At 67.1% G+C, this 114,008-nt stretch carries 100 protein-coding genes (2 of these 100 only partly in view); 36 read left to right on the top strand and 64 right to left on the bottom strand.

Annotated features, from left to right (window positions below; translation table 11 throughout):
• The 3 genes from AC5P8R_RS01555 to AC5P8R_RS01545 form a co-directional block, all read right to left on the bottom strand.
• Positions 1–1,085: the start of a TonB-dependent receptor plug domain-containing protein gene (locus tag AC5P8R_RS01555; protein ID WP_032957323.1), read on the bottom strand. 1,777 nt of this gene lie to the left of the window's left edge; the window shows 1,085 of its 2,862 coding nt (coding positions 1–1,085); the start codon lies at positions 1,083–1,085; its stop codon lies beyond the left edge, outside the window.
• 271 nt (positions 1,086–1,356) lie between these two features.
• Positions 1,357–1,731 (bottom strand): biopolymer transporter ExbD, encoded by a 375-nt coding sequence (locus tag AC5P8R_RS01550; RefSeq protein ID WP_180835152.1) that lies wholly within the window; start codon positions 1,729–1,731, stop codon positions 1,357–1,359.
• Between the two features lie 104 nt (positions 1,732–1,835).
• The gene (locus AC5P8R_RS01545; RefSeq protein WP_014648410.1) at positions 1,836–2,243 is read right to left on the bottom strand and encodes an ExbD/TolR family protein; all 408 of its coding nucleotides are present in this window, start codon (positions 2,241–2,243) and stop codon (positions 1,836–1,838) included.
• 151 nt (positions 2,244–2,394) lie between these two features.
• Here AC5P8R_RS01545 and AC5P8R_RS01540 point away from each other — a divergent pair, with 151 nt between their 5' ends.
• Together AC5P8R_RS01540 and AC5P8R_RS01535 are read left to right on the top strand one after the other, a co-directional pair.
• A complete protein-coding gene (locus AC5P8R_RS01540; protein WP_014648411.1) occupies positions 2,395–4,380 on the top strand; it encodes a transglycosylase SLT domain-containing protein in 1,986 nt (661 codons plus the stop codon).
• Positions 4,381–4,586: 206 nt separating this feature from the next.
• On the top strand, positions 4,587–5,807 hold the full coding sequence (locus tag AC5P8R_RS01535; protein ID WP_495222934.1) for a multifunctional CCA addition/repair protein: 1,221 nt from the start codon (positions 4,587–4,589) through the stop codon (positions 5,805–5,807).
• A gap of 68 nt (positions 5,808–5,875) precedes the next feature.
• Here AC5P8R_RS01535 and AC5P8R_RS01530 read toward each other — a convergent pair whose 3' ends face one another.
• Positions 5,876–6,310, bottom strand: coding sequence for an SseB family protein (locus AC5P8R_RS01530; protein ID WP_005419309.1), 435 nt, complete (start codon positions 6,308–6,310; stop codon positions 5,876–5,878).
• Between the two features lie 699 nt (positions 6,311–7,009).
• Between AC5P8R_RS01530 and AC5P8R_RS01525 the strand changes: the two genes are divergently transcribed.
• Positions 7,010–7,648, top strand: a complete 639-nt coding sequence (locus AC5P8R_RS01525; RefSeq protein WP_495222933.1) for a hypothetical protein — start codon at positions 7,010–7,012, stop codon at positions 7,646–7,648.
• A complete protein-coding gene (locus tag AC5P8R_RS01520; RefSeq protein ID WP_495222932.1) occupies positions 7,645–9,129 on the top strand; it encodes an XVIPCD domain-containing protein in 1,485 nt (494 codons plus the stop codon). The genes AC5P8R_RS01525 and AC5P8R_RS01520 overlap by 4 nt, the downstream gene beginning before the upstream one ends.
• 80 nt (positions 9,130–9,209) lie before the next feature.
• Here the strand turns inward: AC5P8R_RS01520 and AC5P8R_RS01515 are convergent, their stop codons facing one another.
• Together AC5P8R_RS01515 and AC5P8R_RS01510 are read right to left on the bottom strand one after the other, a co-directional pair.
• Entirely contained in the window at positions 9,210–9,545 is a 336-nt protein-coding gene (locus tag AC5P8R_RS01515; RefSeq protein WP_014038488.1) for a hypothetical protein, read from the bottom strand.
• Positions 9,542–10,585 carry a S41 family peptidase gene (locus AC5P8R_RS01510; protein WP_014648414.1) on the bottom strand — a complete coding sequence of 348 codons (1,044 nt, stop codon included), beginning with the start codon at positions 10,583–10,585 and terminating at the stop codon, positions 9,542–9,544. The genes AC5P8R_RS01515 and AC5P8R_RS01510 overlap by 4 nt, the downstream gene beginning before the upstream one ends.
• A gap of 414 nt (positions 10,586–10,999) precedes the next feature.
• Between AC5P8R_RS01510 and AC5P8R_RS01505 the strand changes: the two genes are divergently transcribed.
• Positions 11,000–11,434: a hypothetical protein gene (locus AC5P8R_RS01505; protein ID WP_046432528.1), complete on the top strand. Its 435-nt coding sequence runs from the start codon at positions 11,000–11,002 to the stop codon at positions 11,432–11,434.
• Positions 11,435–12,116: 682 nt separating this feature from the next.
• On the opposite strand, the gene AC5P8R_RS01500 is transcribed toward AC5P8R_RS01505, so the two are convergent.
• The 6 genes from AC5P8R_RS01500 to AC5P8R_RS01475 all read right to left on the bottom strand — a co-directional run bounded on the left by AC5P8R_RS01500 (position 12,117) and on the right by AC5P8R_RS01475 (position 21,048).
• On the bottom strand, positions 12,117–15,143 hold the full coding sequence (locus tag AC5P8R_RS01500) for an autotransporter family protein (protein ID WP_495222931.1): 3,027 nt from the start codon (positions 15,141–15,143) through the stop codon (positions 12,117–12,119).
• Positions 15,144–15,400: 257 nt separating this feature from the next.
• Positions 15,401–16,468, bottom strand: coding sequence for an acyltransferase family protein (locus AC5P8R_RS01495; RefSeq protein ID WP_046432531.1), 1,068 nt, complete (start codon positions 16,466–16,468; stop codon positions 15,401–15,403).
• Positions 16,468–17,616, bottom strand: coding sequence for an N-acetylglucosamine-6-phosphate deacetylase (nagA, locus tag AC5P8R_RS01490; protein WP_180835156.1), 1,149 nt, complete (start codon positions 17,614–17,616; stop codon positions 16,468–16,470). Before nagA ends, AC5P8R_RS01495 begins: the two co-directional genes overlap by 1 nt.
• On the bottom strand, positions 17,616–18,644 hold the full coding sequence (locus AC5P8R_RS01485) for an SIS domain-containing protein (RefSeq protein ID WP_014648419.1): 1,029 nt from the start codon (positions 18,642–18,644) through the stop codon (positions 17,616–17,618). The genes nagA and AC5P8R_RS01485 overlap by 1 nt, the downstream gene beginning before the upstream one ends.
• Positions 18,645–18,651: 7 nt before the next feature.
• The gene (locus tag AC5P8R_RS01480; protein WP_041863830.1) at positions 18,652–19,719 is read right to left on the bottom strand and encodes a LacI family DNA-binding transcriptional regulator; all 1,068 of its coding nucleotides are present in this window, start codon (positions 19,717–19,719) and stop codon (positions 18,652–18,654) included.
• A 39-nt stretch (positions 19,720–19,758) separates the two neighbouring features.
• Positions 19,759–21,048, bottom strand: coding sequence for a sugar MFS transporter (locus AC5P8R_RS01475; protein ID WP_014648421.1), 1,290 nt, complete (start codon positions 21,046–21,048; stop codon positions 19,759–19,761).
• Positions 21,049–21,423: 375 nt separating this feature from the next.
• Between AC5P8R_RS01475 and AC5P8R_RS01470 the strand changes: the two genes are divergently transcribed.
• From AC5P8R_RS01470 to AC5P8R_RS01460, 3 genes are all read left to right on the top strand, one after another.
• Entirely contained in the window at positions 21,424–22,443 is a 1,020-nt protein-coding gene (locus AC5P8R_RS01470) for a glucokinase family protein (RefSeq protein ID WP_100450617.1), read from the top strand.
• A gap of 143 nt (positions 22,444–22,586) precedes the next feature.
• On the top strand, positions 22,587–25,250 hold the full coding sequence (locus tag AC5P8R_RS01465; protein WP_046432541.1) for a TonB-dependent receptor: 2,664 nt from the start codon (positions 22,587–22,589) through the stop codon (positions 25,248–25,250).
• Positions 25,251–25,361: 111 nt separating this feature from the next.
• Complete coding sequence (locus AC5P8R_RS01460) at positions 25,362–27,719, top strand: family 20 glycosylhydrolase (RefSeq protein ID WP_180835158.1); 2,358 nt, start codon at positions 25,362–25,364, stop codon at positions 27,717–27,719.
• 180 nt (positions 27,720–27,899) lie between these two features.
• Here AC5P8R_RS01460 and AC5P8R_RS01455 read toward each other — a convergent pair whose 3' ends face one another.
• Together AC5P8R_RS01455 and AC5P8R_RS01450 are read right to left on the bottom strand one after the other, a co-directional pair.
• Positions 27,900–28,292: a VanZ family protein gene (locus AC5P8R_RS01455; protein WP_046432545.1), complete on the bottom strand. Its 393-nt coding sequence runs from the start codon at positions 28,290–28,292 to the stop codon at positions 27,900–27,902.
• On the bottom strand, positions 28,289–29,473 hold the full coding sequence (locus AC5P8R_RS01450) for a class I SAM-dependent methyltransferase (RefSeq protein WP_014648426.1): 1,185 nt from the start codon (positions 29,471–29,473) through the stop codon (positions 28,289–28,291). Before AC5P8R_RS01450 ends, AC5P8R_RS01455 begins: the two co-directional genes overlap by 4 nt.
• Positions 29,474–29,532: 59 nt before the next feature.
• On the opposite strand from AC5P8R_RS01450, the gene AC5P8R_RS01445 reads away from it, so the two are divergent.
• The gene (locus AC5P8R_RS01445) at positions 29,533–30,270 is read left to right on the top strand and encodes a pteridine reductase (RefSeq protein ID WP_197621864.1); all 738 of its coding nucleotides are present in this window, start codon (positions 29,533–29,535) and stop codon (positions 30,268–30,270) included.
• Positions 30,271–30,335: 65 nt separating this feature from the next.
• Here AC5P8R_RS01445 and folK read toward each other — a convergent pair whose 3' ends face one another.
• Positions 30,336–30,821 (bottom strand): 2-amino-4-hydroxy-6-hydroxymethyldihydropteridine diphosphokinase, encoded by a 486-nt coding sequence (gene folK / locus AC5P8R_RS01440; RefSeq protein WP_014648428.1) that lies wholly within the window; start codon positions 30,819–30,821, stop codon positions 30,336–30,338.
• A gap of 89 nt (positions 30,822–30,910) precedes the next feature.
• Between folK and AC5P8R_RS01435 the strand changes: the two genes are divergently transcribed.
• Entirely contained in the window at positions 30,911–31,654 is a 744-nt protein-coding gene (locus tag AC5P8R_RS01435; RefSeq protein WP_046432549.1) for a proteasome-type protease, read from the top strand.
• Between the two features lie 75 nt (positions 31,655–31,729).
• Here AC5P8R_RS01435 and AC5P8R_RS01430 read toward each other — a convergent pair whose 3' ends face one another.
• The 4 genes from AC5P8R_RS01430 to AC5P8R_RS01415 form a co-directional block, all read right to left on the bottom strand.
• Complete coding sequence (locus tag AC5P8R_RS01430; protein WP_046432552.1) at positions 31,730–33,241, bottom strand: ATP-binding response regulator; 1,512 nt, start codon at positions 33,239–33,241, stop codon at positions 31,730–31,732.
• Between the two features lie 4 nt (positions 33,242–33,245).
• A complete protein-coding gene (locus AC5P8R_RS01425; protein ID WP_005411057.1) occupies positions 33,246–33,686 on the bottom strand; it encodes a response regulator in 441 nt (146 codons plus the stop codon).
• Positions 33,683–35,500, bottom strand: a complete 1,818-nt coding sequence (locus tag AC5P8R_RS01420) for a sensor histidine kinase (RefSeq protein WP_495222930.1) — start codon at positions 35,498–35,500, stop codon at positions 33,683–33,685. The genes AC5P8R_RS01425 and AC5P8R_RS01420 overlap by 4 nt, the downstream gene beginning before the upstream one ends.
• 192 nt (positions 35,501–35,692) lie before the next feature.
• Positions 35,693–36,076 carry a BON domain-containing protein gene (locus AC5P8R_RS01415; RefSeq protein WP_014648433.1) on the bottom strand — a complete coding sequence of 128 codons (384 nt, stop codon included), beginning with the start codon at positions 36,074–36,076 and terminating at the stop codon, positions 35,693–35,695.
• Between the two features lie 170 nt (positions 36,077–36,246).
• On the opposite strand from AC5P8R_RS01415, the gene AC5P8R_RS01410 reads away from it, so the two are divergent.
• Positions 36,247–37,290 carry an oxidoreductase gene (locus AC5P8R_RS01410; RefSeq protein ID WP_241884193.1) on the top strand — a complete coding sequence of 348 codons (1,044 nt, stop codon included), beginning with the start codon at positions 36,247–36,249 and terminating at the stop codon, positions 37,288–37,290.
• 289 nt (positions 37,291–37,579) lie between these two features.
• Here the strand turns inward: AC5P8R_RS01410 and gnd are convergent, their stop codons facing one another.
• The 7 genes from gnd to AC5P8R_RS01375 form a co-directional block, all read right to left on the bottom strand.
• Positions 37,580–38,485: a phosphogluconate dehydrogenase (NAD(+)-dependent, decarboxylating) gene (gnd, locus tag AC5P8R_RS01405; RefSeq protein ID WP_014648435.1), complete on the bottom strand. Its 906-nt coding sequence runs from the start codon at positions 38,483–38,485 to the stop codon at positions 37,580–37,582.
• Positions 38,486–38,495: 10 nt separating this feature from the next.
• Complete coding sequence (locus tag AC5P8R_RS01400; RefSeq protein WP_014648436.1) at positions 38,496–39,749, bottom strand: hypothetical protein; 1,254 nt, start codon at positions 39,747–39,749, stop codon at positions 38,496–38,498.
• A gap of 2 nt (positions 39,750–39,751) precedes the next feature.
• Positions 39,752–40,348, bottom strand: a complete 597-nt coding sequence (locus AC5P8R_RS01395) for a DUF2242 domain-containing protein (RefSeq protein ID WP_032960208.1) — start codon at positions 40,346–40,348, stop codon at positions 39,752–39,754.
• Positions 40,349–40,562: 214 nt separating this feature from the next.
• Positions 40,563–42,740, bottom strand: a complete 2,178-nt coding sequence (locus tag AC5P8R_RS01390) for a carboxy terminal-processing peptidase (protein WP_014648438.1) — start codon at positions 42,738–42,740, stop codon at positions 40,563–40,565.
• A gap of 247 nt (positions 42,741–42,987) precedes the next feature.
• Positions 42,988–43,998 carry a lipoyl synthase gene (gene lipA / locus AC5P8R_RS01385; RefSeq protein ID WP_032960206.1) on the bottom strand — a complete coding sequence of 337 codons (1,011 nt, stop codon included), beginning with the start codon at positions 43,996–43,998 and terminating at the stop codon, positions 42,988–42,990.
• An 18-nt stretch (positions 43,999–44,016) separates the two neighbouring features.
• A complete protein-coding gene (gene lipB / locus AC5P8R_RS01380; protein WP_014648440.1) occupies positions 44,017–44,727 on the bottom strand; it encodes a lipoyl(octanoyl) transferase LipB in 711 nt (236 codons plus the stop codon).
• Complete coding sequence (locus tag AC5P8R_RS01375; RefSeq protein WP_005411067.1) at positions 44,715–44,993, bottom strand: YbeD family protein; 279 nt, start codon at positions 44,991–44,993, stop codon at positions 44,715–44,717. Before AC5P8R_RS01375 ends, lipB begins: the two co-directional genes overlap by 13 nt.
• A 352-nt stretch (positions 44,994–45,345) precedes the next feature.
• On the opposite strand from AC5P8R_RS01375, the gene AC5P8R_RS01370 reads away from it, so the two are divergent.
• The gene (locus AC5P8R_RS01370; RefSeq protein ID WP_080281880.1) at positions 45,346–46,404 is read left to right on the top strand and encodes a lipid A deacylase LpxR family protein; all 1,059 of its coding nucleotides are present in this window, start codon (positions 45,346–45,348) and stop codon (positions 46,402–46,404) included.
• A 341-nt stretch (positions 46,405–46,745) separates the two neighbouring features.
• Here the strand turns inward: AC5P8R_RS01370 and AC5P8R_RS01365 are convergent, their stop codons facing one another.
• The 3 genes from AC5P8R_RS01365 to mltB form a co-directional block, all read right to left on the bottom strand.
• The gene (locus AC5P8R_RS01365) at positions 46,746–47,966 is read right to left on the bottom strand and encodes a D-alanyl-D-alanine carboxypeptidase family protein (protein WP_014648443.1); all 1,221 of its coding nucleotides are present in this window, start codon (positions 47,964–47,966) and stop codon (positions 46,746–46,748) included.
• Positions 47,967–48,066: 100 nt separating this feature from the next.
• Positions 48,067–49,335 carry a septal ring lytic transglycosylase RlpA family protein gene (locus AC5P8R_RS01360; RefSeq protein ID WP_014648444.1) on the bottom strand — a complete coding sequence of 423 codons (1,269 nt, stop codon included), beginning with the start codon at positions 49,333–49,335 and terminating at the stop codon, positions 48,067–48,069.
• On the bottom strand, positions 49,332–50,477 hold the full coding sequence (mltB, locus tag AC5P8R_RS01355; protein ID WP_041863835.1) for a lytic murein transglycosylase B: 1,146 nt from the start codon (positions 50,475–50,477) through the stop codon (positions 49,332–49,334). The genes AC5P8R_RS01360 and mltB overlap by 4 nt, the downstream gene beginning before the upstream one ends.
• 45 nt (positions 50,478–50,522) lie before the next feature.
• Between mltB and AC5P8R_RS01350 the strand changes: the two genes are divergently transcribed.
• The gene (locus AC5P8R_RS01350) at positions 50,523–50,843 is read left to right on the top strand and encodes a DUF8588 domain-containing protein (protein ID WP_401730966.1); all 321 of its coding nucleotides are present in this window, start codon (positions 50,523–50,525) and stop codon (positions 50,841–50,843) included.
• A 703-nt stretch (positions 50,844–51,546) separates the two neighbouring features.
• Here the strand turns inward: AC5P8R_RS01350 and rodA (AC5P8R_RS01345) are convergent.
• From rodA (AC5P8R_RS01345) to AC5P8R_RS01320, 6 genes are all read right to left on the bottom strand, one after another.
• Positions 51,547–52,641, bottom strand: a complete 1,095-nt coding sequence (gene rodA / locus AC5P8R_RS01345; protein WP_049406772.1) for a rod shape-determining protein RodA — start codon at positions 52,639–52,641, stop codon at positions 51,547–51,549.
• A 123-nt stretch (positions 52,642–52,764) separates the two neighbouring features.
• Entirely contained in the window at positions 52,765–53,877 is a 1,113-nt protein-coding gene (gene rodA, locus AC5P8R_RS01340; protein ID WP_014648447.1) for a rod shape-determining protein RodA, read from the bottom strand.
• The gene (mrdA, locus tag AC5P8R_RS01335) at positions 53,874–55,949 is read right to left on the bottom strand and encodes a penicillin-binding protein 2 (RefSeq protein WP_014648448.1); all 2,076 of its coding nucleotides are present in this window, start codon (positions 55,947–55,949) and stop codon (positions 53,874–53,876) included. The genes rodA (AC5P8R_RS01340) and mrdA overlap by 4 nt, the downstream gene beginning before the upstream one ends.
• Positions 55,950–55,952: 3 nt before the next feature.
• Positions 55,953–56,438 carry a rod shape-determining protein MreD gene (gene mreD / locus AC5P8R_RS01330; protein WP_014648449.1) on the bottom strand — a complete coding sequence of 162 codons (486 nt, stop codon included), beginning with the start codon at positions 56,436–56,438 and terminating at the stop codon, positions 55,953–55,955.
• Positions 56,435–57,580, bottom strand: a complete 1,146-nt coding sequence (gene mreC / locus AC5P8R_RS01325) for a rod shape-determining protein MreC (protein ID WP_495222929.1) — start codon at positions 57,578–57,580, stop codon at positions 56,435–56,437. The genes mreD and mreC overlap by 4 nt, the downstream gene beginning before the upstream one ends.
• A 121-nt stretch (positions 57,581–57,701) precedes the next feature.
• Positions 57,702–58,748 (bottom strand): rod shape-determining protein, encoded by a 1,047-nt coding sequence (locus tag AC5P8R_RS01320; RefSeq protein ID WP_005419402.1) that lies wholly within the window; start codon positions 58,746–58,748, stop codon positions 57,702–57,704.
• 283 nt (positions 58,749–59,031) lie between these two features.
• Between AC5P8R_RS01320 and AC5P8R_RS01315 the strand changes: the two genes are divergently transcribed.
• On the top strand, positions 59,032–59,970 hold the full coding sequence (locus AC5P8R_RS01315; RefSeq protein WP_005411078.1) for a carbohydrate kinase family protein: 939 nt from the start codon (positions 59,032–59,034) through the stop codon (positions 59,968–59,970).
• 187 nt (positions 59,971–60,157) lie between these two features.
• Here AC5P8R_RS01315 and AC5P8R_RS01310 read toward each other — a convergent pair whose 3' ends face one another.
• The 4 genes from AC5P8R_RS01310 to ubiE all read right to left on the bottom strand — a co-directional run bounded on the left by AC5P8R_RS01310 (position 60,158) and on the right by ubiE (position 64,509).
• Positions 60,158–60,778 carry an HAD family hydrolase gene (locus AC5P8R_RS01310; protein WP_014648451.1) on the bottom strand — a complete coding sequence of 207 codons (621 nt, stop codon included), beginning with the start codon at positions 60,776–60,778 and terminating at the stop codon, positions 60,158–60,160.
• Entirely contained in the window at positions 60,778–61,509 is a 732-nt protein-coding gene (locus AC5P8R_RS01305; protein ID WP_008265071.1) for a hypothetical protein, read from the bottom strand. The genes AC5P8R_RS01310 and AC5P8R_RS01305 overlap by 1 nt, the downstream gene beginning before the upstream one ends.
• A gap of 127 nt (positions 61,510–61,636) precedes the next feature.
• Complete coding sequence (locus AC5P8R_RS01300) at positions 61,637–63,565, bottom strand: M1 family metallopeptidase (RefSeq protein WP_041863838.1); 1,929 nt, start codon at positions 63,563–63,565, stop codon at positions 61,637–61,639.
• Between the two features lie 182 nt (positions 63,566–63,747).
• Positions 63,748–64,509 carry a bifunctional demethylmenaquinone methyltransferase/2-methoxy-6-polyprenyl-1,4-benzoquinol methylase UbiE gene (gene ubiE / locus AC5P8R_RS01295; protein WP_005411082.1) on the bottom strand — a complete coding sequence of 254 codons (762 nt, stop codon included), beginning with the start codon at positions 64,507–64,509 and terminating at the stop codon, positions 63,748–63,750.
• Between the two features lie 80 nt (positions 64,510–64,589).
• Between ubiE and AC5P8R_RS01290 the strand changes: the two genes are divergently transcribed.
• From AC5P8R_RS01290 to AC5P8R_RS01275, 4 genes are all read left to right on the top strand, one after another.
• Positions 64,590–65,042 (top strand): nucleoside deaminase, encoded by a 453-nt coding sequence (locus AC5P8R_RS01290; RefSeq protein WP_005419409.1) that lies wholly within the window; start codon positions 64,590–64,592, stop codon positions 65,040–65,042.
• Between the two features lie 199 nt (positions 65,043–65,241).
• Positions 65,242–65,502 (top strand): hypothetical protein, encoded by a 261-nt coding sequence (locus AC5P8R_RS01285; RefSeq protein ID WP_014648454.1) that lies wholly within the window; start codon positions 65,242–65,244, stop codon positions 65,500–65,502.
• 75 nt (positions 65,503–65,577) lie between these two features.
• On the top strand, positions 65,578–65,913 hold the full coding sequence (locus AC5P8R_RS01280; protein ID WP_005411085.1) for a hypothetical protein: 336 nt from the start codon (positions 65,578–65,580) through the stop codon (positions 65,911–65,913).
• Positions 65,914–65,980: 67 nt separating this feature from the next.
• Positions 65,981–66,403, top strand: a complete 423-nt coding sequence (locus tag AC5P8R_RS01275) for a low affinity iron permease family protein (protein WP_032961193.1) — start codon at positions 65,981–65,983, stop codon at positions 66,401–66,403.
• 142 nt (positions 66,404–66,545) lie between these two features.
• Here AC5P8R_RS01275 and smeF read toward each other — a convergent pair whose 3' ends face one another.
• The 3 genes from smeF to smeD all read right to left on the bottom strand — a co-directional run bounded on the left by smeF (position 66,546) and on the right by smeD (position 72,358).
• Entirely contained in the window at positions 66,546–67,946 is a 1,401-nt protein-coding gene (smeF, locus tag AC5P8R_RS01270) for a multidrug efflux RND transporter outer membrane subunit SmeF (protein ID WP_495222928.1), read from the bottom strand.
• 92 nt (positions 67,947–68,038) lie between these two features.
• Positions 68,039–71,161 (bottom strand): multidrug efflux RND transporter permease subunit SmeE, encoded by a 3,123-nt coding sequence (gene smeE / locus AC5P8R_RS01265; RefSeq protein WP_014648457.1) that lies wholly within the window; start codon positions 71,159–71,161, stop codon positions 68,039–68,041.
• A gap of 12 nt (positions 71,162–71,173) precedes the next feature.
• Positions 71,174–72,358 (bottom strand): multidrug efflux RND transporter periplasmic adaptor subunit SmeD, encoded by a 1,185-nt coding sequence (smeD, locus tag AC5P8R_RS01260; protein ID WP_014648458.1) that lies wholly within the window; start codon positions 72,356–72,358, stop codon positions 71,174–71,176.
• A 224-nt stretch (positions 72,359–72,582) separates the two neighbouring features.
• Here smeD and smeT point away from each other — a divergent pair, with 224 nt between their 5' ends.
• Positions 72,583–73,242, top strand: a complete 660-nt coding sequence (gene smeT / locus AC5P8R_RS01255; protein WP_032961200.1) for an efflux transporter SmeDEF transcriptional repressor SmeT — start codon at positions 72,583–72,585, stop codon at positions 73,240–73,242.
• Between the two features lie 46 nt (positions 73,243–73,288).
• Positions 73,289–74,281, top strand: a complete 993-nt coding sequence (locus AC5P8R_RS01250; RefSeq protein WP_495222927.1) for a Gfo/Idh/MocA family protein — start codon at positions 73,289–73,291, stop codon at positions 74,279–74,281.
• Between the two features lie 96 nt (positions 74,282–74,377).
• Here the strand turns inward: AC5P8R_RS01250 and hslU are convergent, their stop codons facing one another.
• The 8 genes from hslU to AC5P8R_RS01210 form a co-directional block, all read right to left on the bottom strand.
• Positions 74,378–75,751 (bottom strand): ATP-dependent protease ATPase subunit HslU, encoded by a 1,374-nt coding sequence (gene hslU / locus AC5P8R_RS01245; protein ID WP_014648461.1) that lies wholly within the window; start codon positions 75,749–75,751, stop codon positions 74,378–74,380.
• Between the two features lie 103 nt (positions 75,752–75,854).
• Positions 75,855–76,406, bottom strand: a complete 552-nt coding sequence (gene hslV / locus AC5P8R_RS01240) for an ATP-dependent protease subunit HslV (RefSeq protein WP_005411093.1) — start codon at positions 76,404–76,406, stop codon at positions 75,855–75,857.
• An 85-nt stretch (positions 76,407–76,491) separates the two neighbouring features.
• Complete coding sequence (gene xerC, locus AC5P8R_RS01235) at positions 76,492–77,388, bottom strand: tyrosine recombinase XerC (protein WP_046432594.1); 897 nt, start codon at positions 77,386–77,388, stop codon at positions 76,492–76,494.
• A gap of 16 nt (positions 77,389–77,404) precedes the next feature.
• The gene (locus tag AC5P8R_RS01230; protein ID WP_014648463.1) at positions 77,405–78,079 is read right to left on the bottom strand and encodes a DUF484 family protein; all 675 of its coding nucleotides are present in this window, start codon (positions 78,077–78,079) and stop codon (positions 77,405–77,407) included.
• Positions 78,076–78,927 carry a diaminopimelate epimerase gene (gene dapF / locus AC5P8R_RS01225; RefSeq protein WP_197621843.1) on the bottom strand — a complete coding sequence of 284 codons (852 nt, stop codon included), beginning with the start codon at positions 78,925–78,927 and terminating at the stop codon, positions 78,076–78,078. The genes AC5P8R_RS01230 and dapF overlap by 4 nt, the downstream gene beginning before the upstream one ends.
• The gene (lptM, locus tag AC5P8R_RS01220; RefSeq protein WP_014648465.1) at positions 78,920–79,192 is read right to left on the bottom strand and encodes an LPS translocon maturation chaperone LptM; all 273 of its coding nucleotides are present in this window, start codon (positions 79,190–79,192) and stop codon (positions 78,920–78,922) included. The genes dapF and lptM overlap by 8 nt, the downstream gene beginning before the upstream one ends.
• A gap of 82 nt (positions 79,193–79,274) precedes the next feature.
• Positions 79,275–79,703: a YbaN family protein gene (locus tag AC5P8R_RS01215; RefSeq protein ID WP_014648466.1), complete on the bottom strand. Its 429-nt coding sequence runs from the start codon at positions 79,701–79,703 to the stop codon at positions 79,275–79,277.
• Positions 79,704–79,757: 54 nt separating this feature from the next.
• Complete coding sequence (locus tag AC5P8R_RS01210) at positions 79,758–81,869, bottom strand: S9 family peptidase (RefSeq protein WP_014648467.1); 2,112 nt, start codon at positions 81,867–81,869, stop codon at positions 79,758–79,760.
• A 143-nt stretch (positions 81,870–82,012) separates the two neighbouring features.
• On the opposite strand from AC5P8R_RS01210, the gene AC5P8R_RS01205 reads away from it, so the two are divergent.
• Complete coding sequence (locus tag AC5P8R_RS01205) at positions 82,013–83,206, top strand: pyridoxal phosphate-dependent aminotransferase (RefSeq protein ID WP_046432601.1); 1,194 nt, start codon at positions 82,013–82,015, stop codon at positions 83,204–83,206.
• Between the two features lie 118 nt (positions 83,207–83,324).
• On the opposite strand, the gene AC5P8R_RS01200 is transcribed toward AC5P8R_RS01205, so the two are convergent.
• The gene (locus tag AC5P8R_RS01200; RefSeq protein ID WP_014648469.1) at positions 83,325–85,421 is read right to left on the bottom strand and encodes a prolyl oligopeptidase family serine peptidase; all 2,097 of its coding nucleotides are present in this window, start codon (positions 85,419–85,421) and stop codon (positions 83,325–83,327) included.
• A 69-nt stretch (positions 85,422–85,490) separates the two neighbouring features.
• A complete protein-coding gene (locus AC5P8R_RS01195; protein ID WP_495222926.1) occupies positions 85,491–85,814 on the bottom strand; it encodes a hypothetical protein in 324 nt (107 codons plus the stop codon).
• A 128-nt stretch (positions 85,815–85,942) separates the two neighbouring features.
• On the opposite strand from AC5P8R_RS01195, the gene AC5P8R_RS01190 reads away from it, so the two are divergent.
• Positions 85,943–86,545, top strand: coding sequence for a lipocalin family protein (locus AC5P8R_RS01190; RefSeq protein ID WP_014648471.1), 603 nt, complete (start codon positions 85,943–85,945; stop codon positions 86,543–86,545).
• Positions 86,546–86,641: 96 nt separating this feature from the next.
• Here the strand turns inward: AC5P8R_RS01190 and AC5P8R_RS01185 are convergent, their stop codons facing one another.
• From AC5P8R_RS01185 to AC5P8R_RS01175, 3 genes are all read right to left on the bottom strand, one after another.
• Positions 86,642–87,331: a methionine ABC transporter permease gene (locus tag AC5P8R_RS01185; protein ID WP_014648472.1), complete on the bottom strand. Its 690-nt coding sequence runs from the start codon at positions 87,329–87,331 to the stop codon at positions 86,642–86,644.
• Positions 87,328–88,335: a methionine ABC transporter ATP-binding protein gene (locus AC5P8R_RS01180; protein WP_014648473.1), complete on the bottom strand. Its 1,008-nt coding sequence runs from the start codon at positions 88,333–88,335 to the stop codon at positions 87,328–87,330. Before AC5P8R_RS01180 ends, AC5P8R_RS01185 begins: the two co-directional genes overlap by 4 nt.
• Before the next feature lie 210 nt (positions 88,336–88,545).
• Positions 88,546–89,442: a DMT family transporter gene (locus AC5P8R_RS01175; protein ID WP_014648474.1), complete on the bottom strand. Its 897-nt coding sequence runs from the start codon at positions 89,440–89,442 to the stop codon at positions 88,546–88,548.
• A gap of 155 nt (positions 89,443–89,597) precedes the next feature.
• On the opposite strand from AC5P8R_RS01175, the gene AC5P8R_RS01170 reads away from it, so the two are divergent.
• From AC5P8R_RS01170 to AC5P8R_RS01160, 3 genes are all read left to right on the top strand, one after another.
• Positions 89,598–90,080, top strand: a complete 483-nt coding sequence (locus AC5P8R_RS01170) for a YajQ family cyclic di-GMP-binding protein (protein ID WP_006471121.1) — start codon at positions 89,598–89,600, stop codon at positions 90,078–90,080.
• A 101-nt stretch (positions 90,081–90,181) separates the two neighbouring features.
• Positions 90,182–90,748: a DUF1415 domain-containing protein gene (locus AC5P8R_RS01165; protein ID WP_049406028.1), complete on the top strand. Its 567-nt coding sequence runs from the start codon at positions 90,182–90,184 to the stop codon at positions 90,746–90,748.
• Positions 90,745–91,548 carry an SDR family oxidoreductase gene (locus AC5P8R_RS01160; protein ID WP_169411965.1) on the top strand — a complete coding sequence of 268 codons (804 nt, stop codon included), beginning with the start codon at positions 90,745–90,747 and terminating at the stop codon, positions 91,546–91,548. Before AC5P8R_RS01165 ends, AC5P8R_RS01160 begins: the two co-directional genes overlap by 4 nt.
• Positions 91,549–91,619: 71 nt before the next feature.
• On the opposite strand, the gene AC5P8R_RS01155 is transcribed toward AC5P8R_RS01160, so the two are convergent.
• A complete protein-coding gene (locus tag AC5P8R_RS01155; protein WP_262087861.1) occupies positions 91,620–93,650 on the bottom strand; it encodes a M3 family metallopeptidase in 2,031 nt (676 codons plus the stop codon).
• Positions 93,651–93,820: 170 nt separating this feature from the next.
• Between AC5P8R_RS01155 and AC5P8R_RS01150 the strand changes: the two genes are divergently transcribed.
• The gene (locus AC5P8R_RS01150) at positions 93,821–94,225 is read left to right on the top strand and encodes a hypothetical protein (protein ID WP_014648478.1); all 405 of its coding nucleotides are present in this window, start codon (positions 93,821–93,823) and stop codon (positions 94,223–94,225) included.
• Positions 94,226–94,363: 138 nt separating this feature from the next.
• Here AC5P8R_RS01150 and AC5P8R_RS01145 read toward each other — a convergent pair whose 3' ends face one another.
• Entirely contained in the window at positions 94,364–95,476 is a 1,113-nt protein-coding gene (locus tag AC5P8R_RS01145) for a PLP-dependent cysteine synthase family protein (protein WP_014038552.1), read from the bottom strand.
• Positions 95,477–95,601: 125 nt separating this feature from the next.
• Here AC5P8R_RS01145 and gloA point away from each other — a divergent pair, with 125 nt between their 5' ends.
• The gene (gloA, locus tag AC5P8R_RS01140; RefSeq protein WP_014648479.1) at positions 95,602–96,117 is read left to right on the top strand and encodes a lactoylglutathione lyase; all 516 of its coding nucleotides are present in this window, start codon (positions 95,602–95,604) and stop codon (positions 96,115–96,117) included.
• A gap of 90 nt (positions 96,118–96,207) precedes the next feature.
• On the top strand, positions 96,208–96,636 hold the full coding sequence (locus AC5P8R_RS01135; RefSeq protein ID WP_041863842.1) for a VOC family protein: 429 nt from the start codon (positions 96,208–96,210) through the stop codon (positions 96,634–96,636).
• Between the two features lie 67 nt (positions 96,637–96,703).
• On the opposite strand, the gene AC5P8R_RS01130 is transcribed toward AC5P8R_RS01135, so the two are convergent.
• Positions 96,704–97,135 carry a CBS domain-containing protein gene (locus AC5P8R_RS01130; protein ID WP_014648481.1) on the bottom strand — a complete coding sequence of 144 codons (432 nt, stop codon included), beginning with the start codon at positions 97,133–97,135 and terminating at the stop codon, positions 96,704–96,706.
• Between the two features lie 445 nt (positions 97,136–97,580).
• Entirely contained in the window at positions 97,581–99,419 is a 1,839-nt protein-coding gene (glmS, locus tag AC5P8R_RS01125; RefSeq protein ID WP_495222925.1) for a glutamine--fructose-6-phosphate transaminase (isomerizing), read from the bottom strand.
• 203 nt (positions 99,420–99,622) lie between these two features.
• Here glmS and AC5P8R_RS01120 point away from each other — a divergent pair, with 203 nt between their 5' ends.
• From AC5P8R_RS01120 to AC5P8R_RS01090, 7 genes are all read left to right on the top strand, one after another.
• Positions 99,623–100,900, top strand: coding sequence for an efflux RND transporter periplasmic adaptor subunit (locus AC5P8R_RS01120; protein WP_032961233.1), 1,278 nt, complete (start codon positions 99,623–99,625; stop codon positions 100,898–100,900).
• 35 nt (positions 100,901–100,935) lie between these two features.
• Positions 100,936–101,661, top strand: coding sequence for an ABC transporter ATP-binding protein (locus AC5P8R_RS01115; RefSeq protein WP_014648484.1), 726 nt, complete (start codon positions 100,936–100,938; stop codon positions 101,659–101,661).
• A gap of 10 nt (positions 101,662–101,671) precedes the next feature.
• A complete protein-coding gene (locus AC5P8R_RS01110; protein WP_014648485.1) occupies positions 101,672–102,973 on the top strand; it encodes an ABC transporter permease in 1,302 nt (433 codons plus the stop codon).
• A 21-nt stretch (positions 102,974–102,994) separates the two neighbouring features.
• Positions 102,995–104,209, top strand: a complete 1,215-nt coding sequence (locus tag AC5P8R_RS01105; RefSeq protein ID WP_014648486.1) for an ABC transporter permease — start codon at positions 102,995–102,997, stop codon at positions 104,207–104,209.
• Between the two features lie 16 nt (positions 104,210–104,225).
• Positions 104,226–104,597, top strand: coding sequence for a PDZ domain-containing protein (locus AC5P8R_RS01100; RefSeq protein WP_014648487.1), 372 nt, complete (start codon positions 104,226–104,228; stop codon positions 104,595–104,597).
• Between the two features lie 121 nt (positions 104,598–104,718).
• The gene (locus AC5P8R_RS01095; RefSeq protein ID WP_014648488.1) at positions 104,719–106,065 is read left to right on the top strand and encodes a sigma-54-dependent transcriptional regulator; all 1,347 of its coding nucleotides are present in this window, start codon (positions 104,719–104,721) and stop codon (positions 106,063–106,065) included.
• Positions 106,062–107,414: a sensor histidine kinase gene (locus tag AC5P8R_RS01090; protein ID WP_014648489.1), complete on the top strand. Its 1,353-nt coding sequence runs from the start codon at positions 106,062–106,064 to the stop codon at positions 107,412–107,414. Before AC5P8R_RS01095 ends, AC5P8R_RS01090 begins: the two co-directional genes overlap by 4 nt.
• A gap of 56 nt (positions 107,415–107,470) precedes the next feature.
• Here the strand turns inward: AC5P8R_RS01090 and AC5P8R_RS01085 are convergent, their stop codons facing one another.
• Entirely contained in the window at positions 107,471–108,004 is a 534-nt protein-coding gene (locus AC5P8R_RS01085) for a GNAT family N-acetyltransferase (RefSeq protein WP_041863844.1), read from the bottom strand.
• Positions 107,973–109,340 (bottom strand): bifunctional UDP-N-acetylglucosamine diphosphorylase/glucosamine-1-phosphate N-acetyltransferase GlmU, encoded by a 1,368-nt coding sequence (gene glmU / locus AC5P8R_RS01080; RefSeq protein WP_046432629.1) that lies wholly within the window; start codon positions 109,338–109,340, stop codon positions 107,973–107,975. The genes AC5P8R_RS01085 and glmU overlap by 32 nt, the downstream gene beginning before the upstream one ends.
• A gap of 83 nt (positions 109,341–109,423) precedes the next feature.
• On the opposite strand from glmU, the gene AC5P8R_RS01075 reads away from it, so the two are divergent.
• Positions 109,424–109,807, top strand: a complete 384-nt coding sequence (locus tag AC5P8R_RS01075; RefSeq protein WP_069117831.1) for a GtrA family protein — start codon at positions 109,424–109,426, stop codon at positions 109,805–109,807.
• A 13-nt stretch (positions 109,808–109,820) separates the two neighbouring features.
• On the opposite strand, the gene AC5P8R_RS01070 is transcribed toward AC5P8R_RS01075, so the two are convergent.
• From AC5P8R_RS01070 to atpD, 3 genes are all read right to left on the bottom strand, one after another.
• On the bottom strand, positions 109,821–112,034 hold the full coding sequence (locus AC5P8R_RS01070; RefSeq protein ID WP_169411963.1) for a putative glycosyltransferase family protein: 2,214 nt from the start codon (positions 112,032–112,034) through the stop codon (positions 109,821–109,823).
• A gap of 72 nt (positions 112,035–112,106) precedes the next feature.
• The gene (locus AC5P8R_RS01065; RefSeq protein WP_005419509.1) at positions 112,107–112,529 is read right to left on the bottom strand and encodes a F0F1 ATP synthase subunit epsilon; all 423 of its coding nucleotides are present in this window, start codon (positions 112,527–112,529) and stop codon (positions 112,107–112,109) included.
• 113 nt (positions 112,530–112,642) lie between these two features.
• Positions 112,643–114,008, bottom strand: the 3' portion of a protein-coding gene (gene atpD / locus AC5P8R_RS01060) for a F0F1 ATP synthase subunit beta (protein WP_005419510.1). 41 nt of this gene lie beyond the right edge of the window; the window shows 1,366 of its 1,407 coding nt (coding positions 42–1,407); the start codon falls outside the window, past its right edge; its stop codon occupies positions 112,643–112,645.

Here is a 114,008-nt window from a genome sequence, read left to right as displayed (position 1 = left end):
GCGCCATCGGGGCCGAAGAACAGCGGCTCGGGGCCGGCCTGGTTGGTCGACTCGCGGCGGTTGCCCAGCGCCTTGATGTACCACTGCACGTTGTCGGTGATGTCAAAGCGGAACTGGCCGAACAGGCCTTTGCGCTCCGACGGCGTCAGCACCATGTTGTATTCGGCGAAGTTGAAGCGGTCGGCGGTGGTGAAGCAGTGATAGTCATCCGTGCGGCTGCAGCCGGCACTGCCGTCGTACCGCGGATTGCTCACGCCGGTATTGGGCACGATGTTCTGCACCGCACCGGTGTTCGGGTCGGTGAACATGAAACGGCCCTGCGGAATACCACCGCTGCCGAACGCCAGGCCGGTACCGGGAATGGGGAAGCGCGACTGCTCGCGATCCTTGGCGAATACCGGGTCCTGCTTGGTCCAGCTGGCGCCCAGGAACAGGCTGAAGCGATCGCCACTCTTGCCCCAGGCCAGGTCCACGCCCTTCTGCGTGCCGTCGCCCTTGCTGTACTCGCCGTAGTTCAGCGTCACCTGCCCACCATCGAAATCGCGGCGGGTGATGATGTTGACCACGCCGGCGATGGCATCGGAGCCGTACAGCGACGAAGCACCGTCCTCCAGCACCTCGATGCGCTCGACGATCGCCAGCGGAATGGTGTTGAGGTCGGTGGCCGAGCCCACACCGGACGCCGACGATTCATTGACCCAGCGGATGCCGTCGACCAGCACCAGCACGCGCTTGGCACCCAGGTGGCGCAGATCGACCTGCGCCGAGCCGGCACCCACGCCACTGCCATCGGGCGGGAAACCGAAGTTGCCGGACGAGTTGAACTTGGCGTTGAGCGCAGAGCCGGAACCGGTGAGCTGCTGTAGCACTTCGCCGATCGAGGTCAGGCCGGTGCGTTCGATGTCGCCACGGGTCAGGGTCTGGATCGGGACCTGGCCCTCTACTTCAGCGCGCTTGATGCGGGTACCGGTGACTTCCACCGCGTCGAGGTTGGTGGTGGATTGTGCAGCGGCACCCAGGGGTGCCAAGGCCATCACGCACAGCGTGACGGCAACCGCCAACGGGCGGTGGTGCAGGTGCTTCATTCGCTCTCTCTCCAAAGGAATGTCGGGACATGGACTGCCGCGCTCCCCCCTGCATGGCGGCAGCGTCTCCTTTGTAAACAAGCGGTAAAAATCACGGCGTGATGATCGACACTATTTCACGCGGAATTGACGCAATTGACAGCCATTTACGTCAGATGAGGACCGTTTAGAACCGGACGGTACTGTTCACCGCCCTCCACTTTGATGCCGGCTGCGTCAGCGCGCGCCGAGATCCGCCACAACTCATCAAGGGGACTTGTCGGTGCAGGCGCTAGTGACCGGGCGCGTCGACGCGCAGCCCATGCTGGCTCACGGCCAGCAGCACGCGTGCCATGTCTTCGTAGTCGGTGTCGTCGGCGGTCGCCAGGTGCACCCAGGGGCGATACTGCTGCGGCATCTGCTGCGCCTGCACCAGGTGCCGCTGCAACGCGACAGCGTCGAGCGGCTGGCCATTCCAGAACATCGCCCCCGCCGCGTCGATGCGCAGGTGGATCGGCTGGGGTGAGGACGCCGGCCAGGGTGGGCACGAGGTGCGCTGCTGGAGCGCCAGGAGGCCGGTCGCCTGCGCCATCGGCAGCGCGGTGATCACCAGCGCCAGCAACACCAGCAACACATCCACCAGCGGTGCCAGATTGGGGGCGGCCATCAGTGAGGCCGCGTGCTGTGTCCCGTATCGCATGCCACGTTCCCTCGCAGGAAGAGCGGCCTGCCGATGGCAGGCCGCCCGTTGCCGGACTCACCGCACGAAACTCACCGCACGAAGGCAATGCGCTCCATGCCAGTGGCTTCGGCCGCAGCCAATATCCGCGCCATGCCTTCGTACTCGGCCGCCGGATCGGTGGCGATGCGCAGCTCCGGCAGGTTGCCGGCATGCTCGCCGGCCTGCGCCTGCAGGCGCCCCTGCAGATCGCCGATCGCCATCGGCTGGCCATCCCAGCTCAGCTGGTTCGACGCATCCAGTCGCAGCTCGATCGGCGGCGGCGGTTCGGGGCGATCGATCGTGCGATCGGTGGCCTGTGGCAACTGCACGGGAATCGGCCGGGCCACGATCGGCGCGGTTACGATGAAGATGATCAACAGCACCAGCATCACATCCACCAGTGGCGTGACATTGATGTCCGCCAGCGGGCCGCTTCTTCCTGCGCTACTGAACGCCATGTGCCGCTCCCTGCAGCCGGGCGGTTCGCCCAAGGCCGACGTTACGACGCCTGCGCCCGCCTGCGGCAGGGGCCTGTGCGGAGTCATTCAGCTATCGTTGCCCACGCATTGCGTGCACGCAATGCGAAACTGAATTCAGCCACTGCCCGCTATGCTGCATGCCATGACCCGACGCTCTTCGACCGCCCTGTCCCTGCTGCCCTTGGCCACCACGCTGCTGATCGGCTGCGCCAATGCCCAGTCCCTCGATGCCCAGAACGCGCAGTTGAAAGCCGCGATCGCGGCCGCCGAACGCGGCCAGTTCGATCCTGGCCAAGCCGCTGCGCTCAGCCGCCATCCGGCGTATGGCTGGCTGGAGTACGCCAACCTGCGCCGCAACATCGACACCGTCGATACCGCGCAGGCACAGGCCTTCCTCAAGCGCTATGAGGGCCAGGCCGTGGCCAGCACGTTCCGCAGCGTGTGGCTGCCCTCGCTCGCCCGCCGCCAGGACTGGCCGACCCTGCTGGCCAACTGGGCGCCCACCGACAACGCCGGCCTGCGCTGTGCGCAGCTGACCGCGCGCCAGGTGACCGGCAAGGTCGATCCGCAGTGGATCAGCGAAGCACAGGAGCTGTGGCGCAAGAACGGCAAGCCGCTGCCGGACAGCTGCGATGCGGTGTTCACCGTGCTGCAGGCACAAGGCGGCCTGAGCGACGCCCTGCGCTGGGAACGGATCGATGCTGCCGCCGACGCGCAGCAGCCCGCCGTGATGCGCAGCGCGGCCCGCGGCCTGCCTGCCACTGACCTGGCACTGGCCAACACTTACGCCGCCTTCGTCGACAAGCCCAACGCCAGCGCCCTGAACTGGCCCCGCAACGAGCGCAGCCGGCGCATCGCCACCGATGGCCTGGCCAAGCTGGCCAAGGCCGACCCGGCCGCCACCGAACAGCAGCTGCCGCAGTACGCGCAGGCACTGGGGCTGAGTGCCGCCCAGCAGGGCCAGGTGCTGTACCAGATCGCGCTGTGGACGGTGGCGTCCTACCTGCCCGATTCGGCACGCCGCCTCAACGCGGTGCCGGAGTCGGCCTATGACGAACGCCTGCACGAGTGGCGCGTGCGCGAAGCGATGTCCCGCGGCGACTGGACCGCGGCGCTGACCGCCATCCGCAAGATGGGCAGCAAGCAGCGCAGCGACCCGCGCTGGCGCTACTTCGAAGGCCGCATGCTGGAGAAGACCGGCCAGGCCCAGCAGGCGCAGCCGCTGTTCCGCGAGGCCGCGCGTGCATCGACCTTCCACGGCTTCCTCGCCGCCGACAAGCTGCAGCAGGGCTACACGCTGTGCCCGTGGCAGCCCAACGACAGCGCGCAGGCGCAGGCGGTGATCGCGCGCGACCCGGCCATCCAGCGCGCAATGGCGTTGTACCAGATCGATCGCGCTGGCTGGGCCGTGGCCGAATGGAACAGCGCGTTGTCGCGCTTCGATGACACCCAGCGTCGCCTCGCCGTGCGCGTGGCGCAGGACAACGGCTGGTTCGACCGCGCCGTGTTCGCGCTCGGCAAGCAGCCGCAGGAGCAGCGCCTGTACGACCTGCGCTTCCCGCTGCACCACGACGCCACCATCCGCCGCGAATCGGCACGCAACGCAATCGACCCGGCCTGGGTGGCGGCGGAGATCCGCGCCGAGAGCACCTTCACCCCGCGTGCGCGCTCGCCTGCCAACGCCATGGGCCTGATGCAGGTGCTGCCAGCCACCGGTGCCGGCGTGGCCAAGTCGATCGGCCTGACCGGCTACGGCGGCGCCGACAGCCTGTACGACCCGGACACCAACATCGCCATCGGCACCGCCTACCTGCGCCAGCTGATGAACAAGTACGACGGCCTGCCCTACGTGACCATCGCCGCGTACAACGCCGGCCCGACCCCGACCGCACGCTGGCAGAGCCAGCGCCCGGGCTTTGATCCGGACCTGTGGATCGAGACCATCAGCTACAAGGAAACCCGCGAGTACGTGGCCCGCGTGCTGGCCTTCAGCGTGATCTACGACTGGCGCCTCAATGGTGATGCGCTGCCGCTGAGCGATCGCCTGATGGGCCGCCTGGTGGACAAGCGCAAGCGCTTCAGCTGCGCCGCCAACGCCGACCAGGGCGGCGATTGATCGCAACACAGTACTGCCGGCCGCTGGCCGGCATTCTCCGGCATCCACTCGCTGGGGAGGGAAACGATGAGCCTGCTGGCCTGGATCGGGCTGGACGCTGTATCGGTAGTGCAGGCCGCTGGCCGGCAGCTTCGGGGTGACTGCGGTTGCCGGCCAGCGGCCGGCACTACCGGTGCGTCTGCGCCGGGCATGCGATGATTCCAGCCATGAAGATCTATCTTGTCGGCGGCGCCGTGCGTGACCGCCTGCTACAGCGACCTGCCGGCGACCATGACTGGGTGGTGGTCGGCGGCACGCCCGCGCAGATGGAAGCGCAGGGCTTCACCGCCGTCGGCCGCGATTTCCCGGTGTTCCTGCACCCGAAGACCGCTGAGGAATACGCGCTGGCGCGCACCGAGCGCAAATCCGGCCGTGGCTACCGCGGCTTCGTGGTCGATGCCGACCCGGCAGTGACGCTGGAAGAAGACCTGCAGCGCCGCGACTTCACCATCAACGCGATTGCCTGCGACGAAGACACCGGCACGCTGGTCGATCCCTACGGCGGTGTGCGCGATATCGAGCAACGCGTGCTGCGCCATGTCGGCCCCGCGTTCGTGGAAGATCCATTGCGCGTGCTGCGCGCGGCCCGGTTCATGGCGCGCTTCGCACCACTGGGCTTCACCGTCGCCGAAGAGACCATGGCGCTGATGCGCGAGGTCGCCGCCAGCGGCGAGCTGGACGCGCTGGTGCCGGAACGCGTCTGGCAGGAACTGCGCAAGGCGCTGGTCAGTGAGCGGCCTTCTGCCTTCCTGCGTACGCTGCACGATGCGCACGCCCTGGGCCCGATCCTGCCCGAGCTGGAAGCGCTGTATGGCGTGCCGCAGCGTGCCGAATTCCACCCGGAAGTCGACACCGGCATCCACCAGGAAATGGTCAGCGACATGGCCGCGAAACTGGCACCGGGTGATGACCTGGTCGGCTTCGCTGCCCTCACCCACGATCTCGGCAAGGGCCTGACCCCGCCGGAGGAATGGCCGCGCCACATCATGCACGAACAGCGTGGCATCAAGCCGCTGAAGGCATTGTGCGCGCGGTTGAAGATTCCCACCGAGCACCAGCAGCTGGCTGAAGCGGTGTGCCGCGAGCACTTGAACGTGCACCGCATCGATGAACTGCGCGATGCCACCGTGCTGGAACTGCTGGGCCGCTGTGATGCGCTGCGCCGGCCGGAACGCGTGGCCCGCATCGCACTGTGCTGCGAGGCCGACAAGCGCGGCCGGCTCGGCTTCGAGGACGCCGACTACCCCCAGGGCGAAACGCTCAAGCGCCTGCACCAAGCGGCGCTGTCAGTGCAGGCGCGGGATCTGGATACCACGCATCTGAAGGGCCCGGCCATCGGCGAAGCGCTGGCCAAGGCGCGGGTGAAAGCCATCGCCGCCGCCCGCTGATCCGCAACGTCCGCGCGTACTGCTATGGGCAGTGCCGGCCGCTGGCCGGCACCCCTATATCACTGGCTTCAGTGCGCCATCCCACGGGTAATCGCCGCCGCACGCTGCTTCAGCTGGGCCACGGCATCGGGAATCATCTCCATGCCCACGTCCAGGCCCGGGTTCAGCACCAGGCCGACGCCGTCGCCGATACCGGCCAGCAGCGCGTGCACCGCGATCGGCATGGCATGGGCAAACTGCGGCAGCTGCTCGTGCCACAGGCCGGCGCGCTCGGGCGCGGTGAACACCGCGAACATCGGCTCGCCGCTCTCGCTGGTCAGCACCAGCGGCGAGATGCTCTCGTCCCAGGCGCCATCCTCACCAATGGCCTTGTCCAGCAGCACGAACGCCGTCGAGGTCAGCAGGCCGTCGAGGAACTGCGCTGCGGTCAGCGTGCCGTCCTGGGCCTGCAGCAGGCGCACCTCGAGATCGTTGAGGGGTTCGAACGGGGTGTCGTGGTCCATGGTCGGTTCCGGTACGTGGTTGCAGGCTGCAACTTTAGCAGGCCGGGGGTGAAGCACCGCAGCGCATCGGCAGGGACTCGCGGGGCGTCAGTGGCCGATGTACCAAAGCGCCCAGCGCTCTCCGGCCTGGGCCCCGCCATAGAGATTCGGGGCCGTCCGGAAGTCTTGATGGCTTTGGGAGGAAAGCATGGCGGGCAGGATACGGCCGGCCGCAGATGCTACGAACCCTGCTACCCCACCTGAACCGCTCGACGGGGGAATTGTTAAGACCTGCTTCGACAGTCTGACGAAATCGTCAATGTGTCCAATTCGCTTGTGACCGTGTGCCGGCGCCGCTCCACTCAATCCTGAAAGGACGTTGAGACTGGCATGACCAAGAGCTTTGAGCACGGCTGGAGCGGGTCGTATAGTCGGATGACGTAGAGCAATGGAACGCCGATGAACGCTACCTCGCAAGACCTCGCGCCACAGGCATGCATGGATGGAGGCCAAGGAAGCTGGCAGCACGAGCGGCGCAACCTGTCGCATGTGCCCCGTAACGCGGTACATCGCGCCGTCTTCCTCGGCCATCCCTCCTGTCCAGCCGATCAAGGTTCAGGGCAATCCTGCCGGCATCCTCACGCGCAGAGAACCGTGCCCCGTAGTAACCCTGAAGATGCGCCCCCCCCGTAGTACCTCAATCAGCGACATGGACCGCTCATGCTGAAACCCTCCCTCCCCCTCACTCAGGTTGTGTTGATCGCCTTGATCACACTCGCCGTCTCTGGATGCAACAAGGAACGCTCATACCCGGTCTATCGCGAGAATCCTGCACCCAAGGATGCGCTACCGATTGTGATTCGGGTCCACGATGCACCTGTGGAGCTTGCTCTCCCGAAGGTTTTCGTCTCCTACGAGATAGATCCGCTCTGCCTCCCACCGATCAACAACTACGAGGGTGTGCAGTACGCCCCCCAACGGCAGTCAGTAGAGTTCCCAGTACAACGTGTCAGTGCAACCGAGTTCATCAGCACCGTGTTCGAGGACGGCATGGCAGTCGCTGACTATTACGGGCGCGGGCCATGCGAATGGAAACCCAGCATCATTCGGGCTTCATTCCCAGTCATTTCCGAGGGACGCGAAGGCTTCATATCAGTTGCCGTCCACCATCTCGAACTGGAGAAACTACTCACGTCGATTTCGTACGCAGACAGTCAAATGACCCTGCAAACAAAGAGTTCGACGCCCGGATGGGTACGAACGCAGTCCCAGTATAGCTACGACAGATTGTCTGATATCGAGAAGCAGAAGTACTTTCCCATAGAGATATCGTCTCCTTCGAAAGGAATCGTCCCATGAGACCTCTAACCAATGCAGCCCTGGCCAATGCAGCCTACTCCCCACCGTCACATCCAGCTCCAGGCGATAAGGAATCGCTGCGCGTTGATGGTGAAGACTTCGAAGTTCTAGGGCGACGTGACGCAGTCAGCGGCTATCAAGGCGTTGTGTACCGGAACATCAAGACCAACGAGATCATCATCGCCCATCGAGGCACCGAGTTTGATCGCCAGGCCATACTTGATGGCGGCGTCGACGCAGCGATGGTCAGCGCCAGAGTCAACGCACAGATTGATGATGCGCTCGTACTGACCAAGCAGGCAATCAAGCAAGCTGAGGACAACGGATATGGTCCGGTGTACGTCACTGGACACTCCCTAGGCGGCGCACTCGCGCAGATCACTGCCCACCACTACAACCTCCCTGGCGACGCCTTCAATCCCTACGGCGCTGCCGGGCTGGCGTATCGCCTGCCTGAAGGCCAGCCGGCCAGTGCGGCGCCCTTCACCAACCATGTGATGGCGGGCGACCTGGTTAGTGCGGCCGGTCCTCATTACGGCAAGGTTGAGATGTACGCACTCCCCAAGGAACTGGGAGTCCTGCGCGATGCCGAGCAGGGCCAGCGCATCGCCTCGCTCGGATCGCTTGGGATGAAAAGCGGCCATGTCATGTCCGCTGCGATTGCGGTCCAGTTGGGTGATTCCCATCGAATGGTTCACTTCATTGACCGTATGACGGACAAGGGTCCAGTGCAGTCCGTGCTGGACGACCCCGAGGCGCGGATCACAGATGCCGAGGACCTGCGCCGGATAGCGGAGTATCGCAAAGACATCCACCAGTTGCGCCTGGGAGCAACCGTACTTGTCGGTGGTGGCCCTGGACTCCTGCGCGACGGGGTCAATTACCTTCGCGGCACCGAGGAAGCCGGAGCATACGCCCGTCGCGAAGCCGAAGCCGTGCAGCGCGCAGAAAACGCATTGAAACCAGGGGAGCGTTTGCTCCAAGAGGCAACCGAAATGGGCTCGCCCTCTCTGAGCAACCCAGGCTTCACTCCCAAGAGCTCATTGCAGGAGAGCATCGAATCAACCTTGGACAAGGCAGGCCTTGATCCCAGAGAGGAAGGCCACCCCGACCATGCGCTCTACCGGCAGATTCGCGACGGTGTATCGGCCGTGGATGCCAGGCACGGGCGCAGCTTCGATGAAACCAGTGAGCGTGTGACGGCCGGCCTGGTTGCAACGGCCAAGCGCAGCGGCCTGGAACGCGTCGATCATGTTGTCTTGGGCAACGCTCCCAGCGATGGTTCAGGCCCTCGCATGTTCGTCGTGCAGGGAGCGCTCGACAATCCGGCGCACCTGCGGGCATCGATTGCGGTCAGCGAGGCCGTCAATACACCTGTAGAGCAGTCGCTCGCCAAGGTCGAGCAGATTTCGCAGGCCCATCAGGTCGCTCAACAAGAGCAAACCCAAGAGCAGACCCGAACAGCGATCCGCATGGGCTAGGCCAGCGTGGATTGCTTGGCCCACCCGAGGCTAGCGCCCGCTGGAACGGCCTGCTGAGGCTATGTCGGCCCGCCCTCTCCCTAGGAGGAATACAGGTTCCGCCACATCCAACCGGCCACCGCCAGCGCGGCGACCCCTACCAGCATCAACGGCAGGCCGAAGCGGTGCCGCCACGGGATCGGCACCCCGCCCAGCTGCTGGTCCATGGTCTCGGTATCCAGCACCCAGCCGTGCCCGCACCGGGTGCAGGCCAGCTCGTAGCGGCGCTGGTAGGTGAAGCCGAACAGCAGGTCGATGCGCGCCATCTTGTAGCGCAGCTGCGGCGCGAACTCGGTTTCCGTCTGGCAGCGCAGGCAGTGGTGCGCTTCGGTGGGGCCGACGATCAGCACCCGTTCCTGTTGGCCGATCAGGATCATGTCCGGTTGCCCTGGCAGGCGGGCTGGGCCAGCAGCCAGGCCTGGGCGGCGGCCACAGTGGCGGCATCACCCTCGACGCGCTGGTCGGGTTCGATCTTCAAGCCATCGCCACGATCATTGCGGTCCCGCATCACGCTGGTGGTCAGCAGCAGGCGACTTCCATCGGCAAGGGTGTGCACGACATTGCCGGTGGAGACACCCGCGGTCGGCTGGCCGAAACTCCGCGCCTGCGGGCGGCCACGCCACGCCAGCACCGAGGCCTCGCCCGAACTGCCGGTGCGGGGCCCGAACAGCACCGCCACCGGTGCGCCAGGCTGCCGCACTACATGGCCGGACTGGCCGAAGTCCAGCAGCGGCCTGCCCGCCAGCTGCACCGCAGTCGCCGTCAACGTCCAGCGCTGCGGCCCTTGCGCGGTTTCGAACGCGCCGACGTCCTCGTTGTTCACCACCGAGGTGCGCAACAGCGGGGCCATGCCCAGCAGCATCGGCCACATGGAGCCGCCACCGTTGTCCCGCAGGTCGACGATCCAGCCACAGCGCGCGCCGTCGTCCTTGCTGCGGATGACCTGCTGCCATCGCGCGGCACGCTGGATGTCCTGGCGGAATTTTTCCTGCGGCGTCGCGCCCGGCGAGGAGGCATAGCCCTCGATGACCACCCAGCCGATGCGCGCATCCACCGCATCAGCGGCCTTGGCCCGGTCCACGGCGGCGGCACCGGCCTGCTGCGCACGCGCTAGGGATTCGCGCTGACGCTGGGTCGTGGTCCACGCACCATGGTGGCCGGTGCTGAGCGCAATGGCTTCGCGCAGAACGGCCAGCCGTTGCGCGGGATCCCCCTGCGCCGATTGCAGGCGGATGCGGATGGCGGGCCAGTCCACCCGGTCGCGATACAGCGCCTGGCGTTCAAGCAGGTTGAGGATCTCAGCCTGGGCCTCCGGCGAGGGCATCTCGACCGCGCCTGGCGTATCGGCCATGGCGCCGGTCGCCAGCAACACGAGCATCAGCGCGCCGATGCGACGCACTCCCTTGCGAACCTGCATGCGACGCTTCCTTGTCGTTGAATCAGGACCGCAGCATAACCGGGGCATGATCGCTTGCGCCACGCGCGAACTGTCGTATTTGCCTCCTCCGCAGATTGCAGGCAGACACGCTCACTGCGATCACAACATTACAACTTTGCCCATGTCATCGCGCCGTACAACGCGCCAAGGTGGCTTTGCCGGCGCCTCCTGCGCTGGTCGGGATTGGCGTCCTGAATGAAGTTTTTCACGAGCAGGCTTGCAACGTCGTTGCCGGCCCGAACAATGCACCGTCCGTCGTTCTGCGGCGGGCGGTGCGAGGGGATCCCCGGATCCGCCGGCGTCATTCCTCGTGAAGAGCTTCACCGGCACGCCAACCCGCACCGCCCGCCACCTTGCATCCCGCAGGTGGCCTCGCCTCGTGAGGTTGCCGCCATGAACACGCCCCACCCCACCTATCCACGCCTGCATGCACTGCTCGGTGGTGCACTGCCCGGCCTGCAGCTGTCCAACGCCGCAGCCGAAGCGTTGGAAGATGCGCTCACCGAAGTCGACGAACAGGCGCCGCCCTCCGCATTCTTCGCGCGGCTGCGCGGCATCGCTCACAGCCACGCGGCCGACGGCCAGGCGTGGCGCGAACGGCAACTCAGCGAGGCGCGCGGCCGGGACTTGGCCGAGGCAACGCGCTGCCTGGCGGCAGTGTCTGCGTGTGGGGGCGTGTTGCTGGCGGCGCAGTCGGCGCGCGAGATGGATGATGCGCAGGCGCAGTGTCCGCCGCAGGTGGAGGAAGGGCTGCTACATGCGGTGGTCGTGTTGGCCGATCATGCCGGGGCGTTGGTGGAACCGGATGCATGCGCACCGCTGTTGTAGAGCCGAGCCTATGCTCGGCTGCGCGGAGGTCATGGCGTCGGTGGGATTCGTGCCGACCAAGGTCGGCACCTACCAGAGCGGCGTCATGGCGCCGGTGGGATTCGTGCCGACCAAGGTCGGCACCTACCAGAGCAGTGTCATGGCGCCGGTGGGATTCGTGCCGACCAAGGTCGGCACCTACCAGAGCGGCGTCATGGCGTCGGTGGGATTCGTGCCGACCAAGGTCGGCACCTACCAGAGCAGTGTCATGGCGCCGGTGGGATTCGTGCCGACCAAGGTCGGCACCTACCTGAGCAACGTCATGGCGCCGGTGGGATTCGTGCCGACCAAGGTCGGCACCTACCAGAGCAGCGTCATGGTGTCGGTGGGATTCGTGCCGACCAAGGTCGGCACCTGCCAGAGCTACGTCATGGCGTCGGTGGGATTCGTGCCGACCAAGGTCGGCACCTACCAGAGCTACGTCATGGCGCCGGCGGGATTCGTGCCGACCAAGGTCGGCACCTACCAGAGCGGCGTCATGGCGCCGGTGGGATCCGTGCCGCCCAAGGTCGGCACCTACCAGAGCGGCGTCATGGCGTCGGTGGGATTCGTGCCGACCAAGGTCGGCACCTACCAGAGCAGCGTCGTGGCGTCGGTGGGACTCGTGCCGACCAAGGTCGGCACCTACCCAAGGTTGCGGTTGTCACCAGTCCGCACGCAGGCCGATGTTGCCTTCGATGATGCGGCGCTTCTCGTTGCGGTCGCCGCCCAGTTCGCGCGTGTAGTCGGCCACGGCATAGGCGCTGATCGTTCGGTTGAAACGCCCGACCACACCCACGCCGGCTTCCAGCGCGCGTGAGCGCTGCGAATTGATGATCACGTCGTCGTCGAAACGGATGCGGTCTTCACCAGAACGGCCATGCCAGTAATTGAGCTTGAAATACGGCTGCCAGCCGTTGTCGGCCAACTGGTAATCGCCCGCCAGGCGCAGGCCGATGCGGCCGGTCCAGGCGTTATCGTTGTCGAAGCGCACGCTCGATACTTCATCGCGACGGTCATCCAGCGAAGTGCGCTGCCAGATCACCTGCACCTGCGGTTCCAGCCACCATGCGGACTGCCCGAAGTGCAGCAGCGGCTTGCCCGCCTCCACCGACACGCTGGTACCGTCGCCGCTCAGGCCGAAGCCGAGCCCACGCGAGGAACGCACGCGGCCGTCGTAGCGGCTCTGCATCGCCACGGCGTCGATGTAGCCGCCACTGCTGTCGGTGAAGGTCCAGTACAGGCCCACGTGCTTGTCATCCAGGCGGTTCTGGCCTACCTGCACGTTCTCCCAGCCCAGTGCCAGACCCGTGGTCTTGCCCTGCGCGCGGGTGCGGCCAACGAATACGCCGATCTGGTTGCGGTGGTTGTCAGACGCCGCAGCCCACACGTCGAGACCGGCCTGCAGGCCCATCACCTCGCCATCGAAGCCCGGCTGCGCATCACCCTTCCAGTGGATATCGCTGCTCTGCCCCACCAACCGGCCCCAGGCGGTGCGGAATATGCCCTGGTTGTACAGCAGGCGCTGTTCGCCCTGCCGCTCGTGGAAGGTACCCAGGCTGGCCAGCGAGGTCTCGCGCAGCAGCGGTGGCACCACGGCGTAGGCGGCGGTCTCCACGCGGTACAGCGGCACCACCGCGCCTTCGGCCGGGCGTGCACCCGGCGTTGGTGGGGTGCCGGTACCGGGCAACGCACCGCCGGCCACCGGCACGTCCGGCACCGCCGGGTCGCTGGGCGGCGCCACCGGCGCCGGTTCCGGTGGCGGCGGTGGCGGCGCGGCCTCGCCGGCGGTCAGGTTCGGATCGGTAGCGCCTTCAGGCGGCGGCGGCGGTGCCGGGGTGATCGCCGGCGGCGGTGCGACCGGCGGCGTCAGGGGCGGTGGCGTGGCAGTGCCGCCGCCGTTGGGTGCCGGCGTTGGTCCGGTCACCAGCGTCGATCGCAGGTACCAGTTCTCGCTGGTGCCGGCGCTGACACCACCCTTGAACAGGAAGTACTCGTAGGCACCGGCTGCAACCGGTGCGAACAGCGAGAACGCGCCCGGCGCAGTGCGGCCACCATTCAATGCCTGCACCACCAGGATGCCATCGGCCAGCGTGGCGGCGCCGCCGCCGCCGGCATTGAGCACGCCGATGCCGGTGGTACCGGTGGCGGTTCCACCATCGATCACCAGGCGGTCGCTGCTGGAATTGTCCGCACCCAGCACGGTACGCAGGTACAGGCCACCGCCGTCACCACGGTAGTTGCCACGCACGGTGAACACGTCGCCTGCGCCGGTGCCGGTCAGGTCGATGCGCCCGGCATTGACCATCTCCACCAGTGCACCACTGTTGAACGGACGGACTGCATGGCCGCCACTGCCCGCGTAGACGGTGCTGGTGTCGTCCACGGTGAGCGTGCCGGTGCCGGTTCCGCTGTCGCCCAGCACCAGGTCGCCATCAAAGGTCAGCTCGGTGCTGTTAGCCAGGCTGATCGCCTCCCAGTTCTGGAAGCGGCCCACGCCGGCAGTCTTGACGTTGTGGAAGTTGAGCTGGTCGATGCCACCGCCACCGTCGAACAGCGGCACCGCCCCCAGGTTGCCCTGGTTGAGGTTGCCGAGGTTGGCGACGTCGTTGTCCGGCCCCATGTCGATCGCGCCGTAGACGATGCCGCCGCCATTCCAGTTGAAGGTGTCGTTGCCGGTACTGAGCAGTACCTGCCCGCGCACGGTGCCGTCGGTGATGGTCACGCTGTCGTTGCCGCCGCTGACGCTGATGTTGCCGCCGATATAGGCCGTGCCCGAGATGATGATGGTGTCGGTGTCGAAGCCGGTCACCACGTTGCCGTCCACGGTGCCGCCGGACTGGTCCCACAGGTTCTTGTCCAGCTTCATGTTGACCCGGCCGATGCGGCCAGCGGTCATCCACGCCTGGTCACCATCCTCGAACGCACCGATGATGCGGCCACCGCTCATGCGGAAGGTATCGATGTTGTCGCCCTGCTGCAGCGCGCCGACCGTGCCGCCACTCATGGCGAAATCATCGCGGCCACTGCCCTGCGCCACCACGCCGGTGACGGTGCCGCCGGTGACGGTCATCTGGTCATCGCCACTGCCCTGGTCGACGCTGTCGATCGTACCGTTGTCCAGCAGCAGCGCATCATTGCCATCGCCCTGCAGCACACTGCCGCTGATGCTGCCAGCCTGCATGTCCAGGCGATCATTGCCGGCACCGAACTGCACGCCGGTGCGCCCGCTGATCGTTCCGCGGTTGACCAGCACGCTGTCGCCCGCGCCGACGAACTGCAGGGCGGTGTTGTTGCCGGTGTTGATGCTGCCCGAGTTCTCGACGCGGCTGCCGCCGCCGAGCTGCACCGCCACGCCGCCCACCGAACTGATCGTGCCCAGGTTGGACAACAGGTGCCCACCGGCCCCGACAAGCGAAATCGCGCTGCTGCCACCGCTTTGCTGCAGCTGCGCCGTGCTGGCGACAGTGACGGTGATGCCGGCCGCGCCATTGGCGGTGACGGGAACGGTCTGCGGGTTCGGCGCGTTGGCATCGCAGGTGACCGTCTGGCCGGCGACGGGGGCGACGCTGTCACAGCCGGCCCAGGCGGCGCTGGCGGTCAACAGCATGACGGAGGGAACAGCCAAAGCCTGCAGTACGGAAACAGTGAGGCGGCGCATACGCACTGCGCGCGGGACGGCACGGGACATACAGCACTCCTGGACAGGGGATCAGGAACTGCGGATATGCGGTACTGCGAGCGAAGTCTGCGCCATGGTGAACGGTTTCGGCAGGTGAATTTGCGTGCCGATCATCACAGTTCAGATGCGAACCTGATCGGGCATCACCCCACCTCTACGTGCCTGAAATCGTTCATCTTTGCGGGGTCATGCCCATGCCTGGATGAGGTGGCCTCCCGGGTTGGGTCAGAGCCCTTTCCTGCGGAAAGGGATCCGACCCGGAGCCGTCAGATCTTCAGATAGATCTTCCGCCGGTCCAGCCACCACGCCACGCCCCACCACAGCGCGACGAACGCCAGCGCCTGCAGCATCGACGCCAGCTCGAGCGCGTGCGGCATCGCGGCGGCCAGTTGCTGCCAGATCCAGCCCCACGCGCCGGTCGCCATCAGCGCCACCGACATCACCGATGCGCCAAGATAGGCGGTAATTGCGTTGACCCCGAAACGGCGGCCCAGCGGCGGCCATCGCTTCTGGTCGATCAACACATGGCCCAGCCACAGCGCCAGCGCGGCCAGGCCGCCGGTCCACAGCACATAGCTGGGCGTCCACAGCTGCTTGTTCAACGGCAGCACCGTGGCCAGCAGCAGCCCCAGCACGGCGGTTGCCACACCCAGGCCAGCCAATGCCGCCGCACGACCGTTGCGCAGCAGGCCACCGGCAATCAGGCCGAGCACGGTACTGGCCAGCGCACCCAGCGTGCTCAGCAATCCTTCCGGGTCATGGCCCAGTCCGGTATCGGCGTGCCACTGGTAGATCCACGGTGCGAACAGCGTGGTGTCCAGGCGGCTGGCCGGGTTGGTCCATGGCGCCAGATCACCGATGCCCAGCAGCAGCACGGTGTAGCCCACCAGCAGCGTGACCAGCACGCCAGCCTGCACGCGCGGCCGCGCATACACCGCCAGAACACCCACCAACGCTGCGCATACCGCAATCCGCTGCAGCACGCCCCAGATGCGGAAGTGATGGGTATGCAGCGCCCACCAGATCAACAGGTGCAGCAACGCGCCGGCGAGCAGGATGCGCAGTGCACGCTCCAGCACCCCGCGCGCCAATGCTGGCCGTGCAGCGGCATCCAGCGCGCGCGGTGCCACGCTGAAGGCCATCGACACACCCACCAGGAACAGGAAGAACGGGAACACCAGGTCGGTGGGCGTGCAGCCATGCCATTCCGAGTGACGCAGCGGCGCGAACACCGCACTCCAGTCGCCCGGATTGTTGACCAGCAGCATCGCCGCCACGGTGATGCCGCGCAGGGCATCGATCGAGCCCAGACGGCGTGGCGGCATACTGTTCATCAGGCGGCCTCGTACTGTCCGGCAATCCAGGTACCACGGACCTGCAGGGCGTCGTCCAGCAGCACCAGGTCGGCCTGGTAGCCCTCGGCGATGTGGCCAAGGCGGTCGTCGACGTTGAGGAACTGCGCCGGATAGGTCGACGCCATGCGCGCCGCTTCGGCCAGCGGTTGGCCGAGCAGCTGCACGGTATTGCGCACGGCGGTGGCCATGTCCAGCGCCGAGCCGGCCAACGAACCGGCGGCATTGCGCACCACGCCATCGATGGCGGTGATGGTTTCGCCATACAGCACGTAGCTGGGATCGTCGGCTCCAACCGGCGGCATCGCATCGGTCACCAGCAGCAGGCGACCGCGCGGCTTGGCCGCCAACGCCACGCGCAGGCTGGCCGGGTGCACATGCACGCCATCGACGATGATGCCGATCCAGCTGTCGCGGTCTTCCAGCGCGGCGCCCACCGCGCCGGGCTCGCGGCCCTGCAGCGGCGACATCGCGTTGTACAGGTGGGTAAAACCGCGCACACCAGCATCCAGCCCGGCGCGGATCTCTTCGTAGGTCCCGGCGGTGTGGCCGGCGGCGACGATCACGCCACGCTCGACAAGCGCACGGATGGTCTCCAGCGGCACGCGCTCCGGGGCCAGCGTCAGCAGGGTCACGCCGTTGTCCAGCGATGCGGCCAGCGCAATCTCCGCTTCGTCCGGCACGCGGAACTTGCTGGCATCGTGCGTGCCCTTGCGCGCCGGCGCGATGTACGGGCCTTCCAGGTGGATGCCGATCACGCCCGGCACGCCCTGCGCAATGGCCTCGCGCATCGCACCGATGGCTTCGCGCATCACCGCCACGTCATCGCTGATCAGCGTCGGCAGCATCGCAGTGGTACCGAAGCGGCGGTGCGCCTGCGCGATGGTGCGCAGTGCCGCCACGTCCGGCGTGTTGTTGAACAGCGCGCCGCCGCCGCCATTGACCTGCACATCGATGAAGCCGGGCAGCAGCCAGCCGCCTCCCAGGTCCACCTGCTCGGCCGCGTGGCCCAGCTGGGGTGCTGCGTCGGGCAGCAGCGCGCTGATGCGACCGTCCTCGATCACCACCGCCAGGTCGTCGCGGAACTCATCGCTGGCCAGGATGCGGGCATTGCGCAGCACCGTCACCATCACACCGTCTCCGTAACCTTGTTCAGATGCGGCGGCAGGTCCGGGTTGAAGCCACGGCGCAGCGCCAGCGCATTGATGGCGCGATAGAAGCTCTGCACGGTCAATAGCGGTGCGCACAGCGGATGCGGCGCGGCAGCCACCGGCAGGTTGCCGCCGGCACCGGCCATCCACACCTGCGCACCACGTGCGGTGAATTCATCGACCACCGCACGGGTACCGGCGCCGGTCTCGTCCGGCTGGGCGAAGGCCAGCACAGGGAAGCCACGGCCGACCAGCGCCATCGGGCCGTGCTTGACCTCGGCCGAGCTGTAGGCTTCGGCGTGCAGGCTGCAGGTTTCCTTGAACTTCAGCGCCGCTTCCTGCGCCGCACCCAGGCCCAGGCCGCGGCCGAGCACGAACAGGTTGGTGGCCTCGACCAGGCCCTCGGTCACCGCGCTCCAGTCGCACTGCCAGGCTTCACGCATCGCGTCCGGCAGCAGGTCCAGCGCCGCACGCAGGCTGCTGTCCTGCTTCCAGTACGCGGCCAGCTGCAGCAATGCGGCCAGCGAGGCCAGGTAGCTCTTGGTCGCTGCAACGCTCTTCTCGGGGCCGGCATGCAGCGGGATGACCGTGTCGGCCAGCTGCGCCAGCGGTGAATCCTCGACGTTGACCAGCGCGATCACGCGCGCGCCGGCGGCCTTGGCCGCCTCGGCGTTGCGCAGCAGGTCCGGGCTCTTGCCCGACTGCGAGATGACGATGAACAGTGCGCCGCGCAGCTGCAATGGTGCGGCGTAGACCGAGCCCACTGATGGCGAGGCCGACGCGACCACCAGCCCCAGCTGGGTTTCCAGCAGGTACTTGCCATAGGTGGCGGCGTGGTCGGAGCTGCCGCGTGCACAGGTGACCACGAACGGCGGCGGCGCGGCACGCAGGCTGGCGGCCAGGGTTTCCAGGGTGGCGTGGTTGCGCGAGAACTGGCGCGCGACCACGTCGGCCGCTTCAGCGGCCTCGGCGAACATCAGGGTAGCGGTGGGGTCTGACAGCGACATGGCAGGCTCAGGCAGGATCGGAAGGAAGGGGGCGTGCGCCGGCCGGGCGCATCGGCGCGGTCGAACCGCGCACCACCAGCTGCGGCACGAAGCCCTGGTTGTGCAGCGGTGCCGGCGCATCGTCGTAGGCGTCGCTGCGCAGCTGTGCGATCAGCAGGCGCGCGGCATGGCGGGCGATGTCCTCGGTGGCCTGCTTGGCGGTGGTCAGCGGCGGCCACGACTGGCGCGAGAACGGGCTGTCCTCGAAACCGGCAATGGACAGGTCGTAGGGCACGTTCATGCCGGCCGACTTGGCAGCGGCCAGCACGCCGGCAGCGATTTCGTCGTTGGAACCGAAGATGGCGGTAGGCGGTTCGCGCAGCGCCAGCAGGCGGCGCGCGCCACGGAAACCGTCGTCGAAGGTGTAGTCGCCCTGCACCACCAGGTGCTTGTCCACGGTCATGCCGTAGTCCTTCAACGCGGCCTCATAACCGGCATAGCGTTCGCCCGAGGAGCGGTGCGAGCTGCCGCCCCAGAGGAAGCCGATGCGCTGGTGCCCCAGCTGGATCAGGTGTTCGGTGATCTCGTAGGCGGCCTCGCGGTCGTCGACGAACACGCAGGCACCGTCGGCCGGATCTTCGGTGGCCGCAACGATGCGCACCAGCTTGATGCCACGCGCGGTCAGCGCCTGGATCAGGTCGCGGCGCTCGGACATCGGTGCGGTCAGCACCAGCCCGGCCAGGCGCGAACGCTGCACCCAGTCAGCCAGTTCATCGGCCAGCAGCGGCGAACTGGAATCGCAGGGATGGATCTGCAGGCCGAACCCGGTCTCGCGGCAGGCGGCGAGCACGCCGTTCTGCACGCCGATGATGTGGTACGGGTTCGGGTTGTCGTAGACCAGCCCGATCACGAAGGTGGTGCCGCTGCGCAGGTTGCGCGCGGACGGATCGGGCTCGTAGTCCAGCTCGGCGATGGCACGCAGCACCCGCGCGCGGGTGGCCTGCATCACCGAGGGCTCGTTGTTGATCACCCGCGAGACCGTCTTCAGCGAGACCTTGGCCTTTTCGGCAACGTCCTTGATGGTCGCTCTGCGCATCGGTTTTTCCTGGGGTTGGCTGCCGTCCATCATCGCCGATCAGCTCCGGTCCTGCGGCAGGCCCACGCGGTGGCCCACCACCGAATAGAACAGGATGTACAGGTAGCAGGGCACCATCAGCAGCACGAAGGTCAGCTGGAAATCGATGTGCTGCTTGAGCAGGGCGAACAGCTGCGGAATGATCGCGCCACCGGCGATGCCCATCACCAGCAGGGCCGAACCGGTTTCGGTGAAGCGCCCCAGGCCGCGGATGGCCAGCGGGAAGATGGCCGGCCACATCATGGCGTTGGCAAAGCCCAGCAGGGCCACGAAGGCCACCGACACATAGCCGTGCGTTGCCCACGCGCCCAGGCAGAACACCACGCCCAGCACCGCCGAAATGGTCAGGTAGCGCGACTGCGACACCACCCGCGGAATCACCAGCAGGCCGACCACGTAACCGACCAGCATCGCGCCCAGGGTGAAGGCGGTGAACATCTTGGTCTCGTCCAGCGGCAGGTTGAAGCCATGGCCGTAGGTGCCGATGGCATCACCGGCCATCACTTCCACGCCCACGTACACGAACAGGCACAGCACGCCCAGCCACAGGTGCGGGAACTGGAAGATGCTGCGGCGCTCGACCGCACCGGCGGCCACCGGCGTAGCGTTGGCTTCGGACGATTTGATTTCCGGCAGCGGCGAGAACAGGATCGCCACCGCCAACACCACCAGCAGCGCCGCCATGGCCAGGTACGGGGCATGGATCTTGGCGGCGAACTGGTTCAGCAGCACGGCTTTGGTCGCGGCATCGGCCGCCTGCACCTGCACGTCCAGATCGCCAATGCCATGCAGCACCACCGTGCCGATCAGGATCGGCGCCAGGATGCCGGCGATCTTGTTGCAGATGCCCATCAACGCGATGCGCCGCGCCGCCGTTTCGATCGGCCCAAGGATCGAGATGTACGGGTTGATGGCCGTCTGCAGCAGGGCCAGGCCGCTGCCGATCACGAACAGGCCGCCCAGTGCGCCGGGGTACCAGCGCTGGGTGGCGAATTCGCCGAACAGTGCCGCGCCACCGGCCATCACCAGCAGGCTCAGGCTCAGGCCCTTCTTCATGCCGGTACGGCGCAGGATCCACGACGAGGGCAGCGCCAGGAAGAAGTAGGACAGGTAGAACACCATCAGCACCAGGAAGGCGCCGACCTCACTGAGCTCAAAGGCGAGCTTGACGAAGGTGATCAACGGGCCGTTGAGCCAGGTGAAGAAGCCGATCAGGAAGAACAACACGCCGACGATGGCGATGGAGGTGGCCACGTTCGGGCGCGCGCTTGCAGCGGGGACGGCGGACATCAGGAGGGCTCCTGCGGCGACAGCCGCAGAACGCGGCGTCGGAGAGTGGCTGGGAACAACGTTGTCACATTCTTTCGGTGGACAACGGCGGTTTGTCAACTTCCATGCACGCCCCTTCAACCTCGTGCTGCACTGCGCAAGTCGATTGCGGTGCTCCGCGCTGAATGCGCGCCAGGCCTAGAGCCCCATGCAGCAACGGTTCCCACGTGAAACCCGCACTCACGCCATGTAAACGTTTACTGCCTGTCGCATTCGTTGCGGCGCAGCAACGAAAGTGTCACGAACTCGTTGACATCGTTGTCAGCGCGGTTACAGACTCCGCCCCAATCGCTGCCCCCGATCCCGGGGCCAGCCCCACCTGCAGCAGGAGCCCGCGTGACCGCCAGCCACCCCGCCCCGTCGCATGTCCTGTCCCGCGTCGCGCCCTCGTTCCTGGCCGCGGACGTCGGTGGCACCCATGTGCGCGTGGCCCGGGTCCAGGCCAGCGGTGACACCGCCCATCCGGTGCAGGTGCTGGAATACCGCAAGTACCGCAACGCCGACCATGCCGGCCTCAGCGCGATCCTGTCCGACTTCCTCGGCGAAGGCCCGCGGCCCACGCATTGTGTGGTCGCCAGCGCCGGCTACGCCCGCGAGGACGGCACGGTGATCACCGCCAACCTGCCGTGGCCGCTGTCGGCACGCCAGGTGGAGGCCGATGTCGGCCTGCAGCGGGTCTACATCGTCAATGACTTCGAAGCGGTGGCCTATGCCGCCGCGCAGGTGGACGCCAGTGGCGTGCTGCACCTGTGCGGGCCGGACACCGCTGCGCGTGGCCCGACCCTGGTGGTCGGTCCCGGCACCGGCCTCGGCGCCGCGCTGTGGATCCCCACTGCGCACGGCCCGGTGGTGCTGCCGACGGAAGCCGGCCAGCCGACCCTGGCCGCCAGCACCGAACTGGAAATGGCCATCGTCCGCCACATGCAGCGCGACCGCGCGCACGTGTCGATCGAGCATGCGATCTCCGGCCCGGGCCTGATGAACCTGTACCGCGCGGTGTGCGCGCTGCAGGGGCAGGCACCGACGCTGGCCAGCCCCGATGCGGTCACCGCCGCCGCCATGGCCGATACCGATGCGCACGCGCGCCAGGCGCTGGATGTGTTCTGCGGCCTGCTCGGCAGCACCATCGGCGACATGGCCCTGTTCTATGGTGCCCACGGTGGCGTCTACCTGGCCGGCGGCATCCTGCCGCAGATCCGCGAATACCTGCACGCCAGCACCTTCGTCGAACGCTACCTGCAGAAGGGGCCGATGGGCGAAGCACTGGCACGCATCCCGGTGAAGGTCGTCGAACACGGCCAGCTGGGCGTGGTCGGCGCTGCCAGCTGGTACCTGCAGCAGCAGTCGGCCGCCTGACACCGCAACAGGCTTCAACGCAATCGCAGCACGTAGTACGTGGCACGCCAACGCACGGGACTTCGCCGCCGCCCCGCGCATGTCATCGCAACCGTTATCGAACACCGCCGCCGGCATCCAATCGAGTGATGAGGAGAGACATCATGAATACCCGCAAGACCCTGCTTTCGGCCGCCATCGTCAGCTGCATCGCCTTCAGTGCGCACGCGCAGCAGGCTGCCCCGACCGCCACCGACCTGGACACCGTGACCGTTACCGGCATCCGTGGTTCGATGGAAAAATCGCTGGACACCAAGCGCGAAGCCAATGCGCGCGTGGAAGTGGTCACCGCCGAGGACGTGGGCAAGCTGCCGGCGCACAACGTCGCCGACACCCTGCAGCGCCTGCCGGGCGTCAACATCAGCTCGTCCAGCGCCGATGAAGGCGGTTTCGACGAAGCCGACCGTGTCAGCCTGCGCGGCACCAGCCCGAGCCTGACCCAGACCCTGATCAACGGCCACACCGTCGGTTCGGCCGACTGGTTCGTGCTCAGCCAGGGCAACAACGTCGGCCGTAGCGTCAGCTACTCGCTGCTGCCGTCCGAACTGGTCAGCTCGGTGGAAGTGAACAAGTCCTCGCAGGCCAAGCTGCAGGACGGCGGCACCACCGGTACCGTCAACATCATCACCCGCAAGCCACTGGAATTCTCCAAGCCGTTCACCGCGGAAGGCTCGATCGGCCTGGTGCGCTCGGACCAGGCCAAGTCGAACGACCCGCAATATTCGGCGCTGTTCAACTACAAGAACGACGAAGGCACCTTCGGCGTGATGGTGCAGGGCTTCAGCCAGAAGCGCGAACTGCGCCGTGAAGCGCAGGAAATCCCGGGTGGCTTCTTCAAGATCGGCGCAAACGATCCGGTCGCCAGGACCAATCCGGACCTGATCGGCGTCAACGTTCCGGGCCTGCTGGGTTCGACCCTGTTCGAACAGACCCGCGAGCGCAAGGGCGGCCTGGTCTCGCTGCAGTTCAAGCCGAGCGACAGCCTCACCCTCGGCCTCAATGGTTTCAGCTCCGAGCTGAAGGCGAACAACTACAACCGCAACTTCATGATGTTCGGCAACAGCTTCGCCAAGTCGCAGGCGCCGGATCCGGGCTATGTGGTCAAGGACGGCGTGCTGACCAACGCCAACTACAAGGGCGTGCCCGGCACCGACTATGCGGTGTACGACATGATCTACCGCGAGTCGAAGGCCAAGTCGAGCTATGTCACCTTCGATGCCGACTGGCAGATCAGCGACAGCCTGACCGCCAAGTTCCAGGCCGGCAGCACCAAGGGTACCGGCGAGACGCCGCGCCAGTACATCGCCGAGGTCACCCTGGCCAACGGCGGCGGCGCCAGCTGGGCTACCCACGGCAATGGCTCGCCGATCGACTGGAACGTCGGCGGCGACATCTCGCCCAACGGCGTGACCAGCTTCGGCACCTGGGGCAACCAGCAGGTCACCGCTGAAGACAAGGAGAAGTGGGCCACGCTCGACTTCAACCAGTACTTCAACGATGGCGGCGTGCTGAGCTCGATCGACTTCGGCCTGCGTTTCGCCGACCACAAGCGCGAAGCGCTGTCGCCGGAAGGTGCAACCCCGGGTGACATCTGGAGCGCGCTGAAGAACGGTGCGACGGCCAACTATCCCAGCGGCTTTGCCGGTGACATCGGCGGCACCTTCCCGCGCAACCTCTGGTACTTCACCCCGGGCGCGCTGAAGGACGCGGTGACCAACAACTCCACCTGGCTGGCCGGCAATGATGGCCCGACCGGTCGCCACAACTATGGCGCCGAGTGGAAGGTGAAGGAAAAGAACTTCGCCGGCTACGTGCAGGCCAACTTCCGCGGCGACTGGTGGAGCGGCAACGTCGGCCTGCGCTACGTCAACATCAAGCAGGACATCGACACCTACAACGCCGTCAGCAAGGCCGCCGATGCCGATGTCAGCAGCCTGTTCGGCATGTGGGAGCGCCTGGCCTTCCAGAACAAGCGCAACCGCGTATTGCCCAGCGCCAACATCAAGTTCGACCTGGACGACTCGCTGGTGCTGCGCGTCGCCGCCTCGCAGACCCAGACCCTGCCGGACTACTCGGCACTGGGTGCCTCCTCGTACGGTTCGGACCTGAACCGCACCGGCGGCGGTGGCAATCCGAACCTCAAGCCGACCCTGTCGACCAACCTGGACGCCAACCTGGAGTGGTACTTCATGCCGCGCGGCCTGCTGTCGGTGGGCGCGTACCACATGAACCTGAAGGACTACATCGCCTTCGACGTGGTCTCGCGCCAGCTGTACAGCGAACTGACCAACCAGCTTGAGACCTACCAGATCTCCACCCCGATCAATGCGGACGGCAAGGTCACCGGCGTGGAAGTGGCCTACGAACAGCCGATCGGCGAGTACTTCGGCGTCAATGCCAATTACACCTACGCCAACGGCACCACCTCGCACACCTGGTCGGACGGCTCGCACAACCTGCTGGGCACCTCGAAGAACACCTACAACGTGGGTGCCTACTTCGAGAACGAGCGCTTTGGCGCCCGCGTCAGCTATACCCGCCGTTCCTCGTTCCTGATCAGCCTGTCGGGCACCAATCCGTACTACCAGGATGACTTCGGCACGCTGTCGGCGTCGCTGAGCTACAAGGCCACCGACTGGCTGAGCATCACCCTGGATGGCCTGAACCTCAACAACCCGACCTACAAGTACTACCAGACCGCGGCCATCCCGACCTCGTTCTACAGCAACGGTCGCCAGTACTACCTCAACTTCCGCTTCAAGTACTGATCCAGCGGCGGCAACATCGCCGAGTCGTGCACGCACGCCGGGCCTGGGTCATTCCGGGCCCGGCGTTTTTCATGTATAGCGTTCATCGCACCGTTCCAAGGAGTCGTACCGATGGTCAAGCCTTCCCGCGCCCGGATGCGCAGCGCAGTGCTGCTGGGCAGCCTGCTCGCCCTGTTGCCGGCACTGCCGGCACTTGCCACCGACCCCATGCCGGCCGCTGAGGCACCCGGCCCGCAGCTGCGTGCCGGCAGCCTGATGCTGATTCCCGCCCCCAGCAATGTGCAGCCTGGCCAGGGCAGCGGCATCACCGTGCGCGCCGATACCGTGCTGCAGGCCGAAGGCGAGGCCGCACAGCGCGTCGCCAGCCAGTTCGCCGACCTGCTGGCGCGCAGTGGCGGCCCGCGCCTGGGGCTGGCCAAGGGCAAGGCGGCGGCCAGGACCGGTGGCATCCGCTTCCAGATCGTGCCCACCTTCCGCGACAGCGGCGAGGGCTACACGCTGGAAAGCACCGCACAGGGCGTAGTGGTACAGGCCGGCAACGAAACCGGCCTGTTCTACGGCGCAACCACCCTCGCCCAGCTCGCCACCGGCGGCAGCAACGGCGTGCTGCCAGCGGTGCAGATCCAGGACGCGCCACGCTTCAGCTGGCGCGGTTTCATGCTCGACTCGGCGCGGCATTTCCAGAGCCTGGACGAGATCAAGCGCGTGCTCGACGCAATGGCCGCGCACAAGCTCAACACCTTCCATTGGCACCTGACCGATGACCAGGGTTGGCGCATGGAGATCAAGCGCTATCCGAAGCTGACCGGAGTGGGCAGCTGCCGCCTGCCGGCCGGCGACGGTGGCATCGATCCGGTCACTGGCAAGGAGCATCCGTATTGCGGCTTCTACACGCAGGACCAGATCCGCGAAGTGATTGCCTATGCCGCGAAGCTGCATATCCAGGTGATTCCGGAAATCGATGTGCCGGGGCACGCGACCGCAGCGATTGCCGCATACCCGGAACTGGGTTCGATCAATACCCCGCTGAAGCCGATCAGCGAATGGGGCGTGTTCCCGAACCTGTTCAACGTGGAAGACAGTACTGTCACCTTCCTCGAGAACGTACTGGAGGAAGTGATCGAACTGTTCCCGGCCAAGTACGTGCACGTCGGCGGCGACGAGGCGGTCAAGGACCAGTGGGAAGCCTCCAGGCAGGTCCAGCAGCGCATGCGTGCGCTGGGCATCAAGGATGAAATGGCCATGCAGAGCCACATCATCAAGCGCCTGGAGACCTTCCTGGAGGAGCACGACCGGCGCCTGATCGGCTGGGATGAAATCCTCGAAGGCGGGCTGCCGCCGCAGGCCACGGTGATGTCCTGGCAGGGCACCGAAGGTGGCCTGGCCGCGGCCAGTGCTGGCCATGACGTGGTCATGTCGCCCGTGGGCTACCTCTATCTGGATTACCTGCAGACGGCCTCGCCGAACGAACCGCCGGGCCGCCCGGCCCAGGTCAACCTCGGCAAGCTGTACAACTTCGAGCCCGTGCCGGCCGAGCTGGCCGCTGACAAGCGCGGGCACATCCTCGGCCTGCAGGCCAACATGTTCACCGAACACACGCGCACCTATGCGCGCCTGCAGCACAACCTGTTCCCGCGCCTGGCCGCGGTGGCCGAGACCGGCTGGAGCACGCCGGAACATCGCGACTTCCGCGATTTCCTCGCGCGCCTGCCCGCGCAGCTGCAACGCTACCGCGCCTGGGGCCTGGCCTACGCGCAGACCCCGTTCGAAGTGGGCGTGGACTACACCGACAACCGCGCCGCCAACACGGTGACCGTGTCGCTGGCCAACCCGCTGGGCTATGAAGTGCGCTACAGCACCGATGGCCAGCCGGTGACGGCGCAGTCGCCGCTGTACCGGCAGCCGCTGACCAGTACGCTGCCGACCACGGTGCAGGCCGCCGCGTTCTACCAGGGCCAGATGCTGGCGGCGAAGCCGACGGTCGCGGACTTCAGTGCGCAATCGCTGCTCAGCCGCCGCAGTGACGAACTGCTCAGCTGCGTAGGCAAGAAGGGGCTGGTGCTGCGCCTGGAAGACGATGGCCCGCGCGAGGGAAACCGCGCAGTGTTCAACGTGGACATCTTCCAGCCATGCTGGCGCTGGCCACAGGCACAGCTGGACGGCATCGGCAGCGTGGAAGTCCGCGCGGGGCGTATTCCGTACTACTTCCAGCTGGCCCACGACGAGCCCAAGCGTCGCTTCGAGAAGGCCAAGCGTGCGCATGGCGAGATGCTGGTGCGTCGCGGCGACTGCAGCGGCAAGGTGCTGGCCGAAGTGCCGCTGCCGGCCACGCCGGATGCCGATGGCTTCGTGACGCTGCGTGCGACGCTGCCGAAGGGCTCCCAGGGCACCGGTGACCTGTGCATCAACTTCACCGGCGACACGCGCCCGGCGATGTGGGTGCTGGATGAGGTCACGCTGGGGAAGTGACCCCAAGCCTGTCCTGGCGCAATCGATCCACGCATGGCGTGGATCTACTGTAGAGCCGAGCCCATGCTCGGCTGCCTTTGGGAGATCGATCCACGCATGGCGTGGATCTACTGTAGAGCCGAGCCCATGCTCGGCTGCCTTTGGGAGGAAGCCGAGCATGGGCTCGGCTCTACAGGAACTTTACCCGCGCCAGCGCAGCAGCAGATCGCGCAGCGGGGTCAGTGCCGTAGCCAGGCCGGCCAGCACGCCGATCGTGTTGGCCAGCGCGTCCATCGGATCGGCCATGCGGTCATCGGTCAATGCGCCCTGCGCGAACTCGATGCCGATCCCCATCAGCACCAGGCCCACGCCCACACACAGCAGCGGACGTCCGTGCCGGAACAGCTGTACCGCGCTGCCAGCCAGGATGAAATAGGCGAGGAAGTGCTCACCCTTGTCGCCGTTTTCCGGCAACGGAATCGGTGGCGGTGGGATCAGGCAGACCACGATCACCAGCAACACCGCGCTGAACCACAGTGCGGTCCACAGCCGCGGCCGCCGCAGTGGCTTGATCAGCGGCAGCGCATCGTTCACAGGCGCCAGCTCAGGTCACCCAGCTCGAAGGCGGGCTCGAAGTCGACGCCGCGCTGCAGGCCGATCGCCTGGAAGCGCTCCCCCATCTCGGTCGGCAGGGTCAGCTTCTTCACCTGGTCGCGCAGCTGGATGCGGCCGACTTCATCGGTGCGCTCCTCGGCCAGCGACAGCACCTGGTCCAGGCCGTTGCCGAGCAGGAAGCTGGCCTGGCTGCAGTAGCCCGCCAGCTCGAAACCGCCGTGCATGCCGGCCTCGGCCATCGCGGTGAAATCCACCGACGCGGTGATGTCCTGCAGCCCCGGCCAGCGGTGCACGTCGTTGTGCACGTGGTGGCGGTAGAACGCGCGTACGGTGCCCTCATCGCGGTCGTGCTGGTAGAACTCGCCACGGTTGTAACCGTAGTCGATGAACAGCATCGCACCGCGCTGCAGGCCGCCCGCCACCGCCTGCAACCAGTACGGCAGCTGCGGCAGCACCTCGGAACGGTAGCCCTCGGCGAAGGGGCGCTCCAGGTAGCGCTCGATGTGGCGCACCGCACCGTTGAGCAGGATGTCGGCCGGCTGCGCACCACGGATGAAGTTGCCTTCGGCGTCCAGTTCCACGGTTTCCTCGTAGACCTCGCCATCCCGGATCAGGAAGCGCGGCGTCGGCAGCGCGTCGATCACTTCGTTGGCAAACACCACGCCCTCCCAGTCCTCTTCGAACGGGCGATCGACCCAGTCCACGCGTGCGGCCAGCTCGGCCGGCAGGTTCTGCTGCAGGCGCTGTTGCTGGCGCTCGCGCAGGTCGGCGCTGGGTTCGAGGATGGCGTAGCGCGACGGCAGCGCGTCCAGCTCGGCCAGGCGCAGCAGCACCGCTTCGGCGAAGGCGCCGGTACCACCGCCCAGTTCCAGCATCCGCGCCTGCGTACCCAGCTGGGCGAACACCGGCGCCAGCGCGTTGGCCACGCTGCCGGCGAACAGGCTGCCGAGCTCGGGCGCGGTGGTGAAGTCGCCACTGCCGCCGAATTTGCTGGCGCCGGCGCTGTAATAGCCCCAGCCGGGGGTGTACAGGCACAGCTCCATGAAGCGGGAGAACGGCATTGCCCCGCCCTGCGCAAGGATTTCGGCGCGCAGGGCAGCGGCCAGCTGGTCGCTGTGGGCCAGGGCATCGGCTTCGGGCAGGGGGAAGGTGGGCTGCATGGCGTCTTCGAATGCGGTGACAATGGTGCACAGGATAGCCGAGCCTTGGAGGACCCTCGATGAGCGATACCCACCCCGTGGTCCTGATCACCGGCAGCGCGCGCCGGATCGGTGCGGCCATCGCCCGCCAGTTCCACGCCTGTGGCTGGTCGGTGGTGCTGCACGCAAACACCTCCAGCGCCGAGCTGCAGCAGGCTGCGTTCGATTTCGACAACGTGCGCCCGGGCAGCGTGCTGGCCCTGCAGGCCGACCTGCGTGACGCCGACGCCCTGGCCGATCTGGTCGAACAGGCCGTCACCCACTTCGGCCGCCTGGACGCGCTGGTCAACAACGCCTCCAACTTCTTCCCCACCCCGCTCGGCCAGGTCACCGCCGAGGCGATGGACGCGCTGTATGCGGTCAATGCACGCGCGCCGCTGCTGCTGTCACAGGCGGCAGCGCCCTACCTGCGCCGCCAGCAGGGCTGCATCGTCAACCTCACCGACCTGCACGGCACCGACCCGATGCGTGACCACATCGCCTACACCATGGCCAAGGCCGCGCTGGAGATGGCAACGCGCGCGCTGGCGCTGGAGCTGGCGCCGAAGGTGCGGGTCAATGCAGTAGCGCCGGGTGCGATCCTGTGGCCGGAACAGGACAAGGATGATTTCGCCCGCGAGGCGCTGCTGGCACGCACGCCTTTGGCGCGGATCGGCACCGTCGAGGAGATCGCCGAGGCGGTGTACTGGCTGGTGGCCGAGGCCAGCTTCGTCACCGGCCACACCCTGCGCGTGGATGGCGGGCGTACGGTCAGCTGAAAGGTTGCCGGGGTCCACAACGGGGTCAGATCCCTTTTCCCGGCGGGAAAAGGGATCTGACCCCGTCACTCCAGATCCACCACCTCGAACGCCTCGCCAAACTGCGGGTGCGCGCGCCACAGCGTGGCCAGGTCCTGCCCGCTGACCGGGTCGATGAAGCCCGGCGCGATGTCGGCCAGCGGCTTCAGCACGAACGCGTGCTTCAGCTCCGGCCGCGGGATGCGCAGGTGCCCCGGGCCTTCCAGCACCAGGTCGCCATAGAACACCACGTCGATGTCCAGGGTCCGGTCGGAGAAGCGCGGCCCGCTGCGGTCGCGACCGTGCGCGTCTTCCAGCGCGTGCAGCCAGTCGTCCAGCTCCTGCAGCGGCAGATCGGTCTCGATCGCCACCGCATTGTTGAGGAAGGCCGGGCCATCGAAGCCGACCGCGGCGGTACGGTAGGCCGGCGATACCTGCAGCGCGCCGAAGCGCTCGCGCAGGGCCGCCACCGCGGCGTGGAGGTAGCGGCGGGGCTGGACATTGCTGCCCAGGCTCAGGAGCACGGTCGTCATGCGGTTCAGGTGGCAGCAATGGGGGCGTGGACATGCCGTCGTCACGGCGGCCTGCCTACAATCCGGGATGCACATGATAGGGCACCGACATGACCTATTGCGTTGGAATCGAGGTGGACGAGGGCCTGGTCTTCGCTGCCGACACCCGGACCAATGCCTCGCTGGACGATGTGCGCGTGCACCGCAAGCTGCACGTGTTCGAGTATCCCGGCCAGGCAGCCTACGTGCTGATGGCGGCTGGCAACCTGGCCACCACCCAGCTGCTGGTGTCGCGTCTGGGCCGCGACGCCGCAGAGCGGCGCGTGCCCAACCTGCGCGACATGCCCCACCTGTTCGAAGCCGCCGAGTACGTCGGCCAGCTGCTGGTGGACAGCCAGGTGCACACCAACCACAGCGAACATGGCCACGATGGGGTCAATACCCAGGCCACGCTGATCTTCGGCGGGCAGATCGCCGGCGAGCGCCCCGGGCTGTACATGATCTATCCGCTCGGCAACGCCATCGCCGCCTCGCCGGAGACGCCCTACCTGCAGATCGGTGAATCCAAGTACGGCAAGCCGATCCTCGACCGCATCCTCAGCCCGGCCACGCGCCTGGAGGATGCCGCACGCACGGCGATCGTCTCGTTGGACTCCACCATCCGTTCCAACCTGTCAGTGGGCCTGCCGATCGACCTGGCGCTGCTGCGCGACGGCGAACTGCGCATCGGCCAGCAGCTGCGGCTGGGTGCGGATTCCACGCTGTATGCGGACATCCACCAGAACTGGTCGCGGCGGCTGGAACAGGCAGTGGACGCCCTGCCGCGCTTCCCCTGGGAAACCAACGGACGGTAGTGCCGGCCGCTGGCCGGCAACCGCGTTGATCCCACCACACAGGGATGCCGGCCAGCGGCCGGCACTACCGCGACATCAGCCCAGCGCTTCGGACACCGCGCGGAACACCTGCTGCATCTGCAGCGGCTTGCGCAGCACGTGCACCTGCACGCCAGCGGGAAATGCATCGGCCGCCACCTCCACCGCTGCGTCTTCCAGCACCAGCGCCGGGCCGCGATAGCCCAGCGTGGCCATCTCGCCCAGCAGCTGGCTGGCCGGCAACAACTTCGAGCCGGCGTCGGCAATCACCAGCGCCGGCATTGCCTCCTGCTGCATCCAGCGCAGCGCCGCCGGGCCATCGGAGGCCAGCTGCAGCTGATATCCCTGGCTTGACAGCGCATTGCCGAGCAACGACAGGCGCGTGGCCTCGCCATCGACCACCAGGATCGACTGGCCACTGCCCAGGGCCACCAGCTGCTCGATCGGCTCACTGCCGTCGCTGGCTTCGTGCATCGGCAAGTGCAGTTCGAAGCAGGTGCCCTGCCCCGGCTGGCTGCTGACATGGATGCTGCCGCCGGCACCTTCGACGATGCGCTTGCAGGAAATCAGGCCCAGGCCGGTGCCGTCGGCCTTGGTGGTGAAGAACGGATTGAACAGGTGCGACAGCGTGTCTGCATCCATGCCGATGCCTTCATCGGCCACGCAGATCCGCATCCAGTCCACGCCATCGCGCTGGCCGGCATGGCTGGCGGTCAGGCTCAGGCGACCGCCGTTGGGCATCGCCTGGATCGCGTTGAGCGCCAGGTTCAACATCACCTGCTGCAGCTCGGTGTAGTTGGCATCGACCACCAGGCCTTCGTCCTGCACCTGCAGTTCCAGGCGCACGGCATCGGGCACGTTGCTGCGCAACAGCAGTGCAACCGCATCGAACAGGCCATCGATCTCGATGCGCTCGCTCGGCTTGCGCGAACCGCGCACAAACGACAGCATCGATTCGGCCATCTCATGGCCACGGCGACCGCACTCGGCGATGACATCGGCCAGGTGGTGCAGCTGCGGATCCTCGGTGCGCGCCTTCAGCAGGTCCGGCATGATCAGCAATGGCTGCAGGATGTTGCGCAGGTCATGGCTGAGGCCGGCAGCAAGCAGCGACAGGCTTTCCAGGCGCTGCGCGCGCATCAGCTCGGTTTCCACCCGTGCACGCTCCACCGCGCTGCGTGCATCGCGGATCGCACGCGCCACCGCCGACGGCAGGCGCGCCGGCAGGTGCTTGATGATGTAGTCATTGGCGCCCTTCTGCAGCGCCGCCACCGCGTTCTCCTCACCCATCGTGCCGGAGACGAAGATGAAGGGCACGTCCGGCGAGGTCTCGCGCACGATGCGCAGCGCGTCATCACCGGAGAACCCCGGCATGCTCAGGTCGGACAGCACGATGTCCGGCTGGAACGCAGCCAGTGCCTGGCGCAGTTCCGCCTCGCTCTCGACACGCTCGAAGCGGGCGTCCAGGCCCGCGTCGAGCATCTGTTCGGACATCAGCTCGGCATCCTCTGGTGAGTCTTCCACCAGCAGGATGCGCAGCGCCCCCAGGGCGGGACCGGTCAGGGGCATGGGCTCACTCGAGTTCCGGTGCCTGGTTGATCAACGCCCAGAACTTGCCCAGGGTCTGCACCGCGCCGAAGAACTGGTCCACGTCCACCGGCTTGACCACGTAGGCGTTCACGCCCATGTCCCAGCTGCGGGCCAGATCGCTTTCCTCGCGCGAGGACGACAGGATCACCACCGGCAGGCGCTTGAGTTCTTCGTGCTCGCGGATCTGCCGAAGCACTTCGAGGCCATCCATGCGCGGCATCTTGATGTCCAGCAGCAGCACCGCCGGCAGGCCTTCCTCGCGATTGGCGAAGGCGCCGCGGCGCAGCAGGTAGTCCATCACTTCCACGCCGTCTTCGACGTGCACGATGGGATTGGCCAGACGCGCCTCTTCCAGGGCATCGATCGCCATTTCGGCATCCGCCGGGCTGTCTTCGGCGAGAAGAATGGTGCGCAGAGTGGTCATGCAGAAGGCCCTTGTTTGTCCGCGTCGATCGCGGGAGGCAGGTAGAAGTGGAAGGTGGCGCCGACGTCCGGTTCGGCCTCGGCCCAGATACGGCCGCCATGGCGGGTCAGCACGCGGCGCACGCTGGCCAGGCCGATGCCGGTACCCGGGTAGTCGCTGGCCTTGTGCAGGCGCTGGAATACACCAAACAGCTTGCCGGCGTAGGCCATGTCAAAGCCTGCACCATTGTCGCTGACCGTGAACTGATGGCCGCCATCGGGCTGCGGCTGGTAGTCCACGCGGATCTTCGCCGGCTCGCGGTTGCCCGAGTACTTCACCGCGTTGCCGAGCAGGTTCAGCCAGACCTGGCGGATCATGTTCTCGTCGCCCACCACGATCGGCAGCGGCGCGATGCTCCACTCCACGTGGTGCGCATGGCCGCTGTTCTCGGCCTCGGCCTGCAGGTTGGCATCGAGCATGGCGCGGGTATCGGCCACCAGCGACTGCATGTCCACCGCCTGCTGGCGCATCGCCGCGCGGCCCAGCCGCGAATAGACCAGCAGGTCGTCGATCAGCGCCGCCATGCGCCGGGCCGAACTGGAGATCACCTCCAGGTAATGCCGGCTCTTGTCATCGGCGGCGTCGCCGAGGTGGCGCGACAGCTTGTCGGAGAATCCGGCCACGTGGCGAAGCGGCGCACGCAGGTCATGCGAAACCGAGTAGCTGAAGGCTTCCAGCTCGCGGTTGACCTCGGACACCTGCGCGACCTTGCCCTCCAGCTGGCGGTTCAGCTCTTCCACGCGCAGCTGCACTGCGCGCTGCATGGTGACGTCGCTGATGGTCAGCAGCACCACTTCGTCATCGGTGTCGGGCAGCGGCATGCGCCGTGCGTTGAGCAGCATATAGCGCACCATGCCAACGGCGGTACGCTGCTCATGCTCGAAGTCCCAGAGTTCGCGGCCACGCGACAGCACATCGGCCAGGCGCTGGCGCACCACCGGATCCCGCCAGGCGCCGTCGCCGATGTTTTCCAGCAGCAGGCCATCGGCGCGCTCGTCCTGCAGGTCATACAGTTCGGCGAACGCCGGGTTGTGCAGCTGCACGCGCAGGTCGCGGTCGAGCAGCACGATCGGTTCGCGCACGGTCTGCAGCACCGACGCCGCGCGTGCGGCCGAGCGCAGCGATTGCCGTTCCGCATGCAGGCGGCGGCCGATCTGCCGCTGCAGCAGCCACAGCACCAGGCCGAGCAGGGCCAGCTGGATCGCCAGCGAACTCCACGACACCAGTTCGGTCTGCTTGCGCTGGCGCGCGGCCTGCTGGGCGCGCAGTGCCAGCAGATTCTGCTCGCTGGCCTGCAGCTCCTCCACCAGGCCACGGATCGGATAACGCGTGCTCAGGTCCTGCACCAGCTCACGCTGGTCGGAGTTCGGTTCGGACCGGGCCAGCTCGCGGGCAAGCGCCATGCGGCCTTCGAGCATCGATTCGATCCGACCAATGCGGATCAGCTGATCGGGATTGTCGCGCGTCATCCGGCCCAGTTCGGCCAGGCGCCCGGGGATATCGTTGGCCTTGGCCATCCGCTCGCGCAGGCCGGGCGCATCCACGCCCTTGGACAGGGTCAGCGCGGCGGATTCGACGTCGCGCACATCGGCCTGCAGCTGTTGCAGCGCCACGCCAACGGACTGGGTGTGGTTGACCCAGGCCATCGCCTCTTCGCTGTCCTGCTGCAGTTTGCGCAGGGTCAACCACGGCACCACGATGATCGCGGCAGCCGCCAGCGCCAGGGCCGGCAACCGCCAGCGGTCCCAGATGTCGTAACTGAAAACCAGCGCCATAGTTCCTCGTCAGCACGGCCGCGGAGCGGGACCCGGGACGAGCCCGGCTGCGGCGGAACCGGCAATATAGCGCAGGCAATCACAACTCTGGAGTCCAAAGCGCGGCAGGCTGAACGGGCCCCCGCAGCCGGCCCCATACGCGAGTGGGCGCCCCCTTCGGGGCGCCCACCCTGTTCAACGGTCGGTGGATGCTCAGCGCTTGGCAGCGGCGCTGACCTTAAGCGCGGCGGCATCGACGCGGGTCACGCCCTTGATGCCCTTGGCGGTGTTGACCGCCTTGTCCTTCTCCGCCTGCGTAGCGACGGCACCGCTCAGGCTGACCACGCCGTTCACGGTTTCCACCTTGATCTCGGTGCCCGGAACGTTGCTGCTGGCCAGCAGATCGGCCTTCACCTTGGTGGTGATCCAGGTATCGGTCACCGGCTCATTGGAGTCGTGACGATCAGCATGGGTCGTCGGATGGGTGCTGGTCGGCGGGCTCTTCGCGGCCGGGTCCTTGGCGAATGCGGCCGAGGAGGACAGCGCCAGGCCCAGGGTCAGGGCGGAAGCAATCAGCGTGCGGGTGGTATTGCTCATCGTGTCGTACTCCTTCGGAATGTGCTGCCAGTCTGGACAACCCACCGTAGAGCAGGCGTGGCGTTGCGGTCATGCCGCCGTGAATCGAAACGTTTCCAATGGCAACCGTTCAGTTTTGGACGGCCAGCACCCGTCGTTTACCCTGCCCTTCCCACTGCCGGAGCCCTGCCATGCGCCCCGACCTGCAACTGGCCCTGATCGGCTACGGCCTCGCCGGCCGCGTCTTCCATGCACCGCTGATCCAGCACACCCCCGGGCTGGCGCTGCACAGCATCGTCAGTTCACAACGCGACACCCTGCTGCGGACGTTCAGCGATGTGCACGTGCGTGCCACGCCGCAGCAGGTATTCGATGATCCGGCCGTGGATGCCGTAGTGATCGCCACGCCGAACGAACAGCACGCGCCACTGGCCATCGCGGCGCTGGCGGCAGGCAAGCATGTGCTGGTCGACAAGCCGTTCGCGCTGGATGTGGCCGAAGCGGAAACGGTGCTGGCTGCGGCACGCGATGCCGGGCGCATCGCCACCGTGTTCCAGAACCGGCGTTTCGATGCCGACTTCCTCACCCTGCAGTCGCTGCTGGCCGAAGGCAGCTTGGGCGACGTGGCCGAGTGCCACGCGCACTTCGACCGTTACCGTCCGCAGGTGCGCGACCGCTGGCGCGAACAGGGCGGGCCCGGCAGTGGCCTGTGGTACGACCTCGGTCCGCACCTGCTGGACCAGATGCTGGTGCTGTTCGGCTGGCCCGAGGCAATCGATGCCGACCTGGCCGTGCAGCGCGAAGGTGGCGGCGGCATCGATTACTTCCACGCAATACTTCACTACCCACGGCATCGGGCGATCGTCCACGCCGGTTCCCTGGTGGCAGCGCAGACGCCGCACTTCAGTGTGCATGGCAGCGCCGCCAGCTGGATCAAGCACGGCCTGGACGTGCAGGAGGCGCAGCTGCGCCGCGGCGTGGCGCCGGGCGCACCAGGCTGGGGCATCGATCCGCGGCATGGTGAGCTGGTGCGCTGCGATACCGAAGACAACGTGCAACGCAGCACCGTCGACAACCTGCCCGGCGACTATCGCCGGTTGTATGCGCAGTTCGCGGCGGCGATGCACGGCGAGGGCGAAGCCACGGTCAGCCCGGTGCAGGCGCTGCAGCTGATGCGGTTGCTGCAGGCCGGCATGGACAGCGCGCGCGAAGGGCGGCGGATCGCGTTGGGGTGATCGGCAGGGCTTCGCCCTGCACCCGTGGTAGTGCCGGCCGCTGGCCGGCAACCTCAACAGCAACGGCAAAAACCGGCAATCCGTGAGATGGCAGGATGGGTCCGGTTGCGGGAGCCGGACCCACCCCGCCTTCGACAGAGTCCCGCGCCCGACGGTAGGTGTCGACCTTGGTCGACACATCGACGTGGAAGCCATCGGAGACGGCTTTTGCAGAGTCGAGCCATGCTCGACTGCCTGCATGGGGTCAGAGCCCTTTCCTACGGAAAGGGATCCGACCCCGGCTTCGTGCTTACGATTTCTTGATCGCGTGGCCACCGAATTCATTGCGCATCGCCGACAGCAGGCGGTCGGTGAACGAATTCGATTCGCGCGAGCGCAGGCGTTCCAGCAGCGACAGCGTAATCACCGGCGCCGGCACATCCAGCGCGATGGCTTCGGCCACGGTCCAGCGGCCTTCGCCGGAATCCTCCACGTACGGGGCAATGCCATCCAGCGAAGGATTGCGCTTGAGGGCTTCCGTGCTCAGGTCCAGCAGCCACGAACGCACCACGCTGCCGTGGCGCCACACCTCGGCCACCTGCGCCAGGTCCAGTTCCATCTCCTGCTTGCGCTCCATCAGCGCGAAGCCTTCGGCATAGGCCTGCATCATTCCGTACTCGATGCCGTTGTGGACCATCTTGGTGAAGTGGCCGGCACCGGACGGGCCGACGCGCCCCCAGCCACGATCTTCGGCCGGGGCCAGCGTGCGCAGCAACGGTGCGATCTGCTCCACCACCGACGCTTCGCCACCGACCATCAGGCTGTAGCCTTCCTGCAGGCCCCACACGCCACCGCTGGTGCCGCAGTCGACGTAGCCCAGATCATCCTCGGCCAGCGCCTTGGCGCGGCGGATCGAGTCCTGGTAGTTGGAGTTGCCGCCGTCGATGACGATGTCACCCTCGGCCAGGTGCGGGGTCAGCTGGCCCAGCGTCTGGTCGACGGTTTCGCCGGCCGGTACCATCAGCCACACCACGCGCGGCACCGGCAGCGCGGCCACGGCGGCGGCCAGCGAATCAACCACCTCCAGGCCGGCCTCGGCGGCGCGCTGGCGGGCGCCTTCGCCCGGGTCGTAGCCGACCACGCGGTGGCCGCCGCGATGCAGGCGCTGGGCCATGTTGGCGCCCATGCGGCCGAGGCCGATCATTGCAATATCCATTGTTTCACCTTCAGTTGGGGTCTAGGGTCAGGCTGCCTGGCCTGCCGGTAGCCGCGCAGTGGCGCAGCTGCGCCTCGCGCCAACGCCGGTAGAGCGTGGTATGCAGATTGTGCACCGCCAGGTCGATTGAAAACGGGGTTCGCGGGTTGCGATCGAGCAGGCGGGCGACGTGGTAGCCGATGGGACGTATACCGCGTGGATGCACATAGATCACGAACTGCTGGTAGAACGGATCGTCCAGCAGCTGGTCCATGCGCGCGAGCGTGTCGTGGTAGCGCGGCGCCAGCCGTGCGCGCAACTGCGGATCGCGCTCGAACAGCAGGCGCTCGAAGTAGCGCTGGCCGATGCGCGGGATGTCCTGCGCCAGTTTCCAGAGTTCGGCATTGCGCTGGTCGTACCAGGCCAGGCCGCCGTGCTGCGCCAGGGCCTGCGCAGCGCCCTCGCCCACAGTGACGACCACGAAGTTCTCGGCCTGGTTGCTCAGGTCATCCAGCGTACCGTTGTCGTACACATGTTCGATGAAGCCGGGCACACCCACGAACGCCTGCCGCCCCATCGCCGAGGTGCGCACCGCCTTGCCATCGGCGAAGAACTCGCCCGCGTGCGCGCCAAGCAGGATGCTGTCGGTGGCGTGCAGCGCGAGGAAGGTGCCGATCGACAGTTCATCCGCTGCGAACTCTGTATCGAACGCAGCATCGCCATACAGCTCGCGCTGGGTGGCCAGCTGCGCGACCTGGCGGCCGACACCGCACTCGGCGCGCACGGCACCGCTGTAGAACGCCTGCAGCGCATGGCTGTTGCCCGCACTGGGCACGAAGCCACGGCCGAAACTGCGCGTACGCTGCCAGCCCTGTGCCGGCGCGCCGCGCAGACCAAAGCCGATCCAGCCCAGTTGCGGGCCGGAGAAACGGAACGTGGCATTGCCCTGCAATGCCGAGGTCGCGCGCCGCGTGGCCGCCCCCAGCTCGAAGGCATAGGCGCAGACCGTAGCAGGGTCTTCCAGCAGCTGCTGCAGCAGTGCCTGTCGTTCGCCTGCAGGCAGATCCGCCGGCCAGCGTACGCGCAGGTCACCCGCTGCCTGTGCCGCGGCGAGCGAGGAACGCGTACACACCGGGCCCTTGTGTACCTGCGGTGCACGCAGCTCGGCATCCTCGAAGCGCCACCCCAACCGCTGCAGCAGGCCCTGCGTACAGTCCGGGGATGGCGCTGCGACGACCCACGCGGGCGCCAGCAGCAGGGCTGCAATCAGCCACCTGCCGCGCACGCTCAGCCCTGGTCCGTGACCGCCGGTGCGGGTGCGGGCTCCGGTGCCGCTGCCGGCGATGGCGACGGCTTGCCCGCCGCGGCCGGCAGGTACTGCTGCAGGCGCTGGAAGAAGCGACGATAGAACTCGGCATCGGTGACCGTGCTGCTGGCCACCTTCACCAGCGAGTCGTCGTTGCTGCCGAAGGGCAGCGATACCGAACCCAGCGCTCCCACACCGACACTGGCCGAGGTCGGGCTCTTCTTCAGCGCGTAGCGATCCTGCACTGCGCTGACGAACACCAGCGTCTGGCCGCCACGCGGGGCGCAGGAGATGCGCAGCACCAGCTGCTCATGGTCATCCTCGCGCGGCTGGAAGTTCTTGTTGCCTTCCACCTGTGCATCGTCGGAACGGGCGATGGCATAGCCCTGGCTGAGCAGCGTGCGGCGCGCCGCTTCGCAGGCTTCGCCCGGGCGCCCATCGACCGTGCGCGAGAAGGTATCGCCGGAATCGAAGGACTCGCGCAACACGGTGCTGTCGGCGGCACGGCCACCGCAGGCCGAGAGGATCAGGGCGCTGGTGAGCGCTACGGCGGCGCTGGAAAGACGGGAGGCCCGCATGGGTACTCCTGCGAGAACGGAAGCACCAAGGGTAGTCCCACCCCCGTGTGCGGCAGGTCGACATACCCTCCCACGTTGCTCCCGGTTCATGCACGAAAAAGGGGACGGAGGGAATTAAGTCGTTTGTGCCACAAACGACTTAATTCCCTCCGTCCCCTTTTACGACGAGGGGCCGGCAATGCCGGCCCCTGAGGTGTCACATGCCGTGGCCGGCTCAGTCCGCCCAGCGCCCCGCGCCGGTGGACTGCGGCAGCACTTGGGCCGACAGCGGGCGGTCATTGGCCAGCAGATTGACCGCGTCAGCGAGGATCGAGGCCGACTCGCGCAGCAGCGGGTCCGGACGCTTTTCAGCGGCCTTCTCACGGGCGGCATCCTTGACGATGTCGCGCTCGTTGCCGGTCAGGCCATCGTCGCTGCTGTCGTCGGCCAGCGGGTCCAGGGCCAGGCCCAGTTCCTTGCGCTGCACCTGGCGCTCCTTGCGCTGGGCGTCCTGGCGCTCGCGCTCGGCACGACGGGTCGCCTCGTTGAGCGAGATGTACTTCTTCGCGGCCTCGGTGCGGAACTGCTCCACGTCCTCGTTCCACCACTGGAATTCCTTGTCAGTGGCGATGCGCGCGTCGTGGCGGGTCTCCAGCTTCGGCAGCAGCGGCGCGAAGTTGCCGTACTGGGTGTGCGGCACGGCGGCGATGCGGGTCCACGGCAGGGCGTTGTCGTAGGTGCTTTCGCCGAATTCGGTGGCATCGACGCTGGCCGGGAAGGCCAGGTCCGGCACCACACCCTTGTGCTGGGTGCTGCTGCCGCTGATGCGGAAGAACTGGGCGATGGTCAGCTTGACCTGGCCGAAGCGCTGGGTCTCGCCGCTCGGCCAGCGATCGAGGTCGACGATGTTCTGCACGGTGCCCTTGCCGAAGCTGGTTTCACCGATCACCAGGCCACGGCCGTAGTCCTGGATGGCACCGGCGAAGATCTCCGAGGCCGAGGCCGAACCGCGGTTGATCAGCACCGCCAGCGGGCCATCCCACGCCACGCCCTGGTTGCGGTCGCTGTTGACGGTAACGCGGCCACCGGACTCGCGCACCTGCACCACCGGGCCCTGTTCAATGAACAGGCCGGTCAGTTCGATCGCTTCATCCAGCGAGCCCCCCCCGTTGTTGCGCAGGTCCAGCACCACGCCATCCAGCTTGTCGTTCTTGAAGCCGGCCAGCAGCTTGGCGACGTCGCGGGTGGCCGAGGCGTAGTCAGCGGCATTGCGGCGACGGCCTTCGAAGTCCTGGTAGAAGGTCGGCAGCTTGATCACGCCGATCCTGCGCGCCGGTTCGCCGTTGGCGGCCGGGATGCTCATGGTCTCGCCCTTGGCGGCCTGTTCGGCCAGGCGCACCTTCTGGCGGGTCAGGACCAGCGTGTGGTGCTTGCCGTCCACGCCCTCGGCGGCCGGGATGAATTCCAGCTTGACCTGGGTATCCTTGGCACCGCGGATCTTGGCCACGACGTCGTCGATGCGCCAGCCGATCACATCCTCGACCAGGCCGGACTTGCCCTGGCCAACGCCAACGATGCGGTCCCCCGGCTTCAGGGTGCCGTCCACTGCGGCCGGACCACCGGCGATGATCTCGCGGATCACCACCATGTCGTCCTGCCGCTGCAGCTGCGCACCGATGCCTTCCAGCGACAGCGACATCGCCTGGTTGAAGTTCTCGGCGGTGCGCGGGGTGAAGTAGTCGGTGTGCGGATCAACCGCGCTGGTGTAGGCGTTCATGAAGAACTGGAAGACGTCTTCGCCCTTCAGCTCGTTGACCGACTTCTCCAGCGTCGCGTAGCGCTTGTCCAGCGTCTTGCGGATGTCGTCCGGCTTCTTGCCGGCCAGCTTCAGGCGCAGCCAGTCGTTCTTCACCGACTTGCGCCACAGCTCATCCAGTTCGGCACTGCTGGCCGCCCACGGAACCTTCTTGCGGTCGTATTCGAAGCGCTCGTCGGTGGTGAAGTCCGGCTCCTGCTTGAGCAGCTTGCGCGCATAGGCCACGCGCTCGCCGACGCGCTGCTTGTAGACCGCGAACACCTGGAACGCCGGCTCCAGCTCGCCGCCACGGATGGCCGAAGAGATGTTGGCTTCGAACGGCGCGAAGCGCGCCACGTCGGCCTGGGTGAAGTACTGCTTGCCGCCGTCCAGGGTCTCCAGGTAGCGCTTGAACACGTCCTTGGAGGTGGCCTCGTCCAGCGCGCGCGGGCGGTAGGCGTAGCGGCTGTCGGACAACAGGCCGTACACCAGCTTGGAGGTGGTCACCTGATCGGCGGTGGCCGCCGCGGGCAATGCGGGCGAGTCGGCCTTGGCCGCCAGCGCCAGCGGCGCGACCAGCGCCAGGGCCATCAGGAATGCGGGGGCTTTGAATTTCATTGACGTGCTCGAAGGCGCCTTGCCAAGGGGGAGACTGCAGGGTGTTCAGACACCACGACAGTGCCGAAAGTTGCCGGGTTTGTCATCCGGCCGCGCTCGGTGGAAAACCAGCCTAGCCGGGCCGGTGTAGCAAATTGTGAATGCATGCAGAGCCGAGCCCATGCTCGGCTGGCCGGCAGCAAGCAGCCGAGCATGGGCTCGGCTCTGCGGCAGGCAGAGGTATGCGGACCAACGGTCCGCACCCGCCTCAGGAGATGCCGGCGCCCTTGGCCTGCACGTCAGCGTGGTACGACGAGCGCACCATCGGGCCGGACGCCACGTGGCTGAAGCCCAGCGCGTAGCCGTAGTCTTCCAGCGCCTTGTAGTCCTCGGGGGTCCAGTACTTCAGTACCGGGTGGTGATGCGCGGTCGGCTGCAGGTACTGGCCGATGGTGATCATGTCCACATCGTGCGCGCGCAGGTCGCGCATGGTGGCCTTGATCTGTTCGAAGTCTTCGCCCAGGCCCAGCATGATGCCGCTCTTGGTCGGCACGTCCGGGTGCTGTGCCTTGAAGTTCTTCAGCAGGTTCAGCGACCACTGGTAGTCCGCACCCGGGCGCACGTTGCGGTACAGGTCCGGCACGGTCTCGATGTTGTGGTTGAACACATCCGGCGGGTTCTGCGCCAGGATCTCCAGCGCGCGCTCCATGCGGCCCTTGCCACGGAAGTCCGGGGTCAGCACTTCGATGCGGGTACCCGGCGACTTTTCGCGGATGGCGGTGATGCAGTCGACGAAGTGCTGGGCACCGCCGTCACGCAGGTCATCGCGGTCGACGCTGGTCACCACCACGTACTTCAGGCCCATGTCGGCCACGGTCTGGCCGAGGCTGGCCGGTTCGTTGGCATCCGGCGGCTTCGGGCGGCCATGGGCCACGTCGCAGAACGAGCAGCGGCGGGTGCAGACCTCGCCGAGGATCATGAAGGTGGCGGTGCCATGGCCGAAGCATTCGTGGATGTTCGGGCAGCTGGCTTCCTCGCACACCGTCACCAGGCGGTTCTCGCGAAGCTTGGCCTTGAGGTTCTGCACGGCGTTGCCCGAGGGAATGCGCACGCGGATCCAGGACGGCTTGCGCAGCACCGGCGCGTCGGCGAACTGCACCGGCGAACGGTTGATCTTGTCACCGCCCAGCTGCTTGACCCCGGCCTGCAACGGCGCGGCGGACGGAGAGTCGCCCTGCACGATCTGCAGGGGAATGGAACGGGCGGTGGTTTCAGTCATGGCAGTTCCGGGGGGCGGTCAGGCGGCCGCAGAAAGATCGGGCAGTTCCGGCGTGTGCTGCAGCAGCAGGCCGAACTGGCGGGCCAGGTGGTCCAGCAGCACCGGCTTGACGGCATCCAGCCCGGAGGGGCCGCCCAAGTCTACCACCGAGGTCACCTGCAACCCCTGATAGCCACAGGGGTTGATGCGGTGGAAGGGTTCCAGGTCCATGGCCACGTTGAAGGCCAGGCCATGGAAGGTGCAGCCGCGGCGCACGCGGATGCCAAGCGCAGCGATCTTGGCGCCACCGACGTAGACGCCCGGGGCGCCCTCGCGGCGTTCGGCGCCGATGTTCCACTCGGCCAGGGTATCGATGAGGGCCTGCTCGATGCGGCACACGTAGTCGCGCACACCGATGCCCAGCCGCGGCAGGCGCAACAGCGGGTAGACCACGATCTGGCCGGGCCCGTGATAGGTCACCTGGCCGCCACGGTCCACGTGCAGCACGGGGATGTCACCCGGCGCCAGCACGTGCTCATCCTTGCCGGCCTGGCCCAGGGTGAACACCGGATCGTGCTCGACTACCCACAGTTCGTCGGCGTCGGCGTCGCTGCGCTGGTCGGTGAAGCGCTGCATGGCGCGCCACACCGGCTCGTACGCCTGGCGGCCGAGGTCGCGGACCACCGCCGGACGCGGTGCGCGGTCTTCCGGGGCGGCTTCGGCCGGGCAGCTGTCGGCTACAGCGTCCACTTCACTTCCGGGTGGTCGCGCAGCGCCTGGTGCGCCAGGTCGTACTGCTCGCGGCTCTCGGCCTTGAACACGATGCGCACGGACACGTACTTGCCGTTGGACGAATGCTTCCAGCTGATGCGTTCGTTCACCACATCGATGCCGGCAGCCAGCAGCAGACGGGGAAGCTCATGCTCCAGGCCGCGGTTGGCCGGGCCCATGGCGCTGAGCTCGAACTGGCCGGGGAACTGGAAGCCGTGGTCGGGGTTGTCGGACTTGATTTCCATGGCCCCATTATCGGGCCGCAGGGCAACAAACCCAAGAGTATTCATCAACGTCAAAGACAGCACTGGCGGCCTGCTGCGTTGCAGCTGGCCCAAAAGCGCGGGCGGAGAGCCCAACGGCAGCTGACTGGTTCTTTCGGCCCCTCACTGACCGGGGCATCGTGCGCGCGGCCTGCAGTCGCCTTCACGCCAGGCCTGCGGCGCGTGCGCGGGTAACGAATTGTGTCCGCCGGACAATGTTGTTTTCGGAACAGACAAGTGATCCCAGCGTGCTCGTTCCGGCGCGCGGGCACGAGTACCGTAGCGTTGCAGAAAACGACAGAAAACCGCCCCCTTCCCCATGAGCATTCCATCCATGCGTAGTGTCGCAGCCCTCGGGCTGGCCGGCCTGCTGGCCTCTGCCCTCCCCTTTGCCGCCCAGGCGGCCGAACAATGTGGCCCGGACGCGATGCGCGATCACCCGCCGCAGGTCAATTTCCGCGTCGACAACGACCTGTTCGGCGGCCGCCACCAGGACCAGGGCTATACCAACGGTGCGCTGTTGACCCTGGTCTCGCCCAATCTGGTCGATTACACCGACGACCCGTGCCTTCCACGCATGGCGCGCTGGGTGAACCAGTACCTGGAAGGCCTGCATCCGGGCAGGTTCGAACAGCAGAACATGATCTTCAGCATCGGCCAGGGCATCTTCACCCCGACCGATTTCAGCCGCAGGGACCTGATCGAGGACGACCGCCCTTACGCGGGCGTACTGATCGCAAACTTCGGTTTCAATGCGCGCAGCGGCGACCGCCTGCAGACCACCCAGCTGACGTTGGGCGTAGTTGGCCCGTGGGCACAGGGCAAGCAGGTGCAGAATGCCGTGCACGAAGTGCTGGGCGACGAGAAATTCAAGGGCTGGGACAACCAGCTGCACAACGAGCCGCTGTTCATGCTGACCCATGAGCGCATGCGCCGCTGGCCGGGTGATGCCAGCATCAATGCCGACGGCTGGGGTTGGGACGCGATCAGCCACTACGGCGGCTCGATCGGCAACCTGGAAACCAAGGCCAACCTCGGCGGTGAAGTGCGCTTCGGCTGGAAGCTGCCGGACGACTTCGGCAGCACGCCGTTGCGCCCGGCCGGTGAGAACACGGCACCGACCCGCAGCGGCCGTCCCAATGGCTGGTCCTGGCACCTGTTCGCGACCTCGGACGCGGCCTGGGTGATCCGCGACATCACGCTGGATGGCAACACGTTCCGCAACAGTCACAGCGTGGACAAGCGCCATGTGGTGGCCTACGGCGGCTATGGCGTGGCCGTGATGTACGGACGCTGGAAGTTCGCCGCTGCGCGTTACCACAGCACGCGAGAGTTCAACGGCCAGCGCCAATCGCCGGTGTTCGGCAGTTTCACCATCAGCCGCTCGCTGTAGGCGAGGGGCTGAGGGTGAAGCGGGTAGGTGCCGACCGTTGGTCGGCACACCGGTTACCGCATCGCTCGCTGCAAGTCAGGCGCTGCAGGTGGTGCCGGCCGCTGGCCGGCTGCCGGCAGTTCCGGATGAGTTGCTGGGGAGCCGGCCAGCGGCCGGCACGACCCGCATCCGGGTGGGCTCATGCGGAGCCGGCCAGCGGCCGGCACGACCCGCATCCGGATGGGCTCATGCGGAGCCGGCCAGCGGCCGGCTCTACCCCCCGCGTGCGGGGGGAAGCGGCCTTCCGAAACAGAAAAGGCCGGCATTTGCCGGCCTTTTCGTTCACCACGCCAAGGCGTGGATCATTCCGATTCCCACCACATCCAGAAGCTGTCCCACAGGCGCTTGAAGAAGCCGGCCTGCTCGACGGCGGCCACGGCCACCAGCGGTGCCTCGGCGATGACCTTGCCATCCAGCGTGACCTTCACGGTGCCGATCTGCTGGCCGGCAGTGAACGGTGCTTCCAGGGTCTTGGGCACGTCGATGCTCGGCTTCAGGTCGTTGTAGCGGCCGCGCGGCACGCTCACCAGCATCGGCTGGGCCACGCCCAGCTGTACCTTGTCGGTGGTGCCCTTCCAGACCTTGTGCTCGGCCACGGCCTTGCCCGGTTCGTACAGGCGGTGGGTCTCGAAGAAGCGGAAGCCCCAGTTCAGCAGGGCCAGGCTGTCGTCGGCACGCTGCTTCTCCGACGCACCACCCAGCACTACGGCGATCAGGCGCTGGTCGCCACGCTGGGCCGAGCTCATCAGGCAGTAGCCGGCTTCGGACGTGTGGCCGGTCTTGATGCCATCCACGCTGCCATCGCGCCACAGCAGCAGGTTGCGGTTCGGCTGCTTGATGTTGCCGACCTGGAATTCCTTGATCTTGTTATACGCGTAGGTTTCCGGGTAATCACGCACCATCGCGCGGCCCAGCAGCGCCAGGTCGTAGGCGGTGCTGTGGTGGCCCTGTGCGGTCAGGCCGTGGGCGTTGACGAAGTGCGAGTCCTTCATGCCGATCTTGGCGGCGTAGCTGTTCATCAGCGACGCAAAGGCCTCTTCGCTGCCGGCCACATGCTCGGCCAGGGCGATCGCGGCGTCATTGCCGGACTGGATCGCCATGCCCTTTTCCATGTCTTCCAGGCGTGCGGTCTGGTTGACCGGGAAGCCGCTGTAGCTGCCGTCGGTACCGGCGCCACCTTCGCGCCAAGCGCGCTCGCTCATCATCACCTGGTCATCTGCACGGACCTTGCCGTTCTTGACCTCGGCGGCAACCACGTACGACGTCATCACCTTGGTGATGCTGGCCGGGGCCAGCTGCTCGTGGATGTTCTCGCCGGCCAGCACCTGGCCGGTGGCGTAGTCCATCAGGACCCAGGCCTTGGACACGCTCGGGGCCGGGGCCGGCGGGGTCGCGACGGTGGCCGGGGCGGCAGCGGCGGCGGCAGGCGCCGGCGTGGCCGGGGTCGGCAGCGGCGTCTGGGCGGAAGCCAGGCCCACCACCAGGGTGGCGGCCAGGGCGGTGGCGGCGGAACGGAAATTCATTGGACAGCAGGCTCCAGGGGACGGCCGGGAATGGAGGGTGGAACGTAACGGCCATTGTAAGGCCGGGGGAGCCTGGGCCGGCAGCACCGGCCCGGGCGGATCAATCCTTGACGATCTGCGGCGAACCCAGGCCCAGACCGGCGATGCGGCCGGCAAGTTCCGCGGCACTGGCATGGTCGGTGGCAGGAACGCGCAGACGGAACAGGGTGCGGCCACCGGCGGCGATGTCGCTGATGGTCGCGCCGACGATGCCGGCAGCGTTGAGCTGGCCCATCGCACGGTTGGCGTTGTCGCGACTGGAGAAGCTGGCGACCTGCACCATCACCGCGCCCACCACCTGCTGCGACAGGCTGGGTGCCGCCGGCGTGGCGGCGACGGTGCGCACGGGTGCCGGCGCGACGGCGCGCGGCGCGGCGCTGGCGACTGCAACCGGCGCCGGTGCGGTGCTGCGCAGCGGTGCACTCGGCGGCAGGCTGCTGACCGCCACCTCCGGCACGGTGCTGGCCACGCCCTGGGTGGTGGCCGGCTGGCCGCGTGCCGGCATGCCATCGGCCGGCAGGCGCTTGACCAGGCGATCGATATCGCTGTCGGCAGTGGCGCGCGCGGTCGCTGCCGGGCGTGCACTGGCCACCGCAGCTGCCGCTTCGGCGGCACGACGCTCGCGGCGGGACGGCTTCTGCGCCAGCAGGTTGCTCTCGCCCGGCTGCAGCGCGCGCACTTCCACGTTGCCGGTACCGCGCTGGGTGATGCCCAGGCGCACGGCGGCGGCATAACTGAGATCGACCACGCGACCATCGTGGAACGGGCCGCGGTCGTTGACGCGCACGATCACCGACTCGCCATTGTCGAGGTTGGTCACGCGGGCGAAGCTGGGCAGCGGCAGCGTCTTGTGCGCGGCGGTGAACTGGTACATGTCGTAGACCTCGCGGTTGGAGGTCAGGCGGCCATGGAACTTGGCGCCGTAGTACGACGCGGTACCGCGCTCGACATAGTCGTGGGTATCGTCGAGCACCTTGTACGACTTCCCCAGCACCACGTACGGCGACTTGTTGCCGATCGCCGAGCGCTCCTCGGCGGTCACTTCCGGCTCGGGAATGCAGGCCACGTTGGGAATGTAATCCGGCGTGCTGTCACGCACGCCCGGCTTGTACAGGCCACCGGCAGTGTAGTTGCCGCGGGTGCTCAGGTCTTCCTTGGCCGCCGCGTACGGTGACCCTTCCGGGCAGTGTGCCGGGCGCGAGCCACGCCCCTGCACCAGCGTGCCGCCGGACTTGCCACCATGGCCGGCCGTGGCCGGCTTCTTCGGCGCGCTGCTGCAGGCAGCCAGCGCGAGGACGATCAAGCCTGGGACCAGCCATCTGATGTTCATGCCGGGGGCAGCTCCTGTCCGGCGATGGCCTGGGACAACTGGAACACGGCCATCGCGTACATCTTCGAGAGGTTGTAGCGGGTGATCGCGTAGTAGTTCTGGAAGCCCAGCCAGTACTGCTTGCCGGTGCTGCCTTCAAGCGTGATCGGCGTGGCGGTGGCGCCCGGCTGCACCGGCGCGCCCGGCTGGTAGCCGCGCTGCGCCAGGTCGGCCATCGTCCAGGTCGGCATCCATTCGGTCGGGTTGAACTCCTCGCGGCCCGGCGCCAGCGTGGCCGGCACGGCCACCTGCCCGCCACGCACCCAGCCGCCCTTCTTCACGAAGTAGTTGGCGATGGACGAGAACACGTCGTCGTAGCTGGTGAACAGGTCGCGGCGGCCATCACCGTTTCCGTCCACGGCGTAGTCGAGATAGCTGGACGGCATGAACTGGCCCATGCCCATCGCACCGGCATAACTGCCCTTGAGCGTGGTGATATCCAGTTTCTCTTCGTGGCCCAACTCGAACAGCTTGGCCAGCTCATCGCGGAAGAACAGCTCGCGGCGCACTTCGCGTTCCAGCTTGGCCGGGTCGCCGCTGCGCGGGTAATAGAACGCCAGCGTGTACAGCGCATCGAGCACGCGATGGCTGCCAGCATTCCTGCCGTAGCTGGTTTCCACACCGATGATCGCGACGATCACTTCGGCCGGCACGCCGGTGCGCTGCTGCACGCGATCCAGTTCGGCGCGGTGTTCGGCCAGGAACGCGCGGCCGCCCTCGATGCGCGCCTTGCTGATGAACATCGGCCGGTACTCATTCCACGGCTTGACCCGTTCGGCCGGGCGCGACATCGCGGCGATGATCGGCTGGCGCACCTGCGCCTGGTCGAGCACGCTGCTGATCTGCTCCGGCTTCAGGCCATAGCGCTTGGCGGTATCGGCAATGAAGCGGGCCCGTGCGACCTCGAACGGCACCGGGGTGAGATCGACCGGCGCCGCGGTGGCGGCGGTGGCTTCAGGCGCGGCCTCGGCCGGGCCATGGGCTTTGGCGGCGGGCTGGCGCGGCGTACTGCTGGCCTGGGGCGAAGACGGTGGGGACTTCGGCTGGGTCGCGCAGGCGACCAGGCCGAGGGTGAGCATGCAGGCCAGAGTGCGTCGAATCATCGTCGCAGGTTAGCAGGTCATGGATGAATTAAAACCCCTAACACCATGAATCACAACGATTTGCCTGCGACCAGCGGGAAATGTGAAGGCATCGTGATCGCCCTTCCCCATTCAGATAGAGGTTGCCGGTTGCGTCCCCATCCCCGCAGACGCAACCGGCGACCGGATCCGGTCGGTACCTGCGCGGCTGCCGCTCCCCAGTGGCAGTACCCCGCGCTCCCTGTACCCGTTGGATCAGTACTGCTTCCCGCCCGACGCCCCCTCGCGCTGCAACGATTGACGGCGCGCCGTGCCGAACGGGCCGCCATTGTGCAGGCCGATTACGACAAGTCCATTGATCAAGATCAACGCGGTGTAAAAGTGTGAACCAGCTAACGTTTTTTGCGGACTTTCGTCAGCGGGCGTGCTGTCGTGCATCGGTGTGAGAACGCTTACACAACGGGCGTTGCGCAGTCAGGAAGTTTCCAGCCAACGGCGCAGCCCCTCGTGGGTGGCCGCGAAAAGCAGTTCATGGGTGGGGCCGGGTAGACGGGCTGCGCAGGGGCCGCTGCAAGTACGTCCATGTAAGCTTGGTCGCCGCATCCATGCGGCTCACGCCCCTGCGCAGCCCCTCTACCCGGCCACGGACAGGTTCCGTGCGCGTCTACCCACGGCGAAGTAAAGAGAAGATCAAAAGCAAAGGCGGCCTGGCGGGTCGCTTCATTGCCGTGTGTAGAGCCGAGCCATGCTCGGCTCACGAGCAAGCGCAGCGTCGCGATCCGCTTTTGATCTTCTTTTTCTTCTCCGTGGGTGGCAGACCTCCGAAATCTGTCAGAAGCCGGTCGGGTTGGGTACGCGGGGGTGTCAGCCGCATGGGCCCGAGGCATGCCTCGGGCGGGTTGGGCAGGACGCCCAACCCGGGTCTTGCCGTGTGCGCAGGACAGCGCACACGAGCAAGCGGCTGCCAAGCCTCCAGGGACGGATTCACGGCGTCCCCCGCGTACCCAACCCGACCGGCCCACCCGCGGCTTCTGCTTTCCGCAGCCACCCAGACACCACCCACGAGGGGCTGCGCCGTTGGCCGGAAACCCTATCCCCCGTGCACGGGCCGGTGCCCGCGTACCGCCATCACCAACCCGATGCCGGCCAACAGCGAAACCGCCGATGTCCCGCCGTAGCTGATCAGCGGCATCGGAATGCCCACCACCGGCAGCAGGCCGGAAATCATTCCGCCGTTCACCAGCACGTAGACGAAGAACGCCAGCCCCAGGCTGCCGGCCAGCAACCGTGCATGCGTGTCGCGCGCGTGCACGGCAATCCACAGGCAACGCCCGACCACGAACAGGTACAGCGCGAACAGCGTCGCCACGCCGATCCAGCCGAACTCTTCGGCCAGCACCGAAAACGCGAAGTCGGTGGTGTATTCGGGGAGGAAATCCAGCGTGGCCTGGGTGCCCTGCCCCCAGCCGCGTCCCTGCCATCCCCCGGAGCCGATCGCGATGCGTGACTGCAGGATGTTCCAGCCGGTGCCCAGGGGGTCGGCCGCCGGGTCGAGGAAGGTCAACACACGATCCTTCTGGTACTGACGCAGCAGACCGAACCACGCCAGCGGCGCGGCCACTGCCAGCCCCGCCGCGCCGGTCGCCACCCAGCCCCAGTGCAGGCCCGCCAGCAACAACGCGAACACGCCGCTGGCGGTGACCAGCGTGGCGGTGCCGAGGTTGGGCTGCATCAGGATCAACACCGCCGGCGCGCCGATCAGCACCGCGGCGGTCAGTACCGTGCGCGGCGACGGCGGCAGCGGTTGCCGGTGCAGGTACCAGGCCATCATCAACGGCAGGCTGAGCTTGAGCAGCTCCGACGGTTGCAGGTAGAACACGCCGAGGTTGAGCCAGCGCTGCCCATATTTGCCGGTGCCGATCACATACACCGCCATCAGCGGCAGCATCGACAGCGCGTACAACGCTGGTGTCCACGCGCGCAGGCGCAGCAGCGAAACACGTGACAGCAGCCACATCGCCAGCAGTCCACCCGCAAAGCGCGCCGCCTGCCCGGCCACCGGCCCGGACACACTGTGCAGCACCGCCAGGCCCGCGCCCATCAGGATCAGCAATGCGACCAGCAACGGCAGATCGATCGTGCGCACTGCCTCACGGCAGCCGCCAAACAGTCGTTTCCATTCCACGCGCAGCACGCTAGCAACGGGCGCTTGCGTGAAGCTGTCAGGGTGCTTCTGATCTCCGTAGCCGGGCTGTGGGGTCAGATCCCTTTTCCCTGTGGAAAAAGGGATCTGACCCCGACGCCGTACTCAGCCGTAGCCGCCGTGCACCGGGTTGTGACTGCGCACCGCCATCACCAATCCGAAGCCGGCCAGCAGTGACACCGCCGAGGTACCGCCGTAGCTGATCAGCGGCATCGGCACGCCCACCACCGGCAGCAGGCCGGAAATCATCCCGCCGTTCACCAGCACATAGACGAAGAACGCCAGGCCGGTGGCGCCGGCCAGCAGGCGCGAATACGAATCGCGCGACTGGCTGGCGATCCACAGGCAGCGCCCGATCACCACCAGGTACAGCGCCAGCACGGTGGCCACGCCGATCCAGCCGAACTCCTCGCTCAGCACCGAGAACGCGAAGTCGGTGGTCTGTTCGGGAATGAAGTTCAGGTGCGACTGCGAGCCCTCGCCCCAGCCCTTGCCATCGAAGCCGCCGGAACCGATCGCGATCTTCGACTGGATGATGTTCCACCCGGCCCCCAGCGCATCCATCTCCGGGTCCAGGAACATCATGATGCGGTCCTTCTGGTACGGCCGCAGCAACCAGAACCAGGCCACCGGCGCGACCGCGGCCACGCCACCCACGCCCAGGCCGACCCACCACCACGGCAGGCCGGCCAACAACAGCACGAACACGCCACTGGCAGCGATCAGCACACCAGTACCGAAGTCCGGCTGCAGCATCACCAGGCCGGTGGGCACGCCGATGATGACCAGGGCCACGAGCACGGTGTTGAAGCGCGGCGGCAGCGGCATCTTGTGCAGGTACCAGGCCACCATCATCGGCAGGCTGACCTTCAGCAGCTCGGCCGGCTGCAGGTAGAAGAACTTCAGGTCCAGCCACTGCCGGCCGTACTTGCCGGTGCCCAGCACGAACACCGCCAGCAACGGGATCATCGAGATCGCGTAGATCATCGGCGTAGCCGAGCGGATGCGCAGGATCGGCACCCGCGAGATGCCCCACAGCGCGGCCATGCCCACGGCGAAGCGCGCGCCCTGGGCCATCACCAGGCTGTCGCCACCGGCGCTCTTCAGGGTGGCCAGGCCGATCACCATCAGCGTCCCCAGGGCCAGGCACAGCACCCAGTCCAGCGTGCTGAAGAAGCGGCGCAGCATGTCGCCGGCCCAGCGCAGGAACACTCTCATCGTACGGGCTCCGCGACGGTCGGGCGTGGCGTGGCGGGCAACACGGCGGCGGCCGGCGTCGCCGGCTGCGGTGCGGGTACAGGTTCCGGCGCCGGCACGCCGACCAGCACCGGATGTTCACCCAGCTGCGCCGCGGCGAGGTCGCCAGCCTGGCGCGCGCCGGCATCTTCGTTGTCGAACGCGGTGGCGCCGATGGCGGTGGTGCCGCGCTCGCTGTCCAGTGGCTGCATGCCTTCGGGCATCTTGCCCAGCAGGTAGGCGTCGAACACCTTGCGTGCGATCGGCGCGGCCGCCGAACCACCATAGCCGCCGCCTTCCACGGCCACCGCGATCGCGATCACCGGGTTTTCCACCGGTGCGAAGCCGACGAACAGCGCGCGGTGGCGCAGGTGCATCGGCAGGCTCTTCGGATTCACCGCCGCCGTGCCCTTTCGGCTGATGACCTGCGCGGTACCGGTCTTGCCGGCCATCACGTACGGCGCACCCACCGCCACGCGCCAGCCGCTGCCGCCGGGCCGCATGGTCGCCATCATGCCCTCGCGCACGGCCTGCACGTTGGCGGGGTTGGGGCTGACCGGCTTGCTCTCGCCAGCCGGCATCGCCGACCAGTCGCTGTCGAAACCCTCGCGCTGCTGGATCACCAGGTGCGGGGTGCGCAGCTGGCCGTCGGCCAGACCGCTGACGCCGCGCGCCAGCTGCAGCGGGGTGACCTTCCAGTCACCCTGGCCGATGCTGATGTTGACCGTATCACCGGGGTACCAGGCTTCCTTGCGGCTCTTCCGCTTGTAGGCCGGCGACGGCAGGATGCCGCCGATCTCGCCGGTGAGGTCGATGCCGGTCGGCTGGCCGAAGCCGTAGTACTCCATGTAATGGTCGAAGCGCTCGATGCCCAGGTCCAGCGCCAGCTTGTAGTAGTAGGTGTTGACCGATTCGGCGATGGACTTGCGCAGGTCGGTCCAGCCATGGCCGCCACGGTGGGCGTCACCCCAGCCGCGGGAAGTGCCCGGCAGATAGAACATGCCGGTGGACAGCACCTTGTCTTCCGGGCGTCGAACGCCCGAATCCAGGCCGGCCAGGCCGATCAGCGGCTTCAGCGTGGAACCGGGGGCGACGCCACCGAGCACCAGGCGGTTGAACTGCGGCCGCGACGGGTTTTCGTTCAGCGCCTTGAAGTCGGCATGCGAGATGCCGTTGACGAACAGGTTGGGGTCGTAGGACGGCAGGCTGACCATCGCCAGCACTTCGCCGGTGCGCGGGTCCATCGCCACCGCCGAGCCTTCCTGGTCGCCGAAGGCGGCCACCATGGCGCGCTGCAGGTCGGCGTCGATCGACAGCCGCAGGTCGGCGCCGGATTGCGCGGCGACGCGGCCGATGGTGCGGATCGCGCGCCCCTGCACGTTGGTCTCGACCTGCTCGTAGCCGACCTTGCCGCGCAGCTGCTGCTCGTAGTAACGCTCCAGGCCGGACTTGCCGATGTGGGTCAGCGCGGCATTGCCTTCGCCGAGGATCTCCAGATCCTTGTCATCAACGCGGCCAACGTAGCCGATGATGTGCGCGAACAGATCGCCGTAGGGGTAGCGGCGGGTCAGGTAGGGCTCCAGCTCGACGCCGGGGAAGCGCCAGCGGTCGACCGCGAAGCGCGCCATCTCCTCGTCGCTCATGCGCAGCTTCAGCGTGACCGGCAGGAACTTGCGGCGCGCCTTGCGCGACTTGTTGAACGCTTCCAGCTCTTCCGGGCTGATGTTGATGATCTTCGCCAGCCCTTCCAGGGTGGCGTCCATGTCCTTGACCTTGTCCGGGGTCACGTCCAGGCGGAAGGCCGGCACGTTCTCGGCCAGCAGGCGGCCATTGCGGTCGTAGATCATGCCGCGCCCGGGCACCACCGGCCGCGGCTTGATGCGGTTGGCTTCCGAGCGCGTGGCATAGACGTCGTGGTCCAGCACCTGCAGCTTGAAGTACCAGCTGCCCAGGCCCAGCAGGCAGACCAGCACGCCCAGGAAGCCCAGCGCCGCGCGGCGGCGGAACTGTTCGGCTTCGGCGTGCGGGTTCTTGACCTGGCGGCGCGGGATCATGGCTCAGCGCCCGCGCTTGCCGAAGCGCACCGCGTCCAGCAGCACGAACACCAGCGGCCACAGGCCCATGCCCAGCAGCGGTGCCCACCAGTACGACCACGGCAGGGTCGGCTCATCCACCACGATGTGGACCAGCGCGCTGACGATGCGGTCGTTGAACAGCAGGCCGCCGATGGCCAGCATCTGCTGGGACATCGGGAAGAAGCGGATGCGGGCGCGGAAGCGCTGCAGGATGAAGGCCAGAATCACCAGCCGCAGCGCCTGTTCGCCCAGCACGCCGCCGTACAGCAGGTCGGCAACCACGCCGCTGGCGAAGGCGATGCCCAGGCCGACGCGTTCGGGAGCTTCGATGACCCAGTACGCCAGCACCAGCGCCAGCCAGTACGGGCGCAGCGGCTGCAGCAGCGCCGGCAACGGCAGCAGGCCCAGCAGCAGCGCCACCACCAGGCTGGCCGGCAGCACCCACGGGTTGTCGCGCAGGCGGCTCATCGCTGGGCCTCCGGCGTGGTCGGTTGCCGGCCAGCGGCCGGCACTACCGTGGACCCGGCTGGGGTGGAGCCCCCCTCTTGTTGAGGGGGGCGCGCCGAAGGCGCGGGGGTAAGGGAGGATGCGGGGGCAACAGTCCTCGTTTGCGACGAGGGCTGTTGCCGGCCAGCGGCCGGCACTACCGGGGAGCTGGCCGGAGCCGGCATCGTTGCCGCTGGCGCGGCTCCCGCGGGCACGCTGGCGCCGGTGGCCGGCCCCCCCGGGGCGGGTTCTTCCAGCTGCAGGCGCAGTTCCGGCGGAATGCGGATCGCCGCGCCCGGGCGCAGCAGCAGCACGTCGCGGCCGCGGTCGAGCTGGGCCGCCGGCTTCAGTTCGCCGACCAGGAAGGCGTGGGTGTCGTCCGGGCGCAGGCCGGTGATGGTGCCGACCGGGAAGCCGGCCGGGAAACGCCCGCCGAGGCCGGAGGTAACGATCTCATCGCCCACTTCCACGCCGGCGCTGAGCGGAATGTCGCGCAGCTCCAGCGTATCGCCGCGGCCGTAGACGATCAGGCGCACGCCGTTGCGGGCCACGGTAACGGGCACCGCGTGGTCGGGGTCGGTCAGCAGCAGCACGGTGGAAGTGCCGCCGGTGACACTGATCACCTGCCCCATCAAGCCGCCGGCATCGATCACCGCCTGGCCGACGTGCACGCCTTCGCGGGTGCCGGCGTCGAGCACCAGGCGCTGCTTCACCGGGTCCAGGTCGATGTCCAGGATCGGCGCCAGCTGCACGTCCAGGCCGCTGCGCTCGGCCACGTTCAGCAGTTCGCGCAGCTGGGCATTGTCCAGCGCGGCGGTCTGCAGGCGGGTCAGGCGCGCGTTGGCCAGCAGCAGCTGGTTGCGCAGTTCGCGATTCTCGGTCACCAGCTGGGTATGGCTGGCGGCGGAATCCTTGACCTGGTTGCCGAGCTTGCCGGGCAGGCCGGCCAGCGCCCACACCGGCTGCACCAGGCTGTTGGCCTGCTCGCGCAGGCGCGCCAGCCAGCCGGCCTGGTCATCGAGCACGATCAGGGTGATGGCCAACGCGAGATAGGCCAGCAACCGCAGGGGGCTGGCGGCATCACCGGATCGGGAGGCAACGGGAGGACCGGCGTAGGGCGGCACGGCAACGATTCAACTGGCAGAAGGCGAAAGGGAAACACGCGGGCGCCCCGCCGGTGCCGGCCCGCCATCACGGCGGGCCGCACCCCGGAAGGGCGCGGCAGGCAGGAACGGCCGGGACGGCTTATTCCGGCGCAAAGAACTCGTTGCCGTGCATGTCAACCAGCTCCAGCGCACGGCCGCCACCGCGGGCCACGCAGGTCAGCGGATCGTCGGCCACCTGCACGTGCAGGCCGGTTTCCTCGGAGATCAGGCGGTCCAGGTCGCGCAGCAGGGCGCCACCACCGGTCAGCACGATGCCGCGCTCGGCGACGTCGGCGCACAGTTCCGGCGGGGTCTGCTCCAGCGCCAGCTTGACCGCGCTGACGATGCCCGACAGCGGTTCGTGCAGGGCCTCGAGCACCTCGTTGGAGCTGATCTTGATCATCTTCGGCACGCCCTCGGCGAGGTTGCGGCCGGAGATTTCCATCTCGATCACTTCCGCCTGCGGGTAGGCGCAGCCCAGCTCGACCTTGATGCGCTCGGCGGTGGCTTCACCGATCAGCATGCCGTGGTTGCGGCGCACGTAGTTGGTGATCGACTCGTCGAAGCGGTCGCCGCCGATGCGGACCGAGGCCGAATAGACGATGCCGTTGAGCGAGATCACCGCCACTTCGGTGGTGCCGCCGCCGATGTCGATGACCATCGAGCCACGGGCCTCGGTGACCGGCATGCCGGCGCCGATCGCGGCCGCCATCGGTTCTTCGATCAGGAACACGTCACGGGCACCGGCTTCCTCGGCCGATTCCTTGATCGCGCGGCGCTCGACCTGGGTCGAGCCGGCCGGCACGCAGACCAGCACGCGCGGGCTCGGGCGCAGCACGCGCGATTTGTGCACCTTCTTGATGAAGTGCTTGAGCATCGCCTCGGTGTAGGTGAAGTCGGCGATGACGCCGTCCTTCATCGGGCGGATGGTGGTGATGTGACCCGGGGTACGGCCCAGCATCTGCTTGGCTTCGGCGCCCACGGCTGCCACCGAGCGGGTGCCACCGATGGCACGGTCCTGGCGCACGGCCACGACCGACGGCTCGTTCAGCACGATCCCCTGCCCGCGCACGTAGATGAGGGTGTTGGCCGTGCCCAGGTCGATGGACAGGTCGTTGGAGAACATGCCACGGAGTTTCTTGAACATCTGAGGAAGGAGTCCTGAGGGGTGTCGTGCCCGCCGCGGGATGGCGAAAAAATGGGCAGAAATCGAGGCCGACAAGCCTAGCAACCCGCCTGCCGCCGAGCAAGGAAAAAACTAGCTGAACCCGCGTCTTCACAGGCTTTCGGCCTGATCGGGCATCACCCGGTTCTGGCCCTGAGCGGCACCAGCGGGTAACCTTTGCGCCGTCGGGCGCCCAAGGGCGCCGTTTGCTTGCCCGCTGAACCGGGCTGGCCCACCCCAAAATTCACCGCATAGGCTTACATCGATGTCCGCTCTGATCTGTGGTTCTCTTGCCTTCGACACCATCATGGTGTTTCCGGACCAGTTCAAGAATCACATCCTGCCGGACAAGGTGCACATCCTGAACGTGTCCTTCCTGGTGCCGCGCATGCGCCGCGAGTTCGGCGGCTGCGCCGGCAACATCGCCTACAACCTGCACCTGCTGGGCGGCCAGCCGATCCCGATGGGCACCGTGGGTTCGGACTTCGGCCCGTACCGCGAGTATTTCGAAGGCCTGGGCATCGACCTGTCGCGCGTGCGCGTGATCGATGAGCTGTTCACCCCGCAGGCGTTCATCACCACCGACCACGACAACAACCAGATCACCGCCTTCCACCCGGGCGCGATGATGCGTTCCTACGAGAACCATGTGCGCGGCGTGCCGGGCGTGACCCTGGGCCTGGTCGGCCCGGATGGCCGCGAAGGCATGATCCAGAACGCGCAGGAATTCCACGAGGACGGCATCCCGTTCATCTTCGACCCGGGCCAGGCCATGCCGCTGTTCAACGGCCCCGAGCTGCGCGCCTTCATCGACCAGGCCGACTACGTGGTGGTCAACGACTACGAGTCGAACCTGCTGCAGGAACGCACCGGCTGGGACGAAAAGGAGATCGTCAGCCGGGTCAAGGCCTACATCACCACCCGCGGCCCGAAGGGCGCGGTCATCCACACCCCGGAAAAGAGCTACGACATCCCGCCGGCGCACGAGCGCCGCGTGGTCGACCCGACCGGCTGTGGCGACGCCTTCCGCGCCGGCCTGATCTACGGCATCCAGAAGGGCTACGACTGGCTGACCATCGGCCGCATGGGCAACCTGATGGGCGCACTGAAGGTCGAGCACCCGGGCACGCAGAACCAGCGCTTCACCTTCGATGAGTTCAACGAGCAGTTCAAGCAGCAGTTCGGTTACGCGCTGGGCGCGTAAGCCGCACTGCCCGCGCATCGCTCGGTGGGTGTCGACCTGGGTCGACACTGCCGGCCGACGGCCGGCACTACCGGAACTTCCGACCGACACGTTGCCTGCTCTCTGTAGAGCCGAGCCCATGCTCGGCTTGCGCGCGCCTGCGCGATCTGACCGCAGAGCAGCCGAGCGTGGGCTCGGCTCTACACGGTCATGCGGCCTGCCAGGCCGCCAACAGCGCGCGGCAATCGGCGAAATGCCAGTCGGCACGGCCGGGCCACGGGTTTTCCGGCAGGTTGACCAGTACGGTATGGGCGCCCGCGGCGCGGCCGCACTCCAGGTCGTAGGCGTGGTCGCCGACCATCACCGCCTCCCTCGCTGCAATGCCCCAGCGCCGCAGGTGCTGCTGCAGGCCATCCGGCGAGGGCTTGGGCACCGCTTCATCACGGCCGACGATGTCGGCATCATCGAACAGTTCCCCGACCCCGATCGCGTCCAGCGTCAGCTTCGCCAGCGCATGATCGTTGCGGGTCAGGATGCCCAGCCGGCAACCGTCGGCTGCCAGCGCACGCAGCAGCGTCACCGCACCCGGCGCCGGCAGCGCCTCCTCGGCCAGCACACGTTCGTGATCCAGCAGCCACTCACGCTTGGCCTGCGCCGGCGCATCCGGCAACGCTGCGATATGGTCCAGGATGTCCTCCTCGGCCGCGATCTGCAGCGCACGGCGGATCGCGGCGAAATCATGCACGGCGACGGTCAGCGTGCCATCCATGTCGAAGACCCAGTGCCGGATCGCGGACAACGCGTGCACTGCGCTGCCCGTCGCGGTCATCACTGCCACCACTGCGGCATGCGACTGGCGTCGACACCGCCGGTCTCGAACACGGCCGTACGCGTGCCGCCAGCCTTGACCGGGAACTCGATGCTGATCGACTTGCCCTTGCGCGCCAGCTTCCACAACGCCTTCTGGTCGGTGATGAACAGGGCGATGGCTTCATCGGTCTTCGGGCGCCAGGCCGCCATCGACACCGGCTTGCCATCGTCCACGGTCACCTTCACCGTGCACTGCGGGCAGCGGAAATCGCCGGCCTGCAGCACCAGGTAAGCGTGCCGCTTCCACTCCGGGTGATCGCGGAACACCAGCTGCACCGGCTTGGCGCCGCTGCCATCCACGTCCACCCGTTCCTTGCTGTAGATCTGCGCCGAAACCTGGTTGCCCTTGTTGCCCACCGGGATCTGGTTGTACTGCCACAGCGCCTGCATGCGGCGCAGGTCGCGCGCGGCATCGCCCTTGGCCTTGACCTCGTCGAAGCCCGCGGCGATGCGCTCGGCGGCGGCGGTGTCCTTGTACTGGTCCAGCAGCGAGGCGCCATGCAGGCGCGCGCGTTCCCAGTCCTGCGCGGCCACGGCCATGTCGTACTGCTTGGCCACGTCCTCGGCCTTGGCTTCCTTCTGCGCCTGCACGGCGGCCGCGGCGGCTTCCTGCGCCTTGCGCTCTTCCTCGGGGTTGCTGCAGGCGGCCAGGGCCAGGGTGCAGGCGGTGAGCAGGATCAGTCGTTTCATGGCGGAGGTCCTATGCGAGTGCATCCCGATTCTATCGGCAGCGAAAAGCGGATACAGCAACGGCGGGTTTCCCCGCCGTAGCTGGTGAAGCAGTGACCGGTTGCCGGCCAGCGGCCGGCACCACCGGTTACTTGGCTTCAGCCTTGGCCAGCATGTCCTGGACCGAGGCCGTGGTGATCGGGTGGTAGCCCGGCTTGGCCTTTTCAAAGGCCTGCTTGGCCAGCTCCAGCCCCTTCGGGGTCTTCACCAGTTCGGCGTAGATCGGCAGGATCAGCTTGCGACGGCCGACGCGCTCGATGAACGCGGCAGCACCTTCATTGGCCTGCTCGTAGCCGCTGCGGATCGCCAGCGGGTACCAGCGCATGGCGATCTCGCCATTCGGGGTGCCGGTGAAGTGGAACGCCTTGTCCAGCGTGGCCAGCTTGTCCAGCGGCTGGGTCGCACCCAGGCCGTCGATGAAGCGCACCCATTCCTGCGTGCTCCAGTCGGCGATGACCTGGCTGCTCGGCACGGTGCCGGCGCTGGCGAAGGCAATGCGCGCGGTATCGACGCTGCTGAAGTTGCGCGACTGCGCCTTGGCCGCGAACGCCGGAATGCCCGGCTCGTCCAGCCACGCCTTCAGTTCGGCCTCGGTCACTGCCGAGGGATTCTTCGGCAGCAGGTTCTTCTTCATGTACGCGACGAACTGGTCGGTGTTCGCGCTCTGGAAGGCATGGTCATCGAACCAGCCGCGCAGGAACGGATCGAAGGTCTCGCGGCCGAAGCGCTGCTCCAGGAATTCCAGGAACCACGAACCCTTGACGTAGGCGACCTGGCTGAGGGCTTCGTCGGGGTCACGCTCGTTCAGCGGCGGCAGCGCCAGCGCCTGGTCGGCCGGGCTCATGTCCTTCACTTCGGCCAGCAGGTCGGTCTGGTCGATCTGCTTCTCCATCTCGGCCATCTCCTTGCCGTACAGGGCTTCGGTGATGCGGCCCTGGACGTAGGTGGTGAAGCCTTCATTGAGCCAGATGTCCTTCCAGCTGGCGTTGGTCACCAGGTTGCCCGACCAGCTGTGCGCCAGTTCATGGGCGACCAGCGAGACCAGCGACTTGTCACCGACGATCACGGTCGGGGTGGCGAAGGTCAGGCGCGGATTCTCCATGCCGCCGAACGGGAACGACGGCGGCAGCACCAGCATGTCGTAGCGGCCCCAGCGGTATTCGCCGTAGAGCTTCTCGGCGGCACCGATCATCTTCTCGGTGTCTTCGAATTCCTTGGCGGCCTTGTTGACCATGGTCGGCTCGGCCCAGACGCCGGAGCGGCCGGAGATCGGCTCGAACACCAGGTCGCCGGCGGCGATGGCCAGCAGGTAGGACGGAATCGGCTGCGGCATCTTGAAGGTGTAGTCACCGTCACGCGCGGCCTTCGGATCGTTGTCGGCGCTCATCAGCACCATCACGTCCGGGCGCGAGACCACATGCGCGCTGTAGGTGAAACGCACGCTCGGGGTGTCCTGCAGCGGCACCCAGGAGCGGGCGTGGATGGCCTGCGACTGGCTGAACATGAAGGGCAGCTTCTTGCCTTCGGTCATCGACGGCGCCAGCCACTGCAGGCCCGAGGCGGTCGGTGCGGTGTGGTAGGTCACTTCCACCTTGGCCGGCTGTTCCGGGGTCTCGATGGTCAGCTTGCTGCCGAACACCTTGTCGACCGGGGCCAGCGCGAACTGCAGCGGGCTGCGCGCGCCATCGGCACCGACGGCCTCGACCTTGGACACGGTCAGCTCGCGGGTGTCGAGCACCAGCTGCCTGGCGTCCTTCTGCTTCCATTCCAGGGTGTAGGTGGCGGTTCCGCCGATCTGCTTCTGGTCGAAGTCCAGCTTCAGATCCAGCGCGATGTCCTTGATGACGACCTTGTCCGGCTCGGCATACGAGCTTTCGTCGTGGCTGCGGTTCTCGGCGTTCACGGGGGCGGCGGGGGCCTTTGCGGCAGTCGGGGCGGCGGCGGGCGCGGCCGCCTCCTGGGAGCAGCCGGCGGCCAGGGCCACGGCCAGCGGAAGGAGCATCAGCGGATTACGCATGAATCGGGACCGTTACGGGGATCAAACCCCAATGGTACCTCCCTCCGGACGCGCAGGCGTTGCGCGGTGCGGGGTAATGGCGGGCACAGCACCGGTAGTGCCGGCCGCTGGCCGGCAACCCCGTCGCCCAGTGATTGGCCGCGCAGATGCCGGCCAGCGGCCGGCACTACGGAACACCGGGCTTACAGCTTGTAGCCGGAGTGGATCGAGACGATGCCGCCGGTCAGGTTCTTGTAGTGGCAGCGCTCGAAGCCGGCCTGCCCCATCATCGCCTTCAGTTCGTCCTGCGGCGGGTGCTTGCGGATGCTCTCGGCCAGGTACTGGTAGCTGTCTGAATCGTTGGCGAACAGCTTGCCCAGCTTGGGCAGGATCTTGAACGAGTGGAAGTCGTAGATCGGCTTGAACCAGTCCGCGGTGACTTCGGAGAATTCCAGCACGCGGGCCTGGCCGCCCACCTTCAGCACGCGGTACATCTCGCGCAGGCCAGCGTCCTTGTCGGTCACGTTGCGCAGGCCGAAGGCAATGGTGACCAGATCGAAGCTGTTGTCCGGGAACGGCAGGGCTTCGGCGTTGCACTGCACGTAGTCCAGGCCGAGCACGAGGCCGCGGTTGGTCAGGCGGTCACGGCCGACCGACAGCATGCCGGCGTTGATGTCGCCCAGCACCACCGAGCCCTCGGCGCCGACGCGCTCCTTCAGCAGGGCGGCGATGTCGCCGGTGCCGCCGGCCAGGTCGAGCACGCGGTCGCCCGGCTTCACCTGCGCGGTGGCCACGTAGTAGCGCTTCCACGCCCGGTGCACGCCCAGGCTCATCAGGTCGTTCATCAGGTCGTAGTTGCGCGCGACCGAGGTGAACACCTGGCCGACCAGCTTCTGCTTGTCCTTGGCGGCGACGTCGCGGAACCCGAAATGGGTGGTACCGGCTTTGTAGGGGGATTCGCTCATGGCCCCGATTATCGCACCGCCGGGGGCCAGCGGCACCCCCTGCCCGTATGATGGCGGGCCACGACTTACCGGAGCCCCGCATGATCACCACGCCCGACTACCAGGCCCTGCTGCAGACCGCCATCGCCGAAGCCCGCCAGGGCCTGGCCGAGGGCGGCGTGCCGATCGGCGCGGCGCTGTACCACAACGACGGCCGCCTGCTCGGCTGCGGCCACAACCGCCGCGTGCAGGAAGGCGACCCGTCGGTGCATGGGGAAACCGACGCCTTCCGCAAGGCCGGCCGCCAGCGCCGTTACCAGGACACCATCATGGTCACCACCCTGGCCCCGTGCTGGTACTGCTCGGGGCTGGTGCGCCAGTTCAACATCGGCACCGTGGTGGTGGGCGAATCGCGCACCTTCCAGGGCGGCATCGACTGGCTGCGCGAAAACGGCGTCAACGTGATCGACCTGGACAACCAGGAATGCGTGGACCTGCTGGGCGATTTCATCAGCCGTCATCCCGACATCTGGAACGAGGACATCGGCGAATGAGCCACGCGCGCTCGTCTCTGCAACACATTTAATGAACGCTTCAGCGCCGGTGCGCCCTTGTGCCGGCGGCCTTTGCGGGCATCGGCGTGACCGCGCGCACAGTCAGCCAGGTCACGCGCACACATTGCGGTAACACCCCACGCGGCTGACACGCCTACGGTGGGTTCACCGGGGCACCCTTTCCCCGGCGGAGCCAGCCATGTGCGCGCACGCCGTACGCCCTACGACAGACCCGATCCTCGATCCGATCCGCGAACGCTTGCAGCAGCAATATGCGCTGCACCGGCGCGGCGCGCCGTTCTGGACTGCCTATCAGCACATGCAACTGGAGCTGGTCCGCCGCCACCCGCTCGACCACGAACGCCTGTGCAATGCGATGGCCACTCTGGCCGAAGACCTCGGTGCGGTCGAACATGCGCAGTTGATCGGCCATGCCAACGCAGGCTCCACATCCCGCTGACGCGGCATGCACCGCCATATACGCCACACTCGGATGAACCCCCACTCCCTTTCCACTCAACCGAACTGGATTGTCATGCACGCTGAAGTCCCCACCATTCCTCCGGTCATCAACGTTGACGCCGAGCTTGACCACTGGCGCCGCCAACATGCCGAAGGCGCACTGCCGCACAACTCGTTCGGCTCGTACGTGCCGTGGATCAAGTTCGCCTGTGATTCGCTGATCACCCAGCCGCGCGCCAGCGAGGCCGAACGTGACGAGATGTTCCAGACCCAATACGCCCTGCAGATCATGCCGCGGCTGAGCGAAGCCCAGGCCCGTGAGTTCGTCGACCGTTGCTGGCAGCACGTCTACCAGAGCAGCCCGGTGCGCAGCCTGCAGGCGCCACGACTGCAGCGCATGCGCGCCTGACCGCCGCTGCACAACCCCTGCACGGGCCACTGCCGATCATCCTCGTCACCTGAGTGGGACGACGACGATGAAAGCACGCAACCTGTTCAATACGATCGCCAAGAAGGCCGCGGCCGCCACCGGCTCGCCGTGGACCTTCCTGGCTGCAGTAGCGATCGTGGTGATCTGGGGCATCAGTGGCCCGGTGTTCGGTTTCAATGACACCTGGCAGCTGGTGATCAACACCGGCACCACCATCATCACCTTCCTGATGGTGTTCCTGATCCAGCACACGCAGAACGCGGATACTGCCGCGATGCAGATCAAGCTGGACGAGCTGATCCGGGCGACGGCCGAAGCCAACAACGAACTGTTGGATCTGGAAGAACTGGATGAAGCGCGCCTGGAAGAGATCCGCGCCGAGTACGAGCAGATGGCGCGCGAAGCCGGCGATGCGCTGGCGCGCGTTCGCGCCTGCCATGCGGCGCGGCGCGACGATGAAGCGGTATAGCAGGCCTCCGAACGACAATGCCGGCCAACGGCCGGCACTACCCTCGATCTCCAGGTAGGTGCCAACCTTGGTTGGCACAGGGCCAGCCGCCTGCGCTGACGCATCCGTGCCAACCAAGGTTGGCACCTACCAGAAGCACTGCTTACCCGCGCTCGTGCCAGCCGCCGCCCAGCACCTTGTACAGGGTGATGCGGTTGGCCTGCTGCGCCAGCTGCGCCTGCAGCTGGGTCTGCTGCGCGTTGTAGGCGGTACGCCGCGCGTCAAGCAGGGTGACAAAGCTGTCCAGCCCCGCGTCGTAGCGTGCCTGCGACAGGCGATTGGCCTGTTCGGCCGCTTCCACCAGGCGCTGCTGTGAACTCACCTGCTCATCCAGGCTGACATTCAACGCCAGCGCATCGGCCGTTTCGCGGAATCCCACCTGGATCGACTTCTCGTACTGCGCCAGTGCGATATCACGATCCGCGTTGGCGATGGCCAGGTTGGCGCGCAGCTTGCCGCCCTGGAAGATCGGCAGGGTGATCTTCGGCAGGAAGCTCCACACACGGGTGCCGCTGTCGAACAGGTTGGACAGTTCGCTGGAGCCGCTGCCGATGCTGCCGGTCAGCGAGATGCTCGGGAAGAACGCTGCGCGTGCCGCACCGATGTTGGCATTGGCGGCCAGCAGCTGGTGTTCGGCGGCCATGATGTCCGGGCGCTGCAGCAGCACGTCGCTGGGCAGGCCGGCCGGCGGCGGGGCCAGCGCCAGCAGCTGCGGTTCGACGCTGTCCGGCAGCAGTGTCGGATCGAGCTGGCCACCGGCCAGCAGCGCCAGTGCGTTGCGGTCCTGGGCCAGCTGGCCGCGCAGGCGCGCGGCATCGGTGCGTGCGGTCTCGACCAGGGTACGGGTCTGGGTCAGCTCCAGCGCCGAACTGCCGCCGCGTTCGTGGCGGGCCTCGGCCAGGCGCAGCGAATCCTCGTAGGTCTTCAGCGTGGCATCGGCGATCTTCAGCCGCTGCGCATCAGCCCCATAGGTCAGCCACGCGGTGGCGGTCTCGGCCACCAGGCTCAGCTGCGCGTTGCGGCGGTTGGCAGCCACGGCGAAGTACTGCTGCAGCGCCGCCTCGCTGAGGTTGCGCACGCGACCGAACAGGTCCAGCTCGAACTCGGCCACACCCACGCCCGCGCTGAACTGCTCGGTGACACCGGCATCGGTACCACGGCGGTCCATCTGGCCGGTCACGGCCACGCCGGGCACGCGATCGGCGCGCTGCACGCGGTACTGGCCACGCGCGCGCTCGACATTGAGCACGGCCACGCGCAGGTCGCGGTTGTTCTGCAGCGACTGCTCGATCACCTGCTGCAGGCGCGCATCGGTGAAGAAATCGCGCCAGCCGACGGCGGCGACATCGGCCACCTCGCCCTGCGCGGCCTCGGCCGGCCACTGCGCAGGAATCGCCGGAGCGACGGCGGTGTTCTTCGGCGCCAGGGTGGAGCAGCCGGCCAGCGCGAGCGTGGCGGCAATGGAGAGGAACAGGGATGCACTTTTCATGGGGATCACTTCCATCGGTACTGCCGGATGGCAGGAGGCAGTGCCGGCCAGCGGCCGGCACTACCGTTTCGATAACGCCAGCTTGAGGCCGGCATGACCGCTACAGGTCACGTCGTGGATCTGCGCTTGAACACGCGCTGCACCACCACGAAGAACAGCGGCACGAAGAACACGCCGAGCACGGTGCCGACGATCATGCCGCCGAGCACGCCGGTGCCGATCGCCTGCTTGGCGCCGGAGCCGGCACCGGTGGAGATCGCCAGCGGTACCACGCCCATGCCGAAGGCCAGCGAGGTCATCACGATCGGGCGCAGGCGGTCGCGCACGGCGTGCATGATCGACTCGATCAGGCTGGCGCCCTTTTCCAGGTTTTCCTTGGCGAACTCGACGATCAGGATCGCGTTCTTGCTGGTCAGGCCCACCGTGGTCAGCATCGCCACCTGGAAGTAGATGTCGCGCTCCAGGCCCTTGAAGGTGTTGGCCAGCACCGCGCCGAGGATACCCAGCGGGGCCGCCAGCAGCACCGCGGTCGGTACGCTCCAGCTTTCATACATCGCGGCCAGGCACAGGAACACGATCATCAGCGACAGCGTGTACAGCAGCGGCGTCTGCGAGCCGGCCTGGCGTTCCTGGTAGGACATCGCCGTCCATTCGATGCCGAAACCCGCCGGCAGCTGCTTGGCCAGCTGTTCGATCTCGGCCATGGCATCACCGGAGGCGACACCCGGGGCCGGTTCGCCCTGGATTTCCATTGCCGACACACCGTTGTAGCGTTCCAGGCGCGGCGAACCGTAATCCCAGTGCTTGGTAGCGAAGGCGCTGAACGGCACCATCTCACCCTTGTCGTTCTTCACGGACCAGAGATCGAAGTCCTCCGGCACCATGCGGAACGCCTGGTCGGCCTGCACGAACACGCGCTTGACGCGGCCACGATCGACGAAGTCATCGATGTACGAGCTGCCCCACGCCGCGGCCAGCGTGCCGTTGATCTGATCGATCGACAGTCCCAGCGAGGTCGCCTTGGCCGCGTCGATGTCGATGCGGAACTGCGGCGTGTCTTCCTGGCCGTTCGGGCGTACGTTGGCCAGCTTCTTGCTGCCTGCGGCCAGGCCGAGCAGCTGGTTGCGCGCGGCCACCAGTGCCTCGTGGCCCTGGCCGCTGTTGTCCTTTAGGAAGAAGGTGTAGCCCGAGGCGGTCCCCAGCTCCGGAATGGCCGGCGGCGGGAAGGCGAAGATGAAGGCATCTTTGATCTGGCCCAGGGCCGCCATCGCACGGCCGGTGATCGGCATCACGCCATTGTCGGCGTCACGCTCGCTCCAGTCCTTCAGCTTGACGAACGCCATGCCCGCGTTCTGGCCCATGCCGGCGAAGCTGAAGCCCTGCACGGAGAACACCGAGTCCACCGCATCCTTCTCGTTCTGCAGGAAGTGGTTTTCCAGTGCCGCGATCGATTCCAGCGTGCGTTCCTGGGTGGCACCGACCGGCGCCTGCACCAGCGCCATCAGCACGCCCTGGTCTTCATTGGGCAGGAACGAGCTGGGCAGGCGCACGAACAGCACGCCCATCAGCACGAACAGCGCCGCCACGATGCCCATGAAGCGCCACGGACGGTGGATGATGCCGCGCACGCCGCGCTGGTAGCTTTCGCTGGTGCGGTCGAAGCCACGGTTGAAGCCATTGAAGAAGCGACCGGCCAGGCCACGGTGGGCGACGTGGTGCTCACCCTTCTTCAGCGGCTTGAGCATGGTCGCGCACAGTGCCGGGGTCAGCACGATCGCCACCAGCACCGACAACGCCATCGCAGAGACAATCGTGGCCGAGAACTGCCGATAGATCACGCCGGTGGAGCCGCTCATGAAGGCCATCGGCACGAACACCGCCGACAGCACCAGGCCGATACCCACCAGCGCACCGGTGATCTGGCCCATCGACTTGCGGGTCGCTTCGAGCGGCGACAGCCCTTCCTCGGACATGATGCGCTCGACGTTCTCCACCACCACGATGGCATCGTCCACCAGCAGGCCGATCGCCAGCACCATCGCGAACATGGTCAGCATGTTCACCGAGAAGCCCAGCATCGCCAGCACGCCGAAGGTACCCAGCAGCACCACCGGCACGGCGATGGTCGGGATCAGGGTGGCGCGGAAGTTCTGCAGGAACAGGTACATCACCACGAACACCAGCACGATCGCTTCGATCAGGGTCTGCACCACGCCCTTGATCGACACGCGCACGAACGGGGTGGTGTCGTACGGGATCTCGGCCTTCAGGCCGGCCGGGAAGAAGCCCTTCATGTCTTCCAGCGCGGCATCCACACCGGCCGCGGTATCCAGCGCGTTGGCGCCGGTGGCCAGGGTGACCGCCAGGCCACTGGCCGGCTGGCCGTTGTAGCGGGTGACGAAGTCGTAGGACTCGGCACCCAGCTCGACGCGGGCGACATCACCCAGGCGCAGCTCGGCACCGTCCTGCGCACCGCGCACGATGATGTTTCGGAACTGTTCCGGGGTCTGCAGGCGCGACTGCGCGTTGATGGTGGCGTTGAGCTGCTGGCCCTTCACCGACGGCGCACCGCCGAGCTGGCCGATCGCTACCTGGGCGTTCTGCGCCTTGATCGCGGCGGTCACTTCCGGCACCGACAGGCCATAGGTATGCAGCTTGTTCGGGTCCAGCCAGATGCGCATGGCGTACTTGCCACCGAACACCTGGATGTTGCCCACGCCCGGCACGCGGCTCAGGCGGTCGACGACATTGGAACCGACGTAGTCGGCGATGTCGTTGGCGTCCATGCTGCCGTTCTCGGACACGAACGCGATGACGTTCAGGAAGCCCGAGCTGGACTTGGCCACGTTGATGCCCTGCCGCTGCACTTCCTGCGGCAGCAGCGGCATGGCCAGCTGCAGCTTGTTCTGCACCTGCACCTGGGCGATATCCGGGTTGGTGCCGCTCTCGAAGGTCAGGGTGATGGTGGCCTGGCCGTTGGACGAGCTGTTGGAGGAGAAGTAGATCAGGCCATCAAGGCCCTTCATGTTCTGCTCGATGATCTGCGTCACCGAGTCCTCGACCACCTTGGCCGATGCACCCGGATAGGTGGCGCTGATTTCCACCGCCGGCGGTGCGACGTTGGGGTACATCGAGACCGGCAGCTTGAACAGGGCCAGGCCGCCGGCGAGCATGATGATGATGGCGATCACCCACGCAAAGATGGGTCGATCGATGAAAAAGCGTGCCATGGGGTTCTCCGCTTACTTCGCGTCGCCGGCCGGGGCGGCAGGCTGGGCGGCTGCCGCCGGCTTGGCCGGTGCGTCGCCCTTCTCGGTGGCCTTGACCGGCATGCCGGGGCCGATCTTCTGCAGGCCTTCGACGATGACCTTGTCACCGGCCTTCAGGCCGTCCTCGACCAGCCACTTGTCGCCGACCGTGCGGCTGACCTTGACCGGGCGCACTTCGACCTTGTTGTCCTTGCCGACCACCATCGCGGTGGTGTCGCCCTTCGGGTCGCGGGCGATGCCCTGCATCGGCACCAGCACCGCATCGCTGCGCACGCCGCCGCCGATCACCGCACGCACGTACATGCCCGGCATCAGCAGGCCGTCCGGGTTGTCCACCTTCACGCGCAGGCCGAAGCTGCCGGTGGTCGGATCGACGCTGACTTCGGAGAACTCCAGCGTGCCCTTGTGCTCGAAGGTGCTGCCGTCTTCCATCAGGATGCTGACCGGCAGGGTCTGGTTGTCCTGCAGGCGGCCGGCGGCCAGTTCGCGGCGCAGCTGCAGCAGCTCGGCCGAGGACTGGGTCAGGTCGACATAGATCGGGTCCAGCTGCTGCACGGTGGCCAGTGCGTTGGCCTGGCCGGCGCTGACCAGCGCACCCTGGGTGACGCTGGACTTGCCGATGCGGCCGCTGATCGGCGCGGTGATGCGGGCGTAGCCCAGGGTGACGTTGGCCGCATCCAGCGAGGCCTTGGCGGCACCGACGTCGGCCTCGGCCTGCTTCTGCGCGGCGACGGCGTTCTCCAGGTCCTGCTGGCTGACCGCATCGACCTTGGCCAGCTCGGTGATGCGCTTGGCACTCAGGCGCGCGGCATTGGCGGTGGCTTCGGCGCGGGCCAGCTGGGCGCGGGCGTTGTTGGCCTGGGCCCGGTAGCTGGCATCGTCGAGCTGGTACAGCGGCTCGCCGGCCTTGACCATGCCGCCCTCGGTAAACAGGCGCTTGGCCACGATGCCATTGACCTGCGGGCGCACTTCGGCGACCAGGAAGGCATTGGTACGGCCCGGCAGTTCGCGGGTCAGGCCCACGGTCTCGGACTTCAGCGTGACCACGGTGACGTCACCCGGGCCCTGCTCGGGGGCCTGGGGTTGGCCGCCGCAGGCAGCCACGGTCGCGGCGATTGCCAGCGACAGTGCAAAGGGTCGGATTCGGCTCAGCAACATGACGGAAAGGCTCTTGGAGGAAGGAATCTCAGAGGGAGCTGATATCGATGGACGTTCTCCTTCCGGTGAAAGCCCGCAGATCGCGCCCACCCGGGTGGAGTGGGCGCCGGACCGGCCTGCCACGCACACCACGGGAATGATGGGTGCGAAATATACATACATGATTGTTTGTTTGTAAACCGGTACAATTCAGCCACGTTTCACCCGCACTCGTACCCACACCCATGGCCCGCAAGACCAAAGAGGACACCCAGGCAACCCGGGAAGGCATCCTTGACGCCGCCGAAGCCTGCTTCCATGAACACGGCGTGGCCCGTACCACGCTGGAGATGATCGGTGCCCGCGCCGGCTACACCCGTGGCGCGGTCTACTGGCACTTCAAGAACAAGAGCGAGGTGCTGGCCGCCATCGTCGAGCGCGTGCACCTGCCCTTCATGCAGGAACTGGAGCGCACCTCCACCGACCAGCGCGACACCCCGGTGCACGACCTGCGCGCGGTGATGATCCACTCGTTCATCGAGCTGTCCGAGGACGAGCGCCTGCGCAAGACCATGGAGATCATGCTGCGCAGCGATGCGTCGGCGGACACCAGGGTGCTGACCGAAATGCAGCAGGCCGGATTCCGCGATGCGCTGGACCGGATGGAGCGTGCCCTGCGCCGCGCCCGCGATCTGGGCCAGCTGCGCGAAGGCGCCGACCCGAAAATCGCCGCGCGCATGCTGCACGCCACCGTGCTGGGCGTGCTGCACGGCGCGATGGTCGAACCGGAACTGATGGACCTCAAGCGCGATGGCATGCTCGCGCTGGACATGACCCTGGCCGCCTACGTGAAGGATGGTGTGTTCGTTCCCGGCACCGTCCCCGAGCCGCTGCCCGAGGCGTGAACGAGGCTGCTCCCATCACTGCGGCACCCCCTGCAAGGGCAGATCGATGATCCTGGACAACGTGGTGTGGGGCTTCATCGGGTGTGGCAGCGTCACCGAGAAGAAGAGCGGGCCAGCCCTGGCCAACACGCCGGGCTCACGGGTAGTGGCGGTCATGCGCCGCAATGCCGCATTGGCCGAAGACTATGCACGCCGCCACGCGATTCCGCGCTGGTACGCGGACGCCGATGCACTCATCGCCGATCCGGAGGTGAACGCGGTCTACGTTGCAACACCGCCCTCCACGCACATGCACTACGCATTGCAGGCGATTGCTGCGGGCAAGCCGGTCTACATCGAAAAGCCGATGGCCATGGACCACGACGAGTGCCAGCGCATCATCGCGGCCAGCGCCCGCAGCGGCGTGCCCGTGTTCGTGGCCTACTACCGCCGTGCCCTGCCCCGCTTCGCACAGGTGAAGCAGCTGCTGGACGACGGCGCGATCGGCACAGTGCGCGGCGTGCGCGCCACCCTGCACCGGCCGCATTCAGTGGATGCCGCATCGCCTGACTTCTGGCGGACCAACCCCGCGATCGCCGGCGGCGGGCTATTCGTCGACCTGGGCTCGCATACCCTGGACCTGCTCGACCATCTGCTGGGGCCGCTGAGCGATGTGCGTGGCCTGGCCAGCTCGTTGACCGGCGCCTACACCGCCGAGGACAGCGTCTCGATGTGCTTCCGCACCGGGACGGGGACGCACGGCATCGCGCAATGGAGCTTCTGCGCGTTCCGCCGCCAGGATCAGATCGAGATCACCGGCGACCGTGGCCAGCTGCGCTTTGCCACCTTCGAGGACGTTCCGGTGGAGCTGGAAACCGAAGCGGGCGTGCAGGCCTTCGACATCCCGAACCCGTCGTCGATCCAGCAGCCGTTGATCGCCTCCCTCGTGGACGAACTGCGCGGCAACGGGCACTCGCCCTCGAACGGCATCAGCGCCGCCCGCACCAGTGCAGTGATCGACCAGGTGCTGCGGGACTATCGCACCCGGCAATCGCACTGACCGCACAGGAAAAAGGCCACCTTGCGGCGGCCTTTTCTGCTGCAGTGGGCGGGGTCAGCGCCCTCGCCACGGCGAGGGATCCGACCCCACCGGGCATTACAGGATGTAGCGGCTCAGGTCCGGGTCCTGCACCAGCTCACCCAGGTGCTTGTCCACGTAGGCGCTGTCGATGGCCAGGGTTTCGCCGTCGCGGTCCGGTGCCTCGTAGCTGAGCGAATCCAGCAGGCGCTCCAGCACCGTATGCAGGCGACGCGCGCCGATGTTTTCCTGGCGTTCGTTCACCTGGAAAGCGATCTCGGCCAGACGATCAATGGCATCGGCAGTGAAGCTGACCTTGACGCCTTCGGTGGCCAGCAGTGCTTCGTACTGCTTGGTCAGCGCGGCCTTCGGTTCGGTCAGGATGCGCACGAAATCGTTCTTGCTCAGCGCACCCAGCTCCACGCGGATCGGGAAGCGGCCCTGCAGCTCCGGAATCAGGTCGCTGGGCTTGGCCAGGTGGAACGCGCCCGACGCGATGAACAGGATGTGGTCGGTCTTGATCGTGCCGTACTTGGTGGACACGTTGGAGCCTTCCACCAGCGGCAGCAGGTCGCGCTGCACGCCTTCGCGCGACACGTCACCACCACCCACGTTGTCGCCACGCTTGGCGACCTTGTCGATCTCGTCGATGAAGACGATGCCGTGCTGCTCGCAGGCCTCGATCGCGGCGGTGCGGATGTCGTCCTCGTTGACCAGCTTGCCCGCTTCTTCCTCGATCAGCAGCGGGCGCGCGGCCTTGATGGTCAGCGTGCGCTTGTGCGCCTTGGCGCCGCCGCCGAGGTTGGCGAACATCGACTTCAGCTGCTGGCCCATTTCCTCCATGCCCGGCGGGGTCATGATGTCCATGCTGACGTTTGCGGCCAGGTCGAGTTCGATCTCGCGCTCGTCCAGCTCACCGTTGCGCAGCATCTTGCGGAACTTGATGCGGGTCTCGTTGTCCTGCGCCGACGGCTCGTTGCGGGCGACTTCCGGATCGAAGCCGATGCCACCGCTGCGGCGCGGCAGCAGCGCATCCAGGATGCGGTCTTCGGCACGCTCTTCGGCCTGGGTGCGTACGCGCACCTTGGCCTGTTCGCGATAGAGCTTGACCGCGGTATCGGCCAGGTCGCGGATGATCTGCTCGACGTCCTTGCCGACGTAGCCGACTTCGGTGAAGCGGGTGGCTTCGACCTTCACGAACGGTGCGTTGGCCAGCGTGGCCAGGCGACGCGCGATCTCGGTCTTGCCGACGCCGGTCGGGCCGATCATCAGGATGTTCTTCGGCATCACTTCATTGCGCAGCTCGGGCACCAGCTGCATGCGGCGCCAGCGGTTGCGCAGGGCGATGGCCACGGCGCGCTTGGCGTCGTGCTGGCCGACGATGTGCCGGTCCAGTTCCTGCACGATCTCGCGCGGGGTCATGGTGGCGGAGGAAACTTCGATCTTCGACATGGATGTGCTCACGGATTCTTTGTCGGTAGTGCCGGCCGCTGGCCGGCAACCAGGCACGCGTGCGGGGAATCATGAGGTTGCCGGCCAGCGACCGACGCTACCCTCACAGCTCCTCGACCACCACGTTGCGGTTGGTGTAGATGCAGATGTCGCCGGCGATGCCGATCGCTTCGCTGGCGATGGTGCGCGCATCCAGTTCGGTGTGCGCCATCAAGGCGCGTGCGGCCGACAGTGCATACGAGCCACCCGAGCCGATGGCGATGATGCCGTCCTCCGGCTCGATCACATCGCCGGTGCCGCTGATGATCAGCGAGGTTTCCTTGTCGGCCACCGCCAACAGGGCTTCCAGCTTGCCGAGGCGGCGCTCGGTGCGCCAATCCTTGGCCAGTTCGACCGCAGCACGCTGCAGCTGGCCGTGCTTTTCCAGCTTGGCCTCGAACAGCTCGAACAGGGTGAAGGCATCGGCGGCGGCACCGGCGAAGCCGGCCAGTACCTGGCCATCACGGCCGAGGCGGCGCACCTTGCGCGCGTTGCCCTTCATCACGGTGTGGCCCAGCGTGACCTGACCGTCGCCGGCAATGGCCACGTGCTCGCCGCGACGGACGCAGACGATGGTGGTGGCGTGGAAAACGTTGGGGTTCTGACTGGGGTCCATGATGCCTCCGGGGTGACAGAACCAGAGGTGGGGACTGCGCTGCGCCCTTCAAGCCACCCGCGACCGGCTGCCGCAGGGGCAACGTTCAGCTTTCTCCGCTGCCCTCGTTGCTGCGTCGACGCTTCGCGCGCGGATGCGCGGCGTCGTAGACCTTGGCCAGGTGCTGGAAATCGAGGTGGGTATAGATCTGCGTGGTGGCGATGTCGGCGTGGCCCAGCAGCTCCTGCACACCGCGCAGGTCGCCGGACGATTCCAGGATGTGGCTGGCGAAACTGTGCCGCAGCATGTGCGGATGCACGTGCTTGAACAGGCCCTGGCGCTGCGCCAGCTGGCGGATGCGGATCTGCACCGCGCGCTGGCTGATCGGCCCGTTGCGGCCGGGGAACACCGGCGAGGCCGGGCCGCCCCCACTTTCCGTGCGCCACGCCTGCAGGGCTTCGCGCGCGGGCCGGCCGAACGGCACCCGGCGCTGGCGGTTGCCCTTGCCCAGCACGTTCACCAACCCGCTGTCGAAATCCAGATCGCGCCAGGTCAGCGCGCAGACTTCGCTCAGGCGCAGGCCAGAGGAATAGAACAGTTCCAGCAACGCGCGGTCACGGCGGCCGAGCTCACCCTCCGGCTCCAGCTCGACCAGCTGCACCGCCTCATCGGCGTCGAGGACCTGTGGCAACCGGCGCGGTGCGCGCGGTGCCTTCAGCGTCGCTGCCGGGCTGACCTCGATACGCCCGTGCTTGAGCAGCCAGGCATAGAAGCTTCGGCAGGCCGACAGGCGGCGCTGCAGGCTCTTGGCCGACAGGCCACGCCGGTGCTCGTCGGCAACGAACTGGCGCACGGCCTCGGCATCCAGTGCCTCCACCGCCACGCCACGCGGCTCGGCCCAGGCCGACAGCGCGTCCAGGTCGCGGCGGTAGGCGTCGAGCGTATGCGCCGACATCCGCCGCTCCACCTGCAGGTGCTGCAGGAAGGCCTGTACCGCGCTCATCGTCGTCGCAACCTGCTCAGCCCGGGAAGCGCTTCAGGCCAGTGACCAGCGCGTCGCCCATCATGCGCAGGAACAACGTCCCCATGCCCGGGTAGAAGCGGTTCGGGTCGTGGCTGCCGACCGCGATCAGGCCCACGCCCGGTAGCGGCAGCAGCGCGGTGGTCTGCACTTCCTCGCTGCGCACGCCGTACAGCACGGCATTCTTTTCCGGCTGCAGGCGGCCGCAGATCGGCTCGCCATCGTTCAGGCAATCGCGGAACGGGCCCAGCTGCGGATCATCCGCGGCAATCACCTGCAGCCAGTCGGCCTGTTCCAGCCCGGCCACTGGCGTGTGCACCACCAGCCGCACCAGGTCGCCGGCGAAGTCTTCCTGCAGCGAGGCGGCCATCGCGCGCAGGGTGTCAGCCGCGTTGTCCTGCTTCATCAGCGCCAGGGTCAGCTGGTGCGTGCGCACCGCCAGGCGCTCATTGACCTGGGCGGTCGCGCCCAGATCGGCCAACCGTCGTGCCAGCTCGCGGTTCTTCTCGCGCAGCACTTCCAGCTGGTAGCTGGCCAGCGACGCGGTCGGGCCGTCGTCACGCGGCACCACCAGGGTCAGGGCCAGGTCCGGGAACTGCTTGAGGAAGCCGGGATGACGCCGCAACCAGGCAGCGACTTCATGGGCCCCGAGCTTGTCGACGGTTTCGGTCATGCGATCCACTCCCCTTCGAAGACGAATGCGGTCGGGCCCGCCATCACCACCGGCTGGCCATCGCCCGACCACTGGATGCGCAGGTCGCCACCGGGCAGGCTGATGCGGGCATCGCGCTGCAGGCGACCGCGCTGCATCAGGGTCACCGCGGCGGCACAGGCACCACTGCCGCAGGCCAGGGTCTCGCCGACACCGCGCTCGAACACGCGCAGGCGGGCGTGGGCCGGGCTCATCACCTGGGCGAAGCCCACGTTCACCGAGCGCGGGAACGACGCATGCTGCTGCAGCAGCGCACCGACGCGCTCGACCGGTGCAGCATCGACCAGGCCCACTTCGATCACCGCATGCGGGTTGCCCATCGACACCGCGGCGAAGCGTACGCTCTCGCCCTGCAGCGGCAGCAGGTATTCCTCGCGCGCGTGCGCAAAGCCCATCAGCGGCACGTTGGCCGGCTCGAAGGCGGGCACGCCCATCGTCACCGCAAACTGCCCTTCGCCCAGCACCTTCACTTCATGGCTGGCCAGCGGGCTGTCGATGACGAATGCAACGCCCTGCGCACTGCCCTCGCGCACCAGCCAGGCGGCGATGCAGCGCGCGCCGTTGCCGCACTGCTCGGAATTGGAGCCGTCGGCATTCCAGATGCGGTACGAGGCCACCGAACCGTCCGCACGTGGTGCCTCGATGGTCAGGATCTGGTCGCAGCCAACGCCGGTGTGGCGGTCGGCCAGGCGCGCGGCCAGCTCGGGCGTGGGCGGCGCGGTGCCGTCACGCAGGTCGATCACTACGAAATCATTGCCCGCGCCATGCATCTTGCTGAAACGCAGGGCCTTGGAACCGGCCTTACTCATTCCCGCTGCCCGCCTTCTTCGCGGGCGTGGGCGCCGGCTGGGTGGCCGGTGCGGCCGGCTCCACGGTCGTGGCCGGGGTGCCGCTGCCCTGGGTCTGCGGCGCAGTCGCCTCGGTGGCGGGCTCGGCAGCGGGTTCGACGGTTTCTTCCACCGGCACCGGCTTCTGCGGCAGTACCAGCGGGCCCTTGTTGCCGCAGGCGGCGAGGAGCAGCAGCGAGGCCGCTGCCAGCGGAATCAGGATGGCGTTTCGATGGGGGATCTTCATGCCCCGAGTATAGCCATTGGCGGCTGAGCGGTTGGTGCAGGGAATCGGGTTGCCGGCCAGCGGCCGGCACTACCGCCGGCGCTCAATCCGCGGGAGGCGGTGGCAGCGGCCGCGTCCACAGCCAGATTGCGACCACGGTCATGCTGCCGATCGAGAACCACTTCACCCAGGCGATCGGCACGCACCACAGCATGATGCCGGCGCATACCGCCATGGTGATCGTGGCCATCCACTTGCCGTAGCGGCTGACCGCCCCGTGTGCCTGCCAGTTGGCGATGGCCGGGCCGAAACGCGGATGCTGCAGCAGCCAGGTATGCAGGCGCTCCGAACCGCGCGAGGCGGCCCAGGCCGAGATCAGGATGAATACGGTGGTCGGCAGCCCCGGAACGAAGATGCCGACGATGCCGGTGCCCAGGCTGACGTACGCCAGCAGCCACCATGCCCAGCGGAAACGCACCACGCGCGGCGGCGTGGCGCTATCGCGGGGTGCAGATGGCTCGGGCTGGCTCATGGCCGCAAGGATACCGGTTCGGGGTGCCAGGCAGCGCCCGGCGCCCCTTCGCCGTTACGGCTGGGCGATGCCCAGCTGCTGCAGCACGAACGCGTACGACTCGGACAGTTCGCGGTAGCGTTGGAAGCGCCCCGACTTGCCGCCGTGGCCAGCTTCCATGTTGGTGCGGAACAGGATCGGGTAGTGGCCGGTGTTGTCATCACGCAGCCTGGCCACCCATTTGGCGGGCTCCCAGTACTGCACCTGCGAATCCCACAGGCCGGTACCCACGTACAGCGCCGGGTACGCCTGCTGCTTCACGTTGTCATAGGGCGAGTAGGACAGCATGTAGTCGTAATACGGCTTCTGCTCCGGGTTGCCCCACTCGTCGTATTCGTTGGTGGTCAACGGAATGGTCGGGTCGAGCATGGTGGTGACCACGTCGACGAACGGCACCTGCGCCACCATCACCCGGTAATCCTGCGGCGCCTGGTTGGCCACCGCGCCCATCAGCAGGCCGCCGGCGCTGCCACCGGACGCGGCCACGCGATCCTTCGCCGCCCAGCCCTGTGCTACCAGGCCACGGGTGACGTCGATGAAGTCGTTGAAGGTGTTCTGCTTGTGCAGCAGCTTGCCGTTCTCGTACCAGTCGCGCCCCATCTCCTGGCCGCCACGGATGTGGGCGATGGCATACACCACGCCACGATCAAGCAGGCTGACCGCGGTCTGGTTGAAGTACGGATCCATCGACATGCCGTAGCTGCCGTAGGCGTACTGGAACAGCGCGCCCTTGCCGTCCTTCTGGTAGCCCTTGCGGTAGACCAGCGACACCGGCACCTTCACGCCATCGCGCGCGGTGATCCAGACGCGGTCGGTCTCGTACTTCGAGGCGTCATAGCCGATCACCGGCTGCACCTTCAGCTGGCGACGCTCGCCGGTGGCGGTGTTCAGCTCGAACACGGTGGTCGGGGTGGTCATCGAGGTGTAGACGTAGCGCAGCCACGGCGTATCGGCCTCGGTGTTATCGCCCAGGCCCATCGAATAGGCCGGCTCGTCGGCCTTCACGTAGTCGCTGCGCCCGTCCTTGAACAGCAGGCGGATGCGCTCCAGGCCCTCGGAACGTTCGGCGATGGCGGTGTACGTGTCGAACAGTTCGAAGCCTTCGATGAACACCGCATCGTCGTGCGCGATCCAATCCTTCCATTGCGCGCGCGAGGTGGCATCGGTCGGCGCGGTGACCAGCTTGAAGTTCTTCGCACCGTCGTTGGTGCGGATCACCCAGCGGCCGTCATGGTGGTCGGCGTCGTACTCGACATCGCGCTGGCGCGGCGCCAGCACGGTGAAGGTGGTCGGGTCGCTGGCCGGCGCGTAGCGCTCTTCCGAGGACACGGTGCTGTGCACGCCGATGGTGATGAAGCGATCGTCGCGGGTGCGGCCGATGCCCATGTAGAAACTGTCGTCCTTCTCTTCGTAGACGACGGTGTCGGCGCTGGCCGGGGTGCCCAGCACGTGCTTCTTCACGCGCACGGTCAGCAGCGTTTCCGGATCGTTTTCGACATACAGCACGGTGCGGTTGTCGTCGGCCCAGACCAGGTCGCCGGAGCTGCCGGTGATCACATCGGGCAGCACCGTGCCGGTGGCCAGGTCCTTGAAGCGGATCGTGTACTGGCGGCGGCCGACGTCATCGTCGGCCCAGGCCAGCAGCTGGTTGTCCTGGCTGACTTCCATCGAACCGACGCTGAAGTAGCCCTTGCCGGCGGCCATCGCGTTGACGTCCAGCAGGATTTCCTCTGCCGCCTCCATGCTGCCCTTGCGGCGCGCGTGGATGGGGTAATCCTGGCCGGTCTCGAAGCGGCTGTAGTACCAGTAGCCGCGCTCGCGCGCCGGCACGCTGGAATCGTCCTGCTTGATGCGGCCGACGATCTCCTTGTACAGGGTGTCTTCCAGTGGCTTCAGCGGTGCCAGCAGCTGGTCGGCGTAGGCATTCTCTGCCTGCAGGTAGGCCAGCATGTCCTTGTTCTCGCGCTTGTCGTCGCGCAGCCAGTAATAGTCATCGTTGCGGGTCGCGCCGAACGGCGCCTTGACCACGTGCGGATGCTTGGCGGCATCCGGCGGAACGGGCGGCGTGGCGGCGGTAGCAGTCGTGGTCATCAGGCTGGCGAGCAACAGGCAGAGAGTGGACTTCATGAGATAAGGCTCCTGGCGCATCAATGCAATGGTCTTCGACGGGGTCAGATCCCTTTTCCCGAAAAGGGATCTGACCCCAATCTCGGCAATGCGGCAACCCTGCGGAACGTCATGGGTTGCGCCGGCCGGCGTACCATGGGCACATGAGCACCCCGCCCCACACGCCGGGCTACAGCCGGCGCAGCCATGAAATCGCTCCGTTCCACGTGATGTCCCTGCTGGCCCGCGCGCAGGCGCTGGAACAGGCAGGCCACGATGTGATCCACCTGGAAATCGGCGAACCGGACTTCACTACCGCCGAACCCGTCGTGCGTGCCGGCCAGGCCGCACTGGCCGCCGGCCACACCCGCTACACCGCCGCGCGCGGCCTGCCGGCGCTGCGCCAGGCGATCAGCGGTTTCTACCGCAGCCACTATGGGCTGGATGTCGATCCCGGACGCATCCTGGTCACCCCGGGTGGGTCCGGTGCGCTGCTGCTGGCCAGCAGCCTGCTGGTCGATCCCGGCCGCCACTGGCTGCTGGCCGACCCCGGCTACCCCTGCAACCGCCACTTCCTGCGCCTCGTCGAGGGCGGCGCGCAGCTGGTGCCGGTCGGCCCGGACACCGCCTACCAGCTGACCCCTTCGCTGGTGGAACAGCACTGGAATGACGACAGCGTCGGCGCGCTGGTCGCCTCACCGGCCAATCCGACCGGCACCGTGCTGTCCGCCGACGAACTGGCGGCACTGTCGCAGGCCCTGCACGCGCGGGGCGGCCACCTGGTGGTGGACGAGATCTACCACGGCCTGACCTACGGCCTGGATGCGCCCAGCGTGCTGCAGGTGGACGACAGCGCGTTCGTGCTGAACAGTTTTTCCAAGTACTTCGGCATGACCGGCTGGCGGCTGGGCTGGCTGGTGGCACCGCCTGCAGCGGTACCGGACCTGGAAAAGCTGGCGCAGAACCTGTACATCAGCGCCTCCAGCATCGCCCAGCACGCCGCGCTCGCCTGCTTCAGCGAGGAATCAATGGCGATCTTCGAACAGCGCCGCGAAGCGTTCCGCCAACGCCGCGACTTCCTGCTGCCCGCGTTGCGTGAGCTCGGCTTCCGCATTGAAGTCGAGCCGCAGGGCGCGTTCTACCTGTACGCCGATGTCAGCGCGTTCACCGACGACGCGCAGGCGTTCTGCGCGCACTTCCTGGAAACCGAGCACGTGGCATTCACCCCGGGCCTGGATTTCGGCTTCCATCGCGCCAACCAGCATGTGCGGCTGGCGTATACCCAGCAGGTACCGCGGTTGCAGGAGGCGGTGGCGCGGATCGCACGCGGGTTGAAGCGTTGGCAGGGATCACGTTGACGGCAGTGCCGGCCGCTGGCCAGCAACCCGGGAATGCCTGAATGATGCGGTTGCCGGCCAGCGGCCGGCACTACCGGTAAAGAAAAACGCCGCCCTGGGGCGGCGTTTTCCGTTCTGCTTACTTGCCGCCCAACCGCTCCCACAGGAAGCTGTAGGCCAGCGCGGACATATGCGCGGCCTGTGCATTGTTGGCTGCGCCGCCGTGGCCGCCTTCGATGTTCTCGTAGTAGGTCACGTCCTTGCCGGCGTCGATCATCTTCGCCGCCATCTTGCGGGCGTGGCCCGGGTGCACGCGGTCATCGCGGGTGGAGGTCGTGAACAGCACCGGCGGGTAGTTCTTCTTCGCGTTGAACAGGTGGTACGGCGAGAAGGTCTTGATGAATTCCCAGTCGCTGGTGTCCGGGTTGCCGTACTCGGCCATCCACGAGGCGCCGGCCAACAGGTGGCTGTAGCGCTTCATGTCCAGCAGCGGCACCTGCACCACCACCGCACCGAACAGCTCCGGATACTGGGTCAGCATGTTGCCGGTCAGCAGGCCACCGTTGCTGCCGCCCTGCACGCCCAGGTGCTTGGCGCTGGTGATCTTGCGCTTGACCAGGTCCCGCGCCACCGCGGCCATGTCTTCATAGGCCTTGTGACGGTTCTGCTTCAGCGCCGCCTGGTGCCAGCGCGGGCCGTACTCGCCGCCGCCGCGGATGTTGGCGACCACGTACACGCCGCCCTTCTCCAGCCAGGCGCGGCCCATGCCACCGGAATAGCTCGGGGTCAGCGAGATCTCGAAACCACCGTAGCCATACAGCAGGGTCGGGTTGGAGCCATCGAGCTTCATCGCCCTGTCGTGCACCACGAAATACGGCACGCGGGTGCCGTCCTTGCTGGTGGCGAAGTGCTGCTCGATCACCTTGCCCTTGGCATCGAAGAAGGCCGGCATGGTCTTCAGCGTTTCCGGTGCCTGGCCGATCTCGGCCAGGGCCAGCGTGGTCGGCGTCAGGTAATCGGTGGCGGTCAGCCACACCGCGTCGCTGTCATTGCTGTCCACCGCAGCCACGCCCAGCGTGCCGAAGGCCGGGGCGCCGACGAAGCGGCTGGTCTGCCAGCCGTCGGCGCCCGGGGTCAGCACCGACAGGCGGTTCTTGACGTCGTCCAGCACATTCAGCACCAGGTGGCTCTTGGTCCAGCTGGCACTGGCCAGCGAGGTGGTCGCGGTCGGGGTGAACAGCACGTCGAAGTCGCGCTTGCCGGCCAGGAAGTCGTCCAGCTTCGTCGCCAGCAGCGAACCGGACGCGTAGGTCTTGCCGCCCACGGTCCACGGATCGCGCAGTTCCAGGGTCAGCCACTGCTTGTGCAAACCCTTCTCGGCCGAGTTCGGCGCGTCGATCTTGGTCAGCGTGCCGTCGTCGCCACGCAGGTAGAGCTCGTTGTTGTAGAACGCCAGGGTGCGGCTGACCAGGTTGCGTTCGAAGCCCGGGGTGTCATCGTGCATCGCCGCGATGTACATGTCCTCCGGCTTGCCTTCGTACACCACGGTGGCCGAGGCCATCGGCGTGCCGCGCTTCCACAGCTTGGCCACGCGCGGGTAGCCGGAGGTGGTCATCGAGCCGGCACCGAAGTCGGTGTAGACGAACACGGTGTCGCGATCGACCCAGTTGAGGCCGCCCTTCGACTCCGGACGGAAGAAGCCGTCCTTGATCCAGGTCTTGTTGGCCAGGTCGAACTCACGGGTGACGTCGGCGTCGGCGCCGCCGCGCGACAGCGCGATCAGGCAGCGGCTGTAATCCGGGCGCAGGCAGTCGGCGCCGTGCCAGACCCAGTTCTCGCCCTCGGCCTTGTTCAGTGCATCCAGGTCGAGCACGGTCTCCCACTGCGGCGAGGCCTTGCGGTACTCGGCCAGGGTGGTGCGGCGCCACAGGCCGCGCTCGTGCTGCTGGTCCTTCCAGAAGTTGTAGTAGTAGTCACCGATCTTCTGCACGCCGGGAATCTTGGCGTCGGAGTCGAGCACCTCGCGGATGCTGGTCTCCATCTGCTTGAAGGCCGGGGTCTGCGCCAGGCGCGCCTCGGACCTGGCATTCTGTTCCTTGACCCAGGACAGTGGCTTGTCGCCGGTGACGTCCTCCAGCCAGGCGTAGCGATCGGTGTCTTCAGCGGCCACGGCGGTCCCCACCGAGGCAGCGGTCATCATGCCGGCCAGCAGGCAGGCGGAAGCGAGTCGTGACATTGCAGCTCCAGGCAGTCATAAGCCGGGGAACGCTAGCACGGAATGTCGCGGCCTCCCCCGTGTCGAAGGTCAGGCCGTGGCCGCCGGACCGCGCCGGCCGCGTGCGGCGGAAGCCGGCCGACGGCGCGCCTGTCCACCGGTACGCCGCGCCCGCCATCGCCATGACGGGTGCGGCAGCGGAAAGCGCAGCAGCGCCCACCAGGCCGCGAGCGGCATGCCCACCAGCCACATCGGCAGCCAGCCCAGCCATGCGCTGCTGCCACGCGCCGCCGGCCAGACCAGGACCAGCGCCAGCCCGGCCAGCGCCAGTTGCCGCACGCCGCGCAGCAGGCGTGGGTCGGCGCGTTCGATGACGCGTTCAGTTGCAGGGTGACGGACGGAACGAGCGTTCATGGGGGCTTCTCCGGTAGACAATGCAACACAGCTTGGGCAAGCCCCTTCTCACAGGATGCGACACCATTGACGGATCGCGTGCACACAGTCGACCATGCGCGTGCAAGCCCACTGGAGCCCGCTCCCGCATGACTTCGATCCGCCCGTTCTGCGCCGTGCTGCTGGCTCTGTCCCTGGCAGGTCCTGCCATGGCCGCCAGTGAGCCGCCGTCGCCCCGCGCCAGCGCCACCGACGCGGCCGACCCGGGGGCGCCGATCGACCTGAAGCGCTTCATGGGCACCTGGTATGTGATCGGCCGCGTGCCGAACTTCATCGAACGCGGGCACGTCGCCAGCGTCAACGAGTACGAGCTGCGCGACGAGCACAAGGTCGCCATCACCTACCGCTACCGTGATGGCTTCGGCGAACCACTGCAGGAAATTCGCGCACGTGCCAGCGTCGATCCGGACAGCGGCAACCATGGCTGGCGAACCTGGTTCTATCGCGTGGTGCCGACCCATTCGCGGGTACTGGAAGTGGCCCCGGACTATTCATGGGCACTGATCGGTTATCCGGGCCGCGAAATGGCCTGGATCTTCGCGCGCAAGCCGGACATGGACAAAGCCCTGTACAAGGAGCTGGCCGAGCGCCTGCGCGACGAGTACGGCGTGAACACCGACAAGCTCAAGCGCGTGCCTCAGCATCCGGAACAGGTCGGCAAGCTGGGCTACGAAGTACCGAACGCGCGTTGACCGCACGTGGAATTGCCGGCCAGCGGCCGGCACTACCGTTTTTTTCCCGGCAATCGGGTAGAGCCGGCCGCTGGCCGGCTGCCGCCCGGCATTCTGTTACTTGCGGCTGTAATGCGCGACCAGGCGGTCGCCGAGCATCTGCAGCAGCTGCACCAGGACCAGCAACAGGACCACGGTGACCAGCGCCACGTCGGTGTGCGAACGCTGGTAACCATCGCGGAACGCCAGGTCGCCGAGGCCACCGGAACCGATCGCACCGCCCATCGCGGTGAAGCCGATCAGGGCCACGGTGGTGACCGTCGCCCCGGCGATCAGCCCCGGTCGTGCTTCCGGCAGCAGCACCCGGGTGACCAGCTGCCAGGTGGTGGCGCCCATCGCCTGGGTCGCCTCGATCACGCCACGATCCACTTCGCGCAGCGCGGTCTCGACAAGGCGCGCGTAGAACGGCGCCGCGCCGATCACCAGCGGCACGATCGCGCCGCGCACGCCCAGCGAGGTACCCATCAGGAACAGCGTGACCGGGATCAGCACGATCATCAGGATGATGAAAGGCACCGAGCGCAGCAGGTTCACCACCAGAGCCAGCACGCCATAGGCAAACGGCCGGCGCTTCATCTGCGGCGCCCCGAACAGGTACAGCAGCACGCCCAGCGGCAGGCCGATGGCCAGGGTCAGCGGCAGCGAACCGAGCAGCATCAGCAGGGTGTCGAAGGTGGCCTGGCCGATGTCGGCCCACTTGCCCGCATCCAGGTGACGGAAGAAACCGCCGGCAGTGGCGATGATCATCGACGCAGCTCCTCGACATGCACGCCGGCAGCCACGAAGGCAGCCTGCGCGGCGGACTGGTCACCGCCCACCAGGGCGACCACCAGCTGGCCATAGGGGGTGTCCTTGATCCGGTCGATACGGCCGGACAGGATGTTGTAGTCGACCCCGGTCTGGCGCGCGACGCTGCCGAGCAGGGGTTCGTAGGTGTCGCCGCCGAGGAAGGTCAGGCGCACGATGCGCCCGCCCACCACGTCGAAATCGCGGTGCAACGCCCCTTCGTCCACGTGCTCCGATTCGCTGACGAACCGCCGCGTGGTCGGGTGCTGCGGATGCAGGAACACCCGGGTAACCGGACCGGTCTCGACCATCTGGCCAGCATCGAGCACGGCCACGCGGTCGCAGACACGGCGGATCACGTCCATCTCGTGGGTGATCAGCACGATGGTCAGGCCCAGCTCGCGGTTGATCTTCGACAACAGCGACAGCACCGAGGCGGTGGTCTGCGGATCCAGCGCGCTGGTGGCCTCGTCGCACAGCAGGATCTGCGGGCGGGTCGCCAGCGCACGGGCGATGCCGACACGCTGCTTCTGGCCGCCGGACAGCTGCGCCGGATACTTCTGCGCATGCGCTTCCAGGCCCACGGTCTGCAGCAGCTCGGCCACGCGCGCGTCGATCTCCGCCTGCGGCGTGCCGGCCAGTTCCAGCGGGAAGGCGACATTGCCAGCCACCGTGCGCGACGACAGCAGGTTGAAGTGCTGGAAGATCATGCCGATGCGCCGGCGCAGCGTGCGCAGGCCGTCCGCGTCCAGTGCGGTGACATCCTCGCCACCGATCAGCAGCCGGCCACCGCTGGGTTCTTCCAGGCGGTTGATCATGCGGATCAGGGTCGACTTGCCGGCGCCGGAATGGCCGATGATGCCGAATACCTCACCGGCCTCGATGGTCAGGTCCAGCGGTTGCAGCGCGCTGACTTCGCGGCCGGCAACGGCATAGGATTTGTGCAGGCGCTGGAACTCGATCACGGGCGTGGCTCACCGGCTGGGTGACGGAAGGGGGCGTGCAGCCTACCAGCGCAGGCGGTCGCGCGCCCGCGCCATGGGCCAGAATGTTATTCCTTTTGATTCTAAGCCGCCCGCGCCGACGTGTTGGCTGGGGTCAGAGCCCCTGCGGGGATCCGACCCCGGGGTCGGATCCCCGCAGGGGCTCTGACCCCATTCCCAGGCCCAACCGGCTCAGGGATGGTCCAGCGGCTTCGGTGGCTGCACCCGGTTCAGGCGCTCACGATGCAGCAGGTACAGTCCCGAAGCCACGATGATCGCGGCGCCCACCCAGGTATAGCCATCAGGCAGCTGGCCCCAGAAGGCCAGGTCCCAGCCGATCACCCAGACCAGCCCGCTGTACTCCAGCGGCGCGATCATCGAGGCCTCGCCCAGCTGGAACGCCTTGGTCAGGGCGATCTGGCCCAGCGCCCCGGCCAGGCCCATGCCGGCGATCAGCGGCGCATGCGCCAGCTGCAGCGGCACCCAGCCGGGAAGGGACAGCAGGCCGGCACCGATGGCCATGATCACCAGGAACCAGACCACCATCGACTGCGAGGTATCGGTGCGGGTCAGCAGGCTGACCGTGATCGCCGCCACGGCATAGGCGGTGGCCGCAGCCAGCACCATCAGGCCGGGCACCGAGATGAAACCGTCCACGCCCGGCCGCAGCACCACCAGCACGCCGACCAGGCCGATGCCGATGGCGACCCAGCGCCGTGGCCCGACCCGCTCGCCCAGCAGCGGTACCGACAAGGCGGCGATCAGCAGCGGGGCGACGAAATAGATGGTGTAGGCGGTGGACAGCGGCAGGTCGCGCAGGGCGAACACGAAGCAGCCGATCATCGCCATGCCCAGCGCGCCACGCAGCAGGTGCAGGCCCCAGCGACGCGGCACCAGCGAGCGCGGGCCGGCGCTGGCCAACACCCAGACCAGCACGAACGGCAACGAGGCCGCGCCGCGCAGGAAGGTCACTTCCAGGGTCGGATAGCTGGCCGACAGCTGCTTCATGCCAGCGTCCATCAGCGAGAAACAGGCGACCGCAGCGACCATCCAGGCCACCGCACGCGAAGGGGAGCGTTGCACGTTCATGGCCCATTATCGCCCGGTCGTCGCTTTCTGTAGAGCCGAGCCCACGCTCGGCTGCCCTTCACAAAGCCGCCGAGCGTGGGCTCGGCGCTACAAAGGGCGGGCATGCGGGCCCTCGCGATAGAATGATCGCCACTGAAACCTGCGGAGCACCGCCCATGCCTTCCTTCGACGTCGTGTCCGAAGTCGACACCCACGAGCTGACCAACGCCATCGACCAGGCCAACCGCGAACTGGCCACCCGCTTCGACTTCAAGGGCGTGGACGCAAAGTTCGAGCGCGACGGCGATGTCATCAACCAGACCGCGCCGACCGAATTCCAGCTCAAGCAGATGAACGACATCCTGCGTGCTCGCCTGGCCGCACGCGGCATCGACGTGCTCAGCCTGGAGTTCGGCGACATCGAGACCAACCTGGCCCAGGCCCGGCAGAAGATCACCGTCAAGCAGGGCATCGAGCAGAAGATCGCCAAGAAGATCGCGGCGGCGCTGAAGGATGCCAAGCTGAAGGTGGAAAGCCAGATCAACGGCGACAAGCTGCGCGTGCAGGGCAAGAAGCGCGACGACCTGCAGGACGCCATCGCCGTGCTCAAGGCCGGCAAGTTCGAGCTTCCGCTGCAGTTCAACAACTTCCGCGACTGAGGCATCCGCCGGGCCTGCCCCGGCGCTGCCAGCGGCAGGCACGACGGCGCGTTGCCAGCGACGCGCCTACAATGGCGGCCCCGCCAGCCGACGTGCCCGCCATGACCGATTCCCCCCTGCCCACCGATGACCCGATCGCTGCCACCCGCCTGTGGCTGGAGCGCATCGTCATCGGCCTGAATCTGTGCCCGTTCGCCAAGGCGGTGTATGTGAAGGACCAGGTCCGCATCGTGCTCAGTGATGCGACCACGCCGGAAGCGCTGGTTGAGCAGCTGGCCGAGGAACTGGTGCTGTTGCGCGATACGCCGGCCGAGCAGATCGATACCACGCTGATCGTGCATCCGCAGGTGCTGACGGACTTCCTCGACTACAACGATTTCCTCGACAACGCCGACGCCGCGATCGAGGCACTGGACCTGCAGGGCATCCTGCAGGTGGCCAGCTTCCACCCGGACTACCAGTTCGACGGCGTGGCAGCGGACGACGCCAGCAACTACACCAATCGCGCGCCCTTCCCCACCCTGCACCTGCTGCGCGAAGACAGCGTGGCGCGCGCAGTGGATGTCTATCCGGACCCGGACGTGATCGTCGAGCGCAACATCCAGACCCTGGACCGCATCGGCGTGGACGGCTGGCATCGCCGCCTGCGTGGCGAAGACCTGACGTGAGCACGGTGCCGCCGATTGCCGCATGGCCGGCCGCGCCGCTGTCGGGCAAGGTGGTGCTGGTCACCGGCGGCGCCAACGGCATCGGCCGTGGCATCGCACAGGCCGTGCTCGGTGCCGGCGGACGCGTGCTGATCGGCGACCTGGACGTGGAGGCCGGCGAGGCGTGCCTGGCGGAATGGCAGCGTAGTGGCGAGGCCGCATTCCAGCGCCTGGACATCACCAACGAAGCCAGCGTGCGCGACTTCATCGCCGTGGCCCTGCGGCGTTTCAGCCGTATCGACGGGCTGGTCAACAACGCGGGCATCGCCGGACCGCATGGCACGCAGCTGCAGGACATGGACTGGGACGAGTGGCAGCGCCGCCTGTCCTCGCTGCACGGTGCCTTCCTGTGCAGCAAGCACGCACTACCGGCGCTGACGGCCAGCGCCGCCGGCGCAATCATCAACATCGCCTCGACCCGCGCCTGGCAATCCGAAGCGCACAGCGAGGCCTATGCTGCGGCCAAAGGCGGGCTGGTGGCGTTCACCCATGCGCTGGCGATCAGTGCCGGCCCAACGGTGCGGGTCAACAGCATCAGTCCGGGCTGGATCGGCACCACGGCCTGGCAGGCCCCCTCGCGGCGACACGCACCGGAGTACTCGGCCATCGACCAGGCACAGCACCCGGTCGGCCGGGTCGGCCGCCCCGAGGACATCGGCGCGCTGGCGGTGTACCTGCTGTCGTCGCTGTCCGGCTTCAGCACCGGCCAGGACTTCATCGTCGACGGCGGCATGACCCGGAAGATGATCTACGCCGAATAGAAAAAGGGGACGGAGGGGATTAAGTCGTTTGTGCACAAACGACTTAATCCCCTCCGTCCCCTTTTTTTCGCTTACGCCATGCCCGAGTGCCGCAGCAGCGCGTCGATCTGCGGCGCGCGGCCGCGGAAGGCCTTGAAGTTCTCCGCCGCCGGGCGGCTGCCACCACGCGACAGGATCTCATCGCGGAAGCGTGCACCGGTTTCAGCCAGTGCCTGCGGCGCTTCCTCGAACGCGGCGTAGGCATCGGCGCTGAGCACTTCGGCCCACTTGTAGCTGTAGTAACCCGCGGCGTAACCACCGGCGAAGATGTGGCTGAACTGGTGCGGGAAGCGGTTCCAGACCGGCGGGTGGTTCACGGCCACTTCCGCGCGCACTCGGTCCAGCAGTGCCAGCACGCTGTCCTGCGCCGGTTCGAACTGGCTGTGCAGCAGCATGTCGAACAGGCCGAACTCCAGCTGGCGCACCGTGGCCATGCCGCTATGGAAATTGCGCGCAGCCAGCATGCGCTCGTACAGCGCGCGCGGCAGCGGCTCGCCACTGTCCACGTGCGCGGTCATGCCCTGTAGGTGGTCCCATTCCCAGCAGAAGTTCTCCATGAACTGGCTGGGCAGCTCCACCGCGTCCCATTCCACGCCGTTGATGCCGGCCACGCCCAGTTCGCCGATGCGGGTCAGCAGCTGGTGCAGGCCGTGGCCCATCTCATGGAACAGCGTGGTCACTTCATTGTGGCTGAAGGTCGCCGGCCTGCCGTTGGCGCCCCGGCCAAAGTTGCACACCAGGTAGACCAGTGGCGTCTGCACGCTGCCGTCGCCACGCACGCGACGGTTGCGGCAATCGTCCATCCACGCACCGCCGCGCTTGCCCTCGCGTGCGTACAGGTCCAGGTAGAACTGGCCGACCAGCGCGCCCTGCGCATCGACCAGGCGGAAGAAGCGCACGTCTTCGTGCCACACCGGTGCGCTGTCTTCCTGCACATGCAGGCCATACAGCTGCTCGATCACCGAGAACAGGCCGCCCAGTACCTTCGGTTCGGTGAAATACTGCTTCACTTCCTGCTCGGAATAGCTGTAACGCGCCTGCTTCAGGCGGTCGGCGGCGAACGCCAGGTCCCAGGCCTGCAGGGCATCGATGCCCAGCTGCTCGCGTGCGAACTGCTCCAGCTCGGCGCGGTCCTTGGCCGCGAACGGCTTGGCTCGCGCGGCAAGGTCACGCAGGAAACCCAGCACTTCGGCCGGATCCTGCGCCATCTTGGTCGCCACCGAGTAATGGCCGTACGAATCGAAGCCGAGCAACGCGGCCAGTTCGGCGCGCAGGGCAAGGATACGGTCGATGTTGCCACTGTTGTCCAGCGCGTCATCGCCGAACTCCGATGCACGCTGCGCGCTGGCACGGTACAGGATCTCGCGCAGGTCGCGGTCTTCACCCCAGGTCTGCACCGGCAGGTAGCACGGCATCTGCAGGGTCAGTTTCCAGCCGGTCCTGCCGTCCTTCTCTGCCGCAGCGCGCGCGACAGCCTTCACGTCTTCCGGCAGGCCCAGCAGTCGCGCTTCGTCCTCGATGTACAGCGACCATGCATCGGTGGCGTCGAGCACGTTCTGCGAGAACTTCGCCGACAGCGCCGACAGTTCCTCCTTGATCGCCGCAAAGCGCTGCTGCGCCTCAGGTGCCAGCTCGGCACCGCCCAGGCGGAAGTCACGCAGCGTGTTGTCCAGCACCTTGCGCTGGGCTTCATTGAAATGCGCCGCCTCCGGGCTGGCGGCCAGTGCCTGGTACTGGCGATACAGCGCCAGGTTCTGGCCCAGCGCGCTGGCGAGACGGGTCACCCGCGGCAGGTTGCCGTTGTAGGCCTCACGCAGTTCCGGGGTGTTGACCACCCCCTGCAGGTGGCCGACCAGGCCCCAGGCACGCCACAGGCGCTCGGTGGCGTCATCCAGCGGGGTGACGAAGGTGTCCCAACGCACCGGCTGCACCCGCTCGGCTGCGCTGACGGCAGCTTCGGCCTCGGCCAGCAGCACATCCAGCGCCGGCGCGACGTGCTCGGGGCGGATCGCGTCAAAGCGCGGCAGTCCGGAAAAGTCGAGCAGGGGGTTGGCAACGGTCACGGCAGATCTCCAGGGAACGGGCCCGGCGGGCGGGCAGCTTCCCAGATATGGCGCTGACAGGCGCGGCTGACAAGGGGGCATGCGCCGGCGTTCACGTCGGCCTGACGGCCGCGCACCGAAGCTCTGGCTGCGGGGGAGTCCGCAGCGGTACTTACCGAACGAGGCCCTACATGGAAGGTCTGGCTGCAGTGGCATCCATCTCACCGGCGCGCTCGCTGGCGCTGTCCGCCAGCCCGGCAGAACTGGCCTGGATCGCCGCGCTGTGCGATGCCGGCGACGACGCCCCCCGCCATTTGGAGCAGCTGCAGGCGGTATTGCAGCAGGGCGGCACGTTCAACGATGCCCAGGAGTGGTACCCGTTCGAGGTGATCGAGCGCGGCGCCAGCCAGTTGCAGCTGGGCCACGAGCGCGAGTTCGTGATCTGCGTGCTGCTGTGGCTGCAGGCATTGGCCCAGGGACGCGCCAGCATCCTGGACCCCAGCCTGCACCTGGATGACCGCGCGATGGACATCGAGGCGTTGCCTGATGCGCTGCGCGACGCGGTGCTGGATGCGTTCACCGCAGCGGGGTATTGAGACGCCCCGGCGACCGGGTGGAGTCGACTGTGGGTCGACTTTCGCGCGCAGCGCGGGATTCTGGCGACCTGAACGTGGAGCGGTCGACCAACAGTAGACGCTACCCAGCCGATGCACAGCCGGCCGTGCGTTGCCGCGTTACAACGCTTCCAGGCTGCACCACGGCAGTTCGGGCAACCCCTGCCCGGCCACCGCCGCCGCCAGCTGCGCATCGGCGCCGTCGACATCGATTCCCTGTCGCCCATACCACGCCGGGTCGTAATAGCTCTGCGCATAGCGCTCGCCACTGTCGCACAGGATGCTGACGATGCTGCCCTGGTGGCCCGCCTCACGCATCCATTGCGCGGCCTGCAGCACGCCGATGAAGTTGGTGCCGGTGGAGCCACCGACACGGCGGCCGAGCTGGCGGCTGACATGGCGCATCGCGGCCAGGCTCAGCGCATCGGGCACCTTCACCATCGCATCGACACTGGTCGGGATGAAACTCGGCTCCACCCGTGGCCGGCCGATGCCTTCCACGCGCGAGCCACCGCTACAGGTCAGTCCACGCCAGTCCTGTTCACCGGCCACGGCAGCCTTGTAGCCGTCGAAGAACACCGACACTTCCGGGTCCGCGCACAGGATGCGGGTGTCATGCCGGCGGTAGCTGACATAACGGCCCAGCGTGGCGGCGGTACCGCCGGTACCCGGGCTGCACACGATCCATTCCGGAACCGGGCTGGGCTCTTCGGCCATCTGCTTGAAGATGGATTCGGCGATGTTGTTGTTGGCACGCCAGTCGGTCGCCCGCTCGGCATAGGTGAACTGGTCCATGAAGTGGCCGCCGGTTTCGCGGGCCAGCTTTTCCGAATCACAGTTGAGGTCGCAGGCGCGCTCGACCAGGTGGCAGCGGCCCCCATGGAACTCGATCGCCGCGATCTTTTCCGGCGAGGTGGTGGCCGGGATCACCGCAATGAACGGCAGGCCCAGCAGGCGCGCGAAATAGGCTTCGGACACGGCGGTCGAGCCACTGGAGGCCTCGATCACTGGCCGGCCCTCGCGCAACCAACCGTTGGCCAGCGCGTACAGGAACAGCGAGCGCGCCAGCCGGTGCTTGAGGCTGCCGGTGGGATGGCTCGACTCGTCCTTCAGGTACAGGTCGATGCCCTCGAACCCGGGCAGCGCCAGCGGGATCAGATGGGTATCGGCGGAACGGTTGAAATCGGCTTCGATCTTGCGGATGGCGGCGGCCACCCATTCACGCTGCGACATGGCGGGCAATCGTTATCAGGACGGAACGGTGCGATCCGGCCATTGTACGTCGCGGTGCCGTCAGGTGCGGGCCGGTAGAATGGCGCCATCCGGCCGGCAACGGCCCCGTCTGAAGGACCTCCCCCATGACCATTCCCGCCCTGCGCGATGTCCCCGGCGTCGCCGCCCAGGCCCCGGCCGAAACCAGCGGCTTCGTGTTCAACCACACCATGCTGCGGGTGAAGGACATCACCGCCTCGCTGGACTTCTACACCCGCGTGCTGGGTTACCAGCTGATCGACAAGCGCGACTTCCCGGACGCCCAGTTCAGCCTGTACTTCCTGGCCTACGTGCCGGCCGGCGCAGTGGTGCCAGAAGACGACAGCCAGCGCCGCCTGTGGATGGCCGGCCTGCCGGGCGTGCTGGAACTGACCCACAACCACGGTACCGAAACCCAGGCCGGTGCGGTGTACCACGACGGCAACAGCGACCCGCGCGGCTTCGGCCACATCTGCGTGTCGGTGCCGGACATCGAGGCCGCCTGCCAGCGCTTCGAGGACCTCGGCGTGACCTTCCAGAAGCGCCTGACCGACGGCCGCATGAAGAACCTGGCCTTCATCAAGGACCCGGACGGCTACTGGGTCGAAATCATCGCCAACTGACAAAAAGGGGACGGAGGGGATTAAGTCGTTTCTGGCACTATTGGCCGGAAGCGACTTAATCCCCTCCGTCCCCTTTTTTGCGAGGTTCGTATGGAAACGATGGAACTGCACCGCGGCCGCCTGATCGACCACATCCAGCTGGTGGTGCGTGACCTGGTGGCCAGCCGCCGCTTCTACCAGGCGGTGTTCGACACCATCGGCATCCCGATCGCCGGCGAAGGCGATGATTACTTCTGGGCCGATGAGCTGTTCATTTCCAGCGCCAGCAGCGAGGCCGCCGCCGGCCAGCTGACCGGCCGGCACCATCTGGCCTTCCAGGCCCGCGACAGCGCCACCGTCGATGCCTTCCATACCGCCGCGATCGCCGCCGGCGGCACCGACAACGGCGCGCCGGGCGAACGCCCCTACCACCCGGGCTACTACGGCGCCTTCGTGCTCGACCCGGACGGCAACAACATCGAAGTGGTCTATCACGGTCCTGCGAACTACAGCGCCGACTCGGTAAAGGTCACGTTCTGATATCACCGAAGCCGTGAACGAAGAAGCCGGGCAATGCCCGGCTTCCCTGCTTCCAGCGCTGCAGCCCTCAGTGGGCGGCCATGTAGATGTCCTGAAGCACGGCCTTTTCCAGTTCCAGCTCGCCCAGCAGGTTCTTCACGATATCGCCCAGGCTGAGGATGCCGACCAGCTGGTTGCCGTCGGTCACCATCAGATGACGGCGCCGCGAGTACGTCATCAACGACATGGCCTGCTTCAGCGTCGCGTCCGGCGCAATGCCTTCCAGGCCGGTGGACGGCAGGCTGGAGATCACCCGGCGGCCGGCCTGCGGGCCGTCGTCGGCCAGGGTACGCACGATGTCCTTCTCGGAAATGATGCCGACCGGGGCATCGTCCTTCATCACCACCAGCGCAGCGATCCTGTTCGCGCTCATCTTGTGGGCGGCGGCACCGATGGTGTCTTCGGCGTCGATGGTGATGACAGCTTCTTTCTTGGATTGCAGGAGTTCGCGGACGTTCATTCTTGTTTCCTGGTGCAGGTCACTGAAGTCAAAAAAGTGTGCTCTTCCGATACGCCCCCTCCCCGGGAACAGACCTTTCAGCGCACGTCTGGCGCACCCGGCCGCCGCGTGGAATGGATCGGCAGGCGATGTGCTGCAACGCGAACGAGGTGGGCTCAACCGCTCAACCCGGACCTCGGTCAAATCGATTCTACGACTGCGACCATCGGTCACTACCGGCATCGATAGGACAGTTCGTCGTGGGAACCAACCGACGATCCAGAGAATGGCACCGCGGCTGAAACCGCCGCTGAATACAGCCAATGCCACGCATTAAAGAATGATTGCCTGCTGCCGACGGCGGACAGAACACCCGGCGGCTGTCCCACTTGGCATGGCCAACCACGCAAACGAAAGGGGCCACGCGGGCCCCTTTCGCATGCAGCATTCAACGGATCCGGGAGTGTTACTCCACCGTCACGCTCTTGGCCAGGTTGCGCGGCTTGTCCACGTCGGTGCCGCGTGCCAGCGCGGTGTGGTAGGCCAGCAGCTGCACCGGAATGGTGTGCACGATCGGGCTGAGCACGCCGGCATGGCGCGGCGTGCGGATCACGTGCACGCCTTCGGACTCATTGAAGTTGCTGTCCTGGTCGGCGAACACGAACAGCTCGCCACCACGGGCGCGCACTTCCTGCATGTTCGACTTCACCTTCTCCAGCAGGCTGTCATTGGGGGCAATCACCACCACCGGCATGTCCTCGTCCACCAGCGCCAGCGGGCCGTGCTTCAGCTCGCCCGCCGGGTAGGCCTCGGCGTGGATGTAGGAAATCTCCTTGAGCTTGAGCGAGCCTTCCAGCGCGATCGGGTAATGCAGGCCACGGCCCAGGAACAGCGCATTGGACTTGCGCGCGAAGCGCTCGGCCCACGCCGCGATCTGCGGCTCCAGGTTCAGTGCGTGCTGCACGCTGCCCGGCAGGAAGCGCAGCTGCTCCAGGTAATCCGCTTCCTGCGCCGCGTCGATGCGGCCATGCAGCTTGCCCAGCACCACGGTCAACTGGAACAGCGCGGCCAGCTGGGTGGTGAAGGCCTTGGTCGAAGCCACGCCGATCTCCGCGCCCGCGCGGGTGTAGCAGACCAGCTCGCTGGCGCGCGGAATCGCGCTTTCCGGCACGTTGCAGATCGACAGCGTGTGCTTGTGGCCAAGCGCCTTGGCGTACTTCAGCGCCTCCATCGTATCCAGCGTTTCGCCGGACTGGGAGATGGTGACGATCAGGTGCTTCGGGTTGGCATACGCGGCGCGGTAGCGGTACTCGCTGGCAATCTCCACGCTGCACGGCAGGCCGGCGATGGCCTCGATCCAGTAGCGCGCGGTCAGGCCGGCGTAGTAGCTGGTGCCGCAGGCAATGATCTGCACGCCCTCGATGCCCGACAGCACCGCTTCGGCATTCTTGCCGAACAGCTCGGCCGGGAAACCACCGGCGTCGATCGCCGCCTCGATGGTGTCGCCCAGCGCGCGCGGCTGCTCGTGGATTTCCTTCTGCATGAAGTGGCGGTACGGGCCAAGCTCCAGCGATGCCAGCGACACGTCGGACAGGTGCACATCGCGCTCGACCGGCCGGTCATGCTCATCGAAGATGCGCACGCCATCGCGACGGATCTCGGCGGTGTCGCCCTCTTCCAGGAAGATCACCTTGCGGGTGGCCGAGATCACCGCCGAGACGTCGGAGGCGACGAAGTTCTCGCCCTCGCCCAGGCCCACCAGCAGCGGGCAGCCCATGCGCGCGCAGACGAAGCGCTCCGGCTCGGCGCGGCTGACCACGGCCAGCGCGTAGGCGCCGGTCAGCTCGTTCACCGTGTGCTGCAGCGCCACCAGCAAGTCATCGCCGCCCTTCAGGTGATGATGGATCAGGTGCGCGATGACTTCAGTGTCGGTCTGCGACTCGAAGGTGTAGCCCAGCGCGCGCAGCTTCTCGCGCTGCTCTTCGTGGTTCTCGATGATGCCGTTGTGCACCAGCGCCACGCCGTGGCTGATGTGCGGATGCGCGTTGGCCTCGGTGACGCCGCCGTGGGTGGCCCAGCGGGTGTGGCCGATACCCAGCACCGCATTGAACCCTTCGGCCTCGGCCGCCGTGGCCATTTCCGACACGCGACCGGTGCGGCGGACACGACGTACTTCGGGGCGCTCGGCGTGATCGATCACCGCGATGCCCGAGGAGTCGTAACCACGGTACTCAAGCCGCTTCAGGCCTTCGATCAGCACCGGCACCACGTCGCGATCGGCGATTGCACCCACGATTCCACACATGTCACGCGTTTCCTTGAAGACGATCGGCGCATTCTAGCCCGCGTGTCCGGCTTCCCCCTCCTGTCCGCTTAATGAAAGTGTCCGGAAAGGTGTCCGCGGACACCCGGACACTCCAGCGGCCCGCCCAACCTGTTGAACTGAAAGGAAATAAAGTTGGCACGCTACGTGCTTGGTACTGGCTACCACCGTCAGGCACGCACCCGATGATCCGCGACACTTCCGCACAGGACCAGATCGTTTCCTCCGCCCCGGCCGGCGCCACCCGCGTCAACTGGCAGCGCTACCGCTGGCCGGCGCTGGGCGCCATCGTGCTGCTGGCCGGCATCGGCTGGGCCGTGCATGCCTGGTCCAATGCCAGCCGCTCCTTCGACAGCAGCCGGGTGCGCATCGCCGAAGTGAAGCGCGGCGACCTGGTCCGCGACATCGCCGCCGACGGCCGGGTGATCGCCGCCAACAGCCCGATCCTGTACGCCATCTCGGCCGGCACCGTGGACCTGAAAGTGGTCGCCGGTGACGTGGTGAAGAAGGGCCAGGAACTGGCGGTCATCGACAGCCCGGAACTGCGCAGCAAGCTGGCCCAGGAACAGGCCACCCTGGCCGGCCTGGAAGCCGAGGCCAGCCGTGCCGCGCTGGACGCCACCCTGGCCCGCGCCAAGTCGCGCAAGGAAACCGACCAGGCCACCATCGAGCGCCAGGCCGCCGACCGCGACCTGCAGCGCTTCCAGCGCGGCTACGACGGCGGTGCGGTGCCACAGATCGACCTGGCCAAGGCCAAGGACTCGCTGAAGAAGGCCGACATCACCCTGGCCAACGCCACCACCGATGCGCGCCTGCAGAGCCAGGGCGCCGACCTGGATGCCCGCAACAAGCGCCTGCTGGCCGACCGCCAGAAGGCCGTGGTGGCCGAAGTGCAGCGCCAGGTCGACGCACTGACCCTGCGCGCACCGTTTGACGGCCAGGTCGGCCAGGTGCAGGCGGTCCAGTCCACCAACCTGGCTGCCAACGCGCCGGTGCTGGGCGTGGTCGACCTGTCCAAGTTCGAGGTCGAGATCAAGGTGCCGGAGAGCTTCGCCCGCGACCTGGCGATCGGCATGCCGGCGCAGCTGACCGGCGGCAATGGCAAGCCGTTCCCGGGCGAGATCAGCGCGGTGTCGCCGGAAGTGGTCAACGGCGAGGTCAACGCCCGCGTGCGCTTCGCCAGCGCGCAGCCGGAAGGCCTGCGCCAGAGCCAGCGGATGTCGGTGCGCGTGCTGCTCGATACCCGCAAGGACGTGCTGAAGGTCGAGCGCGGCCCGTTCGTCGAACAGGGCAATGGCGTGGCCTACGTGATGGATGGCCGCACCGCGGTGCGGCGTCCGGTGGAACTGGGCGTCAGCAGCCTGGGCGAAGTGGAAATCAAGTCGGGTGTGCAGCCGGGCGACCGCATCGTGGTCTCCGGCAGCGACCTGTTCAAGGACGCCGAACGCGTCTCCGTCAACTGATACCTGATACCTGAATCCTGGAGAGAGGACACCCCATGTACATGCTCGAAATGCGTTCGGTCGCCAAGGTCTTCCGCACCGAACAGGTGGAAACCCACGCGTTGCGCTCGCTGGAACTGCAGGTCAAGGAAGGCGAGTTCGTCGCGGTCACCGGCCCGTCCGGCTCCGGCAAGACCACCTTCCTCAACATCGCCGGCCTGCTGGAAACCTTCACCAGCGGCACCTACCTGCTTGACGGCCAGGACGTGAGCACGCTGGGCGATGACGCCCGCAGCCGCCTGCGCAACCAGAAGATCGGCTTCATCTTCCAGGGCTTCAACCTGATTCCCGACCTGAACCTGTTCGACAACGTCGACGTGCCGCTGCGCTACCGGAAGATGAGTGCCAACGAGCGCCGCGAACGCATCGAGAAGGCGCTCACCCAGGTCGGCCTGGGCTCACGCATGAAGCACTACCCGAACGAACTGTCCGGCGGCCAGCAACAGCGTGCGGCGATCGCGCGTGCGCTGGCCGGCAGCCCGCGCCTGCTGCTGGCCGACGAACCGACCGGCAACCTGGATACGCAGATGGCCCGCGGCGTGATGGAACTGCTGGAGGAGATCAATGCCGCCGGCACCACCATCGTGATGGTCACCCACGACCCGGAACTGGCCGCGCGCGCGCAGCGCAACGTGCACATCGTCGATGGCCAGGTGACCGACCTGGTGCGCGAACCGGTGCTGGCTACCCCGCCGCGCCACATCGTTGCCGTCAACGAGTGAGGGCACTCCCATGTTCGCCTACTACACCCGATTGGCGGTACGCAGCTTCCGCCGCAACAAGATCCTGACCGCACTGATGGTGGTCGCCATCGCGCTCGGCATCGGTGCCTCGATGACCACGCTGACGGTGTTCCACGTGCTGTCCGGCGACCCGATTCCCGGCAAGAGCGACCAGCTGTTCTACGTGCAGGTCGATCCGCGCCCGCGCGGCGGCTATACCCCGGGTGAGGAGCCTGAGGAACAGATGACACGGCGCGACGCCGAGACCCTACTGCGCGAGAAGCGCGGCATCCGCCAGGCGATGATGAGCGCGGGCGGCGGCACGGTGGAACCGGAGCTCAGCACGCTCAAGCCGTTCTCGGTGGATACGCGCTGGACGTCGGCCGATTTCTTCCCGATGTTCGACGTGCCGATGCAGTACGGGCGTGCCTGGAACAGCAGCGATGATGACAATCGCAGCCGGGTGGTGGTGCTGTCGAAAGCGATCAACGACAAGCTGTTCCAGGGTGCCGACAGCACCGGTCGCGAGATCCGCCTGAGTGGCCATTCACTGCGGGTGATCGGCGTGATGAAGAAGTGGAATCCCGAACCCCACTTCTTCGATCTGACCACCGGCAACTACGGCAAGGATGAAGACCTGCTGGTGCCGTTTTCCACTGCGATGGACCTGGAGTTCGGCAGCAACGGCAACATGAACTGCTTCGGCGAGAATCCGGATGGCAGCAGCAACTCGATCAACGCGCCCTGCAGCTGGATCCAGTACTGGGTGGAGCTGGATCCGGCCAAGGTCGAGGACTACCGCAGCTACCTGGCCAACTACTCGGACCAGCAGCGCGCAGCGGGCCGTTTCGAGCGCCCCACCAACGTGCGCCTGCGCCCGGTGATGGAGTGGTTGACGTTCAAGAATGCCGTGCCCAGCGACGTGCGCCTGCAGATGTGGCTGGCATTGGGCTTTCTCGGCGTCTGCCTGGTCAACACGGTGGGCCTGCTGCTGGCGAAGTTCCTGCGCCGCAGCGGCGAGATCGGCGTGCGCCGCGCCCTCGGTGCCAGCCGTGGGCAGATCTTCCTGCAATGCCTGGTTGAAGCCGGTGCGATCGGCGTTGCCGGCGGCGTGCTCGGCATCGGCCTGGCCCTGCTCGGCCTGTATGCGGTGCGCCAGCAACCCGTGGACTACGCGAGCCTGGCCCACCTGGACGGCAGCATGCTGCTGCTGGCCATTGGCCTGACCCTGTTCGCCAGCCTCGCCGCTGGTTTCCTGCCCGCCTGGCGCGCGATGCAGGTTACCCCGGCCATCCAGCTCAAGTCGCAGTAAGCACGAGTACGAGGACCTCCCATGGATATCCGCCCCATCCTCAGCACCCTGCGCCGGCACAAGACAGCCGCCGCCCTGATCGTGCTGGAAGTCGCCCTGACCTGCGCCATCGTCTGCAATGCCCTGTTCCTGGTCACCCAGCGCGTTGAACGGATCAGCCAGACCAGCGGCCTGGCCGAGAACGAGCTGGTGTTCGTCCGGGTCAGCGGCATCGGCAAGCAGACCAATGGCCAGGCCCGCACCCAGGAGGACCTGTCCGCCCTGCGCGCCGTTCCCGGGGTCACCGCCGCCGCGAAGGTCAACCAGCTGCCGTTCCGCCCGAACTCCTCCAATACCAGCGTTTCGCTGAAGCAGGAACAGGAACGTCCGACCGCCTTCGTCACCATGTACATGTTCGGCGAAGGTGGACTGTCCACGCTTGGACTGCAGCTGACCGCCGGCCGCGACTTCCAGCCCAGTGAATACAGCAACGTCGAGGATGCACAGAAGAACGCCTCCACCAATACCGCCTCCTCGGTGATCATCAGCCGCACGCTCGCCGACAGGCTGTACCCCGGCGAGAACGCACTGGGCAAGACGTTCTACATGGGCAAGCAGCCACTGCACGTGGTGGGTATTGTCGCGTCATTGGCCACGCCCACCGATTACAACAACAACACCACGCTGTCGATGGTGCTGCCTGTGCGGACCGATTTCACCCAGGGCCCGTACGTCCTGCGCACCGCTCCGGAACGGCGCGAGGAAGTACTCAAGGGCGCGATCGCCGCGCTTGAACGCAACGACCCCAACCGGCTGGTGCGCGAGAAGCTGACCTATGAGGCGCAGCGCAATGACTACTTCAAGAACGACAGGGCCATGGTCGGGCTGCTGATCACGGTGTGCATCTCGCTGCTGGTGGTCACCGCACTGGGCATCATCGGCCTGGCCAGCTTCTGGGTGCAGCAGCGCAGCAAGCAGATTGGTATCCGTCGCGCGCTCGGCGCGACGCGTGGGCAGATCCTGCGCTACTTCCAGACCGAGAACTTCCTGCTGGCCACGCTGGGCATCGTGCTGGGCATGCTGGCCGCCTATGCGATCAACCTGGCACTGATGAACATGTACGAGCTGCCGCGCATGCCGCTGCACTACCTGCCGCTGGGCGCACTGCTGCTGTGGGTGCTTGGCCAGATCGCGGTGTTCGGGCCGGCCCGGCGCGCGGCAGCGGTACCGCCTGCGGTTGCCACGCGGGGCGCATGAGATGCGTATCCGCTGGATGCTGATGATGATGCTCCTGCCACTGCCGGCACTGGCCGGCGGTGGCAGCTCGCAGACACTGGAGTGGCGCCAGGACGATGCGCGCCTGGCATTGCGTTCGAGCGAAGGCCAGGTGCGCGTGGAAGCCGCCGGTCCGGAAGCCCGCTTCGGCGTGCGCAGCGGCGATCGCATCCTGCGGGTGGATGACACCACCGTACGCAGGATCGAGCATCTTGCCGAGGCCCTGCGGCGTTCAAGCGCCGCCAGGGCCTATCTCCTGCTGCAGCGCGACAGGCAGGAACTGACGGTCGCGGTGGACGCCGCTGCCTGGCGCAGGGCGCTGGTCGCTCCGCCTCCGCCAGCACCGCCACCGCCGCCGCCCCGACGCTGAGCCCGCCGCCCCGACGGCTACGGGTTTGGCTATGCTTGATGGGTGGCGCCGGGCTCTCCCGGCGTATGGACACGAACACGGCTCCATCGGCGCCGCCCATCCCTTTCTGCAGAACCGCTTGATGCCTTCGATCCTGATCATCGACGACAACGCCAGTGTGGGCACTGCACTGGACGTGCTGTTCTCCCTGCACGACATCGACACCCTGCAGGCGCAGAGCCCGGCCGAGGGGCTGGCCCTGCTCGAGTCGCAGCCGGTCGACCTGGTGATCCAGGACATGAACTTCAGCGAGGACACCACCTCCGGCGAGGAGGGCGAAGCGCTGTTCGCACAGATCCGCGCACGCCACCCGGACCTGCCGGTGATCCTGCTGACGGCCTGGACCCACCTGAGCAGCGCGGTGGACCTGGTCAAGGCCGGCGCCGCCGACTACCTGGCCAAGCCCTGGGACGACCGCAAGCTGCTGACCACGGTCAACAACCTGCTGGAGCTGTCCGAGGCGCGGCGCGAACTGGACCGCCGCCGCAGCCGCGAGCTGCGCCAGCGCAATGCGCTGGAAGAAAAGTACGACCTGTGCGGTGCGGTCTTCGCCGATCCGGCCAGCGAGCGCGTCATCGCCCTGGCCTGCCAGGTCGCGCGCTCCGAGCTGCCGGTGCTGATCACCGGTCCCAATGGTGCCGGCAAGGAGAAGATCGCGCAGATCATCCAGGCCAATTCACTGGTGGCCAAGGGCCCGTTCATCACGGTCAACTGCGGCGCGTTGCCGTCGGAGCTGATCGAGGCCGAACTGTTCGGTGCCGAGGCCGGCGCCTACACCGGCGCCAACAAGGCACGCGAGGGCAAGTTCGAAGCCGCCGACGGAGGCACGCTGTTCCTGGATGAGATCGGCAACCTGTCGCTGGGCGGGCAGATGAAGCTGTTGCGCGTGCTGGAAACCGGCCGCTTCGAGCGCCTGGGTTCCAATCGCGAACGCCAGGTCAAAGTCCGCGTGGTCAGCGCGACCAATGCCGACCTGCCGGCGATGATCCGCGACGGCACGTTCCGCGAAGATCTCTATTACCGCCTCAATACAGTGGAACTGGTACTACCGCCGTTGGCCGAGCGCGCGGGCGACATCGTTCCACTGGCCGAGCGTTTCCTGACGGCCGGCAAGCCGCTGTCCAGTGCCGCCAGTGCCGCCCTGCAACGGCACCCGTGGCCGGGCAACGTGCGCGAACTGCGCAACGTGATCCAGCGTGCCGAACTGCTGGCGACCGGCAACCGCATCGAGGTGGCCGACCTGAACCTGCCGCGCACCGCACCGGCGCCACGCCCCGCACCGAGCGCTGGCAACGATCCCGACCGCGAGCGCATCGAGGACGTGCTGGCACGCAACCACGGCGTCATCGCCCAGGCGGCTGCCGAACTCGGCCTGAGCCGCCAGGCCCTGTACCGGCGCATGGACCGCCACGGCATCCCACGCGAATGAAACGGCGCTCGTTCACCTTCCGCCTGTTCCTGCGCCTGCTGCCGGTGCTGGCGCTGGCCGCTGCGCTGCCGTGGCTGCTGGCGTATTGGATGAACCATGGCTGGGTGGTGACCACGGCGTCGGCCGTGATCCTGCTGGCGTTGATGTGGTGGACCCTGCGCCGTGCCACCGCACCGGTGCGCTCGCTGATGCGTGCACTGTCCGGCACCACCAGCAGCTACCGCGACGGCGAGTACAACTTCGGCGTGTACTGGCCGGGCAACGACGAACTGGGCGACCTGGTGCAGGCGCACCGCGAGCTGGGCGATGTGCTGCGCGAACAGCGGCAGGGCCTGGTGCAGCGCGAACTGCTGCTGGACACCATGGTGCAGAACACGCCGGTGGCCATGCTGCTGATTGCCTCCGGCGGCGATGGCATCGCCCGCGTGGTGTTCTCCAACCTGGCTGCGCGCAAGCTGCTGCATGGCGGCTGGAAGCTGGAAGGCCAGCGTCTGGAAGAGGTGCTGGAACAGGTGCCGGTGGAGCTGCGCGATGCCATCGCCCGTGGCGGCGACAGCCTGTTCGCGGTGCATGCCGAGGGCGAGGACGGCGACGAGGATGACGAACAGGTCTACCACCTGTCGCGCCGCGCCTTCCAGCTCAACGGCCGTCCGCACGACCTGCTGCTGGTACGCCTGCTCACCGCCGAACTGCGCCGCCAGGAAGTGCAGACGTGGAAGAAGGTGATCCGGGTGATCAGCCACGAGCTCAACAACTCACTGGCACCGATCGCCTCGCTGGCCCACTCCGGTGGCGTGCTGGTGCAGCGCGAACGCTTCGACCGGTTGCCGGAGATCTTCACCACCATCGAGGACCGCGCACGCCACCTGGAAGGCTTCATCCGTGGCTATGCACGCTTCGCAAAGCTGCCGCAGCCGCAACTGCAGACCGTGCACTGGGCGCCGTTCCTGTCCAGCCTGCGCCAGCAGATCCCGTTCACCATGGAACGCGAGCCGGACGAGGACCTGAGCAGCCGCATCGACATCGCGCAGTTCGGGCAGGCATTGCTGAATCTTCTGAAGAACGCGCATGAAGCCTGCGCCGAGGCCGATCCGCCCAACGATGACGTACAGGTGCAACTCACGCGGCTGCCGCAATGGCTGCGCCTGGACGTACTGGATCGCGGCAAGGGCATGAACGAGCAGGTGCTGCAGAACGCCTTGATGCCGTTCTATTCGACCAAGCGCAACGGCACCGGCCTGGGGTTGGCACTGACGCGCGAGATCGTGGAAGCGCACGGTGGCCGCGTGTCGCTGCAGAACCGCGGCGATGGCGGGTTGTGCGTGTCGATCCTGTTGCCGGTGGGTTGAGCGGGCCGATCGGGTAGATCCACGCCATGCGCGGATGTGCCGACCAGGGCCGGCACCTACCAGGTCCGCCGCATCGCCACCCGCAGGTGCATCGGAAACCCGAGCGCAGCCTCTTCGGCCATGACGGCGCGCAGGCCGTCGTTCCACTCAGCCTCAGGCACTACGTCGAACCCTTCGCTGGCATAGAAGGCTGCATTCCATGGCACATCGCTCAAGGTGGTCAGCACCGCTGCAGCAAAGCCGGTGGCCCTGGCCTGCGCCAAGGCGTGCCGCAGCAATGCACGGCCATGGCCACGACGCGCGTGCGCCGGGTCCACATCCATCTGCAGGACATGGAACTCGCCCCCCAGCTCGCCGCCCAGCAGGTAACCGGCAATGTCGCCGCCGGGGCCGTCCACAACCCACAACTGGCCCCGCTGAAGGCCGTCCTGCAGCGTCGGCAGATCCAGGCCGTGGCCGGCAAATACCGGATGGGCTTCGTGATCCTTCAGCAGTTCGCCGGCACGCTGTTCAATTGCCGGCAGCACGCCGAGCTCGTCGGCATGCGGAATACGTGGCTCAGGACTTCTTGACCGGGCGCTTCCAGCCATCGATGGTTTCCTGTCGTGCGCGGGCCAGTGTCAGCTTGCCGTCCGGGGCGGTGCGGGTGATGACCGAACCGGCAGCGATGGTCGCGCCCTCGCCGATCGTCAGCGGCGCCACCAGCGAACTGTTGGAACCGATGAACGCGTTGTCGCCGATGGTGGTGGTCGACTTGTTCACGCCGTCGTAGTTGCAGGTGATGGTGCCGGCACCGATGTTCACCTTGCTGCCGATCACCGCATCACCCAGATAGGTGAGGTGGTTGGCCTTGCTGCCGACGCCGAGGGTGACCTTCTTGGTTTCGACGAAGTTGCCGACGTGCACGCCATCGGCCAGCACGGTACCTGGGCGGAGGCGCGCGAACGGACCGACCAGCGCCGCGCCTTCGGTGACCACACCCTCCAGATCACAGTGCGCGCGTACTTCGGTACCGGGGCCGAGAGTAACGTCCTTCAGGCGGTTGAACGGACCGATGGTAACGCCGTCGCCGAGCACGATGTTGCCTTCGAGAACGACATCGACATCGATCAGCACGTCACTGCCCACGGTGACGGTGCCACGGATGTCGAGTCGTGCCGGGTCGCGCACGCGTGCACCCTGTGCGCACAGCGCACGCACGGCGCGATGCTGCCAGGCACGCTCCAGCTGCGACAGCTGCCAGGGATCGTTTGCCCCCTCGGCTTCCTGCGCGTCGGCCACCAGCGCCATTTCGGCCGGGGTGTACTCATGCGCGGCAAACGCGAACACGTCGGTCAGGTAGTACTCGCCCTGTGCATTGCGGTTGGACAGCTGCGACAGCCAGCGGCGCAGCGCGGTCGACTCCGCGGCGATGATGCCGGTGTTGATCGTGCGCACGCGCAGCTGGTCGTCGGTCGCGTCCTTCTGCTCGACGATCGCTCCCACCTTGCCTTCGGCATCGCGCAGCACGCGGCCGTAACCGGTCGGGTCATCAACCTCGGCGACCAGTACCGCCAACCGCCCTGGCTGCGCCAGCAGATCGCGCAGGGTCTGCGCGCGGATCAGCGGTACATCGCCGTACAGCACCAGCACCTGCACGGCATCCGGCACCTGCGGCATCGCCTGCGCCACCGCGTGGCCCGTACCCAGCTGCTGCGCCTGTTCAGCCCACTGCAGGTCGGGCTGGTCGGCAAACTGTTGCCGCACCGCCTCACCGCCATGGCCGTAGACCACATGGATGGCCGCCGGTTGCAGTTCGCGGGCCGCATCGATCACGTGCGCCAGCATCGGTTGGCCGGCGACCGGCTGCAGCACCTTCGGCAGCACCGACCTCATGCGCTTGCCGGCGCCGGCGGCGAGGATGATGACGTGCAGGGCTTGGGTCATGGGAACGGCAGTCCGTGGTTCGTTGCCGACGATTCTAGAGCGTACGCCGTTAACATGGGCATCCCTCCTCCTTCACCATGCCGATGAGCCTTGTCCGCCAGGGAAGCGCCTACCTCGTGATCGGGCTCGTGCAGCTGCTGGTCGATTGGCTGGTGTTCGTGGTCGCCACCGCGCTTGGCATGCCGGTCGCACCGGCCAACGTCGCCGGGCGCCTGGCCGGCATGCTGCTGGGCTTCTGGCTCAACGGCCGCTACACCTTTGCCGAGGCCGGCACCCACAAGCTGGGCTGGAGGCGTTTCGCACGCTTTTTCGCGCTGTGGCTGCTGCTGACCGCGGCAAGCACGTTGCTGGTGAGCCTGGTCGACCACGCGCTGGGCCTGCAGTACACCTGGCTGGCCAAGCCACTGGTGGAAGGCGGGCTGGCGTGCGTGTCGTTCCTGTTGATGCGCCATGTGGTGTACCGCTGATCGCGGTCAGCGGTCAGCGATCACCGTCACGGCGCAGGCGCGCTCCCAGTCCCTCACGCCACAGCTGCAGCGCGCTGTAGCGCAACCGCACCTGATGCTGCCCGGCCGGCACGCACAACGCATGGAAGAGGCCATTGCCGCGCAGCAGCGGCAGTACCTGGCCATCCTCGAGCTGCGCCTGCCAGCCACGACCGGTGGTTTCGTTGATCACCACCCATGCTGCATGGTCGGCAACCACCGTCAGCTCGATGCGTCCAGGCTGGTAGTGCAGCACCTGTACCGTGGCCTCGCCGGCATCCTGTTCGGCACAGTGGCTGCTGGCGGCTGCCGGCAGCCATAGCTGCCGGTTGAAATCGGTCTGGTTGAACAGCGGCGCAGGCGGTAGACGCTCCTCATGGCGGCGCACCTGCCGCGGATTCAGCACCCGTGGCAGCACGCTGTCACGCCGCGCAAGTTCCACCTGGTCGCCCTGCGCGCTGGAGCCCGGGAACGGCTCCTGGGCCAGCAGCCAACGCACGCCCAGCAGGTCGTACAGGGGAGCAGCGGTGTCTGGCATCCAGGCAGTGGGGACCTTCTGCTGGAAGGTATCCACCGGCTCGCCCGGCATCCCGGTCATCTGCAGATAGTCGCTTGCCAGCAGCGGGTTGTAGCCGTTTGCCAGCGCAATGGCATGCACCGCCGCGCCGTTGGTGAGTCCGCCGATGCCGAAGACCACCGCGCGCTCGGGTATGCCGATATGCCGCTCTGCCGCCAGCAGCGCATAGGCGCGCTGCGCAGGACCCGCACGATCGGCGGTGAGCACCGACTTTGTGCCGCTGCCCGCGTTGAACCTGGTGCCGACGTTGAACAACAGCAGGTCCAACAGCACCAGCGCCAGCACCCAGCGCGCAGGTGACTGGTGGCGGCGCAGCACCCACACCGCGGCTACGCCCAGCGCGGCGCTGACCGCAAGCCAGGCGAAAGCGAGCGGATGACCATGATCGATCGCCAGCCACGCAGCGCACGCGCCCAGCACTGCGACGACCGCCACGGACACCCGATGCAATCGCAATGGCTGCCGCTGCAGGGCAACCTGCAGGGCACTGGCACCCAGCCACGCCGCCGCAGGCACGGTAAGGAACAGCGCATCGGACGGGCGCCGGAACAGGTCCAGCCCCGGAAGCCAGCCAAACAACCAGGGGAACAGCGGCGTGGCGCCACCCACCGCGACCATGATCGCCAGCGTCAGCGCACACAGCGCGACGCGCGTCGCCGCCGGCTTGCGCCGCAGCACCTCACCGCCCCAGAGCAGCCACAGCGCCAGCGGCACTGCCCCCACATAGAGGTAATCGGCGCTGATATCACCGAAGGCCCAGCTGTCGCCGCGCCCCTGCGAGAACACGTTGCCCGACAGCAGTGTCACCAGTGTCTGCCAGTGGATGGCACCCGGCAGCGCGGCTTCCAGCGTCAGGCCATTGCGATTGGTCTGGTCCAGCCAGGCCAGCGTGGACAGCCACTGCGGCGCACTGACACCACCGGCGAGAATGGCCACCACGCCCAGCTGCCACAGCAGGCGCATGCGCTGCCCCTGTGCCAGCACGACAGCAGCCACGGCGTAGATCACGCACGCGAGGATGATGAAATAGGTGACCTGGGTCAGTTGAAGCGCACACATCCCGCCGGCCACACCGGCCAGCAGGATGTCGCGCATCCGTCCCCGCCGGCGGACCTGCTCCAGGCCCAGCCACAGCCAGGGCAGCAGGCAGTAGCTGATGATCATCGGCGTGTGCTGCAGGCGCGACGCGGCCACGCCACCAAACATCAGCGTGAGCGCGAACAGCAGCTGCGCCGGCGGCGGCATGCCCTGCACGCGGCTCAACCGCAGTGCACCCAGGCCGCCTGCCAGCACATGCAGCAGCACCACCACCGTGAACAGGTGCAGGGAGCCCGGCGCCAGCAGCATCGGCAGCAGCATCGTCGGCTGCAGCGTCATCATCTGCGGATCGGCCACCTGCGGGTAGCCACCGTAGAGATACGGATTCCACCAGGGGGCCTGCAGGTGACGCAACTGCTCGGCACTGAAACTGACCGCCGGGAAGAACTGCTGCACGGCATCAAAGGGAATGGTCTTGATGCCACTGAGCCATGGCAGGCACAGAACGATCCACGCAATCAGGAACACGCCTGCCGGTGTGCGCCACGGCCGCTGCCAGCTGCCGCCTTCAATCGCTGTCGAGTGGTGCTGCATTCCCTGCTCCTGTGGCGAACAAACAAAAACGCCGGCAGCTAGCCGGCGCTTGTGCTTGATGACGCGCGAACCTCAGTGCTTGAGATTCTTGCGCAGGCGCTCCAGCGCCTGCAGCTGGACGACGGCTTCGGCCAGCTTCTGCTGGGCTTCAGCCACTTCCATCGCTTCGCCGCGGTTGGCCAGGATGCGCTCGGCTTCTTCCTTGGCCTTGCGGACCGAGGCTTCGTCGATGTCCTGCGCGCGGATCGCGGTGTCGGCCAGCACGGTCACCACCTGCGGCTGCACTTCCAGGATGCCGCCGGAAATGGCGAAATCCAGCTGCTCGCCGTTCGGCGTGGTCACCACCACCTTGCCCGGCTTCAGGCGGGTGATCAGCGGCGCGTGCTTGGGCGCGATGCCCAGTTCGCCCAGCTCACCGGTGGCCACGACCAGGGTCGCTTCGCCACGGAAGATTTCCTGCTCGGCGCTGACGATGTCGCAACGGATCGTGCTCATGCAAATCTCTTCGCTGTTCGCGGCGGCGCAATGCCGCCGTGGGGGTCCACCGGCGCGGGCGGTTGCCCGGCGCCGGCGTCAGGTCGGGCAGGATCGCTCCCGCCCGTCCCGGATCAGGCCTTCTCGGCCATCTTCTTGGCCTTCTCGACCGCTTCTTCGATGCCGCCGACCATGTAGAACGCCTGCTCCGGCAGGTGGTCGTACTCGCCATCGACGATGGCCTTGAAGCCACGGATGGTGTCCTTCAGCGGCACGTACTTGCCCGGCGAACCGGTGAACACTTCGGCCACGTGGAACGGCTGGCTGAAGAAGCGCTCGATCTTGCGGGCGCGCGACACGGCCTGCTTGTCTTCTTCGGACAGTTCGTCCATGCCCAGGATGGCGATGATGTCCTTCAGTTCCTTGTACTTCTGCAGGGTCTGCTGGACGCGCTGGGCGGTGTCGTAGTGCTCGTGGCCGATGACCAGCGGATCCATCTGGCGGCTGGTGGAGTCCAGCGGATCGACGGCCGGGTAGATACCCAGCGAGGCGATCGAACGCGACAGGGTCACGGTCGAGTCCAGGTGGGCGAAGGTGGTCGCCGGCGACGGGTCGGTCAGGTCGTCCGCGGGAACGTAGACGGCCTGGATCGAGGTGATCGAACCGTTCTTGGTCGAGGTGATGCGCTCCTGCAGGACGCCCATTTCCTCGGCCAGGGTCGGCTGGTAACCCACGGCGGACGGCATGCGGCCCAGCAGTGCCGACACTTCGGTACCGGCCAGGGTGTAACGGTAGATGTTGTCGACGAACAGCAGGACGTCCTTACCCTTGCCGTTTTCGTCCTTCTCGTCGCGGAAGTACTCGGCCATGGTCAGGCCGGTCAGGGCGACGCGCAGACGGTTGCCCGGCGGCTCGTTCATCTGGCCGTACACCATCGCCACCTTGTCCAGGACGTTGGAGTCCTTCATTTCGTGGTAGAAGTCGTTGCCCTCACGGGTACGCTCACCCACGCCGGCGAACACGGACAGACCGCTGTGCGCCTTGGCGATGTTGTTGATCAGTTCCATCATGTTGACGGTCTTGCCGACGCCGGCGCCGCCGAACAGGCCGACCTTGCCGCCCTTGGCGAACGGGCACATCAGGTCGATGACCTTGATGCCGGTTTCCAGCAGCTCGGTGGCCGGGGACTGGTCTTCATACGACGGCGCAGCGCGGTGGATTTCCCAGTTGTCGCTGGCAGCGACCGGGCCGGCTTCGTCGATCGGACGGCCAAGCACGTCCATGATGCGGCCCAGGGTGCCGGCGCCGACCGGCACCGAGATGCCACGGCCGGTGTTGACGGCAACCAGGTTGCGCTTCAGGCCGTCGGTGGAACCGAGGGCGATGGTACGCACCACGCCGTCGCCCAGCTGCTGCTGGACTTCGAGGGTGATCTCGGTGTTTTCCACCTTCAGTGCGTCGTACACCTTCGGCACCGATTCACGCGGGAATTCGACGTCG

The organism is Stenotrophomonas sp. YJH_SMC_73 (assembly GCF_059370155.1).
Note: the sequence above shows the minus strand (reverse complement) of the source record. Positions and strands in the feature narration are given on the sequence as shown.

Bases quoted from the DNA above. Each gene is read 5' to 3' on its own strand.
- AC5P8R_RS01365 (WP_014648443.1), bottom strand. From the start codon at position 47,966: ATGAATTTCCGTTCCGCCGCCACCGCCCTGGCCGCCACCCTGGTGGTG.
- AC5P8R_RS01170 (WP_006471121.1), top strand. From the start codon at position 89,598: ATGCCTTCCTTCGACGTCGTGTCCGAAGTCGACACCCACGAGCTGACC.
- AC5P8R_RS01350 (WP_401730966.1), top strand. From the start codon at position 50,523: ATGAATCACAACGATTTGCCTGCGACCAGCGGGAAATGTGAAGGCATC.
- mreD (WP_014648449.1), bottom strand. From the start codon at position 56,438: ATGAGCCGCCTGCGCGACAACCCGTGGGTGCTGCCGGCCAGCCTGGTG.
- AC5P8R_RS01135 (WP_041863842.1), top strand. From the start codon at position 96,208: ATGGAAACGATGGAACTGCACCGCGGCCGCCTGATCGACCACATCCAG.
- nagA (WP_180835156.1), bottom strand. From the start codon at position 17,616: ATGGTGACGGTGCTGCGCAATGCCCGCATCCTGGCCAGCGATGAGTTC.
- AC5P8R_RS01300 (WP_041863838.1), bottom strand. From the start codon at position 63,565: ATGCGTAATCCGCTGATGCTCCTTCCGCTGGCCGTGGCCCTGGCCGCC.
- AC5P8R_RS01165 (WP_049406028.1), top strand. From the start codon at position 90,182: ATGACCGATTCCCCCCTGCCCACCGATGACCCGATCGCTGCCACCCGC.
- AC5P8R_RS01540 (WP_014648411.1), top strand. From the start codon at position 2,395: ATGCTGCATGCCATGACCCGACGCTCTTCGACCGCCCTGTCCCTGCTG.
- AC5P8R_RS01450 (WP_014648426.1), bottom strand. From the start codon at position 29,473: ATGCAGCCCACCTTCCCCCTGCCCGAAGCCGATGCCCTGGCCCACAGC.
- AC5P8R_RS01465 (WP_046432541.1), top strand. From the start codon at position 22,587: ATGAATACCCGCAAGACCCTGCTTTCGGCCGCCATCGTCAGCTGCATC.
- AC5P8R_RS01230 (WP_014648463.1), bottom strand. From the start codon at position 78,079: ATGACCGAAACCGTCGACAAGCTCGGGGCCCATGAAGTCGCTGCCTGG.
- AC5P8R_RS01215 (WP_014648466.1), bottom strand. From the start codon at position 79,703: ATGAGCCAGCCCGAGCCATCTGCACCCCGCGATAGCGCCACGCCGCCG.
- dapF (WP_197621843.1), bottom strand. From the start codon at position 78,927: ATGAGTAAGGCCGGTTCCAAGGCCCTGCGTTTCAGCAAGATGCATGGC.
- AC5P8R_RS01285 (WP_014648454.1), top strand. From the start codon at position 65,242: ATGTGCGCGCACGCCGTACGCCCTACGACAGACCCGATCCTCGATCCG.
- AC5P8R_RS01495 (WP_046432531.1), bottom strand. From the start codon at position 16,468: ATGAACAGTATGCCGCCACGCCGTCTGGGCTCGATCGATGCCCTGCGC.
- AC5P8R_RS01530 (WP_005419309.1), bottom strand. From the start codon at position 6,310: ATGGACCACGACACCCCGTTCGAACCCCTCAACGATCTCGAGGTGCGC.
- gloA (WP_014648479.1), top strand. From the start codon at position 95,602: ATGACCATTCCCGCCCTGCGCGATGTCCCCGGCGTCGCCGCCCAGGCC.
- AC5P8R_RS01090 (WP_014648489.1), top strand. From the start codon at position 106,062: ATGAAACGGCGCTCGTTCACCTTCCGCCTGTTCCTGCGCCTGCTGCCG.
- AC5P8R_RS01065 (WP_005419509.1), bottom strand. From the start codon at position 112,529: ATGAGCACGATCCGTTGCGACATCGTCAGCGCCGAGCAGGAAATCTTC.
- hslV (WP_005411093.1), bottom strand. From the start codon at position 76,406: ATGGACCCCAGTCAGAACCCCAACGTTTTCCACGCCACCACCATCGTC.
- AC5P8R_RS01370 (WP_080281880.1), top strand. From the start codon at position 45,346: ATGCGTAGTGTCGCAGCCCTCGGGCTGGCCGGCCTGCTGGCCTCTGCC.
- glmS (WP_495222925.1), bottom strand. From the start codon at position 99,419: ATGTGTGGAATCGTGGGTGCAATCGCCGATCGCGACGTGGTGCCGGTG.
- AC5P8R_RS01315 (WP_005411078.1), top strand. From the start codon at position 59,032: ATGTCCGCTCTGATCTGTGGTTCTCTTGCCTTCGACACCATCATGGTG.
- AC5P8R_RS01420 (WP_495222930.1), bottom strand. From the start codon at position 35,500: ATGGCGCTGGTTTTCAGTTACGACATCTGGGACCGCTGGCGGTTGCCG.
- mrdA (WP_014648448.1), bottom strand. From the start codon at position 55,949: ATGATCCCGCGCCGCCAGGTCAAGAACCCGCACGCCGAAGCCGAACAG.
- ubiE (WP_005411082.1), bottom strand. From the start codon at position 64,509: ATGAGCGAATCCCCCTACAAAGCCGGTACCACCCATTTCGGGTTCCGC.
- AC5P8R_RS01145 (WP_014038552.1), bottom strand. From the start codon at position 95,476: ATGTCGCAGCGTGAATGGGTGGCCGCCGCCATCCGCAAGATCGAAGCC.
- AC5P8R_RS01510 (WP_014648414.1), bottom strand. From the start codon at position 10,585: ATGCAGGTTCGCAAGGGAGTGCGTCGCATCGGCGCGCTGATGCTCGTG.
- AC5P8R_RS01100 (WP_014648487.1), top strand. From the start codon at position 104,226: ATGCTGATGATGATGCTCCTGCCACTGCCGGCACTGGCCGGCGGTGGC.
- rodA (WP_014648447.1), bottom strand. From the start codon at position 53,877: ATGAGAGTGTTCCTGCGCTGGGCCGGCGACATGCTGCGCCGCTTCTTC.
- AC5P8R_RS01190 (WP_014648471.1), top strand. From the start codon at position 85,943: ATGACTTCGATCCGCCCGTTCTGCGCCGTGCTGCTGGCTCTGTCCCTG.
- glmU (WP_046432629.1), bottom strand. From the start codon at position 109,340: ATGACCCAAGCCCTGCACGTCATCATCCTCGCCGCCGGCGCCGGCAAG.
- AC5P8R_RS01205 (WP_046432601.1), top strand. From the start codon at position 82,013: ATGAGCACCCCGCCCCACACGCCGGGCTACAGCCGGCGCAGCCATGAA.
- AC5P8R_RS01415 (WP_014648433.1), bottom strand. From the start codon at position 36,076: ATGAGCAATACCACCCGCACGCTGATTGCTTCCGCCCTGACCCTGGGC.
- smeE (WP_014648457.1), bottom strand. From the start codon at position 71,161: ATGGCACGCTTTTTCATCGATCGACCCATCTTTGCGTGGGTGATCGCC.
- AC5P8R_RS01070 (WP_169411963.1), bottom strand. From the start codon at position 112,034: ATGCAGCACCACTCGACAGCGATTGAAGGCGGCAGCTGGCAGCGGCCG.
- AC5P8R_RS01435 (WP_046432549.1), top strand. From the start codon at position 30,911: ATGACCTATTGCGTTGGAATCGAGGTGGACGAGGGCCTGGTCTTCGCT.
- AC5P8R_RS01550 (WP_180835152.1), bottom strand. From the start codon at position 1,731: ATGGCCGCCCCCAATCTGGCACCGCTGGTGGATGTGTTGCTGGTGTTG.
- mltB (WP_041863835.1), bottom strand. From the start codon at position 50,477: ATGATTCGACGCACTCTGGCCTGCATGCTCACCCTCGGCCTGGTCGCC.
- AC5P8R_RS01195 (WP_495222926.1), bottom strand. From the start codon at position 85,814: ATGAACGCTCGTTCCGTCCGTCACCCTGCAACTGAACGCGTCATCGAA.
- AC5P8R_RS01110 (WP_014648485.1), top strand. From the start codon at position 101,672: ATGTTCGCCTACTACACCCGATTGGCGGTACGCAGCTTCCGCCGCAAC.
- smeD (WP_014648458.1), bottom strand. From the start codon at position 72,358: ATGTTGCTGAGCCGAATCCGACCCTTTGCACTGTCGCTGGCAATCGCC.
- AC5P8R_RS01150 (WP_014648478.1), top strand. From the start codon at position 93,821: ATGGAAGGTCTGGCTGCAGTGGCATCCATCTCACCGGCGCGCTCGCTG.
- AC5P8R_RS01360 (WP_014648444.1), bottom strand. From the start codon at position 49,335: ATGAACATCAGATGGCTGGTCCCAGGCTTGATCGTCCTCGCGCTGGCT.
- AC5P8R_RS01085 (WP_041863844.1), bottom strand. From the start codon at position 108,004: ATGGCTGGAAGCGCCCGGTCAAGAAGTCCTGAGCCACGTATTCCGCAT.
- AC5P8R_RS01480 (WP_041863830.1), bottom strand. From the start codon at position 19,719: ATGCGCAGAGCGACCATCAAGGACGTTGCCGAAAAGGCCAAGGTCTCG.
- AC5P8R_RS01200 (WP_014648469.1), bottom strand. From the start codon at position 85,421: ATGTCACGACTCGCTTCCGCCTGCCTGCTGGCCGGCATGATGACCGCT.
- AC5P8R_RS01120 (WP_032961233.1), top strand. From the start codon at position 99,623: ATGATCCGCGACACTTCCGCACAGGACCAGATCGTTTCCTCCGCCCCG.
- AC5P8R_RS01095 (WP_014648488.1), top strand. From the start codon at position 104,719: ATGCCTTCGATCCTGATCATCGACGACAACGCCAGTGTGGGCACTGCA.
- AC5P8R_RS01280 (WP_005411085.1), top strand. From the start codon at position 65,578: ATGCACGCTGAAGTCCCCACCATTCCTCCGGTCATCAACGTTGACGCC.
- smeT (WP_032961200.1), top strand. From the start codon at position 72,583: ATGGCCCGCAAGACCAAAGAGGACACCCAGGCAACCCGGGAAGGCATC.
- AC5P8R_RS01310 (WP_014648451.1), bottom strand. From the start codon at position 60,778: ATGACCGCGACGGGCAGCGCAGTGCACGCGTTGTCCGCGATCCGGCAC.
- AC5P8R_RS01515 (WP_014038488.1), bottom strand. From the start codon at position 9,545: ATGATCCTGATCGGCCAACAGGAACGGGTGCTGATCGTCGGCCCCACC.
- AC5P8R_RS01290 (WP_005419409.1), top strand. From the start codon at position 64,590: ATGATCACCACGCCCGACTACCAGGCCCTGCTGCAGACCGCCATCGCC.
- folK (WP_014648428.1), bottom strand. From the start codon at position 30,821: ATGACGACCGTGCTCCTGAGCCTGGGCAGCAATGTCCAGCCCCGCCGC.
- AC5P8R_RS01185 (WP_014648472.1), bottom strand. From the start codon at position 87,331: ATGATCATCGCCACTGCCGGCGGTTTCTTCCGTCACCTGGATGCGGGC.
- AC5P8R_RS01445 (WP_197621864.1), top strand. From the start codon at position 29,533: ATGAGCGATACCCACCCCGTGGTCCTGATCACCGGCAGCGCGCGCCGG.
- lipA (WP_032960206.1), bottom strand. From the start codon at position 43,998: ATGACTGAAACCACCGCCCGTTCCATTCCCCTGCAGATCGTGCAGGGC.
- AC5P8R_RS01275 (WP_032961193.1), top strand. From the start codon at position 65,981: ATGAAAGCACGCAACCTGTTCAATACGATCGCCAAGAAGGCCGCGGCC.
- AC5P8R_RS01535 (WP_495222934.1), top strand. From the start codon at position 4,587: ATGAAGATCTATCTTGTCGGCGGCGCCGTGCGTGACCGCCTGCTACAG.
- AC5P8R_RS01115 (WP_014648484.1), top strand. From the start codon at position 100,936: ATGTACATGCTCGAAATGCGTTCGGTCGCCAAGGTCTTCCGCACCGAA.
- AC5P8R_RS01175 (WP_014648474.1), bottom strand. From the start codon at position 89,442: ATGAACGTGCAACGCTCCCCTTCGCGTGCGGTGGCCTGGATGGTCGCT.
- AC5P8R_RS01410 (WP_241884193.1), top strand. From the start codon at position 36,247: ATGCGCCCCGACCTGCAACTGGCCCTGATCGGCTACGGCCTCGCCGGC.
- AC5P8R_RS01375 (WP_005411067.1), bottom strand. From the start codon at position 44,993: ATGGAAATCAAGTCCGACAACCCCGACCACGGCTTCCAGTTCCCCGGC.
- AC5P8R_RS01505 (WP_046432528.1), top strand. From the start codon at position 11,000: ATGAACACGCCCCACCCCACCTATCCACGCCTGCATGCACTGCTCGGT.
- AC5P8R_RS01395 (WP_032960208.1), bottom strand. From the start codon at position 40,348: ATGCGGGCCTCCCGTCTTTCCAGCGCCGCCGTAGCGCTCACCAGCGCC.
- AC5P8R_RS01105 (WP_014648486.1), top strand. From the start codon at position 102,995: ATGGATATCCGCCCCATCCTCAGCACCCTGCGCCGGCACAAGACAGCC.
- AC5P8R_RS01545 (WP_014648410.1), bottom strand. From the start codon at position 2,243: ATGGCGTTCAGTAGCGCAGGAAGAAGCGGCCCGCTGGCGGACATCAAT.
- AC5P8R_RS01460 (WP_180835158.1), top strand. From the start codon at position 25,362: ATGGTCAAGCCTTCCCGCGCCCGGATGCGCAGCGCAGTGCTGCTGGGC.
- AC5P8R_RS01130 (WP_014648481.1), bottom strand. From the start codon at position 97,135: ATGAACGTCCGCGAACTCCTGCAATCCAAGAAAGAAGCTGTCATCACC.
- xerC (WP_046432594.1), bottom strand. From the start codon at position 77,388: ATGAGCGCGGTACAGGCCTTCCTGCAGCACCTGCAGGTGGAGCGGCGG.
- smeF (WP_495222928.1), bottom strand. From the start codon at position 67,946: ATGGAAGTGATCCCCATGAAAAGTGCATCCCTGTTCCTCTCCATTGCC.
- AC5P8R_RS01430 (WP_046432552.1), bottom strand. From the start codon at position 33,241: ATGCCCCTGACCGGTCCCGCCCTGGGGGCGCTGCGCATCCTGCTGGTG.
- AC5P8R_RS01475 (WP_014648421.1), bottom strand. From the start codon at position 21,048: ATGTCCGCCGTCCCCGCTGCAAGCGCGCGCCCGAACGTGGCCACCTCC.
- AC5P8R_RS01520 (WP_495222932.1), top strand. From the start codon at position 7,645: ATGAGACCTCTAACCAATGCAGCCCTGGCCAATGCAGCCTACTCCCCA.
- AC5P8R_RS01525 (WP_495222933.1), top strand. From the start codon at position 7,010: ATGCTGAAACCCTCCCTCCCCCTCACTCAGGTTGTGTTGATCGCCTTG.
- lptM (WP_014648465.1), bottom strand. From the start codon at position 79,192: ATGAAGATCCCCCATCGAAACGCCATCCTGATTCCGCTGGCAGCGGCC.
- hslU (WP_014648461.1), bottom strand. From the start codon at position 75,751: ATGTCGAAGATCGAAGTTTCCTCCGCCACCATGACCCCGCGCGAGATC.
- gnd (WP_014648435.1), bottom strand. From the start codon at position 38,485: ATGGATATTGCAATGATCGGCCTCGGCCGCATGGGCGCCAACATGGCC.
- AC5P8R_RS01305 (WP_008265071.1), bottom strand. From the start codon at position 61,509: ATGAAACGACTGATCCTGCTCACCGCCTGCACCCTGGCCCTGGCCGCC.
- AC5P8R_RS01250 (WP_495222927.1), top strand. From the start codon at position 73,289: ATGATCCTGGACAACGTGGTGTGGGGCTTCATCGGGTGTGGCAGCGTC.
- AC5P8R_RS01390 (WP_014648438.1), bottom strand. From the start codon at position 42,740: ATGAAATTCAAAGCCCCCGCATTCCTGATGGCCCTGGCGCTGGTCGCG.
- AC5P8R_RS01210 (WP_014648467.1), bottom strand. From the start codon at position 81,869: ATGAAGTCCACTCTCTGCCTGTTGCTCGCCAGCCTGATGACCACGACT.
- AC5P8R_RS01425 (WP_005411057.1), bottom strand. From the start codon at position 33,686: ATGACCACTCTGCGCACCATTCTTCTCGCCGAAGACAGCCCGGCGGAT.
- AC5P8R_RS01485 (WP_014648419.1), bottom strand. From the start codon at position 18,644: ATGTCGCTGTCAGACCCCACCGCTACCCTGATGTTCGCCGAGGCCGCT.
- AC5P8R_RS01075 (WP_069117831.1), top strand. From the start codon at position 109,424: ATGAGCCTTGTCCGCCAGGGAAGCGCCTACCTCGTGATCGGGCTCGTG.
- AC5P8R_RS01320 (WP_005419402.1), bottom strand. From the start codon at position 58,748: ATGTTCAAGAAACTCCGTGGCATGTTCTCCAACGACCTGTCCATCGAC.
- AC5P8R_RS01500 (WP_495222931.1), bottom strand. From the start codon at position 15,143: ATGTCCCGTGCCGTCCCGCGCGCAGTGCGTATGCGCCGCCTCACTGTT.